The organism is Vibrio sp. Y51_MX_L26, assembly GCF_024181935.1.
Classification (GTDB): Bacteria; Pseudomonadota; Gammaproteobacteria; order Enterobacterales; family Vibrionaceae; genus Vibrio; species Vibrio diabolicus.
Genome location: NZ_JAMZAS010000011.1, coordinates 1 through 115,343, shown reverse-complemented (window position 1 = coordinate 115,343; position 115,343 = coordinate 1). Strand labels below are relative to the sequence as shown.

Genomic DNA, 115,343 nt, shown 5'->3' with positions numbered 1-115,343 from the left:
ATGCTATTCCAAGAAACAAGCGTTGGTTATGGGAAAGAGCTAGCTCTTCCTGAAGCTTCGGTCATTACTCAGTTAGATTTTTCTACGAAAAATGAAGGTAACTGGGAGTTACGTTATGTAGAAGGTGTTCCTGCCGAAGACAGCTTTGGATATGTGGCCGTCGACTCTGAAAGTGGCGTTAGCGATCCATCTACAGTCAATATCGTTAATGAAATGCTAGATGGTAATGTTGCTGAAAATGGGCCAAGTCTGTCTGTGGTCGGTGATAGCGTGACTGAGGGTGACAATGTCACGTTTTCGGTTGTTCTAGATGAAGTCACCAGTACTGCTGTTAAGTACCAAGTTGATATGCTTGCTCAAGGTTCTTCAGTTGATAAGAATGACGTAAATCTATCAAATGCAACCTACACAAATGGTGTTGTTTTCTTAGGTGGTTACTTGATTGTTCCAGCAGGTATAAGTAGCTTCGAAATATCGATTCCGACTATTGATGATTTGGTTGTGGAAAGCAGCGAAACGATCGTTCTTGAGATCGGCGGTGAAACGGGGACGGCAACAGTTCTTGATAATGATAGTACAGAACTTAGCGTAGTAGATGCCGGCGATGTCATTGAAGGAACTGACGCAATATTTACCGTTTTACTCTCTAACCCTGTTCAAGAGGCCGTTGTCGTCAATCTGAAGTCAACAACAGATGATAGCTATACTGCGGAAGATGTTGATTTAGGCACTATGGTAGTGACCTATGTGGATACTCATGGTCAAACTCAAACATTAGATATGGCGCCTAATGGAGACGTTACCATACCTCTAGGTGTCGCTGAAATTAAAGTCGCAGTCCCGACCAAACTAGATAATGTCCATGAAGGTGATGAGAGCTTTGGTCTGACGGTTACGGAAATCGGTAGTGTCACCAGTAATGGTATTGCAACTGGTAACGCAAATATTGTGGATTCTGATCCTGCACCTTTAGTTAGTATTAGTGCTGATCAAAACAGCGTAAATGAAGGTGAAACGGCAGGCTTTACACTGACACTTGATAAAGTTGCAGATGAGAGCGTTACGGTTGATGTCGAATATAGTGGCGTGGCCCAAGATGGAAAAGATTTTGTTGGCGTTCTGAGTGTTGAAGTTCCTGCGGGTCAATCTTCAGCTGCTCTTGACTTACTGACGCTCACCGATGGTATTTATGAGGGCGCAGAATCTTTCACAGTAACCATTAAAGAGGTGGATGGCGCTGATGCGAGCATTGCTTCAAATAACAGCGCAAGTGTTGTGATCGTTGATGCCCAAAGTGCACCGAAAGTGACTATTAGCTCAGATCAACCCTCAGTTGATGAAGGTAGTGATGCAAAATTTATCGTCAACATTGACCAAAAAGCAGATGAAGATGTACTGGTAACATTCACAATCGGCGGGAATGTTGATGACAAAGATTATATTGCTCCAAGTACGTACACAGTCACGATTCCAGCGGGTAAAACGTCGGCGCCGATTGATATAAAAACTCTCGATGATGGTATTTACGAAGATCTTGAAAACCTAACTGTGACTCTAATTGATACGGTTGGTGCAGATTCGACGCTTGCAAGTGACTCGAATGAAGCAACAGTCTCTATTATAGATGCTCAGCACGCTCCAGAGTTTATTTCTGGCGGCGATAGTGCGGGTGACAAACCAAATGATGATGTTTATGACTTCGGGTCAGTTAACGAAAACACGGTGAGTGGGTCCGTTATTGGTACGGTCGTTGCAGAAGATCACGATAATGACGTGCTTGTATACCGCTTTGCAGATGGCTCGACCACTAATGGTATTTTTGATATCGACCCGACAAGCGGAGAGATTTCATTGAACAAGACAATCGATGATGTTGACTTGGGCGATTATACGCTTCAGGTTGAGGTTATCGATGGAACTGGCGGGATTGATACTGCCGAGGTCAATGTTTCTCTGGTAAATGTGAATGATGCACCTGAATCTTCGCCTTCCGCGGTTGAGATGAGTGAAGATACCCAAGTGATGCTTGATTGGTCATCATTCGGTATTAGCGATGTTGACTCTAACGTATCAGAGCTCTCCGTCCAAATTACAACGCTTCCTAGCGATGGGTCATTAGAGTATAAAGATTCGCAAGGTGATTGGCAGTCTGTCCAAATCGATCAAGTGCTTGATAAATCGCTCTTTGATGAAAACAGTGTTCGCTTTGTACCTGAATTAAATGAGTCTGGCAGTGCCAGTTTCGGCGGAAATCAAGTCGGAGACCAGGAGTCTAGTTACGCTCAAATTGGCTTTAAACCAACAGATGGACAGAGTACCGGTCAAGAGTCAACACTGACAATAGACGTAAACCCTATCGCTGATAAACCGAATTTAATCGCAGTGACGCACGAGAACTCATTACCACAACAAGAGTTTAACGTTACGACATGGAGTAATGTTCAAGTCGGTTCTAGTGATGGTATGGGGGTCAATGGAGAGACTCTAATCTCAGCGATCAACGCTCTTGATGAAGCCGATGGTACTCGATTGAGTTGGGCAAATGTAGAAGATTTAGGTACTAATGCGACCTTAGCAAATGAGGCCGTTCTCGTTACATCTCTTGTTTATCTGGAAGCTGGTTCGAGTTACGACTTTGTTGGCCAAGCAGATGATAGCCTTGCTATCAAGTTGGGTGGTACGTTACTTGATCAAGCTCGTTGGGGTAGCGACAGTGGTGATATTAAGGGTGCTAGCTTTACACCTTCGGTATCTGGCTTTTATCCAATTGAAATTTATCACCATAACCAAAGTGGTCCGGGTAACTTTAATGTGGATGTATCCATTAATGGACAAGCACCTGTCAATCTGAGCAACAGCAGTCTTTACGTAGTTAGTGATGAAAGTGCACTAGAAGCAACTGATATCAGAACGTCTGAACTACAAGAAGTTAATGGTGTTGCGTTTTACGAAACATATCAGCTGAACGAAGGGTTACAAGATACAGCGATACCGCTCTCTGAAATTAAAACAAGCTTAAATGATAAAGATGGCTCTGAATCACTTAAAGTCACGCTAACTGGCTTACCTGTAGGTGCGATCCTTTCAGATGGAAACAATTCTATTACTGTAGCAACCATTGATGAAGAACTGGACGTGACAAGTTGGGCATTAGATACACTTACTGTGACTCCACCAGCTGGCTCCCATGATGACTTCACAATCAATTTGACGGCAACGAGTACAGAACGCGCGAATGGTGATTCAGCAGAGTCTAACTTAGCGATCAATGTTGTAGTACATGAGAACTTACCGACGGAAACGGAAAGTGATATTGGGAAGACCAACGAAGATAATTCGCTACAGGGTAACGTATTGCGTAATGACTCTGATGACGACAACCTTCTGATGGTTGATCACATTACTATTAATGGCACTGACTATGCGGTAGGTGAAAACGTATCTGTGACTAGTGGCACTTTATTAGTAAACCAAGATGGTAGTTACGTATTTGAACCTACCGAGCACTGGTCAGGTGATGTTCCATTAATTAATTACACCACAAATACTGGCGCAACAAATACGCTTGATATCAACGTTGTCGCAGTTGCAGATGCCCCTGCGATCACGATTAATGTTGGAGAGTTAGTAAAGAGAGATGCTGTTGATCCTAATCACAACTTAGCCACTTCTGCGATAGATAAAACGCCTATAGAGAATGAACTCGTCGCTGCTGATCTTGGTTTGGATGATGTCGTACAAAAAAATCACTCATACGCCGGAGTGATGCTAGGAGACAACAACGACAGAAGTGATACCGATAGCTTATTCGTTGGGACTGATTACAATGACACCTTCTATGGTGGCGGCGGTGATGACGTATTTATTGGCGGTGGTAATAACGACTCTTTCTATGGTGATGATGCGTCCACTATTACAGATTATGATGGCCAAGATACGGTTTACTTAACTGGAAACTTCAGTGACTACAAAATGACCTTCAAAGACGATCATGGAGGTCAAGTCCCATATTGGATTTTGCTAGATAATCGTTCTATCGATTCGGTAAACGACCACACAGGTAGTGATGATCGTGGTGATCACTTATATGAAATTGAACGAATTGTTTTTGCAGACAAAGTCGTTGAATTGAAGCCCGACGGCACCTATGAAGTGCTTCAAGAGCGTTGGATTCCCGTTGATATTAACGTTGATTTGGTTGATGTCGATGGAAGTGAAAGCTTGGCGCAAACTGTTTTTGTGGAAGGTTTGCCGGATGGTGTAGAGCTGTATATCGATGGACATGCCGTTAATCAGGACGCAAACGGTAATTATCTTGTCACCCTGGATGCTAACGGTAAGGTCTCTTTAGATATCAGAGTACCGTTTGATTATGAAGGTAGTCTAGAGTTCCCACTAAGCGTTACCGCGACGTCGGTTGAAGAAGCAAATAATGATGCCGCTTCAACAACAGAGTCTGTTGAGCTTACAGCTCGTGACTATGTTCTAGAGTCGGGTTCACATGGGAACGATCAGATAACGGGCAGTGACGATCACGATATTATTGTTGGCGATGTCCAAGGGTTGGAGATCATTGCCGGTCAGGACTACAACATCGCCTTTGTTTTGGATACTTCGGGGAGCATGGGTAATTGGGTAGAAACTGCGAAGCAAGAAGTGCTAGATGTGTTTGATGAACTGTTAAGCGCTGCAAATCAGGGTGAGAAGCCTGGAACAGTGAATATTCACCTCAGTGAGTTTGCTTCAAGTGCGTCAGCAGTTATTTCCGTTGACTTGAGTTCTCCAACAGCAAGAGATGAGTTTGTAAAAGAACTGAATAGTGCTATAGGTGATGAGGGTGACGGCGGCACAAACTATGAGGCGGGTTTACAGTCAGCTGTTGAATGGTTTAGCAGTCAACCTAACCCTAATGGCCAAAATATCACGTACTTTGTTACTGATGGTCAACCAAATAGAGCAACGCATCTCTACCATTTAGCGCAGAATGAATTCTCGAAAGTGATTTTGGATGTCGATGATTCTGGCAAGCTTGTTACCCTGCAAGATATAGTTAGTAACAGTAGTTATTCATACGGACAGACGGTTACCTACAAAGGTGACGTCGTTATAGATAGTTACGGTCAGGTATATTCACCGCTAACAGGCAGAACCCTTGGTGATATCGACAGATATAATGGTTCTATCCGTTACTACGATGAAGGTGGTAGCTCAACACAAGCTCAACATATGTATCAAGTGTTAGCAGCATTGTCTTCAGTAGAGTCGATAGGTCTTGGTAGTGGTGTTGATGAACAAACACTTAAGCAGTATGACACTGATGGTGTGGTAGAGTCAGATATCGATGTTACTAAACTTGCTGAAACGATATTGGGTCAAGATGTGCCCCTAAAACAAGGCTCAGACACTATTCAGGGTGGAGAAGGTGACGATATCTTGCTGGGTGATTTAATTGAATTTGGCGGTAATGAGCAAGGTTTGAGTGCGATTCAATCACATGTGGCACAGCAAACGGGTCAAGATGTTTCTACCATTGATGGTGAAGACATCCATGAATACGTTAAAAATAACCTAGAAGAATTCAACCAATCTCACCAAGGTGATAAGTCGGATAACTTATCTGGTGGTGCTGGCAACGATTTACTGTTTGGTCAGGGTGGTAACGACATACTCGTTGGTGGTGAAGGTGATGATATTCTGATTGGAGGTTTAGGTAATGATATCTTAACGGGAGATGAGGGCTCTGACATCTTTAAGTGGAGTGAAGTGACCAACGAGGTTGATACCGTTACTGATTTCAATAAAGATGAAGACACTCTAGACTTCTCTGATCTCTTTGATGACTTATCTAAAGATGAAATTGGAGAGCTTCTTAATGATCTTCAATCCGGTGATCATACTGGTGATGTTGGAGAGTATCACGTAGAAGTGGCACCAGATGGCGGCTCGGAAGCGAACTTGAGTATTACGAAAGGTGGCTCGACATTGGACATCCATTTTGATAGTGCGAGTGTCGATGATGTGACTCAAAGTCTGATTGCAAGTTTAGAAGCGCAATACAAAGACATGTAGCATGTCTAGCCACAGGTGAAATTGAAAATCAAAAAAGGTCTAGCATTTTGCTAGACCTTTTACTTTTAAACTCCGTTCATTGTGATGTTAGCTCTTAGGAAGTGTCGTGAAAACGGTCCACTCTTTCTTCACTTCACCTTTGTGGCCAATCACTGTTGCGGTTACTCGACGGTTTAGCGCGTGACTCACTTGGTCGGTGCCTTGTGTTGCAAGCACTGTGTCTCCATAGCCGACAATGGTGACTCTATCTCCACTAATACCATTCATCATGAGTTCTTTTCTAACGTTCTCAGCGCGGCGTTTAGATAAGTCAAGATTGTGTTCTGCAGTACCAGTACGACTGGCATAGCCCTGAATCTCTATCGATGTATTTGGATATTCCTTCAAGAAGTCGGATAGTTCTCGAATTTGCTCCGTAAAGATAGGATTGATCACATCGGAATCATTCGCGAACAGAACTCGAATTTGCATTTCTTGCGAGGAGTCGACATGAGAACCGCAGCCATCGTTATCAATCTCGGCACCTAAAGGAGTACCCGGACATAAATCGCGCTCATTAATGACTCCATCAGAATCATCATCAAGATGATCTGCCCACTGATCGGCAATTGGCGTATCAATATAATCATATTCATCGCCTTTATCGGATGAACTGCATGCCGAAATCATTAATGAAAGTGCAATAAGAGTTATGTATTTCATAATTAATACTCCACTTCTTCTAGCCATTCTTTAGGCATTTCAACCCTTAATGCACTCAACAGTTGACCTGTTGCGTTCATCACTCGATATTTGGCGTACTGCTCTGCGTATTTAGAATCTAAGTAGTCTTTACGTGCCTCAAAGAGTTCGTTTTCAGTATTCAATAGATCAAGCAGTGTTCGCTTACCAATGCGATATTGTTTTTCATACGCAATAACGGTTTCAGATGCCGAGTCTACATGATCTGACAGGAACTCTTTTTGCTGTAGGGTCAAATCCAGTGCGCTCCATGAAAGCCTTAACCCTTCTTCAACATTGCGATAAGCACCTTCACGTAAGTCTTTCGCTTTATTTAACTGATAGGCGAAGTTTTCTGAGTTTGCAGCGTCACTGCCGCCATTAAATAGGTTGTAGCGTAGACGTAGCATGGCAAGTGTCTCATCACTGCGGCCTTTTAAGCCATCAGCGTCGTCACGCCATGTTTGTGAAGCTTCAATGGAAATGGTTGGGTAATTAACACCTTTAGATTGTTTGTATTGAAACTTAGCAGAGTCTACGTCTGCGAGCGCGACTTGAATGACAGGGTGTAGTTCAAATGCCAAACCTACCGCTTCATCAATGGTGTATGGAATGAAATTCTGATCCGCTCTTGGAAAGATCAACCCTTGCGGGGTTTGACCCACTAAACGAGTGAACATAGTGTGAGAGTCGTACAAATTATTTTGAGCAGCTGCCAAATTACCGTGTGCTTTTGCCAAACGTGCTTCTACCTGTGTTAAGTCAGCGGTAGAGCCGATACCTGAGTTGACTCGTTTTTTAATGTCTTCGTAAATATCTTTGTGAACCGCCAAGTTATTTTCAGAAAGCTTGAGTATTTCGTAAGCTTTTACTGCGTCTAAATACACTTTGGTGACTTCAAGTGCTTTATCTGATGCATCGGCCAAAAGTTGAAATCTAACTGACTCTGCATCGGCTGCGGTACGATCGATATCATTTAAGGTTGCACTGCCATCCCATATGAGCTGAGTTAGTGTTACCGAAGCTTCCTTTCGAGTGTAATCTGTATCCCCACGTCCCACCTCGTCAGAAGGGTCTAATCCCTCGTAACCAATGCCCGCATCTAAATCAATAGAAGGTAAGTAGGCGCCCGAAGAGGCTTCATTTACGTATTTTCGACTGGTGAACTCGTTAAATGCGCTCTTAATGTCAGGATTGTTTTTTAACGTCAATGCCACGGCTTGCTCTAAAGTTTGACCGAAAACGGGTAAAGACACTATTAAACTACAGCAGCAAGCAATATTTAGTCGGTTCCATTTCACGGTATTTCTCCTAAAAATTCGTGTTGCTTTTTGCTATTTCATCTCACAACTGAGACGAAACATCATAAATAACAGTGCTTGAGTAAGGGATTTATCAACCTACTGTTAAAACTAGGCTTTTGTTTAAAAATTCCAGAATCTCGCCTTTTTAAACCTTAGCACATATGGCAAATGTTGCTCAGCAACACAGCATGTTTAGGCCAGAGAAAAGCTTGAATTCTTAATATCATAGCGTTTCGCAGCTAGCGTAACTCTATACTTTTTGAATAACTCCGCCCCTTGAGTTACCAAGCATCCCACGAGCTGCGCATACAACGAAAAAATGATGATTTTGACTAAACTATAGACGTAAATGTAGGGGTGACAAACTTTTGACTTGGTTTGAAGTGGGGCGAGGTAGATATGGATCGAGTAACTTTGAGCTCATTGATGGGCAACATCGTGGTTATCGGGCTGGATGGGGAAATTAGGACCCTAGAAGAGGGACAACTACCTCAACCAGGAGAGTTAATAATTGATGAGGTATCAGATACTTCTGAGCTTGTGATCGAGCAGGTGACACCACAAGGAAGTTCGATAAACGTAACTGATGATATCACAGCGTTAATTGAAGCAATTGCTAGTGGGGAAGACCCGACTGAGCTGGGTGAAGAGTTTGATCCTGCTGCAGGTGAAGGAAACGGGTCTAGCCCACAAAATACGGGGGCTATAGATCGCACAGGTGCTGAATTACTCGCCAGTACCAATTTTGAGACAGTGGGAACTGACGGAACAGGATTTTCAAGTACTCAGGTAGAGACGCTACTCGATATTTTCCAAATACAACCACCAGAACCAACAGCAATATCAGTTCCTGCAACAGTAATTGTTCAAGAGATTTCTAGCCCAACTGTCAATGAGGGCGATCTGGTTTCCTTCGACGTCACACTTAACCAACCAACAGAAGACAATATCAGTATCACTTTTTCTCTGTTCGCTCAGACTGCGACTGGTGGTTCTACTGACGAGAGCGGCAGCGACTACGTTAACGAGAGTGTTCTCATAACATTTTCCGATGGCACAACAGAAGAAATCTCAGTCGATGATAACGGTATTTTTACTGTGTCGGTCCCATTAGGTGAAAGTGGTTTTACGGTTTCTCTCGATTCTATAAATGACTCTATATTCGAAGGTCCAGAAACATTTACGCTTTCTGGCAACACAGAAGAACAAAGTACACCTGCAACTGGGATTGCAACCATTGTTGATGATGGTAGTGGGCCTGGTTTAAGTCCTGATGATGATCGTCCAACAGTAACGATGAGCGATGCAGGGACGATTAATGAAGGTGAGTTAGCCAGCTTTAAAGTGTCTTTATCGAATCCATCAGCTACAGATGTTGAGGTCGAACTAAGTCTCAACCTAGGTGATACAGAAGCCGGCGACTTAGGCACATTGGAATACAACACGGGAAGTGGTTGGGTCACGGTGCCAAACGATGGTGTGGTAACGGTGCCAGCCGGACAGACCGAATTTGATGTGCGTATCGCTTCTATTGATGACGCCGTTTATGAAGGTCCTGAAGATTTCAGCGTGACGGTAACTGGCATTGGGGCGGTGCAAGGCAGCGATACAGGTACGGCAACGATTGTGGATGACGGCAGCGGCCCAGATCCCGATCCGGATGACGACCGTCCAAGTGTGACCATCAATGATGCTGGCACCATTAATGAGGGGGAGACAGCCAACTTCAAAGTCACATTATCGAACGCGTCTGAAGCTGAAACGCAAGTGGAGTTGGGTCTTAATCTCGGCGATACCGAAGTTGGAGATTTGGGCACTTTGGAATACAACACGGGCTCCGGTTGGGTTGCGGTGCCAAACGATGGCGTGGTGACGGTGCCTGCTGGACAGACCGAATTTGATGTGCGCATTGCTTCTATTGATGACGCCGTTTATGAAGGCCCAGAGGATTTCAGCGTTACGGTGACGGGCATTGGGGCGGTGCAAGACAGCGATACAGGTACGGCGACGATTGTGGATGACGGCAGTGGTCCAGGACCTGATCCCGATGATGACCGCCCAAGCGTGACTATTACGGATGCTGGCACCATTAATGAAGGTGAAACAGCTAACTTCAAAGTTACGTTATCGAATGCGTCTGAAGCCGAAACGCAGGTGGAGTTGGGTCTTAATCTCGGCGATACCGAAGTTGGAGATTTGGGCACCCTAGAATACAACACGGGAAGTGGTTGGGTCACGGTGCCAAACGATGGTGTGGTGACGGTGCCTGCCGGGCAGACTGAGTTTGATGTACGCATTGCTTCTATTGATGACGCGGTGTACGAAGGTCCAGAAGATTTCAGTGTTACGGTGACGGGCATTGGGGCGGTGCAAGACAGCGATACAGGTACGGCGACGATTGTGGATGACGGCAGTGGTCCAGGACCTGATCCCGATGATGACCGCCCAAGCGTGACTATTACGGATGCTGGCACCATTAATGAAGGTGAAACAGCTAACTTCAAAGTTACGTTATCGAATGCGTCTGAAGCCGAAACGCAGGTGGAGTTGGGTCTTAATCTCGGCGATACCGAAGTTGGAGATTTGGGCACCCTAGAATACAACACGGGAAGTGGTTGGGTCACGGTGCCAAACGATGGTGTGGTGACGGTGCCTGCCGGGCAGACTGAGTTTGATGTACGCATTGCTTCTATTGATGACGCGGTGTACGAAGGTCCAGAAGATTTCAGTGTTACGGTGACGGGCATTGGGACGGTGCAAGGCAGCGATACGAGTACGGCGACGATAGTGGATGACGGCCGTGGCCCTGGCCCTGATCCCGATGATGACCGCCCAAGTGTGACTATTACCGACGCTGGCACCATTAATGAAGGTGAAACAGCCAACTTCAAAGTTACGTTATCGAATGCGTCTGAAGCGGAAACGCAAGTAGAGTTGGGTCTTAATCTCGGCGACACCGAAGCCGGTGACTTAGGTATCTTAGAATACAACACGGGAAGTGGTTGGGTCGCAGTGCCAAACGATGGCGTGGTGACGGTGCCAGCCGAGCAAACCGAATTTGATGTTCGTATTGCTTCCATTGATGACGCTGTTTATGAAGGCCCTGAAGACTTCAGTGTGACGGTGACCGGTATTGGTGCGGTGCAAGGCAGTGATACGGGCACGGCGACGATTGTGGATGACGGCAGTGGCCCGGGCCCCGATCCAGACGATGACCGCCCGAGTGTGACTATTACGGATGCTGGCACCATTAATGAAGGTGATACGGCGAACTTCAAAGTCACATTATCGAATGCCTCAGAGTCGAGTGTTCAAGTTGAACTCGGCCTCAACTTAGGTGACACCGAAGTCGGAGACTTAGGTACCTTAGAATACAACACGGGCTCCGGTTGGGTTACGGTGCCAAACGACGGTATGGTGACGGTGCCAGCCGGGCAGACTCAGTTTGATGTGCGTATCGCTTCCATTGATGACGCGGTGTACGAAGGTCCAGAAGATTTCAGTGTTACGGTGACGGGCATTGGCGCAGTACAAGGCAGTGATACGGGCACGGCGACGATTGTGGATGACGGCAGTGGTCCAGGTCCCGATCCAGATGATGACCGTCCGAATGTCTACATCGTTGAAGATAGCGTGGGTGTTAACGAAGGTACCGATGCTGTGTATACCGTTAGATTGTCGGCGGCAGCCGATATCGATGTGACCGTCAGGTTGAACACCTCAACTGACGGCAGCAACACGGCGGAAGCGGACGATATAGGTAGCTTTGTGGTGACCCTTGCTGATGGTGTGATAGTGGTGAATGCCAACAGTGACGGTACGTATACCATTCCCGCCGGTGAGAACGAGCTGAAAGTCACTGTGCCAACCACAGATGATGGCGTCTACGAAGGGGATGAAACCTTCACTGTGGCGGTACAAGGTGACACGGGCGTCCTAGGCAGTGACAGTGCGCTGGGCATTATTTACGACGGTGGTAACGGCCCTGGTCCCGATCCAGACGATGACCGTCCAAGTGTCTATATTGTCGAAGATAGCGTGGGCGTGAATGAAGGTACTGAGGCTGTGTATACCGTCCGGTTGTCGGAGGCTGCCGATATTGACGTGACGGTAAGGTTGAGCACATCAACAGGAGGAACTAATACGGCAGAGCCTGGCGACATTGGTGCTATTAAGCTGACATTATCTGATGGAGTAACTGTGGTGACCGCCAACAGTGATGGCACGTATACTATCCCAGCAGGTGAAACCGATCTCAAACTGTTTGTCCCAACCACGGACGACGATGTGTATGAAGGAGATGAAACCTTCACGGTTGCAGTGCAAGGTGCAACTGGAGTACTTGGTACTGACACTGCGTTGGGTATTATTTACGACGGCGGTAACGGCCCTGGTCCTGACCCGGATGATGATCGCCCGACCGTATCTATCTCAGATGCGGGTATCGTAGATGAGGGTGATATCGCGACGTTTACCGTGTCATTGAATAATGCTTCGGAAGGTACAGTCCAGGTGCAGTTGACCTTAAACCCAGACGAAACAGAAGTGGATGATCTTGGCTCGCTAGAATATAACACCGGAGCAGGTTGGGTTGCTGTGCCTGTCGATGGCATCGTAACAGTGCCAGCAATGCTTACCGAATTTGATGTGCGCATTGCGACCATTGATGATGAAGTTTATGAAGGTCCGGAAGACTTCAGCGTGACCGTGACAGGTTTGGGCGCAGTTCAGGGCACAGATACTGGTTTGGCTACCATTGTGGATGATGGCACTAAAACGGACGACGATCGACCAACTGTGTCTATCTCGGACGCGGGTACCATTGATGAAGGTAGTTTCGCTACATTTACCGTGTCATTGAGTAATGCCTCAGAAGCAGCGCTCCAGGTTCAGTTAACGCTGAATCTGGATGAAACAGAAGTAGGTGACCTTGGCACTCTAGAGTACAACACCGGTTCAGGTTGGGTAAGTGTACCTGTAAGCGGCATTGTGACGGTGCCGGCAGGTATGACGGAATTTGATCTACGCATCGAATCAATTGATGACGGTGTGTACGAAGGCCCTGAAGATTTCAGCGTTACAGTAACTGGCTTGGGAGCAGTGCAAGGCAGCGATACTGGTCTGGCGACCATCGTGGATAACTCACCACCTACAGCCCGTGATTTCATCATTTCGCTCGATGTTCAAAATGGTATTTTCCCGGTTCAGGATGTTGAATTTGATGGAATAACGACGTCTGGGGAACAGCGTGTTGAAGATCTCGAAGATGACGCAGTTACTGCAAATGATGATGATATTTTAATTCAGGTCGTTAGCCTTCCTGAACACGGTGAACTGTATTATGTGGATGGAAATGGACAGGAAGTCATTATAGACGAAACCACACAGTTCCCTGAAAACACAGAGGTTAAGTATCGTCTGACTGAAGATTTCTTTGAGGAGCAGAGCTTTGACTCAGCCGACCTTCTTGAAGAACAAGGGAAAGATATCTTGGTGGGATCCTACACTCCTCCTAACTCGAACTTAACGTTCACTGGAGGCCAGATCATCACCATTGGCAACAGCATCATCTTTGATTCCGACGCTCAGATTTCAGTCGATTTTGCGAATCAACAAGTCGGGTTGGTTGTCGTTTCGCCAAATGAAACGGGTCAGGGTGATGAAATCAGTACTGGTGAATATATTACGTTAGAACTGGATGAGGATTTATCAGCTAACGAAGCGAAACTGAACTTAGCCAGTCTGAATGACCGCTTCAACAGTGGTGGTGCATGGTTAACGGCATACATCTTCCTAAATGGTGCACTTGTTGATGTTCAGCAGTTTTACTCAACGGATATTACTTATACCAGCAACCACGAAGGTTCTATTACCGTTGCGTTAGCAAATGGCAGCTTTGATGAAATTCGACTTACTCCAGAAACCGATAGCGCGAGTGATAAAGCGGGCTTTACCTTGGTGGGAACTGAAATCACCAGTTTTACTGACGTGAACGATGACTTTACCTACCAAGCTATTGACACTGATGGTGCGGTAAGTAACGAAGCTACGGTAGCGGTTGATTTCGAGAACGTCACGGTAGACGCTGTCACGGCGCTTGGTTATCAAACCATGGCCTTAAATTCGGATCTGAATCTGGTTATGGGGACAGGTGGCGATGATATTCTGGTTGGTACTGAAGGCAATGACCTGATCATCGGTGGTTTAGGTAATGATATCTTGACTGGCGGTGAAGGTGATGACGTATTCAAATGGACAGAAATGCAATCCGCAACTGATACCGTGACAGATTTCAGTGACGGGGATCAGCTTGATTTTACCGATGTATTTGACGATATGAGTGGTACGGATATCTCCGCCTTGCTTGATGATCTTGGTTCGGGTGACTATCGCGGCAGTGTGGATGACATTTCCGTTGAAGTGACTGAAAGTGGGGGTAACTCGACGTTGACCATCAACAAAGATGGACAACAGCTAGAGGTTAACTTTGATGGTGCCTCTGCAGCCGATATTGCCAATAGTCTGATTTCTAATCTCGAGCAATTAAGAGAATAGATGGCCAAAAATAAAAAAACGGAGCGTTTTTTCGCTCCGTTTTTTTATTTAATAATACGGTAAACTAGCACTGTGATTACAGAACTTTACATGCAAAACCTTTCAGGTAGAAACCTTCTGGGTATGCTGTATCGGTTGGGTGGTCAGCAGCTTGTTCAAAGCGCTCCACAAACTTTACTTGGCGGTTAGCATCTACGGCTGCGTCAGCAATGATTTTCTGGAACAAAACTTGATCCATCAAGCCAGAGCACGAGTAGGTCAGTAGCGTACCTCCAGGTTTTAGGATTTGCATTGCTAGCATGTTGATGTCTTTGTAACCACGACATGCGCCGTTTAGTTGGGCTTTACTGTCTGCAAACTTAGGTGGATCCATGATAACCACATCGAACTGAGTTCCTTGGTCACGATACTCACGAAGCAGTTTAAACACGTCTGCGTTTAGGAACACGGCGCGCTTCTTCGAGATATCAAATTCATTCAGTTCTGCGTTGAACTTCGCAGTGTCTAGAGCAGGTTGTGATACGTCAGCGTTTATCACACGCTTTGCATCACCTTTCAGAGCGTAAAGTCCGAAGCCACCTGTGTAAGAGAAGCAGTTAAGAACTTCCTTGCCTTTCACATATTTCATCGCTTGCTGGCGACTATCACGTTGATCTAGGTAGAAACCTGTTTTATGACCGCCAACGATATCTACACTAATCTTTACGCCATTTTCTTCGATGACGACCGATTTAGGTGGCTCTTCGCCGTGCAAGACGCCCGTGGTTTCTTTCAAACCCTCTTTCTTACGTACCGCGACGTCAGAACGCTCGTACACATTGCAATCAGGGAAGCACTCAACTAGAGCATCAACAATGGCCTGTTTATTGTGTTCTGCGCCGGCACTGAGAAGTTGACACACAAAGAAGTTTTGGTAACGGTCAATCGTAACGCCTGGCATACCATCAGACTCTGCCGCGATAAGGCGGTAACCCGTAAGGCCATCACGTTCGATAATGTCTTCACGAAGAAGTTGTGCGTCTTTTAATCGTTTTACGAAAAACGCGGTGTCGATTTCTTCTTTATCAAAACTCCAAATACGAGCACGAATTTGTGAAGCTGGCGAATATGCCGCCTTAGCTAGCCATTTACCGTCGTGAGTGAATACATCAACCGTTTCGCCAAGAGCAGGTTCGCCCTCAACTTTGTTGATGCCTCGAGAGAAGATCCAAGGGTGCTTGCGCTTGACCGATTTCTCACGACCTTTAACCAAATAGATAGCAGCTGTCATTTCATTAGCTCTTGTTGAATTTTGAAAGGGGCGTATTGTCCGGGATGTGAATGGTAAAAGCAATATCCCTCGGCAATCCAGTACATTGTAGTGACTTTTAAATACAAAAAAGGTCACTAAAGTGACCCTTTTATTTGAATTTGCTGTAACAGATTCCGTTGCTATGCTTTAAGTCCAGTAAGGAGCGACTCCATTGTGTCGCTTTGCTTACGCAGTTGATCCACGTTTTGTGAAGTCGTGCTTATCATATTGCACACGTTATCTGCTTGAACTCGAATTTCTTCAACGCTTGAGGCGATATTGTCCGCGACTACACCTTGCTCTTCAGCTGCTGTTGCAATTTGAATGCTACTGTCGGAGATAGTTTGATTTTTATCTGCCAAAGAGCCGATTTCGTGATTCACTTCCGTCATGAGGTTTTGTCCCTCATTTGCATTATTAACTGTCACTTCCATCAGCTTAGTAAGCGACTGACTGTTACGCTGTAATGATTCAATCATTGTTTGGATTTCAACCGTCGCTTGCTGAGTGCGTCCCGCAAGAGCGCGAACCTCATCCGCAACGACCGCAAATCCACGACCTTGCTCACCAGCACGTGCTGCTTCAATGGCTGCGTTCAATGCAAGTAGGTTAGTTTGCTCGGAAATCCCATTAATGGTTGTCACGACTTCATCAATTTGTGCGGCATTGGCATCTAACTCCGCTACTGCTTGAGACGCAGATTGAATCTCATTAGAGAGGTTCGAAATCGAGTGCAGTGTATTCTCTACTTTTACTTGCCCAGACTGAGCCACGCTGCGCGCATCATCGGTTTGCGCGCTTGAATCGTGAGCTAATATCGCGACTTCTCGAATCGTTGATGCCATCTGTTCCGTTGCACTCGCAAGAGAGTTGAGGTGCTCTTGTTGCGTCGCAGAAATATCTGAACTGTGATGAATTGATTGATTCAGGTCTGAGCTAATTTGTTGCATTAACGCCACAGACTCTTGAATCGACAGCACCATTTGTTGCTCTCGTTCTGCAACTTTGTCTATCGTAATAGCAATTTCACTAAACTCGTCGCGAACAGGGAAGAAGTTCATTCTTGCGGTTAAGTCGCCACCCGCAAGGGTGTTTAATGCTTTGTTCATCGTGAACATCGCGCCGCCAATAAACGTCATGATGTAGTAAACGCCAAGAGCGAGAATAAACAAGCTCACACAGATGATGCTCACTTGAGTCGTTGATAGGGCAGTCCATAAAGAAAGTTCATGGTTTGCAACCAAGCTGTACGCACCATTTAGAACAGACACGGATTGCGGACCAGAGCCAAGAGAAACGGTTTCTGAACCAGCTATGAGGTTTGCTACTTGCGATTGAGAAAGGTTGCCTGCCTCTATCAGACCTTTCATAAGCATGAGCTCTTCTTGGTACATACTTGAGATCAACGTATTAGCCGCGCTATTAAGGACGAGAGTGAGAATGACTAAAGCAAGAAGAGGGAGAACGAAGAGCAAATAGAACTTTTCTTGAATCTTTAAGTGAATGAGATACTTATCAATCCAGCGGAATGGAATTTCTTTCATAATTATAATAACCGTGCAAAAACCCACTATCCTTAGTGGGGTGAATAGACGAAAAGAATATATCACTCAGTAAAAAGAAGCGGTACAAAGATGAACGTAAAGTGTGAGAGATTTATAGTAAAAGGTCACGTTCAAGGCGTCGGCTTTCGTTACCATACTTCCCATCAAGGATTGAAACTGGGTTTGACGGGTTACGCGAAGAACCTAAACGATGGTGATGTTGAAGTTATGGCGTGTGGAACAGATGCACAAATAGCTGCGTTTTCCGAGTGGTTGAAAGAAGGCCCGCGAACGGCAACAGTAGAGAGTGTGATACAGGAGTCTGCGTCATATAAGCCGTTGCGCGGTTTTAAGATTTTGTAAATTCTACAAGCATTTAGCTGGCTTTGGTAGGCCGGCTAATTTAGTCGCTTGTTTGGCTGGCCCCTTTTTAAACAGCTTGAATAGATACTTACTGTTACCTTTTTCTGGGCCGTGCGCTTTTTCCATTGCTTTGACAAGCATACGCACAGCAGGGGAAGTATTAAACTCTTCATAAAAATCTCGCACAAAGTGCACAACTTCCAAATGAGCATCCGTAAGCTCGATGTCTTCTTCTTTTGCTAAAAGCTCAATCATACCTTCTTCCCATTGAGTATGATCCAGTAAGTAGCCTTGAGCATCAGTTTCAATTTCTTTGCCGTTGTAAACGAACATAACGTTTCATCCGCTAAGTGAACATGGATGTTTATAGATTAGCGACAGGTGAGGATGTTCTCAACAAAAGAATCTCGAAGTAGTGCCGAGCGAAGCAAAAGCGTACAAAATGATGAGTGCTTTTTGACTGAGCCAGGTGCTTTGATACAAATGCTCTTTTATTCAAATATATAGGAAACTATTCAGTTTGTTAGAAATTTTTCGGGGTGAGTACTCGGGAGTTTGCATAGATATACACAAACGTCTCAATTTATGATTGGTTTGTCAGTTAAATTGGCCGTTTTAGATAGGTCAATCACAACGAGCGTAAACAACGTTAAAATCAAGAGAATAAATTTTAAAGAATCGTTATGTTTTTGAGGGTTTAATAATGACTGGGAGCTATTAAACTGGATATGGAATGGTCGGATCTTTTAGTTTCAATTGGATGGGCGTTGTTGCAAGCCAGCTTTACGATATTCTCTTTCCTCTGTTTGATGGGAGCTGTACAACATAAACCTTTAAAAAAGAAATATGCTTGGCTGCGTTACTTTTACGGACCACTCCTTTTTGTGAGTTGGGGAGCCATGCTACTGACGCCAGCAATATCAGCATATAGGCTATTTAGTGTCGCTGAGGAATCACTCGTCTGGTTACCTGCGCTCAAGATGTTCAGTTACTGGTGGGTTGCGTTTGGAGTATTTTGCATTTTGTTATCAGTTGATGAGCGACTACGAGCTTAAGATCAGTATTCCTTAAATAAAACACCTAAATACAAAATTGCCAGTTGGGCTTACTAACTGGATATAAATGGCAGAGCAGTACGGTTTTATCGAAGAATTTGTTTGAATTAGATGTCTAATAAGTGCAATTTTATATGCGAGTGAATAGCTTACGACGTTGTGTTTGTTCTTATAGACCGATATTCTCTTGGTTGATAAGCAACCTACATTCTGGTTGTAAACAATAACGATGACAAGGAGTTAGTCATGTCGAAACAACGTTACATTGAAATAAATGACAACGTCAAATCCATTTGGTCTATTGAGCGTATTTGGGAGCTCGCGGAGTCCCTACCTGTAGAGGAAATTGCTATTGATGATATCAAAGGCCCTAATGAAGTGACCTGGTTTAGTGATGATGGACCACAGCCAACCTGTCGTGAGATCGCGAAGCATTGCCAACGCATCAACAATGCCGATTTGTCGTATCCCGTAATTTTAACCAATGATTACCGCGTTTTTGATGGTATGCATCGAATCGCCAAGCAAATCATGTTGGGTGAAGATACGATTAAAGTGAGACGTTTTAGAGAAAACCCTGAGGCTGATGAAGTTATCGAGTTAGCAGTCGAACAGGCGTAATGTACGTAACCACTGACAAAGAAAAAGCCCGAAGGAATTACCTTCGGGCTTTTAGTATTCACCTTAGAGCGAACGATTAATCGTCGTTCATAATACCTAGAATGCTTAGTAGGCTAGTGAACAAGTTAAGGATGTTTAGGTACATCGAAATTGTCGCACTAATGTAGTTAGTTTCTTCGCCGCGAACGATACGGCTTGTATCAAACAAGATGAAACCAGAGAACACTAGTGCAGAGACGCTGCTTATTACTAGTTGGGCCATTGTTGAACCAACGAAAATGTTAATCAGCATCGCCACGATAACAATGATCAAACCTGCCATCAGGAAGTTACGCATGAAAGAGAAATCTTTCTTGCTCGAAATGGTGTAAGCCGATAGGCCTAGAAACACCATGCCAGTCAACCCTAGAGCTTGAGCAATGATCGTTGGACCGTTTGGAATCGATGCGTAGTAGTTAAGCATTGGACCTAAAGCACCACCCATTAGAGTTGTGAAAACAAATGTCCAAACGATACCAGATGATGAGTTGATTGCTTTTGGCATGACAAAGAACAAAATACCAATCGCTGCAATTTGCATCACGATCGCCATGATTGGTGAAATTTGCATTGCCATTGTTGCCACTGCTGCGATCGCACTGGTCATCAGTGTCATCGACAGTAGGAAGTAAGTGTTTTTCAGTACTTTGTTAGTTTCAAGTGTGTTGGGAACACTTGTTGAACGAGTAAACATTGGACTGTTCATAATTATCCTCAGTAAGGGAGTTTACTATTGGTACATTTATGGGATTGAAAGTTCAAAAAATCAAGCCCTAACCATGCATAACTTAGATAAAATAATAATAGAAATAAGATGTTATGTATTTGACAACTTGTAACACAATATTACTGCAGAGCAAAGTCATAGTGATTGTCACACAGAATTTTGAATTTAGTAACAAAAAGCACCGACTTCATTGAAATCAGTGCTTTTATTATGCCAGTTGGAAAAGATCTTAGTGATGTAAGATTTGCGCTAGGAAATTTTGAGTTCGATCTGATTGAGGGTTTTCAAAGAAATCAACAGGGTTGTTCTCTTCGATGATCTCTCCTGCGTCCATAAATATCACGCGATCGGCAACCTCTTTCGCAAACCCCATTTCATGTGTCACACAGAGCATGGTCATGCCTTCCTCGGCGAGTTCGACCATTACATCCAACACTTCGCGAACCATCTCCGGATCAAGCGCTGATGTTGGTTCATCAAAAAGCATAACTTTAGGGTTCATACACAATGAACGGGCAATCGCCACGCGTTGTTGCTGACCACCAGACAACTGGCCAGGATATTTCTCTGCTTGGTCCGGAATTTTAACGCGTTCCAGATATTTCATCGCGACCGCTTCTGCCTCATCTTTAGGCATCTTCTTCACCCAAATAGGCGCGAGCGTACAGTTTTCCAGTACGGTTAAATGAGGGAAGAGATTAAAGTGCTGAAAGCACATGCCCACTTCACGGCGCACAGCTTCAATATTTTTTAAATCTTCAGTTAACTCCGTACCGGAAACATAGATGCTACCAGCTTGGTGCTCTTCGAGGCGGTTAATACAGCGAATCATCGTTGATTTTCCTGACCCTGATGGGCCACAGATTACGATCTTTTCCCCGCGCTTAACATCGAGGTTAATATTCTTTAGTACGTGAAACTCACCATACCATTTATTCATGTCCTTCAATTGGATCATATAGTCTTGTTGTTGCGTCATAATACGTCCTTGAGCTTGATGAGTTATCGTTTGTGACCGGTATGAAGTTTGTTTTCAAGCCATATCGAATAACGCGACATGCCAAAACAAAATACCCAAAACACTAACGCGACAAATACATAACTTTCAGTAGCAAAGCCTAGCCAGTCAGGGTCGGTGTTTGCTGCTTGTCCTATACCTAGTACGTCAAACATACCAATGATAAGAACCAAACTGGTGTCTTTAAACAATCCGATAAACGTGTTCACGATAGAAGGGATCGTAATCTTCAGCGCTTGCGGCAAGATAATAAGCCCTGTTTTTTTCCAGTAACTTAACCCAAGTGCGTCGGCAGCCTCATATTGGCCTTTTGGAATCGCTTGTAAGCCACCCCGTACCACTTCTGCCATATAAGCCGAGGCAAACATCACTACACCAATAAGAGCGCGAATAAGTTTGTCTGTCTCGGACCCTTCGGACATAAACAAAGGCAGCATAACGGACGCCATGAACAGAACGGTAATCAGTGGCACACCACGCCAAACTTCAATATAGACGGTACAAATACTGCGAATGATGGGCATCTCTGAACGTCTACCGAGCGCGAGTACCACACCAATCGGCAATGAAACGACAATACCGACTAGCGCAATGATGAGCGTAACGAGTAATCCGCCCCATTTGTGTGTATCGACCACTTCTAGCCCAAATATCCCACCATATAACAGCCCAGCGATAATGAATGGGTAGATGTTTACGAAGAAAAGCCAAATCCAAATCCGTTTCGGTGTCTTTTCATACGCTAGCAACACAGTAAATATAGCCAATGTGATATAGAAAAGGCGAGGGCGCCACAGTTCAGACTCAGGATAGAAACCGTACATGAACTGCTCCCAGCGCACGCTGATAAATACCCAGCAAGCACCTTCTCGGCTGCAATCGTCACGCGTCGAACCAATCCAGTCCGCGTTGATAAACGCCCAATCAACGATATGCCAAATTGCACTAAAGACAAGATAAGCAAGAATTACGGTAACAATGGAGTTGACAGGTCCATTAAATAGGTTTTTCCGCATCCAACCAACAAAGCCGACGGTATTGGCTGGTGGCGGGAGATCCGGTTGAAATTGATGAGTACTCATATTATCTCTCCACCAGCGCGACTTTACGGTTATACAAGTTCATTAATGCAGACGTAATCAAACTTAAGGTTAAGTACACGCCCATCGTCATCGCAATGATCTCAATCGCTTGCCCCGTTTGGTTCAGGGTGGTACCAGCAAAGACAGAGACAAGATCTGGGTAACCAATCGCCATCGCTAACGATGAGTTTTTGGTGAGGTTGAGATATTGACTGGTTAAAGGTGGAATAATAATTCGTAACGCTTGCGGAATGACAACAAGCTTTAAAGTTTTCGCGCGTGGTAAGCCCAGCGACATCGCCGCTTCCGTTTGACCATGGCTAACCGCATTAATACCAGAACGTACAATTTCGGCAATGAAGGAGGCGGTATAAACGCTCAATGCCAAAAGTAGTGCGGCAAGTTCAGGAATAATGCTAATACCACCTTGGAAGTTAAACCCTTTCAGTTCAGGATAATTTAGTGAAATTGGCATACCAGCAAGGAAGTAGACAATCAGCGGAAGGCCAACGACTAAGCCTAAAGCTATTCTTCCCATTGGCGTTTGTTGCCCAGTTAGGCGTTGCTTGTTATTCGCCCATACATTAATCAACAAGCTGGCGATCACCCCGAAGATTAATGCAGCAATAACAAAGCCACTGCCTGGCTCCATTTCTGGTGCTGGAAAATATAAACCACGAACATTCAAGAATATGGCTTCGCCAAGGCTCAAGCTTTGACGCGGTGAGGGTAATGCTTGAAGAACAGCGAAATACCAGAAAAATATTTGTAGAAGAAGTGGGATATTTCGGAACGTTTCGATATAAACAGCAGCCAAGCGACTCACTAACCAGTTAGAAGAAAGGCGAGCGACCCCCATGGTAAAACCAATCACGGTAGCCAGAATAATACCTAATACGGAGACCAGCGCCGTATTTAGAAGGCCAATAATAAACGTTCTGCCGTAAGAGTACGTTTCATCGTATTCAATTAGCGTCAGCCCGATACCAAACCCGGCTTCTTGATTTAAAAAACCGAAACCCGTAGCGATCCCACGAGCATCTAAGTTGTTCAGTGCGTTGTTAATAATCGTGTAAAAGAAAAATACCAGTGCAGCTATGGCAATGATCTGGAAAATAGCAGAACGAAAGGCGGGATTATAAATCAAGCTCTTGCTTCCGCTCGGTTTGGACATCGTACTTGGCGATGCATCTTTTGTCGGTTTCATACAGCGATAACCTCAAACCTTAGTTATAGATATCTGCCTGTATAAATAGTCACGTCCTTGCTGGTCGAAGCATGTTTTCACCAGAGTTAAACGGCGATATTCGAGTTGAAATAGCCTATCTAAGCGAATACTTCTTACCATTCAATGAGCGGTCCTTACTCATACAGATGGATAAAATCAAGAAAAAGGGCGGCATGAACCGCCCTGATTAACTTGTTCTATCGGATTGGTGGCGCGTACATAAAGCCGCCTGCATTCCATAGCGCATTAACGCCACGAGAAATTTCTAACGGCGAACCAGTACCGACTGTGCGTTCGAAGCTTTCACCATAGTTACCGACTTGCTTGATAACTTGGTAGCCCCAATCATCACGAATACCCAAACCTTTGCCTTTCGGACCGTCAACACCAAGAATACGTTTGATGTTTGGATCTTTCGATTTCAGCATTTCATCCGCATTTTTCGAACTAATACCATACTCTTCGGCGTTAATCATTGCTGATAATGTCCACTTCGCAATGTTGAACCATTGGTCATCACCTTGACGAACGACGGGACCTAGTGGTTCTTTGGAAATGATTTCCGGAAGAACGGCTGCAGAAGAGGGATCTTTCAGGTTCAGGCGCAATGCATAAAGACCAGATTGGTCAGTCGTTAATACATCACAACGTCCTGCATCGAAACCTTTTGACGTTTGGGCTGCTGTATCAAATACGACCGGCTTGTATGACATACCGCTGTTACGGAAGTAGTCAGCAAGGTTCAGCTCAGTTGTTGTACCGGACTGTACGCAAACTGATGCACCATCAAGCTCTTTTGCGCTTGAAATGCCAAGATCTTTCTTCACCATGAAGCCTTGGCCATCGTAGTAGTTTACCCCTACGAAGTTGAGGCCAAGTGCAGTATCACGATGCAGTGTCCAGGTGGTGTTACGAGAAAGCACATCAATCTCACCTGATTGAAGCGCAGTGAAACGTTCTTTCGCGGTTAGGGGTACATATTTAACTTTCGTTTTATCCCCAAGAACGGCTGCAGCCAGTGCTTGGCAATATTCTACGTCGATACCTTCCCATTCACCTTTTGAGTTAGGGTTAGAGAAACCAGGTAGACCGGTACTTACACCACAAGTAAGAAAACCTTGTTTTGTGACTTTGTCCAGAGTAGTGTCTGCTGCTTGAGCTGATGTTGCCATCATCGCAGTAGAAGCCGCTACGACGGAAGCAAGAACTGTGAGTTTATTTGCCATTTGTATCCTTCCTGTATGATCCATGTTTAATCAGGAGTGACCTGAAATAACGTGTCCAATTCGTTAGAGTTATCGTCCTACGTGATTGATTTTCGAAGAAACGGTATTCGATAGATCAACCAGTTATAAGCGTAGGAAAGGATCTGTTAATTCTCAAATATATAATTTAAATGAAGTTTTGAGAGAACTTACAAAGCGCCTTGAGATTTAGAATGACGAAATGTTAATTGTTTGTAAATAGTGCAAATCATGGACAATTTGGTGCACCAGAACAATCAATAGAAGAGTGAACAATACAAGAGAATAAAAAGTTGTTATTAAAACTGTCATTAGCTGAGCTTGGTGAAGTTCAGTAAAAATTCGAACAAAAATTATTTGTGATACCGAAACAGGGTGATGAGCTTGCCCCATTTTTGGTAGCATGGTCTACAACAGCTAATTAGAGTAATCATGGATTGAAATGCGATATTTTCCTCTGTTCTTAGATTTAATCAATAAACCCGTTCTTGTCGTGGGCGGCGGTGAAGTGGCAAGCAGAAAGGTGGAAGCTTTGCTAAAAGCAGGGGCGGATGTCACTATCGTTTCTCCAACGTTGGTCGATTTTCTGTCTAAGCTTGCTGCAGAGCATCAAGTGCGCTGGGTGCAACGTTTCTATTCAAGTGACATTGTCACTAAAAGCTTTGTTCAAGTGTGGGCCACGACAGATAATCCTGAGCTAAATCACCAAGTGTATAAAGATGCGAAAGAATTAGGCATCCTAGTGAACGTTGTTGATGATAAGCCTTATTGTGATTTCATTACGCCCTCTATGATCAATCGTGGCCGCATACAAATTGCTATTTCTAGTGGCGGCGCCTCACCAGTTTTAATTCGAAACATCCGTGAAAAGCTTGAATCGATACTGCCACAAAACATGGGGTTGATGGCGGACTTTGCTAACTCAAAGCGTAATTCGATTAAAGAAGCACTACCTAGCGTCGATTTACGTCGTAAGTTTTGGGAGCAATTCTTCTCGAATCCTGAGGTTGAAAACGCGCGAGATAATAGAGAGTTAGAAACGATTTACCAAGCGACCATGGCAACACCTTTGGATGAAAAGGGAAGTTGTACTTGGATACAGGTAGGGAAAGACGTTGAGATGTTGCCAATTAAGGCCGTGCGCTACATGCAACAAGCCGAGCTAGCACTTTACTCAACTCGATGCGAAGCGAACGTGTTAGAGCTAATACGAAGAGATGCAGAGCGAGAAGCTTTCTCCAGCGCAGCTGAACTCTCTGATATGTTGACCAAGGCTAAATCTGAAAAGCTTCGAGTTTGCGTGTTTATCCCTAAAGGGACGAGCGAGTTCTTATTGCTGCAAGGGCAGGACTTGGTGATATAACCACGTTAAAAAGTGGGCACTTGGCTTGCTCGATTAAAAGGCCAACAAAAACGCCAGCGAACTATGCGCTGGCGTTTTTAAACTAAGTTACTTCTCAGACAGATTAATCACGGAAGTTGTTAAACTGGAATGGTATGCTCATCTCTGCTTCACGAATCGCTGCCATTGTCGCTTGCAGGTCATCACGTTTCTTACCAGTAACACGTACCTTGTCGCCTTGAATAGAGGCTTGTACTTTTAACTTTGCGTCTTTGATAAGTTTCACTACTTTTTTGGCTGTTGGTGTATCGATACCTTGGCGGAAAAGCAGAGTTTGGTGCCAGTTCTTACCAGTTACATCTGGGTCCTGTGCATCCATTGCGTTTGCATCAATATTACGCTTTGCCAAGTGGCCACGTAAAATATCGCGCATTTGCTTAAGTTGGAAGTCACCTTCCGCAGACATTTTTACGTTTTCTTCTACTAGCTCAAAGCTCGCATTAACGTTGCGGAAATCGAAACGAGTAGACAATTCACGGTTAGCATTATCAACGGCGTTACGTAGTTCAACCGTATCGATTTCAGAAACAATATCAAACGATGGCATGAAGATTCCTTGATTATTTTGTTATAGGGACTTTCGGGATTTAACGGCGTTTGCCAGCATATCTAGCATTGTAGCAGTATCTTCCCAGCCTAGGCATGGGTCTGTAATAGATTGACCATACGTTAGGTTGTTGATGTCAGTCATTGGCTGGTTGCCTTCAAGAATAAAGCTTTCAGCCATGATACCCGCAATACGAGTACTGCCTGACTTAATTTGGTTACAAATGTCTTGAGCAACGTCGATTTGTTTTCTGTGCTGCTTCTGACAGTTTGCGTGGCTGAAATCCACAACCAAACGTTGTGGCAACCCAAACTCGGCTAGAGCATCACACGCTTGTTTTACTGACGCTTCATCAAAGTTAGGGCCTTTCTCTCCGCCGCGTAAAATAATATGACCATATGGGTTACCACTTGTGCGGTAAACCGTCATGCGGCCATTCTTATCTGGAGAGTAGAAGTAATGCGAGGCTTTCGATGCGCGAATTGCATCAATTGCAATTTTTACGTTGCCATTTGTGCCATTTTTGAAACCAACTGGGCAAGACAGCGCCGATGCCATTTCACGGTGAATTTGCGATTCTGTTGTACGAGCACCGATCGCGCCCCACGTGATCAAATCCGCTATGTATTGACCAGTAATCATATCAAGAAATTCAGTAGCAGTCGCAAGACCAAGCTTGTTGATATCCAGTAGTAGTTTACGTGCTTTATGGAGACCAGCTTCAAGCGCGTAAGAGCCATCTAGGTTAGGGTCGGTAATTAAACCTTTCCAACCAACTACTGTACGAGGCTTTTCAAAGTAAGTACGCATCACGATAAACAGTTCGTCTTTGTACTTGTCTTGGATTTCACTCAGGCGAGTGGCGTAATCAATGGCAGCTTCAGTGTCGTGAACAGAACACGGACCTACAATCGCAAGAAGGCGATCGTCTTCACCCGATAAAATGTTTTCAATCTGACGACGAGATTGAGCGATACGGTCTGCAACGTCATCCGTAATAGGATGTACACTACCTAGCTCTGCTGGGGTAGGCATTGGACCCAAAGGTTGGGTTCTCAATTCATCTGTTTTTATAGGCATGTTATAGCTTTATTCTCTATTGCGAAGGGGTAAAGATAACGGAATTACAGGCAGGAATAAACCGTTTCACGGGAATCTTCGCCAGGAAATACCGAATTGTATACAAAGGTGTAGGTATTCATTTAAATGACTTATGTATAAATGACAAAACTTGATCATTAAATCAATATATATACATTTGAATTTATAACCATTTCATCTATCTCACCGTTAGGCAATCAAGATAACTGCGGCAAACCTCATGTTTATCTGTGTGACAATGTCACTAAATTAGTGGCTAAATAACTCGTGAGATCGAGCTTTTGTTAACATTTTTTTGACATCTATTTCTTTCGTTGATTAACTGGTCTGACTAGATTGGTAAGGAGACCAAAATGTTATCAGCTGTACGTCGTGCAAATTTGTACCTAAATCTATTTGGCTTTTCTAAAGTGCCTCTGATTTGGCTTTGTCATCCTAAGATCATTGCGATAGATAGCGAGCACGTTGAGGTTCGAATCCCTTTGCGAAGAAGAACAAAGAACCATTTGAATAGCATGTATTTCGGCGCTTTAGCGGTTGGGGCGGATGTAGCAGGTGGTTTTCTTGCTATGAGCAAGGCGCAAGAAAAAGGAGAAGCGATCTCTTTAGCATTTAAAGGCGTCAAAGCCGAGTTTTTAAAACGTCCGGAAGCGGATGTACACTTTGTGTGTAACGATGGTCATGTCATTGATGAGATGCTCGATCATACGTTGGCAACGGGTGAACGAGTGAATCGAGATGTAAAAATCGTCGCGTTGTGTCCTAGCTTACATGGTGACGAACCTATGGCTGAATTCTCGTTGACTCTTTCGATAAAAAAAGCAGCCCAACAAAGAAAAGAGGCTGCTTAGTGGTTTGCTGTTTTTAAAGAATATCGCTTTAATTGAGTTCAATCTGCTCAATCGAGACGATTTTGGAGCGGTTTAAGACCACTTTCCAACGATAATAAACAGGCTCATCGGTGTGGTTGTCCTCTTTGACAATCACATTGAGCAAATGACGTTTCTCTACTGACTCTTTGGTCACTTGCCCTTCATTTAAACGATAAACTCGGTTTGAGCTTTTATCCATCAAGCGGATGATAGGGCGCAAACTGATGTTCAGTGTTTCTCTTGTTTGCTCATAACCACTCAAGAATAGAGAGGTCGCCATTTCGGTTTTCTCGTGATAATGAAGTATCTGCTCTTCGCGCTGCACGACGCGCTTCTTACGTATTCTTTGAATCTTATCTGGCAAGCTACTTAACGTACGATAATCGAGCCACTCTAATTTTCTGCCGACCACTTTTTTCGTTGTTGGATCAACATACTTCTTACGCCACTTTGGCTTGCCTTTACGGATCCATCGCCACATCGCATCGCGCAAATCATCTTTAAAGATTTCTCGTAGAGCATAAATAAATGACATCGCGATAATGAAGGACGCGGAAATTTCCCCAAGGTAATCGCGAGCGAGAATCACGGTTGAGGTCACGACAACCATCACCAAGCCAGTAGCAATACCTTTGATAGCACGCTTGATGTTGTTACCCATTGATATGGTTTCTTCACGAAGCACGATAGGATGTTCAATCAAGCGTCTTAGCAAGCGCATTTTGTTAGATAGGCGAGTAACGTCTTCAACGACTCTTGGAGAGTTGTACTTGTTGAGTTTTCGATGGGCTTGCTCTTTTTCACAGAGCGTGATCAAGCGTTTCTTAATCGTGCCATAATCGCCTTCACGCGGGAGATGAGCCACTAGAGATAAAAACTTCTGCTCGGTATACCAAGACAGGTAGTTATCGATGTTAACGTAGTACCGTTTTAAGTTCTCTTCATAAGGAATAGAACGTCGCAAGCGCTTTAAGATCTCAAGCGTGAGCTCGATAACTTCGTCTACTTCATCTTCCGTTACGGAGTTGTTCTGATGCTTGTTTAAACTTGCCACCGCTTTGTCTAGCGCAATAACGTATTGGTACGCGAACAAACTCAAACTTACTCGGTATTGTTGATTCGACAGGCGTCCACGTTTGGCAAGTCGACTGTGTACTAGCGGTAGAAGGATTTCAGTACTGTAATAAGAGCGTTGCTGTGTGATTGAAGTGTAATAAAATTCGGATTCACTGATGATATCGGCGTTTAAACCAAGCTCACCAGGTATAAAAAAGTAAATATCTAGGTCGACACTTTTGCTCTTTGCGAGTGCATGACTGATTTTTAATGTTATTGAGTCTTGTTTATCGACGGTGACCAAAGAAAGCTCCTGACTTTGTTAAAGCATTCTTAACTTATGCGTACTGTTGAGCAGGTAAGCATAAAAGTGCTAAAAGAGTGACTGGGGCATATAGCTGAACGACAACAGCATAACAGAGCACTATGCTTTTCTCTCTGATTTTCTTGTTAGTTTAGGTATAATTCCACGTAAATTTAAAAAGAGACAAAATCAATGATTAAAATTGGTCAAATTAACAGCTTAGAAGTCATTAAAAAGGCTGATTTTGGCGTATTTCTGGATGGTGATGATTACGGTTCTGTTCTACTGCCTAATAAGTATGTACCAGAAGGTACTGAAATTGGTGATCATGTAGACGTATTTCTGTACTTCGATTCAGAAAGCCAGCTTGCTGCGACCATTGAAAGACCTATTGCCCAAGTGGGTGAATGGGGCTTAATGAAGATTGAGGGCGTCAACGCGACAGGTGCTTTTGTAAATTGGGGCATCAAAGAGAAGGATTTGCTTATTCCTTTTAGTGAGCAACGCACTCGCTTCTCTGCGGGACAAACTATTCTTGTCTATGTTTATACTGACAAAGCGTCAGGCCGCATTGTTGGTACGACTAAGTTCAACAAATGGTTAGACAAAACTCCGGCGAATTATGAAGTTAACGAACAAGTTGATTTGATCATCGCAGAGCGCAGTCAACTTGGCTACAAAGCGATTGTTAACGGAAAGCATTGGGGCATGATTTTCCCATCAGATGTGTTTGGTAAGCTTTACATCGGTAAGAAACTGAAAGGCTTTATTAAGCAAATTCGTGAAGATGGCAAAATCGATCTCGCGCTACAAAAAGTCGGCGTGGCAAAAATGGACGATCTTTCTAGCAAGATTCTTGATCTGTTAGAGAAGAAAGGCGGCTTTTTACCTTTGAACGATAAGTCTTCTCCTGAAGCGATTTTTGACGCTTTCCGTACAAGTAAAGGTACTTACAAAAAGACCATTGGTGGATTGTACAAGCAGGGCAAGATTGTTATCGAGAAAGACGGCATTCGTCTGGCGTAGCCCAAACTCACGTATAGCGGATCGGCAGCCAAAAAAACGGCCCAAACTTTTCCTTTTTTTGGGCCTAGGGGAAACGGCTCCGCAGAGCCTGCGCTAAACTTTTTCCAACAATAATTTTGTTGGTGAACATAGAGAGAAATGCCATATCAAAGCATTACTTTGATACAACTAGTTTAGTACAGCGTATCCGGATCGCTAGCGAGCCCAGTTGCTTTCATACTTACGAATTAAAAAGCCATCGCAAATACGATGGCTTTTCATTTATTTATGATTTGCTACTTCTTTAAAATAAGTTCTTATCTCGTACTAATTCGCGAGGAAGACCATTCTTTATTCTGTTGCTTACCCATTTCCCAAGGCCAATGACTGCGCCTTGATAGGTGACAAGCACTTCGCCTTTACCTGTTTTCATTCCCTCAGGAATCGTTTGTGGGCGAACATCACGTCCCATGTACCATTCGCGCGCTTCTTCAATACTGAGTTCAATGGCGTTTGCCTCAGAGCCTGTCGCTAATGCCGTTGCCACCTGATGCTGCCAACGGTAGCCATTTTTATGGGCTTCCGCGATCTTGATACCCATACGGGAGAAGCGTAATTCGCCGATCATTGGCTCTAAAGAATTAGGGAACAACCAGACATCTTTATCGCGAAGCCATACAGAACTGTCATTCGGAAGTTCAATACCTAACGCACTTTGCAGCTGTTGGGCAATTTCAACCGATTCTTTTTTCGATGCTTTGGTAAACGGGAACTTGCCCATGCGCTTTTTGACCTTTGGTGGTTCAACAGCAGCCAGTTTACGAATTCTTGCAACAAAGAACCCTTCGCAGTCGTAGACCTGTGGAAAGATATGCAAAAAACCTTCTTCAGTTAGAGCAGCATTTGCGTTTTCAAACAAGGTCTCAAGGCTTTCAAACTCAACGGCATCACCAAAGGTTTCTTTCAAGTGATGACAAACTTGTTGGTTTTCTTCGGTACTGAGTGTGCACGTTGAGTAAACCATCACACCACCGGGCTTTAGTGCATGGAAGGCGCTTTCAATAAGATCTTTCTGTGTGTCAGCTATGTCGAGCACGGAAGCTTGCGTCCAGTTTTTCATTGCATCTTCGTCTTTGCGAACGGTGCCTTCGCCGGAGCAGGGCGCGTCGAGCAGAACCGCATCAAATTGTTCTGGTAGCCAACCGCCAAAAACGCGCCCATCGAAGTTACTTAGTGCGGCGTTACGTACACCACAACGTTCCACGTTGGCATGCAGCACTTTTACACGACTTGCGGCGTATTCATTAGCCACGAGAACGCCTTCATTGTTCATTAAAGCCGCGATTTGAGTGGTCTTTGATCCTGGTGCAGCTGCTGTATCTAACACGGCATCGTAAGATTCGTCATTCATAAACAGCGCAGATACTGGCATCATTGAACTGGCTTCTTGAATGTAGAATAAGCCTGACATGTGCTCTGCAGTGTTGCCTAATGGTACAACTGACTCGTCCGCTTCAATCCAAAACCCCGTGTCACACCAAGGCACAGGAGAAAGCTTCCAGCCTTTTGCGTCTGCACGTTCTAGAAACGCTTCAACACTGATCTTCAACGTATTAACACGAATACTTTTGCGCAGTGGCTTTTGGCACGATGCGATAAAGTCTTCCATGTTGAGGTGAGCCGGAAGGATAGTTTGGATTTTTTCCAGAAACGCGTCTGGGATGTAAACATTAGGATGCAATGTGGGATCTCGTTTGCAGAATTTGTGGCAAATAATATACGAAAGCGAAGCGGAAACGAATAGTGACAAGGGCCGAGCAATAAAAAAGAGCAGCGATTGCTGCTCTTTTAAGGTACTCAAACTTCAATTCACATACAATTGAGCTTTATTCTACGGCTTAGGAATCGCAGTACGCCATTGAGTCCAACCTTCTTCAGCTTGTGGATACAAAAAGAAAGATTGCCCACTTTTTGCCGCTGGTGGAATAGTCGATTGCTCTGGCGTTGAAAACGCAATTCCTCCGCGAACTAAACTATCAAATGTGCCCGCTTTGATGTTCGCGCCGGTAAGCCCGATGGAGACATCTACTCCTGAAACATTCCAAAACACACTGTTTTGACGAACGAGGTAAGCATATTCAGGCTGTATCTTGATGGTCGTGACGACGCGATCGGCAAATTCTCCTAGGCTCACGTCGGTGACTTGGCCGACTTCCATCTGGCGGTAAAGAATAGGCGTTCCGACTTGTACTGAGCCTCGTTGTTCACTTTGTAAAGTAAACATCATGCCCTGAACACGTTCTGAACCGTTTTCCAACTGAAAATCAAATTTAGCTTTACCTTTACCTGGCTCAACACTGATGGATTTCGACACCAATGCGCCAAGGTTTTTCACGCCCCCTAAGCCAATCTCTGGCTCAGTTAGCCAAAAATGTGAGCCTTCAACCGCAATGTTTTCTACGTATTCAGGTAGAATTCTTGCGGTAATTTCAACCATATTGCGACGAAAATTCGGTACAACCAGTGTGACTTCACCAACTTTGACGCCTTGATACTCAATCGGCATTCCTTTAGCAATCTCTTGCGAGCCGTCGGTTTCTAAAGCAATGACGCGTCCAAACTTGCGAGCGGTTTTTTGATCTGTATATAACTTCCAGTTGTCTCCAATTTTGTTTTCAACGCCAGGAACAGAGTCAAAAGCGATGCCACCTTCGATTAACGATTTTAAAGGGTGAGCTTTTACACTCACACCGGCTAGCGATGCATCTATCTCTATCCCTGAACGGTTCCAAAAGACGGTTTGCGGTGTTACGAGGTAAGCAAAGCGGTTTTCGATGGTTGCTTTAATTAACACACCGCCATCAACCAATTGGAAATCGGAGACGTTACCAACAGGAAGATTACGATAGAGTAGAGGGCTGCCTTTGGAAATCGGCGGCAATTCAGAAGCAAACAGTGTGAGTGCTCTAGAGCCACTTTGGTTGTACTGTGCTAGTTCTGCCAATGATTCGTTTTGGAACAGTTGATACTCCTTTTGAATATCTTGCTTGCCTTCGCTTACAAAGCTAATGGACCCAGTTAACAACTGTTTTGCCGGAGGAACGGTAACGCTGAGGCCCGATTCCGTTAACTCTGCAGAGGCACTTCCGGTTACATAAAAACGGTTGTTTGATTTGATCAGGTGTTTGTATTCATGATCAATCAATACATCCATAAATACTTCATGTTGCGATTTTTTACCTTCTTCAACTAAGCCTACGTTGATAATTGAACCGACCACGATGCCTTTGTAAAGCACGTTGGCACCGCTATCTAGGCCAAACGAGTTGTCAGACACTAAACGAATAGCGATGGACTTTTCTTGCTGTTGGTTAAAAACGTTTTTACGAATGGCAGTAAAGCGGCGAGAGCGATCACCGGCACCTGGCACAATGGTTAAGAAGTTTCCTCTCACGAGATTGGCAATGTTTTCAACACCAGAGAGGGACACTTTTGCTTCTTCTAAGACGAATCGGGTACCTGTCGTCAGCATGTCACTGAAAGCTGGTTGAATTGCCGCTGACGCTAATATCACTTCTCGCCCTTCGGATAGGTTTAAGTCTGTAACTTGGCCAATCTCGATTCCGCGATACATAATGGGTGCGCCTTCGCCACTGATTTTACTGTCATCAGGGAGGACGATTTTAACAGCGATACCTCGACCTGCAGTTTTCAAATCTTTATACAGACGGAATTCAGTATTCTCTTCTACAGGCTCACCGTCATCCGGAGAATCGACGGCGATCGCGCCTCCGAGTAGAGCACTCATGCTTTCTAGCCTTACATCGACGCCTTCAAAACCGATGCTGGCACCGATTCCACTTACGTTCCAGAACCGACTGCGGTTGTTAATGATATGTCGGTATTGATCCTGGATGTTGGCTTGAATCGTGATAGATTTTGCGTCTTCATCCAGCTGGTAGCTGTAGACTTCACCGATTGGAATTTTCTTATAAACAATTTGAGATCCAATCGACACACCACCTAAATCGCGGCTTTTGAGTTTAATGTTCAAACCTTGTGAAACGCGCAAATCTGTTGGTGCAGAGTCTAACGCATGGAACGTTGTTTCAAACTCTTGACCATCTCCAGGTTGAATCGATATGTAATTACCCGACACGAGCGCATCGAGCCCAGAAACTCCCGTTAGGCTTGCTGTTGGTTTTACCAGCCAAAAGCGAGTTTTATCGTTCAGCAATTTTGCCGCTTCAGGGTAGATGTCGGCATCAACATAAATACTGCCGAGATCTTCAGTGAGGTTAATGTCTCTCACCATACCGACTTCTAGCCCTTGGTAACGGATAGTGGTTCGCCCAGCGACCAAGCCAGCAGCGTCAGAAAAATAGATTTGCACCCGTTGTCCTGCATCGTGTATCGACTTCACCACAAGCCAGCCAGCTAAGACCATGGTCAAAATTGGCAAAAGCCAAAGAGGAGATATGCCTTTGCTCCGCTTTACATCTGGTACGTATGACGTTTGAGAACTGTTCTGATCACTCATTCATTGACTCTTTTTCTGATTGTGTTGGGCCTGTTTGGTCCCAGATTAGCCTTGGATCAATACTTTCCGCTGCAAGCATGGTCAATACCACGACAACACCAAAGGCCACGGCGCCATATCCTGGTGTGAAATCAAGTATCTGACCACGATCGACTAAGGTCATCATGATAGAAATAACAAACAAGTCCATCACAGACCATTTACCGATCCATTTAACAACAAAGTAAACCATCATTCGTTGTCTCTTAAACACCGAACGTTTGAATTGAATGCAAAGCATGATGTAGGCAAGGCCAAGTATTTTTACAACTGGCACAACAATACTGGCCACAAAAATGATCACTGCGATGCCATACATACCGCTTTTTACCAACCCAGCTACGCCTGAGAAAATAGTATCTTCCAAACGTTTGCCATTGGTCAGCAAGATGGAAATAGGAATCAAGTTGGCAGGGAAAATCGCTATCGTTGCCGCAATGAGGTAAGCCCATGTCTTCTGAATGGAGTTGGGCTTGCGATGATATAACTCGTGGTGACAACGCCGACAATGGTCACCTTCAGGTTGAGACAAGTGGCACTCATGGCAATGCACGTCTTTGTGTTCAAAGGAATAAAGACGTTCTGGCTTCCAGGCTTCCCAGTAACGACGCACACTGATTCGAGAAACTAACAAAACGGTAAATATCTGCAAAAGAACCAGACCAATTAACCCTGGGCCTACAAAAATGTCGGAATAATCTTGGAGTTTGAAGCAGGAAATGGCGATGCTAACTAAGAACACATCCAGCATTACCCAATGTTTCAAATGTTGAATTAGCCACAGTGAAACACGAAGCCCTCGAAACCACCGTTGATGCAGCGAGATATGTGCCGTAACCACTGAAACACAAACCGTCAGCGGCGCTAGAGAGCTACAAAATAGAATAAGCAGTGAAAGAAGAACAAAGCCTTCTTCCATCAATGTGATCATCCCTGAAGGTAGGGTTGCCGGAATCATCACACCAAAGAGTCGGATACTAATAAAGTTAAAAAAGTGTGATGGAATAAATAGCAGGATACAGGTCATCGCGACGGCTAAATTACCTGAGAGGCTAGGGCTACCGCCTCGATACAACTGTGTGCCACAACGAGGACAGTGTGCATTTTTTCCATTGGGTAAGTCGACGATATCGACAGGCAATTCGCAACCTTGGCACAAGCGCACATTATTTGGCTGCATGGCGTGCTTAGACAGAGAGGTCATAACGACCTCTCTAACTTGAGCGATTTAAGCGTGGGACTGTATGCCCCCATATAAGGTTTGATATAAGCCTTCTTGCTCAACTAACTCACCATGAGTACCTGTTTGCGTCACTTTTCCATCTTCAAGCACGTAGATCAAATCGGCTTGTTTTACGGCTGATAGACGGTGCGCAACGATTAATGTTGTTCTACCACGTAAGAATTCAGTCAATGCTTTGTGCAATGCCGCTTCAGTAGCGGTATCAAGCGCAGACGTGGCTTCATCTAAAATAACAAATTGAGGATCACTCAGCACCATTCTTGCGATGGCAAGGCGTTGTCGTTGACCACCTGACAAACGAATGCCGTTACGGCCGACTTGAGTATCCAAACCGTGATTCAGTTGAGAAATAACATCTTGCAGCTGAGCTACTTCAAGAGCTCGCCAAAGTGACATTTCGTCAAAATTCCCACCGAGCGTTAGATTATGCCTCAAGGTGTCGTTAAATAGTATAGGTTGCTGTAATACCACGGCAATTTTGTCACGAATTACTTCAAAACCAATATCTTCTGTTAATTCATCATTAAAGCGAATGCTACCGGAGTTTTGACGATAAACCCCAATAAGTAGTTGTATTAAGGTTGACTTACCGCCTCCGCTCGCACCAACTAACGCCACTTTCTTTCCTGCCGGTATATGTAAAGAAAGGTTATCTAGGACTTTGTTTTCATTATTATAAGAGAAGTCTACGTTTTCTACTTTAACATCGACTTCTCTGTCTTCTTTGAAAGGATTTACCTTAGGTACCGGTCTTTGTTCTTCTTCTAATACTAATAAGTCGTTGATGCGTTTTAACGCAGCTTTCGCGCTGTACCAAGAAAACTGAATGCCGAGCAGCTCTTGAACAGGAGACAACATAAACCATAGGTAACCAAAAACAGCAAAGATTTGACCAATAGTGAGGTCACTAAACATAACCATCAGCATGGCGACGGCTCTGAATAACTCAAAACCGATTAAGAAGAGTAGGAAAGAGACGCGACCTGCCGCCTCTGATTGCCACGCATACTTGTCTGCATCCACACGAACTTGGTTCGCACTGTCTTTGAGTTGCTGGAGAAATTCTCGCTCTTTATTGGCTGCGCGCAGCTGGTAAATGCCATCTAATGTTTCAACTAAACGATTTTGGAAAATTTCAAAAGAATGATTTTCCTTCCGTTTCAGATGTTTAACCATACTTCCTAGTTTACGTGAGAAGTAAATGACAATAGGGTTAACTAGCAAAATAAATAGACCAAGTCGCCAGTCGAGCCAAAGCAGAACGATGGCAGTACCAATGACCGTTAAAAAACTGATAACGAATTTTGCTAACGTAGAACCAATAAATTTATCGATGGTCTCAATGTCAGTGATAAGGTGAGCGTTGATGCCTCCGCTGCCTTTGGTTTCGTATTGGCGGATGCTGATACGACCAAGCTTGTCGATCATTTTACTGCGCATCTCAAACGTGATCGTTTTAGAAACAAGTGTAAATTGTCGGCTTTGAAGGATATTTAACCCCTGACTTGCAGCTCGCATCAGGACGACCAAGAAAAGGGTGAAAAATATATAACCCGTCGGAGTGTGCCACGCTTCAGGGAGAATGGCATTCATAGCAGCTAAGCCTTTTGCTGGTTGGTCCAATAAAACCTCATCAACCATCAACGGCATGAGAAGGGGGATTGGAACACTAATCAAGGTTGCAAGCACCGCTATCAAGTTCGCTATGATCAGCTTGGACTTGTGCTTTTTTACTTGTGTTATCAACCAAGAACGGCTAATAGTGTCATTTTTCAGAAGCATTGTAATTGAGAATAAGTCCTATTATAAAGTAGGGCTGCATTTTAGCGCCATACAGTGAGAATGGAAGCTTTTATAGTAAGTAGGAAGTTAATATGAACATAGAACAATACCATAGACTAACCAAACAAGCCGTTGCTCTAATTGAGTCTGAGCCAGACTTTATTGCTAACCTAGCAAACTTGAGCTCACTGCTTTTCATGGAATTGGACGATCTTAACTGGGCTGGCTTTTACCTAGCAAAAGGTGAAGAGCTCGTTCTTGGTCCGTTCCAAGGAAAACCAGCTTGTGTCCGCATTCCTATGGGGCGCGGTGTCTGTGGTACTGCTGCAAAAACTAACACCATACAAAGAGTATACGACGTTCATGAATTTGAGGGACATATAGCGTGCGATGCAGCGAGTAATTCGGAAATTGTGATTCCGTTTTCTATCAATGGAGAGGTGGTTGGTGTCCTTGATATTGACAGCCCAAGTATTGGTCGATTCAATGAAACAGACGAAGAAGGTCTCACTCATTTCATGGCTGAAGTAGAAAAGCTGCTTAATTCACACGCGAACGACGCATAAATTAGCCCTCGAGTGTGGTTTTTCCTTGGCATGTCACTATAATACGAGAATATTTTTTCTTAATGCTTCGCGGAAATCCGCTCAAATCAGGAACCCTCATGACTGAAAAGTTAAAAAACAGCAAAGAAGTTATTGCATATATTGCTGAATGTTTCCCTAAGTGCTTTACTTTAGAAGGTGAAGCAAAACCTCTGAAAATTGGTATTTTTCAAGATCTTGCGGAACGTCTAAGTGAAGACGAAAAAGTAAGCAAAACACAGCTTCGTGCAGCGTTAAGACAGTACACTTCATCATGGCGTTACCTACATGGTGTAAAACCAGGTGCAGTACGTGTAGACCTAGACGGCAACCCTTGTGGTGAGCTAGAAGAAGAGCACGTTGAACACGCGAAAGCGACACTTGCAGAAAGCAAGGCAAAAGTTCAAGCTCGTCGTAAAGAACAAGCACAAAAAGCTCGTGAAGAGGGTAAGGCGAAAGCGAAACCAGCGGCTAAAAAGCCTCAACAGCCTCGTCGTACTAACAAACCAAAAGTACAAAAAACAACTAAGCCTGTAGAAACGCGCGCTCTAAATGCTGACGAAATCACAGTAGGTAACGCAGTTAACGTGAACATGGGCAAAGGAAACATGGCAGCGACCATTGTTGAGATCAATAAGGATGATGTACGTGTTCAACTTGCTAACGGCCTACAAATGGTTGTGAAAGCGGAGCACTTGCGCGCATAAAGGAGATACTCCTACGCATGAATTGCCGTTCAAAAGTGACACTGATTGCTGCTAGCTTATGGCTAGCAGCATCAGCTCAGGCTCTCGAAGCCAAACTACATAAAGATGACTTGCCGGTTCTCGCTCCTGAAGTTCAGCACGAAACAGCTAGCAAACGAGTCACCTCTCGATTTACCCGCTCTCATTATAAGCATTTCAGCCTCAATGATGATTTCTCCAAAGCGATCTTTGAACGCTATGTAGAATTGCTTGATTATAATAGAAATATTTTTACTCAAGCGGACATCGACTCTTTTAAAGACTGGTCAATTGAGCTTGATGATCAGCTAAAAGCTGGTAACAACCAAATTGCTTTTGATGTTTATAACCTCTCAATGCAAAAGCGTTTCGAGCGCTTTGCTTATGCGTTAACGCTACTCGACGAAGAGATCAAGTTTGATACTGATGACGAGATAGAGTTAGACCGTTCTGAAGCTGCATGGCCAAAAGACGAAGCAGAGCTCAACGAGTTGTGGCGCAAGCGTGTGAAATATGACGCGTTAAATCTGAAACTGACTGGCAAAGAGTGGCCAGAGATTAAAGAGGTTTTAGAGAAGCGTTATAACAACGCGATGAAGCGGATCACACAGACTAATAACGAAGATGCATTCCAGTTATATATGAATGCCTTCGCCCGACAAGTCGACCCTCATACTAGCTATCTTTCTCCACGTAATGCTGAGCAATTCCAATCGGAAATGAACCTTTCTCTGGAAGGCATTGGTGCCGTTCTGCAAATGACTGACGATTACACAGTAATTCGTTCACTTGTTGTTGGTGGCCCTGCGTCGAAGAGCAAGCAGCTTGGCGAAGGGGATCGAATCATCGGTGTTGGACAAGACGGTGAAGAGATTGTCGACGTGATCGGTTGGCGTCTGGATGATGTAGTTCAATTAATCAAAGGCCCAAAAGGCACAAAGGTTAATCTACAGATCTTGCCAGAAGGTAACGATGCGAAGAGTTACATTGTCACAATTGTTCGTGACAAAGTTCGCCTAGAAGATCGCGCAGTGAAGTCGGAGATCATCGAAAAAGATGGTAAGAAGATTGGTATTTTAGAAGTGCCAAGTTTCTACGTCGGTTTGTCGAAAGATACCGATAAACTGCTTGCTGAGTTAAAAACCAAAAACGTTGACGGCGTAATCGTTGATCTACGTAACAACGGTGGTGGTGCATTAACGGAAGCGACAGCATTAACAGGGTTATTCATTAAAGAAGGTCCTGTTGTTCAAGTTCGTGACAGCTATGGTCGTATTAAGGTGAACGCCGATACTGACGGAAAAGTGAGCTACGATGGTCCGCTGACGGTGTTGATTAACCGCTACAGTGCTTCAGCGTCTGAAATTTTTGCAGCAGCAATGCAAGATTATAATCGTGCAATTATTTTAGGTGAAAATTCTTTCGGTAAAGGTACGGTTCAACAGCATCGTTCACTGAATCATATCTACGATCTTTTCGATAAAGAGCTAGGCTACGTTCAGTACACGATTCAGAAGTTCTACCGTATTGACGGTGGAAGTACGCAAAATCGTGGTGTTGCACCCGATATTTCGTACCCAACACCAATTGAAGCTTCTGAAACGGGTGAAAGTGTAGAAGACAATGCACTACCTTGGGATCAGATTGATAAAGCAAAATATCAAACCTTCCCAAGCAACGAAGCACTAGTTGAAAAACTCACCGCTCTTCATAACAAGCGTATTTCTGATGAGATGGAATTCCGTTTCATCAATGAAGACATAGAGAAGTATCGTAAAGAAAAAGACGATAATATGTTGTCTTTGAACGAGAAAGTTCGTAAGGCTGAATCGGATAAAGCGGAAGCACTTCGTTTGCAACGCATCAATGAGCGTCAAGCTGCTTTAGGTAAGGAAGCATTCAAAACATTGGATGATATACCTAAAGATTATGAAGCGCCTGATGTTTATTTAGATGAGTCTGTCGCGATTATGGTTGATCTACTCAAGCAGAAAAATCAGTCATAATAACTGGCAATTCAAAGTAAAAAGAGTGAGTCTTTCAGGCTCACTCTTTTTTTATGTCTTTTCATCTTTGTTTGTATTGAGTATCAAGTAAGATATTCGCTTATTTTTTCCCAATAATTTACGTGATCTACATCTAAAATTTCGCGAAAGTGAGGACTACTGCCTAAGCTAAAAGAAAACGATAAGGATGCCGATATGAAATGGTTCTTTATTTTACTTAGCTTTTGCTGCTTTAGTGTGTTTAGCGGAGAAAACACCAGAGAAGATGAATTAAGTCACTTTGACACGCCGTTTCTCATCGGAGACTGGTATTTAATGAACCCAAACCCCGAAGAGTCGGCTGAAAATTTTCGTGCGATAAAACTGTCACTGGGTTCCGACTACAGCTTTTCTATTGATATTCAAAAGAAAGATTATTCTGTCGATCATTGGGAAGGATTGTATAACGCCAATGAAGACACCATCGTTCTTGGCTTAAACACAGATGAGCCTCAAATTTATGCCTATCGCAATAATCACAATACACTTGATCTTAATGGTGTGACTTTTACTAAAGGGTTGTCTAACTCGCTAGCGGGCATATGGTCTAGCTCTTATGTATCCGGAGATGGCCTTGTGGCAAACAACATCAACCATATGGATCTGATACTTCAACCTGACTTCGTGTTTATGTTTCGGGTATCCAACGAAGAAGGGGATGAGTCAATCAAGCAAGGTGTTTTCTACACAGAAGATGAATATTTAGTCTTGCTCTATGAAAATGGCGAGCACGGGACCACCTATAAGCTCAACAAAAATGAATTAACGATTGAAGATTCAAATGGCGATATGTACGCGGTACTTAATCGGGTAACGCCTTGATAGCTTATCTTGTTACGACAAATTACGCGAGCATACGGTAAATTGTCAATGTTGTTTAAATGTTAATCAAAAAAACGGAGCTAGAGCACTAAAAGCTCCGTTTTTTGATGGAAAGACTTGTATTCTGATACCACAACCCCTACAAATAGCTTATATAGTGATACCAGAACTGCATTTTTGATCATGCAGTCTGGTATGTTTGTTGTTCGACATACAAGGATTTATGCTCATGTCCCAAGCTCCCCAGGCCAAATATCGTAAAGATTATCAAGAGCCATCTCACGCGATTACCGATATCGATCTTACGTTTGATCTTTATGACAATGACACCATCGTTACGGCGATATCAAAGGTTGCTCAAAAAGGCGATACAACAACGCTAGAACTCGATGGCGAGGGGCTTGAGCTGCGCGCTGTAAAAGTAAACGGTGAGGATTGGGCTCATCACGAAGTGAAAGAATCATCGCTTGTACTGACCGATCTTCCATCCGAGTTTGAACTTGAAATCGTCACCAAAATTGATCCTGAAGCGAATACAGCACTCGAAGGTTTGTACAAATCAGGCGGCGCATTTTGTACTCAGTGTGAGGCCGAGGGCTTCCGTCGTATTACTTATTACTTAGATCGTCCTGATGTTCTGGCAAAATACACGACAAAAGTGATCGCAGATAAATCCGCTTATCCATATTTGCTGAGCAATGGTAACCGAATTGCAGAAGGCGATGCAGAGAACGGTCGTCATTGGGTTCAATTGCAGGACCCGCATCCAAAGCCAGCTTACTTGTTTGCTCTTGTCGCAGGGGACTTTGACGTACTGCGTGACAAATACACAACGATGTCAGGTCGCAGTGTTGATTTAGAAATCTTTGTTGATAAAGGTAACTTAGACCGTGCAGGCCATGCGATGACATCGCTGATCAACTCGATGAAGTGGGATGAAGAACGCTTTGGCCTTGAATACGATCTGGATATTTACATGATCGTTGCCGTTGATTTCTTCAATATGGGCGCAATGGAAAACAAAGGCCTAAACATCTTTAACTCAAAGTATGTTCTGGCGAATGACCAAACGGCGACGGATCGTGACTACTTAGGTATCGAAGCTGTAATCGGTCATGAGTACTTCCACAACTGGACTGGCAACCGTGTCACTTGCCGTGACTGGTTCCAACTAAGTCTAAAAGAAGGCTTAACCGTGTTCCGTGACCAAGAATTCTCTTCTGACTTAGGCTCTCGCGCAGATAACCGTATCGATAACGTACGTATCATCCGTGGACCTCAGTTTGCAGAAGATGCAAGTCCAATGTCACATCCAATTCGTCCTGACAAAGTCATTGAGATGAACAACTTCTACACGCTAACAGTGTATGAAAAGGGCAGCGAAGTTATTCGCATGTACCATACACTCCTTGGCGAAGAGGGCTTCCAAAAAGGGATGAAACTTTACTTTGAACGTCACGATGGTACTGCTGCCACATGTGAAGACTTTGTTTCTGCAATGGAAGATGCCACCGGTGTCGATTTAAAACAATTCCGTCTATGGTACAGCCAGTCTGGTACACCGACGCTGCGCGTAAATAGCGAATACAATGCCAATGCAAAAACTTACGCACTAACGGTAGAGCAATTTACGGAGCCAACGCAAGACCAGGCTGAGAAGCAAGCGCTGCACATTCCGTTTGATATCGAGCTGTACGATTCGAAAGGTCGAGTTATCCCGTTGCTGATTAACGGTGAATCTGTTCACAACGTGCTAGATATTAAACAAGATAAGCAAACGTTCGTATTCGAGAATGTCGAAGAACAACCAGTGCCATCTTTGTTGCGTGAATTTTCGGCACCAGTAAAACTAGAATACGACTACAGTGATGATGAATTAGTCTTCTTGATGAAACACGCGACGAATGACTTTGCTCGTTGGGATGCAAGCCAAATGCTATTGGCTAAGTACATTCGTCAGAACGTGAAAAACGTTCAAGCCGGACAAGAAGTATCGCTTTCTGAAGGCGTGATAGATGCGTTCCGTGGTGTGCTATTGGATGAGACGCTTGAGCCAGCTTTCATTGCTCAAGTTTTCTCTTTGCCTTCAATTAATGAGATTACTGGCTGGTACCAGCAAATTGACATCGATGCCGTAGACAAAGTTCTAAACAGCATTACAGTGTCACTTTCCCAAGAGTTAGAAGATGAGCTAAGTGCAACTTATCATACACTGAAGCAAACAGAGTACACGATCGATCATGCTGCGATTGGCAAGCGTGCATTACGTAACCGTTGTCTGCAATACCTAGCACATACGGAAAAAGGTAATGATTTAGTGAAAGCACAATACGCATCTGCAAATAACATGACAGATACGATTGCAGCGATGAGTGCGGCAAATAGTGCTCAGCTTGAGTGTCGTGAAGCTCTTATGGCAGACTATAGCGATAAATGGAAGCACGATGGTTTGGTTATGGACAAGTGGTTTGCACTTCAAGGTAGCAATCCTGCAGAGGATGCACTTGAAAAAGTAAAAGCAACCATGAACCACGAAGCATTTAGTTTGAAGAACCCGAACCGTACGCGCAGTTTGATTGGCTCGTTCTTAAGTGCTAACCCTGTACGTTTCCATGATAAATCCGGTGCAGGTTACCAATTTGCAGGAGAAATCCTTCGCCAACTTAATGATTCGAACCCACAAGTCGCATCTAGAATGATTGATCCTTTGCTTAAGTTCCGTAAATACGATGAAGGTCGCCAAGCTTTGATCAAAGCAGAACTTGAAAAGCTCAAAGCAATGGATAATCTTGCTAAAGACTTATTCGAAAAAGTGACTAAAGCACTAGACGAATAGTAAACAACACAATAGGGTGGTCATTAAGGCCACCTTATTGTTTATGTCACTTAGTTTTTACTTCATGAACTATTACTACTTCAACCTCAACATTTCATATCAAACGTTTTTATCCCATTATTCTGGCGCGGCAAGTGTTGTTCAAGTCGTCACACATAATGGTTTACGTTTGCAGTTACCCGCCGCACGATTTAGACCATTTCTTAGTCAATTAGGCATTAAAGGCCAGTTTAGACTAACAACTGACCAAAATAATAAGTTTCTTAAGTTAGAAACTCTGTGATGTATTGTATTTGCAGAGAGTTAAATAGGAATCTTAGTCACAGAATCGGACATTTCACCTCTTACCACCACGATTAGTTGTTAAACATTTGTAATTATGCTTTTACAATGGGCACATGCATTACCTATGCTTAGTTTCTAAGGTAACAACCTAGCTACTAAGTCCCCCTACAAAACAACAATTCTAATGTGGAGTGTGAATATGACCGCGCGTGAAAATGTAGTGCCGGTTCTGCTTGAAAAAGTTTACCAACTGATTCAAGACAAACTCGAGCTTTCTCACCAAACGCTTGTAACTAAACTTGCTCAACACTTATTCAGTAACATTGCTGATGATGACCTGATTCAGCGAAACGAATCCGATCTTTATGGTGCTGTCGTCAGCCTTTGGCACCATATCAATGAAAAAAAACCAGAAGAGATTTCGGTACGAGTATTTAACCCGACCGTAAGTCGTCAAGGCTGGCAATCCACACACACAATCGTAGAAATTGTTGTTCCAGATAGTCCATTCTTAGTGGACTCAGTCAAAATGGCTTTAGCGCGTTTGGATCTTGTTTGCCACTTAATGTTAAACAACCCAACACAGATACAGCGTGATAAAAAAGGCCAAGTTACCGACGTAAACGGTGAGGGTGGTGTTCTTCAATCACTGTTCCATATCGAGGTAGACCGCCTTACTAGTAAAGAAGAGATGCAAGCGCTTAAAGAAGAGCTGTTAAAAATTCTATCTGACACTCGTTTAGTCGTTGATGACTGGAAGCAAATGGTTGATAAGCTTAAGCTTGTGACTGATGAACTTGAGAAAAATAAAGATCGTGTTTCTATCCAAACGGATCGTATGGACGAAACGATCGCATTTCTTCGTTGGCTAGAAGATCATAACTTTACCTTTATGGGTTACAAAGATTATGACTTAGAAGAAGTCAATGGTGATACCGAGCTTGTTCCTGCTAAAGAGAAAGGACTTGGTCTATTTGCTGATGACAAGCGTGTACGTAGCGTCAAGCTATCTGAGCTTTCAGATTCAGCGCGGTTAGAAGCGAAAAAGCCATACGCTCTGATCATCACAAAAGGTAACAAAGCATCTCGTATTCACCGTCCAGCTTATACTGATTACATCGGTATTAAGAAGTTTGATGAAAACGGTAAAGTAATAGGTGAGCATCGCTTTACTGGTCTATATACCTCTGCCGTGTATAACCAAGCGGTACAAAGCATCCCTCTGATCCGTGAAAAAGTGGACCGTATCCTTGAAGCGAGCGGATATCGTCACGGATCGTATTCATACAAAGCATTGCACAATATCTTAGAAAACTACCCACGCGATGAACTACTTCAAGCAAATGAAGAAGAGCTGCTTGAGGTGGGTATGGGTGTTGTACAAATGCAAGATCGTGACTTGCTGCGTTTGTTTGTTCGTAAAGACCCATTTGGTCGTTTCTTCAGTTGCATGGTTTATGTCACTAAAGATCGTTACAACACAGAGTTACGTCGTCAAACTCAACGCATTCTTAAGCAGTACTTTGGTTGCGAGCAAGAGGTTGAATTTACAACGTTCTTCTCAGAAAGCCCACTAGCGAGAACACATTACATTGTTCGTGTAGACAATAACAACATTGACGTAGACGTGAAAAAGATCGAGCAAAACCTAATGGAAGTTTCTACCTCTTGGGATGACAGACTAAAAGAATCCATCATTGCTAACTTTGGTGAAAGCAAAGGCCTTCCTCTTTCAAAAGAATACATGAGTGCGTTCCCTCGCTCATATAAAGAGGACATGATGCCAGGTTCTGCGGTTGCAGATATTGAACGCTTAGAAGCGTTAAGTGATGATAATAAACTTGGCATGTTGTTCTACCGACCTCAAGAAGAGGGGGCGGATTCAAAAGCTGTTCGCTTGAAGTTATACCATCGTGATGAGCCAATCCATCTTTCTGACGTAATGCCAATGCTTGAAAACCTTGGCTTACGAGTGATCGGTGAATCACCGTATGAGATCGAGAAAAATAACGGACAGACATTCTGGATCCTTGATTTCTCTATGCTGCACAAGAGCGAGAAAACGGTTGATCTTCGTGAGGCTCGTGACCGTTTCCAACAAGCATTTGCCGCAATTTGGGCGGGCAACCTTGAAAGTGATGGTTTTAACCGATTGGTACTAGGTGCGTCGCTATCTGGGCGTGAGATTTCCATTCTTCGTGCTTATGCTCGATACATGCGCCAAGTCGGTTTCCCATTCAGTCAACAATACATCGAAGACACGCTAAGCCACTACCCAGACTTAGCAACAGGTCTAGTCAAGCTGTTCACCAAGCGATTCGATCCGAAACACAAAGGCAGTGAAAAAGGCCAAAACGATCTGATTAAAAAGCTAACAGAGCAGTTGGATCGTGTAGAGAGCTTGGATGATGATCGTATTATTCGTCGTTACATCGACATGATCATGGCGACACTTCGTACTAACTACTATCAATTAGACGAAAGCAAGCAACCTAAGCCTTGGTTATCTTTGAAAATGAAACCGAGCGATATTCCAGAGATTCCGCAGCCTGTACCCGCGTTCGAGATCTTTGTGTACGCACCAGATATTGAGGGTGTTCACCTTCGTGGCGGAAAAGTGGCTCGTGGTGGTTTACGTTGGTCAGACCGTCAAGAAGATTTCCGTACAGAGATTCTTGGTCTCGTAAAAGCTCAGCAAGTTAAGAACACCGTTATCGTACCTGTGGGTGCAAAAGGCGGCTTTGTTTGTAAACGCCAGCCATCTCTCACAACCCGTGATGAGATCTTTGCTGAAGGTCAACGTTGTTACAAACGATTTATTCGTGCGCTACTTGATGTATCGGATAACATCATTGAAGGTGAAGTCATGCCACCACAAAACGTTGTGCGCCATGACGAAGATGACCCATACCTAGTAGTGGCTGCAGATAAAGGCACAGCAACATTCTCAGATCTAGCGAACTCTGTTTCTGCAGAGTACAACTTCTGGTTAGGTGACGCATTTGCTTCAGGTGGTTCAAATGGTTACGACCACAAAGCGATGGGTATCACTGCAAAAGGTGGTTGGGAATCTGTTAAGCGTCACTTCCGTGAAATGGGCATCAACTGCCAGACCACTGACTTTACCGCAATCGGTGTAGGTGATATGGCAGGTGACGTGTTCGGTAACGGTATGCTGTTATCGAAGCATATTCGATTGCAAGCTGCCTTTAACCACATGCACATCTTTATTGATCCAAATCCAGATTCAGCCACCAGCTGGGAAGAGCGCAACCGCTTGTTTAATCTGCCAAGATCAAGCTGGGAAGATTACAATAAAGATTTGATCTCTCAAGGTGGTGGCATCTTCTCTCGTCGATCAAAATCGATCCAGTTAACGCCAGAAATTCAGAAAATGTTAGGTACTAAGAAAGCATCTTTAGCGCCTAATGATCTGATTAAGATGATCTTGAAAATGAAAGTCGATCTGCTTTGGAATGGTGGTATCGGCACTTACGTTAAAGCATCGACAGAAACTCATACGGATGTTGGTGACCGTGCTAACGACATGCTGCGCATTGACGGCCGTGACTTGAGAGCAAAAGTGGTTGGCGAAGGCGGTAACTTAGGTATGACTCAGCTTGGTCGTATTGAATACGCACTGACTGGCGGCCGAGTGAACACAGACTTCGTTGATAACGTGGGTGGCGTTGACTGTTCGGATAATGAAGTCAACATCAAGATCTTCCTTAATGGACTGGTTTCAAATGGCGATCTTACGGTTAAGCAACGTAACCAAATTCTAGAGTCTATGGAAGACGAAGTGGGTGAAATTGTCTTGGATGATGCTTACCGTCAGTCGGAGTCGATCTCCGTGACTGAACAGCAAGGTGTTGGCATTGTTAAGGAACAAATTCGATTCATCCATACCATGGAAAAAGCAGGGTACTTGGATCGTGCTCTCGAATACATCCCTGATGATGAAACGCTAATCGAGCGTGAAAAACAGGGACTAGGTCTGACTCGCCCTGAGCTATCAGTGTTAGTTGCCTACGGTAAAATGGTACTTAAACAGCAACTTGTTACGGATGAAATCGCGAATGATGAATTCCATGCGAAACAGCTTGTTGAATATTTCCCAAGTGCGTTACGACGTAACTATAAAGATCAAATGGTTAATCACCCACTGCGAGCTGAAATTATCGCTACAGCATTGGCTAACCAGATGGTTAATGAAATGGGCTGTAATTTCGTCACTCGTTTGCAAGAAGAAACCGGTGCAAGTGTTGTCGATGTTGCTAACGCATACAGTGCGGCTCGTGAAATTTTCGATCTAGAAGCAATTCTTAAGCAGACTCGTGAACTCGATAATATCGCCACAGCTCAAGCTCAGTACGAAATCATGTTTTATGTTCGTCGAGCACTACGTCGAATTGCACGTTGGTTGCTTCGCAACCGCAGTGGTAAATGCACAGTTGGTGAGCTGATTGCTATCTACAAGCAAGATGTCAATGTTATCACTGAAACCTTAGACACTATGCTGGTTGAGTCTGAAGTAGAAGAACACAATGAACTTGCTCAAGGGTGGATTGAGAAAGGGGTAGAAGAGAAACTTGCACATCAAGTCGCTCGTTTATCCAGCTTACAATCTGCACTGGATATCTCATCAGTGGCGAGTGAAACAGGTAAAACGGTTGAGCAAGCATCGAAGCTCTACTTTAACTTAGGTGACCGTTTGTCGTTACACTGGTTCTTGAAGCAAATTAACAGCCAAGCCGTTGATAATAACTGGCAGGCACTGGCAAGAGCTGCATTCCGAGAAGATCTGGACTGGCAACAACGTCAACTTACGGCTCAGGTATTAAATTGCGGCTGTGCAACGGAAGAGCTAGACGTGATGAAAGCGTTAGAAGATTGGATGGAAACTAACGAGCAATCACTACACCGTTGGGAAAGCATCTTGAATGAGTTCAAAGTTGGCTCTGTCCACGAATTTGCTAAGTTTTCTGTAGCACTTCGAGAATTAGTACTCTTGAATCTCAACTGTTCGTCGAAAGAGTAGATGAGTTAGTCAAATTGTAAGTAAAAGCTTCGTTATTTAGCGAGGCTTTTTTGTTGCTCATCGTTTCTATTATAGCGCCGAGCAAGTTACAGTGTAACGGTGCGGGGAAGTTAAAATAGGCTGAAATCGATTGCTTTTAAGCGGTTAGTTACGATTTTTATCGCAGAAACTTGATTGTAATTGTTTGTTTTATATTTAAAAATTTTATAAAGATATAGGTTTTTACTTATTACGTTCATTTTCATTGAATTACGATGAAAAACGGTAAATAATATTGTCCCGTTTATACGGGGCTTTTTTCTTTCGGAGGCACAATGCTTTACCGTCTAGCCAGAACTGGCTTTTTCCAACTCGATGCCGAGAAGGCACATGATCTTGCAATCAAGAACTTCCAACGCTTTAACGGCACACCACTTGATCTCTTTTACCGCCAACAGTTACCAACTCGTCCAGTTGAGTGTATGGGTCTAACATTCCGTAACCCTGTTGGTCTTGCGGCTGGTTTAGATAAAAACGGCGAATGTATTGAAGCATTTGATGCCATGGGCTTTGGCTTTGTCGAAGTCGGCACTGTAACGCCACGACCACAACCAGGTAATGATAAACCACGCTTATTCCGTTTAGTGGAAGCAGAAGGGATCATCAACCGCATGGGCTTTAATAACCTAGGCGTTGATAATTTGATCGAGAATGTTAAACGAGCAAAATTCAATTGTGTTCTCGGAATTAATATCGGTAAAAATAAAGATACGCCAATTGAGAAAGGGGCAGAGGACTACCTGATTTGTATGGAAAAAGTGTATGAGTATGCTGGCTATATTGCAGTAAACATCTCATCGCCAAACACTCCAGGTCTTCGTTCACTTCAATATGGTGAAGCGCTTGATGAACTGCTTTCCGAATTAAAAGCGAAACAAGCGGAGTTATCAGAGAAGTACAACAAGTATGTCCCGTTAGCATTAAAGATTGCGCCAGATTTAAGTGACGATGAAATCTGCCAAATCTGCGATTCTTTATTGAAAAACAATATAGATGGTGTGATCGCGACTAACACAACTTTGGATCGCACGATCGTAGAAGGGATGAGACACGCCAATGAGGCAGGTGGCTTGAGTGGTCGCCCTGTGCAATCACGCTCTACGGAGGTCGTACGTAAGCTTCATGAAGAGCTTGGAGACAAACTTCCAATTATCGGTGTTGGTGGTGTAGATTCCTATGTTGCAGCCAAAGAAAAGATCATGGCAGGCGCTAAACTTGTTCAAGTCTACACTGGCTTTATTTACCACGGCCCAGGTCTCGTACGTGATATTGTTAAGAATCTTTAACACATACATCAAAAACTACTGAAAAATCAGTACCTGTTACATAAAAAAGAGGACTTTGTTTCCTCTTTTTTTTTATCCGTTCGTTTGTAGAATTTAAAAATCACGAGTAGGTAATTAAGCGTCTTACCTCTTTACCACTGATTTAACTAGTCAAGAGAGAACGGAATAATGCTTAAACCCAGCGACAAATGGAATTGGTATTTTGACGAGCAAAAAGCTTGCTTAATGCTGGATCTGGGGGAGGAAATGATTTTCCAAACCAATCTATCCCGAAAATTGTTGGTTAACTGTGCCTTCTCAAACAGTGAATTTACCGTTGATGACGCCAGCGCATTTCAAACGTTTAATGAGCGCATTCGCTGTCTCGATATCAGTGAATATCGCCAAGCTGAATTAACACTGTATTGTGTTGCTGCAAAGCGTTTTCATAAACCTGTACAGCCTAAGAGCTGGTTCTTCGATGCACAGTCCTCTGATTATGAACCTCAAGAAGGGGACATGGTCTTTCTCACAAATCAATATTCTGATGGTATGTTCATCGTTCTAGAACCAGGCGAAACATCGAGCTTATGTGCTTATGTTAACCAAGAAGCCTTTGTTCTTGATGGCAATAAGGCGCTTCAATTTGGGCAGCCGATTAAAGTAATGCATGATCGCATGGCTTGTGCAAACCACCTCTTTGCAATGACCCCTATGGCAATGGTGGGTTAAAGCTGTTTAATTTTTCTTTATTTCGTTCCTTTGTTTGCCTTAATCGACCTTATTGGGTCGATTTTTTTTGTCCTTTCCTCTGACACTCCAATCCGAAAGACCATGAAACTGTTTGTTTTCTATGCATGCAAACATGAAGCTGGTCACTTTTATTTTACTTATTTCAATTTGATTACTCCTTTAATTAGGCAACCTAGCGCCTAAAACAACCCTATTTATTCCCCTATAAAGGGTATTTGTAAGTAGTTTACATCAACCAATCCCGGCTGGTGTATACCAAAATGCATGTAAATAAGTATTCACTTCTTCTAAAGGAAACAAAATACGTTCATGAATGAAAAACATTCAAACTAAAGATGTTGAAAGTTTTAGATCATTTGAGTGGTGATGATTTGAACTAACGGGTGGGAAAATACCTTTAAAAACGAGGCATTGATCGTAAAGTCAGGTATAATTGAAACCATTTTTTATCAGCGAAAGAACACTATGAATCAATATCTCGCGGTAACTTCAAATGGCATGGAAAATTTGCTTGTTGAAGAACTGACTAAACTAGGCATTGAAAATGCGAAACCAGTACAGGCAGGCGTAAAATTTAAAGCGACAAACGAACAGGTTTATCGCTGTTGTTTGTGGAGCCGTTTAGCGTCTCGATTTGTACGTGTTTTATCTGAGTTCACGTGTAACAACGACATGGACTTGTATCTATCCACTTCCACTATTAACTGGGTTAACCAATTTCATAGCTCTAAACGCTTTGTTGTGGACTTTAACGGCACAAACCGTGAGATTAGAAATAGCCAATACGGAGCTATGAAGGTCAAAGATGGCATCGTAGATTGCTTTGAGAACAAATGCTTGCCACGTCCTAATATCAGCAAAGAACGCCCAGATATTCGTATTCACGTTCGTTTGCATAAAGATAAAGCGTTGCTTGGGGTAGACATGGTAGGTAGTGGTCTTCATCAGCGTGGTTATCGACCAGAATCGGGTCGTGCGCCATTACGTGAAACGCTTGCTTCTGCGATTATCATGCGTTGTGGCTGGGATGGGCATCAACCATTACTCGATCCAATGTGTGGTTCTGGGACTTTGCTTATTGAAGCGGCAATGATGGCAGCCAACATGGCACCTGGCGTTAAGCGCAAACAATGGGGCTTCGAAGTTTTGGAAGACTTTGAACCGGAGACCTGGGCTGAGATTAAATCAGAGGCTAATGTTCAAGCTAGACGAGGTGTCAAGAAAGTTGACGCTAAGTTTTTTGGATTCGATAACGACCCCAAAGTATTAAAAGTCGCTCAAGAAAACGCCCGCAGAGCAGGTGTTGAAGAGTTGATTGAGTTTGCGCAAGGTGATGCTGCAACTATTACTCGTCCCGCAGGATTTGAACACGGTGTTATCGTTTCAAACCCACCTTACGGTGAGCGTCTAGGAACTGAGCCGGGGCTGATTGCGCTCTATACCGCATTCGGTGGACAGCTAAAATCTGAGTTTGGCGGATGTAAAGCATCTATCTTCTCTAGCTCAGACGAGCTCTTGAGTTGCCTTCGCATGCGCGCTGATAAACAGTTTAAATTGAACAACGGTGCGTTACCGTGTCACCAAAAGAACTACAGCATTGCCGAGCGCAGCGCTGATGAAGTTAAAGGTGCAGATACTAACGTTCAAATCGCACCAGACTTCTCAAACCGTTTGAAGAAAAACATTGGCAAGATTGGCAAGTGGGCTCGTAAAGAGAAACTAGACTGCTATCGTATCTACGATGCAGACCTTCCAGAATACAACGTAGCGATCGACGTGTACGGCGATCAAATTGTGATTCAAGAGTACGCAGCACCTAAGAACATCCCTGAAGAAAAAGCCAAGCGTCGTCTAACGGACATTATCCGTGCGACGATTCAGGTGACCGGTGTCGAAGCGAACAAAGTTGTACTGAAAGTTCGTGAGAAGCAGAAAGGTCGAAGCCAGTACCAAAAATTAGGTCAGGTATCAGAGACGCTCGAAGTAAACGAGTACGGTGTGAAGCTGATCGTGAACCTTCATGACTACCTAGACACAGGCCTGTTCTTGGATCATAAGATCACTCGTCGTCGTCTTGGCGAAATGGCACAGGGTAAAGATTTCCTTAACTTGTTTGCTTACACTGGTAGTGCAACAGTGCACGCTGCAGTTGGTGGTGCGCGTTCCACTACAACTGTCGATATGTCAAACACCTACTTGAATTGGGCGAAAGACAATATGCAGCTTAATGGCTGTGTAGGGCGCCAACATAAATATGAACAAGCGGACTGTTTGCAATGGCTAGAAAACGCAAAAGGTGAGTACGACTTGATCTTTATTGACCCACCTACGTTCTCTAACTCTAAGCGTATGGAAACATCATTCGATGTACAACGTGACCACATTAAGCTGATGAAGAATCTCAAACGTTTACTGAGAAGTGAAGGCACAATCGTATTTTCAAATAACAAACGTCATTTCAAGATGGATGAAGAATCACTCGCTGAATTGGGTTTGAAGGCTCAGAATATTTCTTCTCAAACGTTACCATTAGATTTTACGCGTAATAAACAGATTCATAACTGTTGGCTAGTAACGCACGCGTAGTATAAACAAAAGGATTAATACGTGCTGATATTGTATAGCACGGAGGGATGCCATCTTTGTGAGATGGCATTTGCTCTAGTAGACCAAGTCGGTTTGGCCGAGCAAACAGATATCATTGATATTGCGTTCGATGATGTACTATTTTCTCGTTACGGCGTCACAATACCCGTATTAAAATATCAAGATTCTGAGTTGAACTGGCCGTTTGACTTAGAACAACTCACACATTGGTTGGATAATAATGGCATTACTTACCATTCATAACGCACAACTTGCATTTGGTGCCCACCCATTGCTAAACAAAGCGGAGTTCGCTCTTCAAGAAAACGAACGCGTTTGTTTAGTTGGTCGTAACGGAGCAGGTAAGTCCACGTTAATGAAAGTGCTTGCCGGCGACATTTTGTTGGATGATGGCAAGATTCAAATAACTCAAGACGTAGTAGTTTCTCGGCTTGAACAAGATCCACCGCGCAATCAAGAGGGTACGGTTTACGAATACGTATCTGGCGGTTTGGCTGAAATCGGCGAACAATTGAAGATCTATCACGATCTTCTCGATCTTGTTGCTCAAGACCCAAGTGAGAAGAACATTAACCGTTTGGCGAAAGTTCAAGAGCAACTTGATCATTCTAATGCTTGGCGCTTTGATGACCGTGTTAAGAACGTACTTGGCGCTTTAAAACTAAGCCCAGAAACCAAACTGACCGATCTATCCGGTGGCTGGCAACGTAAAGCTGCTTTAGCTCGTGCGCTGGTTTGTGATCCTGATGTATTGCTTCTTGATGAACCAACAAACCATCTCGATGTTACAACGATCGAATGGTTAGAGAACTTCTTAAAAGACTTCAAAGGCTCGATCATCTTTATTTCTCACGACCGTGCATTCATCAAGTCGATGGCGACACGCATCGTCGACTTAGATCGCGGTCAATTAGCTTCTTTCCCTGGTAATTACGAACAGTATTTGAATGACAAAGAAGAAATGCTTCGCGTCGAAGAAATGCAAAATGCTGAGTTCGATAAGAAACTAGCTCAGGAAGAAGTGTGGATTCGTCAAGGCATTAAAGCACGTCGTACTCGTAATGAAGGCCGTGTTCGAGCCCTTAAAAAACTTCGTGAAGAGCGTCGTGACCGTCGTGAAGTTCAAGGTAAAGTTAACCTAAACATCGATGATGCTTCTCGTTCAGGTAAGATTGTATTTGAAGCAGAAAATGTATCTTTTGCTTACGAAGGCAAGACAATTGTCGACGACTTTAGCTTTAACATCATGCGTGGTGACCGTATTGCACTTATCGGACCAAATGGCTGCGGTAAGAGTACGGTACTTAAATTGCTATTGGGGCAATTGGAAGCGCAGTCTGGTCGTTTACACTGCGGAACAAAATTAGAAGTCGCGTACTTTGATCAGTACCGAGAGATTTTGGATCCAGAAAAGACAGTGATCGATAACTTAGCGGATGGGAAACAAGAAGTAATGGTTGGGGGACGTCAGCGTCATGCGCTGAGTTATCTCCAAGACTTCTTATTTGCACCTAAGCGCGCCAGAACCCCGGTTAAGGCACTTTCCGGTGGCGAGAAAAACCGATTATTGCTAGCCCGTATCTTGTTGAAACCAAACAACTTACTTATTCTTGATGAACCAACTAACGATTTGGATATCGAAACGTTGGAACTTTTAGAAGAAATGCTTGCCAATTATCAGGGTACATTATTGTTAGTAAGTCACGACCGTGAGTTCGTAGACAACACAGTAACAACCAGCTGGATTTTTGAGGGTAACGGTATAATCGAAGAGTTCGTTGGTGGTTATCATGATGCTAAACAGCAACGTGACCAAGTTCTTGCTTCGCGCAGTCAGGTTGAAAAACCAACGAAGAAAGAGAAAGTGGTTGAGGAAACTCCCAAAACTACGCAACCTAAGAACAATTCGAAGAAGTTATCGTATAAGCTGCAAAGAGAATTAGAGGCTCTACCAGCTAAACTTGAACAATTAGAGTCGGATATCGAGAGCCTTCAGGAGCAAGTGAACGATCCAGAGTTCTTTGCTAAACCTGTAGAGCAAACTCAGCCGGTATTGGAACAGCTTGCTGCACTAGAGCAGGAGTTGGAAATCGCATTCGAGAGATGGGAAGAACTCGAAGCAATGCAACAGGATAGTTAAGAATTCAATGAATTGTAGTAACAAATTCAAATTAACCGCCGTCGCGATGATGGTTGGTACGGCAATGAATGCTAATGCAGCATTGTACAAAGTGGTTGAAGTAACTCCAAACGATATTGATACCACTGACAAAGCTGTTTTTGGCGTTGCAATAGAACGTGGAGATGTCGCTTTTGATAAGGGGTGTTTTGACAACGGCGCTGATTGTATAACTAGCGATCAATTCGCACTTGCCGGAGAAACAAGACCTACTTTACTTGCAGATGGCTCCAAATTACCATCGCTTCTAGCTGGTGTCTCAGTTGATGGCGTGAACTTCAGAGAAGAGACCCCGTTTAGCTCAGATTCAAGGTTTCGTTCTTTCGAAAAACGGGATTATTTAGAAGATTTTTGTTTTTCTGAGTATGGTTATGAAACATGCGAAAGTTGGGCTTCAAGCGTTTGGGCACCTCTTCATCAAGTAAGGTACTCTTCAAACACAGACTCCGTATCCTTGGCGTTTGTAGAGGGGCAGAGCTTTGATAACCAATACAATAGCGTCATTAATACTCTCATTGAAGGTGCTATACCTGTAGGCAACCAAAGTGTGTTAAACAGTGCTTCAAATTCTACAGAGGATAAAGTCGAAACGGATAACCAACCTTTTTCACCATCGTTACCGCCAAATTATGAAAAGTTAGACGAAAATGATGAGCACACGGACTATGCACAGGTACGAGCTTGGAATTATCACAATAACCTGACTTCAGGAAGCGTTGCCTACGCTCGAAGCAATGATTATGGATTAAACTATGTGTCCAAAGCCGCAATTTGGGATGATAGTGGTGATGTTTCAGTAGTTGAATGGGAATCGGGACAACCTAACGAAAACGAACATTTATCCCAAGGTAGCATCAGAGACTTTGTGGTTTCTAAAGATGATAACGGTAACATCAAAGAGATTTACGCAGTAGGTTTTAACACATGGGATGACGATAGGAACCAGCTTAACGCAACCGTATTTAAAGGTAGCTTCGATGCTATTGGTGATCCGTTAAGTAAAATTAAGTGGGACTTGTCTGCGGTGAGTGGTGCAAGATCTTATGACGGTTCAGATTATATTTATTCAAATACCGTCATTGAAGCAATAAACAATAACAAACTAGCAGTAGGTGAAGCCAAGCGCACTACACCAGAGTCAGGAGCTCAAGCTAATAGACTCTATGTTATAAAGGATATTGATTCGCCATCCGCAGACTTTCTATCCGGAGGGATATTTTTCTCTGGTGCTGGCGGACACATTGGCGGTTTGAATGATTACAATGAAATTGTCGGTCAAATCGACGCAGGGAATACGCGAGAAGATGGTGGTAAAGCTCGACGTAAGAGAGCCTTTATTGAGCCATATGAGTTTGAAGGTACAATAACTTCTCGAAGAGAAGTTTTTAAAAACCAGGCATGGTTGTTGGACGACCTGACGAATGGTGGTGACTACAATGAAGAAAATAACCGATTCCGTATTGTTGATGCCACTGACATTAATAATGCAGGGGTAATCTCTGCAACTGCTATCATGTGCGAAAATGGTTATGATACAACTGCTCATAATGCACTCTGTAACGGTGGCAATGCCAATTCAGAAAAAGTGGTTGCAGTAAAACTAATCCCAATACCTGGAGCGACTAAAGACATGATAGAGCCAAGGTCTGTCGAACAAACAGCAGCAGAACGTCAAGGTGCTGGCCTTGGTTGGTTGGCTTTGACCATGCTTGGCTTGTTCGGGTTCCGTAGAAAATAGTCAGTAGTTTTTAAATCAAGCAGAGGCTCACAGAAATGAACCTCTGCTTTTTTATGCCTTGAGAAATTGCCTACTTTGATCGATTCTTATAAGTGGAGTCATAAAAACTCCATCAAAGTTTCACAATAACAGCTGTACGTTAGTAAATGGACCTGTATGAGGAATTAACTATGAAGAGACAAAAGCGTGATCGCCTAGAACGAGCTCAATCTCAAGGCTACAAAGCTGGGTTGAATGGAAGGTCTCAAGAGGCTTGCCCATATCAACAAGTTGATGCTCGGTCGTATTGGTTAGGTGGTTGGCGTGATGCCAGAGATGAAAGACAATCTGGTCTCTACAAATAAACTCTCCACATACAAAAAGAAGGATTCGAAAGGGCTCTACGGAGCCTTTTCTACATTATAGGTACATAGGGAAGTAGGTTAACACTCGATAACAAAAAGGCTCCTAAATAGGAGCCTTAATAAATCGATTAAAATCGTGATTAGAAGCTTGAAGTGTCTTGGAACAAGCCAACTTTCAAATCTTTTGCTACGTAGATTTCTTTGCCGTCTACACATACACGACCGTCAGCCAAACCCATCACAAGTTTACGGTTTACAACGCGTTTCATGTGGATTTCGTACGTCACTTTTTTCGCTGTTGGCAAGATCTGACCTGTAAACTTCACTTCGCCAACACCCAGAGCACGACCTTTTCCTTTGCCACCAACCCAGCCAAGGAAGAAACCAACAAGTTGCCACATCGCATCAAGGCCAAGACAACCCGGCATTACAGGGTCGCCAGGGAAGTGGCAGTCAAAGAACCACAAATCTGGAGTAATATCCAATTCCGCCAAGATCAAACCTTTACCAAAATCGCCTTCAGTCTCAGACATTTTAGTAACACGATCCATCATTAGCATGTTTGGCGCAGGAAGCTGAGGGTAACCAGGCCCAAACAGTTCGCCTTGGCTAGAAGCAAGTAGATCGTCACGGTTATAAGAATCACGTTTGTTTTGCATTATCAATTACTCCAATTTTTGATAGCTGCATCTTAGTGAACACGTGTACGCTAAACAACTCCGATCAGTACTAGACAAACCAGTTTTTGATGCGCTGCACAATTCCTTCTGGATGCTCATGTCTTTCAAAGTTTTCAATACGTTCCGCTATTTTGCCAATAATGCTATCGTCTTCACCTCTAAAAGGTTTATTCATTACAATCGGAATAGCTTCATCTACGGTAGAAACGGACCAAATATGGAACTCACCATTTTTAATGCTTTCTATTACATCTTTATGTAATGCAAGGTGTTTAAGGTTTGATTTTGGCATCACAACACCTTGATTTCCTGTAAAACCTTGATGTTTACAAACCTGATAAAAACCTTCAATTTTTTCGTTCAAGCCACCAACGGCTTGCACTCGACCAAACTGATCAACAGCCCCTGTAACCGCAACTTGTTGATTAATTGGAGATTCAGATAAAGCACTTACCAAGCAACAAAGTTCTGCAAGAGATGCGCTGTCACCATCAACTTCACTATAAGACTGTTCAAATACGATGGAGGCTGAATAAGGCAGTGGTTCATCCAGTTTCAGAGCAGAGCTCAGAAAAGCTTGCATAATCATCATGCCTTTTGCATGTAGATTGCCTCCAAGCTCAGCTTTGCGCTCAACATCGGAAACATCGCCATCACCAAAATGAATTACACAAGATATTCGTGCAGGCTCACCATAGCTGACAGGGTGCCCAGCCATATCAATAACGGTTAGGCCATTGATTTGACCAACTTGTTCCCCAGTTGTCTCAATGATGACTTGGCCATCTAAAATATCGTACACGGCACGCTGAGGAAGGTAAGATTCTCGGTAATACTTATCGTCAATCGCTTTATCTAACGACTTGTAATCTAATGCGTGGCCATCACTGAACTGGTTGGCAAGCGTTAGAAGTTGAGAATGCCACATTACACCTAACGGCAAATAATGTTGATCTTCAGTAAATCTCATACCAGCTAGCAATAGTCTTCTAAAGCCACATTCCGTTAAGTGAGGCAGCTGATATTGAGAACATATCCAGTTCACCAAACCAAAGTAATCTGTCAAATTCTGCTCTGACAAATGAATATCTTCTTCAACTTCGGTATACATGGCAAAGCCTGAACAAAAGTCCTCGTCGATATATTCTAGCTCTGCTAACTGACTTCTTTCCCCAGTTACAATCAGTTTTACATCATAAGCTTTAGATGGCGGTACTGAAGTGGGTAAGCGAGTAGGGCTTAGGTTCAGTGGCTCGATAAGGTTTTGTTGAATTGCAGACTTTATATTCGGCCAAAGTCCCGGGTTAGCCAGAATGAGATTAGCAGGTACAATCAAATAACCGTCGTCAGCTTGTGAAATCAAGCCAGGTTGGAAGGCAATATCACCACTTACATCAACACTGTAACGGTCAAATAAACGTTTGGCATCAAGTGATTCCGACAAAACAATCGCAGCGTTAGAATGACTCTGAAGAGCTTTACTGATGAACTCTCTATAGACAGAATTATCGACGCAGTTAATGAGTAGCACGCGTGTCAATCCCGACATTTTGGAAAAGCGAGATATCGTTGCCGACATCCTCGGTTGAAGATCAGTAAAAGACTTCTTTGGTAACGAAGGTGCAGACTTTAAAAGTGCTTCGTACTGCTCAAGTGAAGGTGTTACGTCTTGCCAATTAAGTTGGTTCATTAAAATTCATCGTAATTCAATCTTGCCGACATTATAACGAAATGGACTATAACACCCTAGCACCAATTTGGTTCGCTCACGGCATTCAACACTCAATGAACAATACTTAGACAAATGAGTGATCAACATCGATACTTCTAAGAGTTTTATTTGCCCAAGTAAATTATCTGGGTTACGCTGTCACTAGGTTATGTTTATGGGTCGGAATAAATGAAATATCAGCAGCTTGAGAATCTAGAGTGTGGGTGGAAATGGAAGTATCTCATCAAGAAATGGAAAGATGGTGAAGCGATTACCCGACATATTGATACAAGTGAAGCAGATGCCGCGGTTGCAGAGCTAAAACGCCTTGAACATGAGCCTACACTTGTCTTGGCTTGGATAGAAAACCACATGTCAGAAGAGTTAGACAATAAACTCAAGCAGGCTATCCGAGCGAAACGGAAACGCCACTTTAATGCAGAGCAAGTCCATACAAAGAAAAAATCCATTGATTTAGATTACCGAGTTTGGGAAAAGCTTTCTAGTAGAGCAAACGAGCTCGGTTGTACATTATCTGACGCAATTGAATATCTACTTTCTGAAGCATCGAGAAGTGAGAAAGCGAGTCAAAAAGTTACCTCAATCAAAGAGGATTTGAGTAAATTGCTATCTAGCTAGGATAGGGAGTGCCAAATGTTATATGTAATCTTAATTGCTGCCATCGTGATCTTTTGGTTGATCGCAGTTGATAGACCAGTGCTAAAAGTAAAGTTTGATAACGGCCATATCAGTAACGTAAAAGGGCATCTACCACCTTCTTTCAAACATAACTTACAAGATATTAGTGAACATAATCCGTTTAGTGGTGAAATGAAGGTATATAGCCAACGAACCGGCATGCGCTTGAGCTTTTCCAAGGACGTTCCCAAAAAAATCCAACAGCGGATTCGCAACGTTTTTCCGCATCAAGGTTTCAAAGCGAGCAAAGGCAAGAAGCGAGCTTAATTACATATCAGTTACTTAATCGTGTTAAATGGGACGCAATATAGCGTCCCATTTTCGTATCTATAGAAAAATTATTTATCATTGATTAATCAATAAGATAAACGGACTTAAACTATGCGATACGTTGTAACTTTAATGATCTTTCTCTTTGTAAGTGCTTCAGCTTTGTCTGACGACTCGGAAACGAATCCATTGGCTAAAAAGATTAAAACTAAGATTCAAAGGAAAGCAGACAATAAATTTGATGACTACCAAGGTTATTGTGATGTCATGATAGAGATGGAACACAAAGGTAAAAAAGCAGTAATAAAAAGAGTAACCAGTAGTGGTGACAAAAAAGTTTGTCGGTATGTAAAATCCAACTTGAGGAAAGGAAAACGCTATCGTTATAAATATCCAGAAAAGTATATTCGGCTTCATATAGCCACAGGTTCGTGATTGCAATGTTGATTAGAAGCATCGGGCAGCAAGAGCGCAAAGCTTTCAGACTCGATGAACTAGATGAAAATGAAGTGGCTCTCGTGTAATTGGTTGGGAATGCAGGCTAGGTGAGATAAACCAATCAACTCGAAATGATAATCTGCAGAATCAACACAGAGTCTTGGCCTCAGTTCATCTTACTGAAAAATGAGGAAACCCAAGCTAATGAAGCTTACGATAAGACTGTAGAAGAGTTTAGGTCCGGGAGTGTCTCTAAAGACGAATTGACTCAAGCTTGGATACGAAAGCAACAAGCGTACGATCGTTTTAAAGCGTTTAGAGATGATATGTTCTCTTGAGAATGAAACGAATTATAACGCCTTTTTGCTCTGATTTTTTAACTGCATATGAACAACGCACAGACTTTGATGCTTGTGTGAGTATTGGTCAGACATGGTTAGGAAGCAGGGCATCAGTGATAAACAGTCTGAACAAGGCGCAATTCACTACACTATTAGCTGTATTAGTTCCGAGTGTCGTTTATCTAAATAGGTTTTTAACCGTTTTTGCTGTAACTCACCTTAAAGCTATCAGGGGCAGCCAGTACTGGGTTTAATGCTCTTAACTGAGCCATAGCACGCTTCTGAGCTGTTCGTTTAGGCGCGCTTTGACTTCTTTCCCTAAGTTGGGCTTTATCAAATTCTTTCTGCTTCTCTTTGGCAAATTGGAGGACTTTACCCAGTCTTTTATTGTCGACGACTTGAGTTTGGTCCACTTTAGCCAGCTTATCAAAGGTTCTGAAACTTAACTTTCTCTCGCCATACTGAACGGCAATCCGACCATCTGGATAGTCGAGTATTTTGACCACTTCATTGACAAGACGGCTGTTTTTCTCCGTATCTTCAATCAGATAAAGCACTTTATCATATTGGAATGTCAATGACTTCGAGAGTTTACGCGTGGTCTGCCAAGCCAAAATATCATCAAGCTCAGCTTGGCTTTCTCGAATAGGACGATGAAGATCTTTAGGGTAATTGGCGGGCTTCGCAAAGCGGCGGTTAAAATCCTCGATAAAGTAGGGCAGCCATGCGTTGGCTTCTTCTATAGTATTAATGCCTTGTAGACGCATCTCTTTGATTAATCGGTCTTGTAATGTCTTATTTGCACGCTCAACACGTCCCTTGGCTTGAGAGCTGTTCGCACAAATCAGTTCAATCCCAAGCTCATCGAGAATACGACCAAATTGGGTTAATCCCACTTTCTTAAGATGCTCTTGGTTGACTCGAAATATCGAGTGCTTATCGCTGTAAAAAGCGACAGGCTTGCCATGTTGATCCAGATATTCCCGTGTGGCCACCATGTAATCAAAGGCAGATTCAGTATCACTGAAGCGTAGGTTCATCAAACGACCCGTCGCATCATCGATGTAGACCAAGAGACAGCACTTAGGGCTGCGCCCTTCAAACCAATCGTGGTGTGAGCCATCAATCTGAACCAGTTCACCTAAACAGTCACGACGATAACGGGGTTGGTAAACACGAGGCTGACGTTGTGAGTGTGGCACCCAGAGACCATCAGCGATCATCCACTGGCGTAAGGTCTCATTGGAAACAGGCAAGTTATGGAGCTCTAACAATTTTTCTTGTGCTAATGTTGGAGCAAAATCCGCATAATGCTTTCGTACAATGGCTAAGATAGTCTGACGATAATCACTGGAGATACGATTATTACTTGGCTTACCACGAGCACCATGCACCAAACTGGCCGCACCGGACTCTCGTAGTCGGTTCATTAGGCGTTGAACTTGGCGCTCACTTTAGTTGAGGATCTCTGCCGCATCCGCACGGCGTAAACGATGTTCACAAACATCATTGATCACTTTGTAACGTGAAAGGTCTTTGTCACTCATAGTTACCAACATCCCAATGTCCCTTAAATAAGTTCACATAAGAATGAGGCTAGCTGCTGAACCTAAATAAAGAGACATTTTAACTTTGCTAAAAAGTGACATTACAACTTTGCGCCTACAATATCAGTGCGCATTATATGTGAAAGGGTTAATATAGATTAGACAGGGGCGCCTGCTTGTAAGGCATTGATTAAGCGGGGATTATTGTACTTATCATCTATCAAACCGAACACCAAATTTTGATCATCTAGTTCCAGTAAGTCAGCGATTTTAAAGGCTATTTCCCAATCCATAGAACAGCTACCCGCGCGCCAGTGGGCTACGCGACTACGACCAACGCCAAGTTTCTGAGCTAGTTTGTAGTCTGAGCCCAGTTCGTACTTAGCTTTTACTCTGTCTAAAAGTATGTTTGTGTAGTTCATTTAGTAACTGTTTAAAAAAGAAACAAGATTGTTAAATTGTAGAGCATCTTACGTGCTATTTCAGTAGTTTAACTCGTTTGTACGTTTAAAATAATTCGTTTACGGTTGCCATGTTCAAAAAAGAGACAGCTTGCGGAGGCTATGAACATGGAACGTATAATCTCAAACCCAATTCACTTACCTTGCCCTGATATGGCAGGGTGTGCAAATCCAGACCCAATCAAAACGGCTAAATCACTGCGTAAAATTGCAGAATTACGCGAGAAGTTCGCCGAGCAATTTCCTAAGAAGAAACAGACCTACATTCCTACACGTTTTCGTCAGGGGGTTGTAGCATGAATCTTAGTATCTGGAAATCGCGCCGCAATCAGCGCCAACTTGTTGCATCACAAGACAACGGAACTCATATCTACTTCGATAGTTTTGAGCTTGAACCCGTTGAAGCCTCACTTTGGCTTTACCAAGGGATGACGCTTGTCGCTTGCATCAAAGCACAAAACGACACCTTGGCCGATATTACGACTACTGCTAACCGTATGGCGACACTTGGCGCGCAAAACAACGGCCAACCACTACACGAAATCCGCAAGCAAGATGAAGCGCCCCAAGCGGGCGCGGATTCTTCCCTTTAATCAGGGGGATGTATGGACTTCGACACCAAAGCCATAGAAATCAAGATGGCGGGCAAGACGTTCGCCAATGATGCCATTCATCAAAGCGCCTTTTCACGCCGATTCTTCCCACGCTTACCCGCGATAGTTCGCAATGATGTGCGCCGTAAAGTGGAGGCGCGCACACAGCGCCAAAACGCCACGCGTGAAAACGTCATTAAAACCGCCAAAGACGCGGTGAAATTTGGCTTGAAGTGCGCTCACCATATAGAGAATCGTTACTCGTTTGTTGACAGTCGCAAGGGCGCGCATAGCGAGCCATTGACGCACAACATCTTGATGCGTGACGACGCGCTGACCAAGTTCGCGGAGAAGTACGCCGACCAATGCGCCGAGATTTTATCAAGCCTAAATGCCGAGGGTTACGCCTCTTTTGTAGAGGCGTTGGCCGCGGTTTATTCTGAGCAAAAAGCGTTACTTAAGACCATTCACATCAAGCCGCCATACGTGAATTTCAAAGTGAAAGACGTTGAAGTGTTAGAGCAAATGCTAACAGCCGCGGTACTCAAAATGCAGGCTGAAAAGTGGGTCGAACGTCGTTTGCTGCGTCTGCGTGGTGACTACATCGAGTACGCACAAATCACCATGAGCCGTGTGGGTGACAAAGGCCATCAAAGCAAATACGTGTCAGAGATTTCCTTTAGTAACTGGAAGCGCAAGCAACGCGAATCCGAGAAATACATGAAGTCGATGAGCGTGTACAACGAGGAAACAGGCGAGCACTTTCCATTAGAGGAAGTGGCAAAGCGCACCATTGCTAACCCTGAGAACCGCCGCATTGAAATGATGGTTCGCTCACGAGGTTTTGAAGAACTGGCCGACGAACTGGAATACACCGCGCTTTTCATTACGTGGACACTGCCGAGCCGTTATCACCGCAATTCACCGAAGTGGGACGGCTCAAGCGTCAAAGATGGACACGCCGAGTTAATGCGCCAATGGTCACTTGCTCGCACTAAGTTGGCCAAGTTGGAGATTGAATACTTTGGTTTTCGTGTGGCCGAGCCACACAAAGACGCAACCAGCCACGCGCACTATTTCTTGTTTTGCTCTCACAAAGACAAAGCCAACATCATTCGTATTCTACGCGGTGAGGCGATTGCGCCAGACCGTGAGGAATTGGGCGACGACATCACGCCACGCTTTGACGTAAAAGAAGCCGACCCAAGCAAGGGCGGTGCGACGGCGTACATTGCCAAGTACGTTTCGAAGAACATCAACGGTAAACATATGCCAGACACCGAAGCCGAAGAAAGCGCATTTAAAGTGCGTGCTTGGGCGTCGGTACACCGCATTCGCCAGTTTCAGCAATTTGGCGGTGAGCCTGTGTCTTTGTGGCGCAGTTTACGCCGAGCGACAGCCGAACAAACCCAAAAAGATGATCAGCTAGAAGAACTGAGACAAGCGGCAGACTCATCCAAATGGGCGCTGTTTTGTCAGTTAGCTAAGGGCGCGAAGTTGGCTTACAAAGAAAACAAAAACGACTACGGCGAGCCAATCAAAAAAATCATTGGTTTTGAGTGGTGTGGTCAAGTCATCGAAACCGCCAGCGAGTGCTATTCGCTCGTGCAAACGAAAGACGTAAAGCGTCTTTTAAAAAGTCGCGGAGCGACGTCTTGGAGCACTGAAAATAACTGTAACTCCCCACTCATTACGGAGTTGAAGAAGCTCACCGGATGGAGCTTTGAGGGAGTGAAATGCCTATTAGAGCCGTTGGCGAATGGGGCAACGGTTTCCATCGACCAATACTGTTCAATCAAATTACAAAACAACACATTACGACTGATTTAACCCGTTTGGGATATTGCTTGCGACAACGATTTCAGCAACTAGGTAAGGACAACCCAATGAGCACCATCGACAAAATCACCCAAGAAATGGAAGCCGAAGTGAAGCGCAGCAAAGGCGGCGTGTTTTGGCGTCTATTGCTGGTCTGGATGAAAGAAGTCAACAAACAGATTCAGAACAAACCGAACACCGATGAAGAACTAGCCGAGGCTTAAATAATGGAAATGCTATCTCTTAAAGAATGTCAGCAAGCAATGGCCGCGCTTGATGCGGCCGACAAACTCAATGCCAGTGTCGAAAAGGAGTTGAGCCAGTTTAAAGAAATGGACACCAACGCAATTATCAAGCGTGCAAGCAAGATGCTCATGACGGGTAATTTTTCGCTTGAAGCGTTTGGTTTGAATCCGACACTGTTCGACCAAATCGAGCAGTTAACCAAACTTAACAACAAGGTGCGTGAAAAGTATCGCGGTTGTGTCAAAGGCAACATACAGCAATTGGAAACAGTCGAGGCGGCCGCCGATGAGTAAACATCCCAACCCAATTCGCGGGCACGTATCGTGCCCCGTTTGTAGCTCGGCTTCTACCGTGCATCGTGTCGGTGAGGGCAAGCTGATTGCCGAGGGCGAGCCAACCAAAAACGGGCGCAATTTAGGACTGCTGTATTACAAGTGTCCGAGCTGTGGCAACAGCCCAATGAGCAAGAGCATTAACGCTTTTGTTGAAGCCAACATGGTTGACTCGGTTGAACAGTTAGAAGTGAGTGACGCCGTCACAATTGAGGCTAAATTGCCAACGGTTGAACCAGTACCCGACATCGTTGCAAGCACTGATACGTCTAGCGTTGAAGTAATCGAACCAGTAGAAGCGCCAAGCGTTGAAACCGAGCAAGCAACCGAACCGGAACCCGTTCCAACGCCCGTTAAAAAGCCGCCGTTTCCGGTTAAAAAAGTCTTAGCGGGGATAGCGTTTGTCGCCTTGCTGATTTGGGCAATTCGCCAACTGATGCCAACCAAGAAACCAACCGAATCAGATACCGAACAAGGGGAGCCAATCAATGCAGGATGAAATTGAAAACCAACCAGAATTAGATGATTGGGGCGACTTTTCCGCGGTTATCAGTGGACTGGAACAAACCGAAGTCAGCGAACTAACCGACTTACCAACCGAAGCGGCCAACGACGACAACCACCAACCCGCGGGTGAAATGTTCGAGGGCGCATTGTCGGTGCTGTTCACCATTGCCGAACAAGCCACGTCGATTATTTCCGGTGTCGATTTTGAGTTTGACGAAAAAGGCAAGGCGGCGGTGATTGATGCCGCGTTGCCTGTGCTGGAAAAACACAGTGATAGCGTGTCGTCAATGTTTGGTGACTACATGCAAGAAGCCGTTTTAGGTTTGGCGGTGTTGTCGCTGGTCTACAGTGCCAAGAAAACCATGGCATACCAAAAAGAGCTGTTAGCGATAGAGGAGGAAAAACAGCGTGAGCAAAAAGAAAAAGACGCCGCTTAAATTCCCCAATCCGGTCAACTCCAACCCCTCACACGATGCCGAGCATGTCATCTATGTGGCGGGCACGGGCGGGGGTAAAACCTCCGCCGTTAAGCACTTGGGGTTAGTGCCAAAAGCCGCGCAAGCGGTTTTTTTTGACCCTTACCGCAACTACGCGGGGGCGAAGTTCCGCGGCCAACAATGCCTTGAAACCAGTTCCCGCGTGGCGTTCGTCAAAGCTTTGGTGATGGCACGTAAACGTGGCAAGTCGTTCAAACTGGCGTATATCCCCAAAGATGGCGCGTGTAGTGAGGAACTCGAATTTTTCAGTGCCGCGGTGTGGGCGGTGGGTAATGGCGACGCTAAACAACTGCATGTGATCATCGAAGAGCTAGCAAGCTGCGTGGAAACGTCCGGCAAACTCAAAGGTAAGGCGGGCGAATTGTGGCGCGGTGGGCGTCAATATGGGCTTGTGCTGCATTCGATTTTCCAACGCGGGCAGGAAGTGCCTAAGACCGTGACCGAGCAATCGCCCGTTTGGTGGATTGGTGCGGTCAACTCGATGGCCGATGCACGATGGCTCGCCGATAAAAAAGGCTTGTGCGTCGATACCTTGGCGGGCTTGAAGTCAGCCAAAAACAACAAAGCCGCAATTGGCAAACCCATTGCTGAATATATGCTCGTTCGTGACGGCATCGGCAACGTCGAAAAAGGCGCATTCAACTGTCTAACCGGAGCACTTCAACGCTAAATCCAACCTATAGGTTAACCACTTAACCTATAGGTTGCGCCCGCTTTCGCTTCCTCTCAAATCCCTGTTTCATGAAGTCACTTTTTAACCGTGTACAACCGAAAGGGACAACATGAAACAGCAACACAAAAACCTACTGATGGCGCTGATTATCACGTTAATCGTGATTGCCGCTATCAACAACATCAGCGTGCTAAATCCAGTGCGTGAAACTCTTAACGGCGAAAATGGGTGGTTCTAATGGAAGCACTAAAACAACCTTTTAACCCGCGTCCACGTGAGCTTGACCCTGTTGAGGGCGTGAACTGGGGCAACCAAGCCACCTTGCGCTTAGTATCGGGTCCAACTTACCAAAACATTGAACTGGTGACGGACATTCTCGACGCGGCAGACATCGAGCGCATCACGGTAAAAGTGAACGGCCGTGAAATCGTCAACGTGACGGGTCAAGACCTTATCGACTTGCAAGAGCACAAGAAAGAATACGTGCAAGCGGGTCGCTACGTGCTGAACTTCTCCGATATGTCGATGCGCACCAAACTGGGTATCCGTACAGGTGAGCTTGTGACGCTGCAGGGCGAAATCTGGTTTATGTACATCCAGTTAAAAGCCAAAGCGGGTGCCGCGGCACCAATGATTCGCGCTCGTGCTCATACCACGGCGGCGCAAAGCCAACGCATTTACATGCCGCGCATCTATTCCCAAACGTGGTACGCCGCATCAAGTGGTCGCACACCGTTTGACTTTGCCGAGCGTAGCGCGGCGCTGTTAATCAAACGTTTGCACCTCAAAGACAACACCATTGAACGCGTTCGCGTCCTGCGTGATGAACGTGAAGAGCTCAACGTCAACAAGACCGATAACGCCTACGACTTAGCCGCGGCGGGTCGTGAGCAGAATGCGGGCTTCTTCTCGATGGACTTCACGCGTTGCGGTTTTGGTAGCGAAGCGCGTTTACCAACGGCGGCCATGAAACAACTGGCGTTTGAAGTGGAAAAAACGGCACCGGGTAGCATTCCGGTTCTGATTGAAGCCATCGAACAAGTGGCGGTGCCTACCGCGCAGTAAGGGGGCGTTATGGCGCAAGAGCAAAGCATGTGGGGTTCCATTTGGGACGGCGTCCTAGAAACGGGCGGCGAACTGATGACCGACGTTACCGACTTAGGCAAGGACTGGCTTGGCGTGAAGATTGAAAACGAAGCCGACCGCGTCCAGTCGAGTAACCCAGATGAACAGCGAAAGCACAATAACGACTACCAACAACCCACGGGTGAGCCTGTGTACACCTCCGCGTTTGCGGGGGTGACCACCACGCACCTGATGATGGGGATGCTGTTCGTATTGTTGTTATTGGCGATGTTCTACGTCGCTAAGGGGAAGAAGTAATGCCGTTTATTCCATACCTGATTGCAGGTGCGGTGGGCGTATGGGCGGGCATCAAAATCACGGGCGGTTTTGACCGCATCGGATGGGTGCTCGGTCTGCTTCTGGTGTGTTATGTCCTGTACAAGAAAGGATTCAAATTATGATTGGTGGGCTTTTAGGTAATTCCGGCTCGATGCCAATTAGCGCCAACGGTGGACCCGCGGTCAGCGGTGCCGATGGTGAATCAAGTGGCAGCCTATCGGTAGGCAATATCAATATGGGCGGGGGCAATTCCACCACGTTGATGATTCTTGTAGTGATTGTGATTGCGGCGGTGTTGCTATGGAAAAAGAAGTAATTGAAGTCGTGACGCAATCGAAACGTGCGCTTGGGGAACTCAAGCCCGCGTTTCGCGCTTGCCCTGATGCGTACGTTGAACTGTGCAAAGCGGTCAAGGATGGCCGCGTGAGTCTGTATCGCCTAATCAGCAATGAAAATGATCTCATCATTGCAGGTGAGCGTGATGGTGATAACTACTTTTTGTGGGGCGTCGCGGGTCGCGGTCTGCGTTCGGGAATTATCCAGTTATGCAAAGTGGTGAAAGCGGCGGGCATGTCATCCATGACCGCCGACACCGCCTTTGATGGCGTTGCTCGTTTGGTGCGCTCAATTGGCGTCACCGCCAAGCAAGACGGTGACTTTATTCGTTTGGATTTGGGAGTGCAGTAGATGGGTAGTTCTAAATCAAAATCGAGTAATACCAGTAACACCACTAACGTCAGCGGTCAGAATGCCATTAGTGGCGATAACCTCGGTGTAGCGATTTCGGGGGTTAATAACTCGACCATCAACACCACCATGACCGACCACGGCGCAGTGAATGCCGCCATGGAGCTTGGCGAACAGGCCTTTGAGTTTGGCGGCGAGATGCTCAACAGCAATGAGCGTATTTCGCTTGAAGCGATGGACACCACGCACGACATTGCCGAAACCGCCATTGATGAAGTGGCCGATTTTGCGGGCGATTCCTTGGCAACGTACGCCTCAACCAACAGTGAAAACCTCGATATGTTGGCGGGATTGGCGGGAAGCCAAGCGGCACAAAACTCGAAGAATCTTCAAGCCATGATGGACTTGGCGAAATTCAAACAAGACGGCGGGCAAGTCGAAACAAGCAAGATGATGGTGGTATTAGCAATCGTGCTTGTGTTGGTGCTTGGCTACGTAATGGTGAAGAAACGATGAACACGCAACTATTAGCGGGGCAAGCCATCCCGCTGACGCCAGATGGCAATTGGCTGTATCTGAAAGCGGCGCAAGCTGAAATCGAAATCTATCGTGAATCGTCCGGCGAGCGCGTCACGCTTGGCAAGTCGTCGGTGTTTAACGTGGGCGAGGGTAAGCACCTTGGACGTTTGCTTATCTCAAGTCGTACCGATAACCAGATTGAAATTCAGTTTGGTTTTGGAACGTTTACGCCGCCTGTTGAGGGTCAAAGCGTCGTGGTTCAAGCACTGCCGAACGTGGTGATTGAACAGCAACCCGCGGTAGAAATCGCGCCCAATCAGCAAGTGGCGGTGAGCCAATTGCCTGCCGTACACATTGCAGCAAATCAACAACTGGCAGTGTCTGCGCTGCCTGCTGTTGAACTGGCAGCCAATCAGAAATTGGCGGTGACGTCATTACCATCGGTGGAAGTGTCCGCATTGCCCGCGGTCACGCTCGAAGCTGCGCAAGTGGTCAAAGTGGATGAGCAAGTCAGTGGAAACCTCATCACCGAAGCGGTGAGCGTGTTCCCGCACAACATTGCGCAAAACGCCACACGCAAAGCCATCACGATTAAGGCCGCGAAAGCCAATAGCGCCTCGCGTTGTGTGGAGTCGTTCGGGCGCTTCACCAAAGCCGACTTAATCGCGGGCGTCAGCGTGGATGTGGGTCGTTATCCAATGCCGTATGGCATGGAAAAACACCTGATTTTCTGTAACTGCCAAATCACAGAAACCGCCACGAAAGCGCCGATTAGTCCATCGACCATCACCAAGACCGACTACAAAACGGTGAGTGTGGTCGGGGATACCGTAGGCAGCCAAACGCACGGCCATTTAATGGCGTACTACTCGAAAATGCCCGTGCACTTGAATTACTTCAACTCAGTCAACTATCAAGCGGTGTAGTTATGCCGCTATTTATCTTTGTCATCATACTCTTAGGGATTGGAGCCTTCACTATGACAACCTCAACCACATCAAGCGTTCGCGGGATTCGCATTCATAACCCGCTTAACATTCGCATTGCCTCTAATGCGTGGAAAGGCAAGGTGACGCCGTCACGTGATAAGGCCTTTGAAACCTTTAAAGCGCCCGAATGGGGCTTTCGTGCCGGAGCGATTTTGCTGCGTAACTATCAGCTACGTCATGAACTGCACACGCTAACCGAAATCATTCACCGCTTTGCGCCACCAAACGAAAACCACACAGCCAACTATGCACGCTTTGTCGCGGGTCGTGTGGGTGTCGGTATGGATGAGCGCATTGATTTAGTGAACAACAAGCCGCTGTTGGTCGAAGTACTTCACGCCATGAGCATCATGGAAGTGGGTCGTCATTACAGCAAGCACACGGTGCTGAAAGGCGTCAATCTGGTTTAAAACGTCGTTGAAAACGTCATTGATAGCGTCATATGACGTTTAACTATATTAAGGAAAAAATTATGTTTGAACGTTCAACATTAAAAGGCTTAACGCTTCTTGGTTCTGTTATCGCTGCGGCAACGGGCTATGGCCATTTATTCAGCGTGGAAATGACCGACACAGGCGTGAATTTTGGCGGTGCGGTTGGCTTGGCAATTCCTGCCGTGATTGGTGCCTATGAATCACTGCCGGACAAGTGGAAACCAAGCAAAAAAGTAGGGGGCTTGGATGGAAAACGCCTTAATTAACGCCTTGTCGGGCTTGGGCTTTTCGTCTGAGTCGCTGGTCATGTTTGTGCTTATCGGCATGAATCTCAAATACCAAATCGCCATCAATAAGCAGCTTACCCAAGGGCTTCAAGATGTGCGAGAAAGTGTTTTGGTTCTAACGGCTACGCGCAACAATGAAAGCTAAGGCTTAAACCCTGCGAACTGGTTCGAAACGTCATTAATGACGATTTACACAGCGAGTAGGGAGCCGATACTTTTGGCGGGTCGATTGACCTCGACAGGCTTCAAATGAATGCCACCAAAGCAGAAGCCTAAAAAAGCCGAACCCTTAGCGATGGGGTTCGGCTTTTTTTTGTTTGTTGCATATGCATCATTTTCATTAGCTCGGTGTTGCTCATAAGTATGGCTGCGAGCAGAATTATACCGATACATTTGGCATTCAAAGGTTACTTATGAGTAAAGAAAACCCATGGGAAAAAGTAAAAATCACGAACAAAAATAAATCACTTTATGGGGCTATCGCTTTTATTTTTGCTTTGTTAGTCGTTGCAAGTGCGTCGAATAATAATGGGCATCAAGCCAATTCAGAATCGAACCATACAGAGTCGAACTATTCAGAACCATCAGAAAGCAGCGTTTCAGCCTGCAAGTCACTGATTAGTAGAAAGACATCTTACAAGATTGATAGGCTCAGCCACATTGGTAGTAACAAAGGTAATCCGGTTATTACGTACTATGTTGACCCAGATTTAACTCATAAATTTCAATGCATAAATGGTGGAGTTCAGTTATGGGCAAAAGGAGCAGGGGTATGGATGTCAATGTAAAGGAAGATAGCATGCGGAAATACTATAAATTTGGGTTAGGAGCGATACTGATAACTGCGTTCGTATACTTTCTATTTTTTGGTGTAATAGAAAGACACCCTCTTTCAAATGACACGTCGGCTTGGGGAACGTTTGGCTCTTACTTTGGAGGAGTTCTTGGGCCAGTCTTGTCATTTTTGGCGTTTGTCATTTTGGTTAAGACACTTGAATCTCAGCAAAAAGAAGCGGAGAGACAAAGGAAATTTTCTGAAATAGAGTTAAAAAGTTCAGCTCTAGAAAACGCCGCGAAGGAGTTTGAATCTTTATTAAATAAACCAAAGAGCTCAAATGGTCAAACTATCTATGATTCTGTTGTAAATAAACGTACGGGCTCTGTTGAAGATGCTAAAACGGCACTAATACCGCTCGTTTTTATCGCTTATTACATCAAGGATATTAAAGATTCTCTAGCGGATTATTACGGTGACGACACTGGTATTCAAACGTTGAGCTTTCAGCACCGCTGGACATTTAAATACTCAAAGTTAGCTCTATCGGCCAAAGAGTTGGTCGGGGATGATTACTTACCATCCGATAAGTGGCAGATTCTACGTGATGGTGGTCTATTGAAATAAGGTGGTAAATCACCACCTTATTTTACTTATTACCCCTAAATTTAGTTGGTATCCATGGAGCTGCATTTCTACGACCACCTCGAAACGGGTGCGGTGTAGATTGCAGCTCTGTAATCTTAGGCGCTTCGATGTGACCATATCTAGCGACCAATTCCTTGTATTCATCACGCCAAAGGGCCTGTTCCTTTAACTCTGTCGGACTGAGTTGACGACCGTCAGGACAAATCAACACAGCGCGTTTCTCATCAATCCGAAATCCAGACCAACGATTGTCATTTGGCAGGAAACCGAGGCTTTTAATCAAAAGCAGCTTTTCAGCCATTGGATTTATCAAAATGCGGCCATCTAACCAACGACGAACGGTGACAGGTTTTACGTGAAAAAACTCAGCGCCGTGCTTAATACTCGTGAAGACGACTTAGGCCAAAACGCGTGGGTGACGATGTTAATGAGGCATTAGAGAGAGAAAAAGCAAACTTAAGTAAAATGCGACTGACAAAACAAGGACTTATATTTTGTTGAGTCGAAATTAAATCAGGAAGTATCAGAGCGTAAATCGGTGTAACTAAAACTAAAGTCAGTGCGTATTATATGTGTTATGTTAAATAACATATGCTCGTACGCCAAATGCTGCCAATGAGCACTCCTATTCCACTGTAGATTTGAAATTTAAGGTCTCTATCATAGCCATTAAACATAATATCTATTTACCATAAAATACTTAATATAGATCTTAATAATCTATCGATTGTTAAGATCTATATTAATGCTTTTTCTACTTACAGAAATGGCTGTATAGCTTCAAAGATATCTTGTCTTCGAACTGGTTTGGAAATGAATCCATCCATACCTGCGTCAAGGCATTTATCTCTATCACTTTCTAGCGCATGAGCGGTTAATGCGATGATTGGAGTCTTGAAGCCTTTATCTCGGAGAAGCCTTGTTGCAGTAATCCCATCCATCACTGGCATCGAGACATCCATAAGAATCAGGTCGATTAAATCCTCATTTTCCTCTAAGAACGTTAATGCTTCTGCTCCATGACTTGCGATATGAACATTATGACCAAGCTTATTTAAAATAAGCTTTATTACAAACTGATTCGACTCGGTATCTTCGACTACGAGAAGATCCATCGCTTTTATTGGTTGGTTGTTTTCTATTTTAACTGGACGATTTTGATTGCACCGAGTTAAAACGGGAATCTTAATAGTAAATGTTGAGCCGACATGCTCGTCACTTTTAACGATAATCTTGCCGCGCATCATTTCAACTAAATGCTTGGTTATTGCTAGCCCTAGTCCTGTACCACCAAAGCGTCTCGTGATGGAACGATCACCTTGATGAAATGCCGTAAATAGATGTTCTTGCTTGGCTTTAGATATACCAATTCCGGTGTCTGATATTGAAATTACAAGCTCGGAGTCTTGCTCAGATACTGAAACTTTTACTTCTCCTTCATCAGTAAACTTTATTGCATTCCCAATAAGATTAAACAGGATTTGAGATAATCGCGTAGAGTCAATCCAAAACTGTTTGTCGGTAGTTACCATGCAATTGAGTTTAAATTGAAGGCTCTTCTTCTTAGCTATTTGTTTTTGTTGAGAAATAACAAAAGTGACAGTGTCTCTTAAATTAACCCACTGCTCATTGAGTTGAAAGCGACCTGATTCAATTTTTGAGAGGTCAAGGATGTCGCTGATAATCGCGAGAAGCAACTCCGCTGAGCATTCCATTTGGCTCAAGGCATCGATTTGCTCTTCTGATAAGGTGGATTGTTTCAGAATATCGAGCATTCCAAGGACGGAATTTAGAGGGGTTCTAATTTCATGACTCATCATCGCTAAGAATTCTGACTTTGAGCGATTTGCAAGCTCTGCTTCTTCTCTTGCTTTAGCAAGCTGAGTTGTCCGCACTTCAACAATACGTTGTAACTTCTCTTTGGTCTCAATATCGATGACAGCTCTCTCTATTAAAGGCCGAAAGCGTCTTAAGGTTTCCTTATTTTCTATGCTAAAGTGCCCTTTCTTCGCACCAATGAGTAAGATGACTGTTTGTGTTACCTCTGAGCGTATGCCCGTTAGGACGACCGAGTTTACATGGCTTTTTATAAAGCTGTTTAGGTTAATAAATTCAGCAAGCCTATCTGGTTCGAACAGCAGAATACATTCGCCATTCAGCGCCCTCTCAGATGCGTTACCGTGTAACCAAGATATGTTATCAAATACACTATTTGTCGATATCAACGTTTTGAAGGGGTACCTCTCATCATCACGAGTTAGAACGATAAAATCATCAAAGTTGATGTACTTCTTAAGGACATTATTTAATCCCGTAAATATCTCGTGCCGGTTTTTTGCTTCACTCATCGCGGATATCGCTGAAAGAATAGCTTTATTCTCATCGGCGAGCAGTCGCTCTCTTTGCCTAGCCTGTTTTAGTTCGACTAACGCTTCTTGCAGCGCTTCCTGTTGGTATATGTCTAAGTATTTATCTTTCATAAGGTTTATGGAATATCGCTGATGAAATCATCAGGTTTCCATGTCCATTCTCACCACCAATAAATCTACCTTGCTCACCAAAAGTAAAAGGGCAAATAAAAGGTAACTGTTCTAGTTCTTGGTTAATTTGTTCACAAACGCTATTCATGTCTTGCATTAAGTGCAACATAGGACCTGCGCAAAAGATGTTTATCACCCCAATTTTTCGAGATTCTTCTAATTTTTGATTAAAGGCTGCATTTACAACTTTAGCGGCGCGTGCAACGAGGTGTTCTCTGCTTCCTTTCATTAAAGTGAGTTCATCACCCTCTTCTATTCGTGTAAATAGCTCAATTCCTCCATCTCGCGTCTCACGAATTGGATGGGACAATTTGTAATATGGACGCTCATAGAGGTGGCCAGCGACACGCCCTAGTGGATAAGCGCTCGAGTTTGTAAATAGCAGGTTGTTTTTGCCTACTTGGTTATCTTGATGGTTTGTCCACTTTCTATAAACATTGAGGGCTGGTTCGTCATCAATTTCTAGTAAGCACCTATCGTTAGTTTTGGTTGCAACCCCTTTGATATTGGTTGGAGTGTGCCCAGCACTAAAAGCAATATCAACAGGCTGTGAGGAGTAAAATAATGTCAGACTTAAACCTGCAGTTTGAGATCCTTGGGCGGTAATAACAGACCATTTTCCCGCGATATGATTATCAGCGGCTGAACCACCAATAATTGGGATCAGCGTACCAAACCTTTCATCTATTGATGCAATGATTGATTCCTCTTTCCCTGGAGTTGCATGAAGCAGTATTAAGTTTGGCACTTCTCCTACGCGGTTAGCGTTCTCAAGAGCCATATCTAAGGCTCTAGTTACACTGTCACCCGAGTCATAGTTAGAAATACCAGTGCCATAAGCATGAGGGCCTGAATCATAAATTGCGAGCGCCGCAATCACTGGGCCCGTATGAAACCCCCGGTCTGTCATTACTGCTTGGCATGAACTAGCTCCATGAAAAGGCACTCCAGGAAAATGTTCAAGAAAAGCTTCTCGAATTAACTCGAAGTCGTACTCTTCCGTGTAGTAGCACATCACGTAAGACAAGTTCTGTTGTGTCAGCTCGGACCTAAGCGTTTCTATCGCTGAGTCTTCATCTTTAATATGAGTAAAAACTGATTGGCAATGCATACGATTTTATAATTGGGTATCACTCTGCTGTTATACCATTCCAACCAATTTTCTATAGGTAAGAAGGTGAAAATTTCATTAAGAAGTTGCGATTATCTCGTGACAGATCATATTTATAATTGAACTACAACAATGTTTTCGCCTTTTTTAAAGGTGATTTTTTTTGATTCAGGCATTGTGTCCCATTCTATTTTCTTATGCTCTCGATCGAGATTGATAAATTCGCCAGATTGATTTGGATCAATTTTTAGAGTGCTGCTTTTTATCGTTTCGAGCGAAATTCCCGTTGAGTCACGATTAATTGTGATTATTTCACCTTCAATTGTTACATCGCATCGTTCTTTTTGTGAACAGTCAATGCTAGTAACGCTCTCGTGTGTAAAGGTACGCCAGAAAAATGCGCCTATTAACACACTGAGCATGATTAAGATTTGTGCAAGTCGCGCCTTTGTTAACTTTTGTGCAGGCATAATTACTAATATCCTTGTTACAAACTTCAAACTTTTTAAATAAAAAATGATTTCCAGGGGGCCAGTAAGGTTACTACCCTGTCATTGAATTGTTAATTCAAGTATAGTGTCACGCTGAAAATGCCACTTTTTATTAAAGTCAGCAATGGAAATAAGGTGATGATAACACTTGAATTCTAGAGTTTACTTGGGTGGTGTTACGACGCAAGTCGTGTTGGAAGTAAAAGTGTAGTTAATTAGAAATTGGAAGCATGCAAATGAGCCAAGTAAAGCAGCTTGAACAAAACTACAACTATACAGTCGTTCGCCAATTTACCCTTGTGACCATTTTATGGGGCATAGTTGGTATGGCTGTTGGTGTTTTGATTGCCGCTCAATTAGTTTGGCCACAGCTAAACTTTGATACGCCGTGGTTGACGTACAGTCGCTTACGTCCACTGCATACTAATGCGGTAATTTTTGCGTTTGGTACCAGTGCTCTGTTCGCAACGTCTTATTATGTTGTACAGCGCACATGTCAAACACGTCTTTTTGGTGGCCCACTCGTTGCCTTCACCTTTTGGGGTTGGCAAGCAATCATCCTGGCAGCAGCCATTACTTTGCCTCTCGGTTTAACATCGGGTAAAGAGTATGCTGAGCTAGAATGGCCTATTGATATCGCAATTGCGCTAGTATGGGTATCATATGCGGTGGTGTTCTTCGGCACACTGGTGAAACGAAACACGTCACACATATATGTGGCAAACTGGTTCTTCGGTGCCTTTATTATCACAGTAGCAGTACTTCACATCGTGAACAGCATGGCTATTCCTGTGTCACTCGGTAAATCTTACTCGATTTACTCGGGCGCAGTGGATGCGATGGTTCAGTGGTGGTATGGACACAATGCGGTAGGTTTCCTACTGACCGCTGGTTTCCTAGGTATGATGTACTACTTCGTTCCTAAACAAGCTGAACGTCCTGTTTATTCTTACCGTCTATCTATCGTTCACTTCTGGGCACTTATTTCTCTATATATTTGGGCAGGCCCTCACCACCTTCATTATACAGCGCTACCAGACTGGACTCAGTCTCTAGGTATGGTTATGTCGCTGGTTCTATTTGCTCCTTCTTGGGGTGGTATGATCAACGGTATTATGACGTTATCTGGTGCATGGCATAAGCTTCGTTATGACCCTATCCTACGTTTCCTAATCGTTTCACTGTCGTTCTACGGTATGTCTACCTTTGAAGGCCCGATGATGTCGATTAAGACGGTTAACGCACTTTCTCACTACACAGACTGGACCATTGGTCACGTTCACTCTGGTGCGTTAGGTTGGGTTGCGATGGTCTCTATCGGCTCTGTATATCACTTGGTACCCCGCCTATTTGGCCAAGAACGTATGTACTCTGTTGGTCTAGTTAATGTGCATTTCTGGCTAGCAACAATCGGTACCGTTCTTTACATCGTTGCGATGTGGATCTCTGGTGTAATGCAAGGTCTTATGTGGCGCGCGGTTAACTCTGACGGTACGCTAACTTACAGCTTTGTTGAGTCTGTAGAAGCGTCTTATCCGTTCTACTTTGTACGTTTCCTAGGCGGATTTATCTTCCTATCTGGTATGTTCCTAATGGCATACAACACGTACAAAACGGTAAGTGCACCTAAAGAAAGCCTAAAAGCTATCCCACATCCGGCATAAGGAGATTTAAGAATGAGTAATAATTCTAATAATCGCCATGAAATCTTAGAACGTAATGTCGGTTTGTTGGCTATTTTTATCGTGTTTGCTATCAGCTGGGGTGCTCTTGTAGAGATCACTCCTCTGATTTTCCAAAAGCAAACGACTGAACCTGTAGAGAATCTGCGTGCTTACACTCCTCTGGAGATGGAAGGTCGTGACATCTACATCCGTGAAGGTTGTAACGTTTGTCACAGCCAGATGGTTCGTCCTTTCCGCTCAGAGACTGAACGTTACGGTCACTACTCTGTTGCTGGTGAGAGTGTTTGGGAACACCCATTCCTTTGGGGCTCTAAGCGTACAGGTCCGGATTTAGCTCGTGTTGGTGGTCGTTATTCTGATGAATGGCACCGCGTTCACCTACTAGATCCTCGTGAGCTTGTGCCTGAGTCAAACATGCCAGGTTTCCCGTGGTTAGCTGAAAACGTTTTAGACGGTAAGCTAACTCAGAAGAAACTTGAGCTATTTCGTGATCAGTTCGGTGTTCCATACACTGATGAAGAGATCGCGAATTCGGCTAAAGAAGTAGAAGGTAAAACAGAGATGGATGCAATCATCGCTTACCTTCAGTCTCTTGGTCATGCAATGAAGTAAGGGGATCATATGGATTTCGGTACAATTCATAGTATTTATACCGTTGTACTCTTCGCTAGTTTTATCGGCATCGTATGGTGGGCATTTAGTAAAAAGCGTAAAGCACGCTTTGAAGAAGATGCCAACTTGGTGTTTGCTGACGAAGAACAAACGACCCCAAATAACCAAGGAGTGAAGAAGTAATGACTACATTCTGGAGTCTCTGGATTATCGTGATTACTGTCGGTACGCTGGTAGGCTGTGCGATTCTCCTGACTTGGTGCGCTAAAGATAAAATGGGCGTCGAGGAAGGGGAAGACATGGGCCACGAGTACGATGGTATTCGCGAGCTAAACAACCCTCTACCAAAGTGGTGGACTTACCTGTTTGTAAGCACATTTGTGTTCGCAGCAGTTTACCTTGCTCTATTCCCAGGTCTAGGTAGCTTCAAGGGCTTTTTAAACTGGCAGAGTTCGGCTCAAACCGTTCGCTCACTAGAAGAGTCAAAAGAAGCCATCGCTGCAGCACAAGAGAACAAGCAACTAAACCAATATGCAAAAGAACTGGATGATGCCGACGCTTACTTCGGCGAAGCATTCCGTAAACTCGCGCACAATGACAGTGGTCTACGCCCAATTCCTGAAATTGCGCAAGATCCTGAAGCATTAAAAGTTGGCCAACGTTTGTTTTTGCAAAACTGTTCTCAATGTCACGGCTCTGATGCTCGTGGTCAGAAAGGTTTCCCTAACCTAACTGATGATGCATGGCTATACGGCGGTGAACCAGCTGCAATCGTAACAACCATCATGCATGGCCGTATTGGTCAAATGCCAGCATGGAAAGATGCGCTTGGTGAGCAAGGTGTGCAAGAAGTTGTAAGCTACACACTTAGCCTATCTGGTCGTAAAGTGAATGCTCGTGAAGCAGCGGCAGGTAAAGCACGTTTCGTCGTGTGTGCAGCTTGTCACGGTACTGATGGTAAGGGTAACCCTGCAGTCGGTGCACCTGATCTTACAGACCAAGATTGGCTATTTGGCGACTCTCGTGCAGCTGTAACCGAAACCGTAATGAACGGCCGCTCAGGTGTAATGCCCGCGTGGAAAGACATTTTGGGTGAAGATAAAGTTCAGCTCGTTGCCTCTTATGTCTGGAGCTTAAGTAACTCAGAGAGTAAGTAACTGAGATATTAAGTAACATAGCAATAACAGCCCCTTTCATAGGGGCTGTCTTTCCTTTAAATTTAACGCCTTACATTTTTTCATTTAGCTGTTGAGAACTTTTTTATGGTAAAGCCTTGGTATAAACAATTTTGGCCGTGGTTCCTAATCATCCTTCCTCTTACTGTCGTAGTTTGGACTGTGATTACTGTGGTCGTTTTCTCGAACAACTCTGTTTCTTTAGTCGCCGAGGATTACTATAAAAAAGGCAAAGGTATTAACATCGACATTAGTAAAATGAATGTCGCTCGTGACCTAGGTCTTAACGCTGAGATTTCCTCTAAAAATAACAATGTTGTGATTGTTTTCGCTAAAGGGAAGCTATCTCATTATCCTGCTCTAACGGCCACTTTCACTCATCGTACTCTTCCTGATCGTGACTTTACAAAGCTCGTTACGGCGGATGCATCTGGTAATTACCGCCTAACGGCAGAAGAATCTATTCAAGGTCCTTGGTTTATCGAACTACAACCACATGACCAACAATGGATGATCCAAGGTAAAGTTGAATTTCCAGCCTCGTCAACACCGTTAATGAAGTAAGCATATGTGTGAATCCTGTTATCACTGTGGTGAAGATGTACCAGCCAACACGGATTTTAAAGTTGATATACTCGGTGAATCCCGCAAGATGTGTTGTCCTGGCTGCGAGACGGTTGCTCAAACCATCGTAGACAGCGGCTTAGTATCCTACTATCAATATAGAACTGCGCCTGCGGAAAAAGCAGATTTAGTTCCAGAGCAACTCCAAGCTTTAATTCATTATGATAATGAAGATGTACAATCAGAATTTGTGCGAAATCGTGAAAATGTCTCTGAAGTAACTCTTTCTTTAGAAGGCGTTTCATGTGCAGCTTGTGCGTGGTTAATCGAAAAGCAAGTCTCTAATACGGCTGGGTTAGTGTCTATCCGCGTGAATACAACCACTAACCGCGCGTTACTGGCCTGGGATAACACTCAAGTGCGATTAAGTGAGCTCCTATCTGTCATTCATAAACTGGGTTATAAAGCTGCACCATTTGAAGCTGATAAGCAAGAAGCCTCTTATCATCGAATGATGAAGCAATACTTATACAGATTAGGTATTGCTGGTTTAGCTACCATGCAAGTTATGATGCTAGCCGTCGCATTGTACCTAGAAGTTTTTGGTGACCTAGAACCGGAGTTTAAAAATTACTTTCGTTGGGTAAGTTTGATCTTTGCTACGCCAGTCCTACTCTACTCTGCTCTTCCGTTTTACTTAAATGCGTGGCGAAGCATCAAAGGCCGAACCCTCGGTATGGATGTGCCTGTCTCGATTGCACTTATTTTTGCCTATGTAGCCAGCTTAATAGCAACCGTTACAGAACAGGGCGAAGTCTTCTTCGAATCGATTTCAATGTTCACTTTCTTCCTATTGGTTGGACGATTTTTAGAGATGCGAGCGCGTCGCAAAGCCGCAGCGGCGAGTGGTAACCTATTAAAGTTGATCCCAGCGATCGCCACGACGCTGGATGGCGAGCAAATACCAGTGAAAACTCTAAAAGTTGGTGATCGTATTCGCGTCCTTCCTGGTGAACATATCCCAGCTGACGGCAAAGTTATTTCGGGTCGTATTCATATTGATGAATCCATGCTAACGGGTGAATCCGTACATGTTGTGAAACGAGAAGGCGATGCGGTTTATGCAGGAACACTAAACGGTGATGAGTCATTTGAGCTAGAGGTCATGAGTTCCAAAGCCGACTCAATGATTTCCAATATCGTGCGTTTACAAGATGAAGCTCAACACTCCAAACCTAAAATCGCAGAAATTGCAGACGTTGTTGCTCGTTACTTTGTTGGAGCAATTCTTATTATTTCTGCTGGTACTTGGTTTTACTGGCATCAAACAAAACCAGATGATGCGTTTTGGATCATGCTATCCGTATTGGTAGCCACCTGTCCATGTGCCCTATCTCTTGCGACTCCAACTGCTCTAACTTGTGCTACCTCTCGTATGGGAAACTTTGGCATTTTGCTTCGTAAAGGTCATGTGTTCGAGACGCTATGTAAGATCAACCACTTAGTTGTAGATAAAACAGGTACTCTGACGAAAGGCGATATTGAGATCTGTGATACAAAAGTGTTGAGTGATCTTCCAAAAGAAGATTGTCTCTCTCTAGCCGCAGCATTAGAAGCTCATGCAAACCATCCTATCGCTCGCTCTTTTGCAAGTTACGCCAATGACGACTTTGTTGTGTATGAAGTGCAAAACTTGATTGGTTCAGGGATTGAGGGGATCTGGAATGGCAAAATCGTTAAGATAGGCAGTGCGATTTTTGTTCAAGGCAAGGAAAGCGATGAAAGCCATGCGGTCTATCTTTCAGTTGATGGCGAGCATGTCGCTAGCTTTTACTACCGCGACCCTATCCGAAAAGAAAGCAAAGCCTTTGTTCAACGTTTTGCTGACGCTGGAATTAAGACAACGCTGCTAACAGGTGACTCTCTCTCAAACGCTCGACCTGTAGCGAATGAAATTGGTATCGATCACGTCGTTGCGTCAGCAAAACCAGAAGACAAACTCGCGTACCTTAAGAGTCTTGATGAAGACAGTATCACAATGATGGTTGGCGATGGCATCAATGACGCACCTACTCTCGCCGGAGCTCATCTTTCTGTTGCAATGGGCGGTGGTACGGATGTCGCTAAAGCATCTGCAGATATGACGTTACTTGGGGATAATCTCGAAAAGCTACTAGAGGCACGTTTGCTTGCACTGCGTACAAGAAAGATTATTCGAGAAAACTTGGCTTGGTCTTTGGGTTACAACCTGTTAATTTTGCCTTTAGCTGTCGCTGGTTTAGTGGCTCCCTACATTGCAGTAGTTGGCATGTCTGCAAGCTCAATTATCGTTGTATCTAACTCTTTGCGCCTGCTCAAAGAGAAATAAGTAGAGAAAGCAAACATGGAAAGTCTTTATATATTGATTCCCATCGCTATCGTTCTCGTTTGTGTTGCTGTTGCCGTTTTTCTTTGGGCAGTAAGAAGTGATCAGTTTGAAGATCTAGAACGACAAGGACATAACATTCTTCTTGATGAAGAAGACAAATCTAATAGTGATAAAAAATAGCAACCTTTATGACTCCTGACTTTATTGGTGCTTTGATGATCGGCCTCGTCGGGGCCGGTCATTGCATGGGAATGTGTGGTGGTATCGCGTCTCTGCTTACCATGGGCTCTTCTACAAGTAAAAGCTCCCCCCTTATTCCACTCTTCTACAACCTAGGGCGATTGAGCAGCTATGCCGTAATCGGTGCATTAGTAGGCGGAGCAATATCAGGTTTATCTGAGCTAAGTGGATTAACGCATTCTCTTGCTTGGTTAAGGCTGATTGCCGCACTGTTCATGATTCTGGTTGCGCTTTATATTGCTAGATGGTGGCAAGGTTTACTGTTAATAGAAAAGTTAGGACAGCACATTTGGCGCTTTATCTCACCTGCTGGTAAGCGTTTGTTGCCATTAAAGCACCCTCTTCATGCTTTACCATTTGGCTTCATTTGGGGCTGGTTACCATGCGGCTTGGTTTATTCTGCGCTAACTTGGTCGGCGGTTTCAGGCAGCGCAATAAACGGTGGTCTTATTATGCTCGCGTTTGGCCTCGGAACACTTCCGGCAATGCTGATTATTGGATATGGTGCCAACCATTTTCAGAAATTACAAAAATCGTTAATATTTAGAAATATTTCAGCATTAATCCTTATTGGGTATGGTTCGTACACTGCTGTAGGAGCCATGGAGTTACTCGGTTTCATATAACGTTAAACTCTATTGAGGTGACATTTTTGCTACCCTTTAGGATTAAGCGATGCTAAAATATTGATGTATATCAAATAGTGAAAGGTTGTTATGATTTCTGAAAAACCTGCAACAAAGCGTATCCAATCAGGCGGTTGCGCCATTCATTGCCAAGATTGTAGCATTAGTCAGCTGTGTATCCCGTTCACTCTGAATGAGGCAGAACTTGATCAGCTTGACCAAATCATCGAACGTAAGAAGCCTATCCAAAAAGGACAAGAGCTTTTTAAGGCTGGTGACGAGCTAAAATCTCTGTACGCTATCCGCTCTGGTACCATCAAGAGCTATACGATCACAGAGCAAGGTGATGAGCAAATCACAGCGTTTCACTTGGCCGGAGACCTAGTTGGTTTCGATGCCATTACAGGTGACTCCCACCCTAGCTTTGCTCAAGCGCTTGAAACGTCGATGGTATGTGAAATCCCATACGAAATTTTAGACGACCTATCAGGTAAAATGCCTAAGCTTCGCCAGCAAATTATGCGTTTGATGAGTAACGAAATTAAAGGTGATCAGGAAATGATTTTGCTTCTTTCTAAAAAGAATGCAGAAGAACGTCTAGCGGCTTTCCTATACAACCTATCAACTCGTTTTTCTCAACGTGGCTTCAGCCCTAGAGAGTTTCGTTTAACGATGACTCGTGGTGATATTGGTAACTATCTTGGTCTTACAGTGGAAACAATCAGTCGCTTGTTGGGTCGTTTCCAGAAATCCGAGATCCTAAGTGTAAAAGGTAAATATATCACTATCTTAGACCACGATGCATTGATGGAACTTGCTGGTGTAACTAAAGAATAATACACCCCAATTATTGATGTAGCTCGAAAATGAGCTACATCATATTTCTCATAAATTCCTTTCGAAAGTCCTCAAAAAGTTACCCAAACTAAGCTACAGTAAAAATGTACGGTAAGTACTCCAAAATACTGATTTAATTTATATTCAGTATCTGGTTTTGCAATAGAAGTGGGCTTAGTTATGAGTATATACAGTAAGATCCTTGTTGTAGCTGACATCAATAATGATGAGCAGCCCGCACTTGCAAGAGCTGTTCAATTAGCTCAAAAAAGTGTATCTAGAAGCCGAATCACTTTCTTTTTATCCATTTACGATTTCTCTTATGACATGACGTCAATGCTATCAGTGGATGAAAGAGATGCTATGCGTCGAGGTGTTATCCATCAACGTGAGCAGTGGATGCGTAAAATTGCTCAACCTTATCTAAACGATGGCTTCGACTTTGATGTATGTGTCGTCTGGCACAACCGTCCTTACGAAGCAATTATCGCTGAGGTCTATGCAGGCAGCCATGACCTAGTCATTAAAGGCACACGTAAGCACGACGTGTTAGAATCTGTGATTTTCACTCCGACCGATTGGCACTTGTTACGTAAATGCCCTATCCCAGTACTTCTGATTAAAAATGCAGATTGGCCAGAACAAGCAAGCATTCTTGCCTCGGTGCACGTAGGCTCTGAAAATCCAACTCATATTGATCTCAACGATGCCATGGTCGAGCGACTAAAAGAAGTCACCACCCGACTGGATGCCAAACCATACCTTGTTAATGCGTATCCCGTTACACCGGCGAACATTACCATTGAACTTCCTGAGTTTGATCCAACGACTTATACCGATGCCGTTCGAGGTCATCACTTAACTGCGATGAAAGCATTACGCCAAAAACACGGCCTTGATGAAGAGCAAACGATTGTTGAGCAAGGCTTACCTGAAGATGTCATTCCAGCAGCAGCAGAGCGCTTGAATGCTGCAATGGTTATTTTAGGCACCACAGGGCGAACCGGGCTTTCTGCTGTCTTTATTGGTAATACAGCTGAGCACGTGATCGATAAAATAAATTGCGATGTATTGGCTCTAAAACCAAAAGGCTACATTAGTCCTCTTGATCCAAACACAGCAACCTAATCTCTCTTTATGAGCGCTTTCAAACAGACGCTAATAAATCCCCCTAATAAAGGGGGATTTTTGTTTGGGGACAGTTAAAGCGTTGAATACAAAAAAGGAGGTCTAATTGACCTCCTTTTTTACGCGTTAGATGTTCGTAACATCGATGAACATCGATTCATCAATATTTGTCGAAGAAACGACAGCCTCATTAAATTCATACTCTTCGCGGTTACCTTCACGATCTAGCGGTAAGTTAACAAAGTCGAACAATTCGCGGTCTGCTAGTTGGCTTGGGCTTACGTTTTGAATTGATTTAAAAATCGCTTCCACACGCCCTGGCGTCTTCTTATCCCATTCAATCAACATTGCTTTTATAGATTGACGCTGAAGGTTCTCTTGAGAGCCACAAAGGTTACACGGAATAATTGGGAAATCCTTGTGTTCAGCGTATTTGATCAGATCTTTTTCACGACAGTAAGTCAATGGACGAATGACCACGTTACGACCATCATCAGAGCGCAGCTTTGGTGGCATCGCTTTAAGGCGAGAGCCGTGGAACATATTCAAGAACATTGTTTCGACGATGTCATCCATGTGATGACCTAGCGCAAGCTTAGTTGCACCAATCTTCTCTGCAAATGAATACAACGTACCACGTCGTAGGCGTGAACACAGACCACAAGTGGTTTTGCCTTCTGGCACCTTCTCTTTTACGACTGAATACGTGTCCTTATCTACGATGTAGTAAGGGATATTCAGTGTTTCGAAATACTCAGGCAGAATATGCTCAGGGAAGCCCGGTTGTTTTTGGTCTAAGTTTACCGCAACCACTTCAAATTTGATTGGCGCAGCTTTCTGAAGATTCAACAGGATATCAAGCATCGCGAATGAATCTTTACCACCGCTAATACATGCCATCACAACATCGCCTTCTTCAATCATGTTGTAATCAGTAATGGCATTTCCAACATGTCTTCTCAGGCGTTTCTGAAGCTTGTTGAATTCTAGGGTTTCTTTTCTTGTATCTATTTGGTTCATTGCGGGCTCTCACATCGCCGATAAATCGACTAGGACTTCCTAACATGGGTTTCTTTGGGGCGTGGATTATACGAGCTTTTTACGCAGGATTAAATGCTTGTCTTATTGAGACATTAAGAAAAGGACACGAAAGGTAGCTTAGTTACCCTCACAAATGAAAAAAGAGCCGCAATTGCAGCTCTTTCTAAACTCTCAGTGTTCACTTCTTTGCGTTAGGCAGATAAGGTAGCACTCGCATCGTCGGTTCTGGTAGTGTCATTGTGCCACCTTGCCCTATTTCACTTAGTGCGACTTGTATCTTGCCATTGACAATTGGCTTTTCGGTTCCGTTTGAGAAAATCACTTTATCATTCAGTTGATTTGCAAACTCCATCGTCACACCTTGAACTTCAGGTGTAAACCAACCCGCAAACATACCGCCTAAATCTTCCAGCATCGTCTGCATTTGAGGTAGAAGAGGCTTAAGTTGCTCGTAAGAAACGTTACCCTGTAATGGTTCTTTGGCCATCACGACAAGTGAGTAATCGCAGCGAGTATCTTTTGGAGTATCGACAAAAACCAACGGATTCGCTGACTTTAAGTTTTTATCGACTGGCAGAGGCAACTCTTGTGAAGCAGGGATAACAAACTCCTCATAGTGCTCTTCTTTTTCCATCCAAGCTTTTTCTATTGTACAAATTTGCTTAGTTTTCGCATCCACAAAGAAGACGCCAACTTTCACGTCGTCATGCCCTTCTTTATTGTTGTTTTTGAGTTGGGTGTATAACTTCGAGTACGTGAACATGTACTCTTGAGCTTGGGTTATTGGCGATACAAGAATTAGCGCCGCACTTCCCAATAGACTTAGGCTTAACTTTTTCATTTTATCCGTTATTTTATTGTGTCCAGTAGGCGTTATTATGACGAATCATAGCGCGAAGATCGTGTACATAAGCAATGCCACGTTCAGAATATGCTAGCAATCCATGAGTTAACTCTGACGCCGTTGCGACCGATAACAGGTCTTTGTTCTTTTCGGCTAGAGAAGCTCTGATTTCACGTAGTTCAGCATACGCTGGGTTTCGATTAACATTCATAAAGTAGCCATGAACCGACTGCTGTACAGAATCGAATTTTTCAACTTCATGAACTTTGCCTGCGCCACGTTGCGCAGGAACAATTCCACAACCCTTTTTATAACACCATTGGCCGAACAAGTTGTTAGCTTGAGTGGCAAAACGAGAAGTGCCCCACGCAGATTCATTTGCTGCTTGAGTTAGAACCAGCGCTTCTGGTAAGACATTCACTCGCACAAGCATTTCACCCAACCACGCGTGATCGACTTTGTTGTCGCTCAAAGGCAAAGAATACAGAGCCGCTAGTCGCTGAGCGTACTCTTCTTGCTCTTGAGTGATTTGTCCCACCTTTAAAGAAGTAAGAAACGCTCGTTCATGGCGAATTCGTTGATTCTCAAGTGCTATTTTAGGCCTTAAAAAATCAAAAAACGCCGCTTTTTTCTCTTTGGTGTCTTTTATTGCGTTGAAGTCAGGGATATCACCAATGTGTGGCAAATGAGACAAATCGACATGCTTAATTGTCCCGGACAGCACATCAGGATTCTCAACATATTTAAACTGTTGCTCGTAGTGTAAATACGGTCCAATAGAAATGAAAGTGGCGGCTATACAGGTAGCCGCCACTCGTAAACTTATTGATTTTAAAGAATTAGGCATCAAACACCTGTGAGTTACCATCGTGATCATTGTCGTTTTTCTGTGTTGCAACGATCTTGAGCTTAATTCCAAACATTTCTCGGTAGAGTATGCCTTTCAAATGAAAGAAGAATGGCAACACAAAAATCAAGCCAATACCGTAGAACATCGCAGCGATAATAAACATCAACATCACGCCTAAGTAAAGCCCTGCGACGACAAAAATCTTCTTGTTAATAGCGCGAAGTGATAACAATAGCGCCTGCATTGGTGGCACTCTTTTTTCACAAATCAACAAGATAGAGTGACTAAACGCTAAAGAAAGATACAGGGACAGTAGAGGGAAGATCATACCAACTACGCCTTGCAGCATTAGGCTCATCAGCGTTGCTAGGATCACGGGAATAGTAAACTGCAGCCCTTTACCTACATGGCGCAATTTAGTCTTTAAGCCCGCGATATGGCTCATGGCCATCAAGCTGATCCCTGCATAAATTGGGGCGCTGATCACCTCATAACTAAAGTTCGCGACATAAATAGAAGACACAATATCGTTAGTGAATGATTCTGGATTCTCAAATGCATCAAGAATAACGGTCAGATCACCCAACTGCAGTTGTAATGCGATATAGAAAATACCTAACTGGACAAAAAGCAATACAATAATAGCAGGAGAAAAGGATAAAAAGTGCTGGATGGTTGCTCGCCAAGCTTCATTGAAAACAGCCCCAGCTTTGAGCTCGTAGTTGCCAGACAAAGCTCGCTCTACACTCCCCCCAAGATTGAAATCTTTCTCAAAATCGTCGTTCATAGTTTATCCAAGATTAACTTGTAAAATTTTCACTGGAATTCCAGTCAATTAATGTGGCCGTTATTATAAAGAAATCTTTCCACATCTAACATCACAACTCACGTACTATCCTTGCAATCTCAACTGTATGGTTGATAATTAACCACTCACAAGGTTATGAAATTGAAAACAATTATTGTACAGAGCTTAGTGCTATCAAACTGTGTTTAAATGCCAATTAATCTTATAAAAACAGTATGGTAAGGAATGATGACTTTTGCCTGCAAAATTTTTTCTGTTTCAAGATAAGAAAATGCTTTAATTTCACAATTTTGGTGATTATGATGCGCGCCTCAAAAGTGAATGGCTAGTGTCACATCAGCTGGGATTATTCCAGCTTGAACGTGGGGGAAATACAGACGTTGAACGCAAAACCGCAAGCAGGAAAGCCAGTTATTCGTTTATCTGGTATTAGTAAAAGTTTCGATGGTAAGGAAATCATCGGTAATTTAAATCTGGATGTTAATCATGGTGAGTTTCTGACGATTCTTGGGCCTTCTGGTTGTGGTAAAACGACAGTTTTACGAATGATCGCTGGTTTTGAAGCGGCGGATAACGGTCAAATCATTTTGGATGACCAAGATGTAACACAGGTTCCTGCTGAGCAGAGACACGTCAACACGGTATTTCAAAGTTACGCACTGTTTCCACACATGACCGTTTTTGACAATGTCGCTTTTGGTCTTCGTATGCAGAAAACGCCTGCAGCAGAGATTGAACCAAGAGTAATGGAAGCATTACGCATGGTTCGTCTAGAAAAAATGGCACAGCGTAAACCGCACCAACTTTCTGGTGGCCAGCAACAGCGTATCGCAATTGCTCGTGCAGTTGTTAATAAACCAAAAGTACTTCTGCTCGATGAATCGCTATCGGCGCTGGACTACAAGTTGCGTAAACAAATGCAGATTGAGTTGAAGCAGCTTCAGCGTCAACTTGGTATTACCTTTATCTTTGTAACACATGACCAGGAAGAAGCCCTATCGATGTCAGACCGCATTATCGTGATGCGTGATGGCGTTATCGAACAAGATGGCTCTCCGCGTGAGATTTACGAAGAGCCTAAGAACCTGTTTGTTGCTCGCTTTATTGGTGAGATCAACGTATTCAATGCAACCATGCTAGAGCGCATCGATGACAAACGCATCCGCGCAGAAATTGAAGGTGTTGAATCCGTCGTTTACTACGATAAGGAAGCACAGAAAGGCGATAAACTACAAGTACTACTTCGACCTGAAGACTTACGTATCGAAGAAATCAAAGAGTCTGAAGAAAAAGGCATTGTTGGTCACGTAACTGAGCGTACTTATAAAGGTATGACGTTAGATTCTGTTATCCAATTGGATTCAGGTATGCGTGTAATGGTAAGCGAATTCTTTAACGAAGATGATCCTGATGTGGACCACTCACTTGGCCAGAAAGTCGCTATCACTTGGGTTGAGAGCTGGGAGGTAGTACTCAATGATAAGCAAGAAGATTAATCTTCAGAACGCGATCATTGCCTTAATCGTAGGCTGGCTAACACTGTTTGTGTTGGTACCAAACGTGATGATTATTGGTACCAGTTTCTTAACGCGTGATGAAGCAAACTTAATCGAAATGACATTCACTTTCGACAACTACTTGCGTCTGCTGGACCCACTGTATGCGAAAGTGCTGATGCACTCGTTCTACATGGCAATTGTGGCAACGTTGTTGTGTTTAGTCATTGGATACCCGTTTGCTTATATCGTAGCGAAAATGCCTGAAAAATGGCGTCCGTTTATGCTGTTTTTGGTGATCGTACCATTTTGGACGAACTCTTTGATTCGAACTTACGGACTGAAGATTGTTCTCGGTACACAGGGCATTTTGAACAAGTCGCTGATGGCAATGGAAATCATCGACAAGCCGTTGCGTATTATGTATACCGAAACGGCTGTAATGATTGGTCTTGTATACATCCTACTTCCTTTCATGATTCTGCCGCTTTACTCGGCAATCGAGAAGTTGGACAACACTTACATCGAGGCAGCAAAAGACCTCGGTGCGAACAAGCTCCAAACCATTACTAAAGTAATTCTACCTCTGACAATGCCTGGCATTATCGGTGGCTGTTTGTTGGTTCTACTACCTGCGCTGGGTATGTTCTATATCTCTGACCTTCTAGGCGGCGCGAAGAACCTACTGATTGGTAACGTGATTAAGAGCCAAGTACTGAACGCTCGTGACTGGCCATTTGGTGCCGCGACCAGTATCGCCCTCACCTTCGCAATGGCGGTCATGCTTTACGCTTACTATAGAGCAGGCAAACTATTGAATAAGAAAGTGGAGCTAGACTAATGGGACGCACAGTTAGATTTAGCTTTATGGCGCTGGTATATACATTTTTGTATCTACCAATCATCGTCTTAATTGTTAACTCATTTAATGCCAACAAGTTTGGTATGAAATGGGGTGGTTTCACCACGAAATGGTATGAAACCCTAGTCAACAACGACAGCCTAATGCAGGCTGCATGGCACTCATTGAACGTGGCGGTATTTTCTGCAACAGCGGCTACTATTATTGGGAGCTTAACAGCTGTTGCCCTATTCCGTTACTCGTTCAAAGGCAAAGGTGCTGTAAACGGCATGCTGTTTGTCGTAATGATGTCTCCAGATATTGTCATGGCGATTTCATTACTTGCTCTGTTCCTAGTATTAGGCGCACAGCTGGGCTTCTTTACTCTATTGATTGCCCACATCACCTTCTGTTTGCCATTTGTGGTGGTAACCGTATACAGCCGCTTAAATGGCTTCGATGTGAAGATGTTGGAAGCAGCAAAAGATCTTGGCGCAAGTGAATGGGTTATCTTAAAGCAGATCATCCTTCCTCTTGCAAAACCAGCAGTTGCGGCAGGCTGGCTGCTTAGCTTTACCCTGTCTCTGGACGACGTAATTATCAGTTCGTTCGTAACAGGTCCAACGTATGAAATCCTACCATTGAAAATTTACTCGATGGTTAAGGTGGGTATTTCACCGGAAGTGAATGCTCTTGCAACGGTCATGTTGGTAGTTTCTTTAATTCTTGTCGTAATTTCTCAGTTGCTCGCAAGAGAAAAAGTAAAGTAAAATCCACATCCGTTAACATCACGAAACAGAATGGTTACATGCCATTCTGTTTTTCTATCTACCGTCCAAAATGATTTGGACAACGTTTGGTTTGGAGCTAACGTCAATGAAAAAATGGGCTACTCTATTAGCTGGTAGTGCATGTGCGCTTTCTCTGTTCTCAGGTTCAGCGGCAGCGGACGATAAAGAATTGGTATTTATGAACTGGGGGCCTTACATCAACAGTAATATCCTAGAGCAATTTACCAAAGAAACTGGTATCAAAGTGATCTACTCGACTTACGAGTCGAATGAAACTTTGTACGCAAAGCTAAAAACTCATAACCAAGGTTATGATCTAGTTGTACCTTCAACGTACTTCGTAGCAAAAATGCGCGATGAAGGTATGCTACAAAAGATCGATAAGACTAAGCTTAAAAACTTCGGCAACCTAGATAAGAACTATCTAGACAAGCCTTACGATCCAAATAACGACTACTCTATTCCACACGTTGTTGCGATTACAGGTCTAGCGGTTAACGCAGATATGTACGATCCAAACGACTTCCAAAGCTGGGCAGATCTATGGAAGCCTGAGCTTGAAGGTCAAGTAATGCTGATGGACGACACTCGTGAAGTCTTCCATATCGCTCTACGTAAACTTGGCTATTCAGGCAACTCAAAAGACCCTAAACAAATAGATGAAGCGTACGCTGAGCTACAAAAGTTGATGCCAAACGTTCTAGTTTTCAACTCTGACAACCCAGGCGCACCTTACATGTCTGGTGAAGTGGGCGTTGGTATGCTTTGGAACGGCAGCGCTGCAGCTGCTCAAAATGAAGGCCTAAACCTTAAACTCGTATTTCCTAAAGAAGGCGGTATCGGTTGGGTTGATAACTTCGCTATCTCTTCCGGTGCGAAGAACGTAGAAGCAGCTCACAAGATGATCGACTTCCTACTACGTCCAGAAATCGCAGAGCAAATCTCACGTGATACTGGTTACTTAACAGCGGTAGAGGAATCGAACGCTAAGTTTAAAGATGTTGCACCGCTATTTCCTTCTCAAGAAGATCTTGATCGAGTGGAATGGCAAGATGCGGTTGGTGATCTAACCGTTAAGTACGAAGATTACTTCCTAAAGCTGAAAGCGGGACAGTAATCGAGCTTGTGTAACAAGTCATCGACTAAAAGAAAATAGGCAGCAATACGCTGCCTATTTTTGTAATTGACTGATATAATTATGCGTTGCTAGGTTTATCTGGCTCGATGTCTAGTTTTATCTTCTCACAAAGCGGAGATACAGCCCTCGAGCTAAATAAACAGATTTGTGCTTACTGCGATTTGGATCAACTTGATAACTCCAGCTAGTATTGACTTGTCCAATCGCGAAACAAAACGGAAAACAAATGAAAAGTAAATTCTACGCAAGCGCTCTATGTGCAGCGACGCTCATCGCTACCCCTGCAATGGCTGCTGATCAAGAACTGTATTTCTACAACTGGTCGGAATACATTCCAAACGAAGTTCTTGAAGACTTTACAAAAGAAACTGGAATCAAAGTTATTTACTCTACATATGAATCTAACGAGAGTATGTACGCAAAACTTAAAACCCAAGGTTCTGGTTACGACTTGGTAGTACCGTCTACCTATTTCGTCTCTAAAATGCGTAAAGAAAGCATGCTGCAACAGATCGACAAAGAGAAATTGTCTCATTTTGCCGATCTTGATACTAACTTCCTTAACAAACCGTTCGATCCGAACAACAACTACTCTATCCCTTACATTTGGGGGGCGACTGGTATTGGTATCAATGCTGACATGCTAGACAAATCGTCTGTTACTAAGTGGGATGATTTTTGGGATAGCAAGTGGGAAGGTCAACTAATGCTAATGGATGATTCTCGCGAAGTATTCCACATTGCATTGACTAAACTTGGTTACTCACCGAACACCACTAACCCAGATGAAATCAAAGCGGCTTATGAAGAGTTGAAGAAACTAATGCCAAACGTATTAGTATTTAACTCAGACTTTCCTGCAAACCCTTACCTAGCGGGTGAAGTTTCACTTGGTATGCTTTGGAACGGTTCTGCTTACATGGCTCGTCAAGAAGGCGCGAACATCGACATCATCTGGCCAGAAAAAGGAACGATCTTCTGGATGGACAGCCTGGCAATTCCAGCTGGCGCGAAGAACGTTGATGCGGCTCATAAGATGATTGACTTCTTACTGCGCCCAGAAAACGCAGCTAAGATCGCACTAGAGATTGGTTACCCTACTCCAGTGAAAACGGCACACGAACTGCTACCGAAAGAATTTGCTAACGATCCAAGCATCTTCCCACCACAAGAAGTGATGGACAGCGGTACTTGGCAAGATGAAGTTGGCGAAGCGAGCGTAATGTACGATGAGTACTTCCAAAAGCTAAAAGTGAACAACTAATTCGTTAGTTTTAAAGATATGAAAAAGCGGCTCATGAGCCGCTTTTTTTGTTCTTAATGACAAGACAAAAGCTCTCCTCTGTGAGAATTATTACGCTCTTTCTTTTCCTTCTAGAGCCAGTATCTCGTCAACTAATTTTGGAACCTCGACGCTTGCTTTTCCGTAGCGTTTTTCCTCAAATTCACTTTCTACCGCACTAGGCTCGAGGTTAATTTCAATAGTATGTGCGCCATGCATTTTTGCATCATGAACAAAACCTGCTGCAGGATATACGACGCCAGAAGTTCCGATAGAAATAAATAAATCTGCTTCTTCTAAAGCCGCGTAGATATCCCCCATTCGCAGTGGCATTTCACCAAACCAAACAATATGTGGTCGCATTTGTGAAGGGATCTGACAGCAATGACAAAGCTCACCAGTCTTAATGTCCTCACTATGTTCTATAACTTGGTTTGATTCACTGCATCTCGCTTTTAAAAGCTCACCGTGCATATGAATGACGTTATGGCTGCCGCCTCTTTCGTGAAGGTTGTCTATATTTTGAGTGATGACCGTCACTTTACCTTCTAACTCAGCCTCTAGACGACCCAGTGCCTTATGCGCGGCATTCGGCTGTATCGCATTGTCTTGAAGTTTCTTGCGGCGTTGGTTGTAAAAGTCTTGAACAAGGTCCGGATCGCGAGCAAACCCTTCAGGTGTTGCTACATCTTCAATACGGTGATTCTCCCAAAGGCCATCTTGCGCACGAAATGTTTGAATACCAGATTCGGCCGAGATACCTGCACCAGTAAGTACTACAATATTTCTATAAGGGAAATTCATAACTCATCCTTGCTGTTTTTTCATTAGCTTAACACTGAAAGAATAGCAACAGTAGTAATATGGATTAGACCATGGTCGTAATGGTCACTATTAGAATTACAATTTAAGAGGAACAGCAATGAGACAAGTATCTCTAGCGCTTATATTACTTACGACTTTAGCAGGTTGCCAACTAACCAATGTTGAAGGCGAAGTGGACGACGTAAAAGTAAGAGTCAGCACCAATGACGATAACCATCGTGGTAATGGAGATTTCTGTCCCCCTGGCCAAGCAAAAAAAGGCAATTGCTAAAAGAGCGGCTTTACGCCGCTCCCACATTGGCCTCAATCCTCGTTGGTAGAAGATATTTTATGAATGGCTAGGTCAGCGCCATTGAATTCGTCTTCTTCCGAAAGCCTTAGTCCCATACTGGCATTGATCGCGCCGTAGACTGCAAGTGCCCCAATCACTGCGATAGAAATGCCCAAAAGCGTTCCTAGAAGCTGAACGAGAAAGCTCACGCCACCTAGCCCACCTAACGCGCTTTGACCAAAGATCCCTGCTGCAATCCCCCCCCAAGCACCACATAAACCGTGTAAAGGCCAGACACCTAGCACATCATCAATCTTGGTTTTGTTTTGTAGGTAGGTAAAAAGATAAACAAATAGAACGCCAGCAATCGCACCTGTCACTAAAGCACCGATAGGATGCATTAAGTCTGAACCCGCACATACAGCAACCAAGCCAGCTAGTGGGCCATTATGAATAAAGCCGGGGTCATTCTTACCAGCCAACAATGACGCGACAATGCCTCCGACCATTGCCATCAATGAGTTCATAGCCACCAAGCCACTTATGCCTGACACGGTTTGAGCTGACATGACGTTGAAGCCAAACCACCCCACACATAAGATCCAAGCTCCCAAAGCCAAAAACGGAATATTCGAAGGTGCAAAGTTGGTATGCTTTCCTGCTCGAACTCTGCCTTTTCTCATGCCCAAAAACACAACGGCAACCAACGCTATCCAGCCGCCAACACCATGTACAACGACTGAACCTGCAAAGTCGTGAAAGCCATAACCAAAGGTACTTTCAAACCAAGCTTGAACACCAAAGTTTCCGTTCCAGATTATTCCCTCAAATAACGGGTATACGATGCCGACAGTAAAAAATGTTGCGATTAGAATCGGATAAAAACGAGCTCGTTCTGCGATACCACCTGAAACAATAGCGGGAATCGCTGCAGCGAAGGTCAGCAAGAAAAAGAACTTCACCAACTCGTAACCATTGCCTTGAGATAATGTCTCTGCATCAGCAAAGAAGGTGCCGCCATAAGCGACCCAGTATCCAATGAAAAAATACGCAATGGCGGAAATACCGAAATCGGCCAAGATTTTAACTAAAGCATTAACTTGGTTCTTTTGGCGCACGGTTCCTACTTCAAGAAAAGCAAAACCAGCATGCATCAAAAAAACCATGATTGCGCCAAGTAGTAAGAAAAGTGTGTCGGAACTTTGCGTGAGAGTTTGTACAGCGCCGTGTACCTGATTGGCAGTTACACTCATTATAATTGTCTCCGTTGATCTGTAGCGCACTTATCCTGTGCATCTAAGTTAGGCTCATCACCAATTTGGTGAACTTGATTTATAGATCGTCTAACAGAGCAATTCTCATTCCATAATTTATATTTCTAACACTTACGATTTAATTTATTGTTTTGTATGAACTTTAATAAAATTAGGCATTCTTAAAATGGCGCTTAACACGCTAATAAGTGCACCAATATGGTTTTAGTGCACCAACATAAAGCGCACCATATAACTCAACAAACAGCAAACTTTCTACGATAAACGTAAAAGCCACCCCATGAGAGGTGGCTTATATACGGAATTGCTAACTAAAGGGGTTTATCGAGTGATCTTCCCTGCTTTTACATCTTCTAGCCAACGCCCCTCGACGAGATAAGGAGGAAGCCAACCGGTTTCAATAGATAAACGGTTGCCTTTGTCGTACCATATTAACTTCTACTAAGCGTGCCTATTGTGCTCTTTAATCATTTCTGCGATTTCCTTGCGTCCCCACTCATAAGCAAACGCTATAGCATCCATGTCTTTCATAGATTTACCAGTATATTTAACCGTTGTATCTATACCAGCTTTTAGTAATAACTCCACAATATTTTTATGACCAGCATGGATCGCAGCAAACAATGGGTTGCGGTCTGGTTCAGATATATCCATCACTGCATTTCTTTCTAGAAAATAGGTAAGTAAGTCTAAATGACCTTCATATGCAGCTGTATTTAAGGGAGTTACACCTGAAGGCCCCCCCTTGATATTTACATCAATACCTAGATTCACCAGAAGCTCTACAATTTTATCTTGCCCTTGCTCCGTTGCAATATGCAACCAAGAACCCAGAGGCGTAATTAGATGAAGTAATTTGTCATCTCCTGAGAGAATTCTTTCAACCTCACTCACGTCACCGGATCTAATCGCGGCCATTACATCTTTTGCGCTGTATTCACAGGCCATCTTTATCTCCTCAGCTGCGGTTTTAACCAGTAATTTTAAAGCATTAACTATATCACCGCGTTTACCCAACATTTATCTGTCACTTTAAGAATATCAACAACCTGCCGCAACGCATAAATATCATACTGACCTTCAATCCGATTTGGAGCCCACACTAAGTTCTCGTGGTCAAATATTGGATCAATGCCATATTTCCTCAAAAGAATTTGGCCCTCAGTAACGAGAGCTTGTTGCTCAGCCCCAAGCCCTTCTTAAAGAGTATGTGGATCCGGCATGTCTTTAGGACGAGGCCCCACGACAGACCTTAAATATGCTCCAAAATCAAAGGTTTCATCAGAGTTCTTCGTCTCCAATAACAATCCTTGTAAAATTCGCAAACTGTCACTTTGCTCCAAAGATGTTTTCGTCCTTGATTTTCTGCGATAGCGTGTGCGTTAACAAAATCCTCTATCTTGAAGACATAATGGACTTAGGCCTACTATCCTCTGAACAATTGATATAGCGATAAAAATAATTTTGTTCTTCTCGCAATCAATATGGTTTAAATCGTGCACATATCGAATATGATTTTTAACTTTGGGTTGCAGATAATGCCACCAATGATAGGTCGTTCAACAAACAACAACCTCCCCACCTTAAACGTAAAAGCCACCTCAAGATAGAGATGGCTTATATGCTGAATTGCTAACTAAAGGAGTTTATCGAGAGATCTTCCCGGCTTTTACATCTCCTAACCAACGTCCTTCGACGAGATAGGGAGGAAGCCAACCAGTTTCAACAGAGAAACGGTTGCCTTTGTCGTACGACATACATGCCATGCCAAGCAGAGGGAAATTAATGAACGTGCGGATCCCTATTCTATCTGGTCCTAATTCTCTAAGATGATATTTCTCTTGGAACTGTAGGTTTTTAACGAGCACTTCCTCAAAATCATAACCAATGTCGGTGGTAAGCGCTGCGAAGGTTTCTAGGATCCCCATCGCAATTTCCAACGCCCAATTATCCCCTTGAGCTACCGCTGCGTCCATTGCTGCAACCAGCTTATCAGGATAATCTGATGTGCGGTTATGGAACGACTGAATGACATCTACTAACATGTAAGACAGCTCACCCGCTTTGGTAGAGCTCTGTCTCATCAAAGAAATCGAAAAGTTCGCTAACACATCCATGCTAGCTTTGTCACGAACGATGACAGAGGTAAAATACGCATCTAGCCACATTGAGGGGCAAATGAAGCCTGTTTTTAAAATACCTTCGCCTTTCCATGTCACTTCTGGATAATCAGGTAATTTAATGCTTTGAGGCTCGCTTGGTTTGATGGCCAGTTGATGGTAAAAAGCACGCATCAATGATGATTCATATAGACATAGCGTGCCGATTCTCTCATCATCGTCTAATGGAGGTAACCATGTATACAGACGGAGCTGATAAGAAATACCATCGCTCAAGTAAACCAAGTTTTCTCTTTTTATAGATATGCGCCTTTTCCTTTTGTCTAAATTCTCTTTTATTTCTTCTCGATAAGCTTCTATTTCAAAATCACTTAGTTCAACATGAGCTACTCGTTCAACCTTTTTTACCTTTGAGTTATCAACCACTTCTGAACTCTCCTATATCTCTATCAAACTCTTTTGCTTTGAACTTGGAAACCTTACTGCTAGAGGATATTTCTGCTTGTGTATGTAAAATTTCAGTTGGTGCCTCGTAAATCATATCAAAGTCGCCTGGCTTCGAAATTGAGGCTCTTTGTAACAACAGTTCAAAGGCTGAGCATATATTCCAAAAATGCCTCAAATGTTGTCCATGATTGGGCTTCTTTACCAAACAATTCATCTATGAAAAGGGCTACTTGCCCCGATCTTTCTGATTCATTTGAAAATAAAAAGTAGTAGCCACCTCCGGCATAGCGCTCTAATACGCAACCGCTTTGTGGTATTTTCTCAAAATCACTCGGTATCTCATCCTCGCGAAGTTCAAGAGTGCGCTCAACTGCAAGATAGTCCTCATCTTCAGAGTATCCATAAATCGTATGACCAAACCACTCAACGTAACCATATTTTCTTAGAAAAACTTTATATGGCTCCGGAAAGGATAATCCTAGCTGATTTTCCATTTCATGAATTGATACGTCATTCAACTCTCCAAAGCACTCAAACCCTTCTTTTTCGGTGAATTGATCGAGCATTACGTCTAAGTTTCTCATATTTAAAACTCTATTTTTGATATATGTTTTTGCCTTCATCGTACCAGTGCAATCGCTTATTGTACTTCTGATGAGGCTTGGAATTCATTACCCTGAAGTTATTGAACGAGTTATCCCCTCTCCGAAATAAAAGAGGTCTTATGGTGAATGATTAAATCCGTCGAGAAGTCTTCCTGATTTAATCATTTTGAACAATTGCTTTGAAGTAAAACGCTTCGCTGCCCCTTTTGTAATCGCGTAACAACGACCCCCTCACCATAAACTTATAAGCCACCTCGTAAGAGATGGCTAAAAAATACCCAAGGAGCTCTAAAAAGGACGCCATTCACTTTCTGACTTAAATACCACTCCTGAAAAATCTTTGTTCTCGATTAATTCAGCCAGTTTTTCATCGACACATAATAACCACTCGATAGCATCCAGTTGAAATATAGTTTTCTGCATTTCAATATCTTTCTTAAGGACAACTCGATCAATTGAATCAACCTCTCCATCAAACTCACTAAATATTGAATGATTTCTATCCAGTAAATCGCAAATCGCAAGAACATTTAAAAAATAGTATTCACCAAAACTTTTACCTTGGTAATTAACCTCAATCGGTAGGAATTCAACTTCACTCGTTTGTGTGTGCTTAGAAATTAAATCAGATAACCGTCGACTCACGATTAATAAAGGACCACTAAGAAAACTATCCGCAGGCTTGTCATCTGATATGACATCAATAGTAACTTTTGGCCATTTGTCTCCTAGGGCAACGCCTCCCGTCAGATTCAATCCTATTAATACACTAGACTGCGTTACTTTGCCTTGAGTAAGATCGGAATCTCTATCTACCTTGTTGGTCCAAATTTTAAGTGTCATTACTACTTCCTACTTTTCCATTGCGGATCATCCAATTGCGATCGAGCTTCATTCTTTTCCAGAGCATTCCTAATGTTACTTTCTGTTTTTCCAATTTCATCTACAAAAATCATATCATCGATCAAACCACGACCATACTTAGTTTACAACGCTCTCATTTCTCGTCGAACTAAAGCATCTGAGAACCTTGGTGCCTTGCACTTAGATGTCTACCCACGTGTAAGGGAAGGCCTATTTCGACAGATGTTTTAATATTAGTTGGAAGTGCAATCCCATTTGCACCTCTGTTAATGTTGTAATCAAGTTCGGTAGCTCTATGCATGACCGGATATTCCTGAGCAATATTGATACTAATTTGGTGATTTCCAGCATGGTTTTCAGGTAACCCGCCAACTATTTCGTTATTTAACTTGAGCCCATAACCTCTGCTTAAAGAACCGCCATAATAATTCGCAACACTCCCCCCTTTGAGTTTTATTTAAGGGGATGATTTGGACAATTTCCTCTATACCTACAACATATTGAACTTTGCGTTTACTACCATCTGAATGATTGATATAACGATGAAAGGTAACTTCGTTCTTCTCGCAATCAATATGGTCTAAATCGTATTCATATCGAATATAATTTTTAACTTTGGGTTTTCTGATAATGCCACGAATGATGGCTCGTTCAGCAAACAACAAACTCCCCACCATAAACATAAAGCCATCTCAAGAGAAAGATGGCTTATAGACTGAATTGCTAACTAAAGGGTGTTATCGAGTGATCTTCCCTGCTTTTACATCTTCTAACCAATGTCCTTCGACGAGATAAGGAGGAAGCCAACTGGTTTCAATAGATAAACGGTTGCCTTTGTCATACCACATACATGCCATACCAAGCAGAGGGAAAGATATGAAGGTTTCTATAGAAATTAAGCCCTCTGGCTTATCGAGCCTCATTTGGTATTGCTCTTGGAACTGTAGGTTCTTAATGAGTACTTCTTCAAAGTCATAACCGATGTCAGTTGTCAGGGCCGCAAAAGTTTCCAAAATACCCATGGCGATTTCTAATGCCCAATCATCACCCTGAGAAACTGCCGCGTCCATCGCGGCCACCAGTTTATCAGGGTAGTCCGACGTGCGGTTATGGAACGACTGAATGACATCTACTAGCATATAAGACAGCTCACCCGCTTTGGTAGAGCTCTGTCTCATCAAAGAAATCGGAAAGTTCGCCAATACATCCATGCTAGGTTTATCACGCACAATCACAGAAGTAAAATAAGCATCAAGCCACATTGAAGGACAAATAAAGCCTGTTTTAAAAATACCTTCACCATCCCATGTCACTTCTGGATAGCCGAGTATCTGGATACTTAATTCTTCATTGGGATTCATAGCAAGTTGATGATAACAGGCTCCCATTAAAGAAGTTTCGTAAAGACGTAATGTACAAATTTGTTCGTCTTCATGCGTAGTTTGAAACCAGGTATACCAGCGAACCTGGTCGATGGCAAAATCACCAAGACTAACCAAGTTTTCTCGCCTGACCTTAAGACCTTCTTTTCTGTTATCTAAAACCCGGTTTATAAAATTTTTTTTACTCACAATGGCTTGTGTGTCAAGTTCAGGATTTGCTTTGCGCTCTACAATCTTGATCGATTCTTTACTTTGCATTTTGACTTAATCCTTTTGAATCAATTTTAAACTCTACTACTTCTACTACTACGTCTGAGGGCTTCAAGCTATTCGAGTAAAAGGGCTTAGGTATCTTTAAAAAGGACACATAATGCCAAGTGTAACGCAACAAAACGTCAGAAATGATGACCTAGCTCCCTTGAATCTTAGCGAATTATATTTCCGGCTTTTACATCCTCTAACCAACACCCTTCGACGAGATAGGGAGGAAGCCAACCAGTTTCGACAGATAAACGGTTGCCTTTGTCGTACCACATATTAGCCATGCCAAGCAGAGGGAAATTAATGAACGTGCGGATGCCTATCCTATCTGGTCCTAATTCTCTAAGATGATATTTCTCTTGAAACTGTAGGTTTTTAACGAGCACTTCCTCAAAATCATAACCAATGTCAGTAGTGAGCGCTGCGAAGGTTTCTAGGATCCCCATCGCAATTTCCAACGCCCAGTTATCCCCTTGAGCTACCGCTGCGTCCATTGCTGCAACCAGCTTGTCAGGATAATCCGGTGTGCGGTTGTGGAACGACTGAATTACGTCTACTAGCATATAAGACAGCTCACCCGCTTTAGTAGAGCTCTGTCTCATCAAAGAAATCGGAAAGTTCGCCAATACATCCATGCTAGGTTTATCACGCACAATCACCGAAGTAAAATACGCATCTAGCCACATTGAAGGACAAATGAAGCCTGTTTTTAAAATACCTTCACCATCCCATGTTACTTCTGGATAGCCGAGTATCTGGATACTTAATGGTTCCTTCGGATACATAGCGAACCGATGATAACAAGCGCCCATTAGCGAAGTTTCATAAAGACGCAAGGTACATATTTGCTCATCTTCATGTGAGGCTTGAAACCAGGTATACCAGCGAACCTGGTCAATGGCAAAATCACCAAGACTGACCAAATTTTCCCGCCTGATTTTAAGGCCTTCTTTTCTGTTATCTAAAACCCGGTTTATAAATTTTTTCCGATTCACAATGGCTTGTGTGTCAAGTTCAGGATTTGCTTTTCGCTCTAAAAATTTGACCGATTTTTTACTTTGCATTTTTGACTTAATCCTTTTGAATCAATTTTAAACTCTGACACTTCTAGTTTTACGTCCGAGGCTTTTCCTCTTTCTGGGATGCTGCGTATGTATATATCGAATAGGTCTACCGGATAAAGCGGCATATTGGATTTCGTCGGCAGCTAATTTTTAAGTTGTTCCTCCTTTATTCTCTGACATTAACTTAACTATTTCCGCCGCATATTTACTTGTCCCTTGCTGATATGCTTCATTGCCAATTTTTGCAGACTGCTGGTTAATTTTGGCGATTTGAACGTTATTATACTGAATTACTAACTAAAGGAGTTTATCGAATGATCTTCCCTGCTTTTACATCTTCTAGCCAACGCCCCTCGACGAGATAAGGAGGAAGCCAACCAGTTTCAATAGATAAACGGTTGCCTTTGTCGTACCACATACATGCCATGCCAAGCAGAGGGAAGTTGATAAAAGTTCTGATGCCTATCCTATCTGGTCCTAATTCTCTAAGATGATATTTCTCTTGAAACTGTAGGTTTTTAACGAGCACTTCCTCAAAATCATAACCAATGTTAGTAGTGAGCGCTGCGAAGGTTTCTAGGATCCCCATCGCAATTTCCAACGCCCAGTTATTCCCTTGAGCTACCGCTGCGTCCATTGCTGCAACCAGCTTATCAGGATAATCCGATGTGCGGTTGTGGAACGACTGAATGACGTCTACTAGCATATAAGACAGCTCACCCGCTTTGGTAGAGCTCTGTCTCATCAAAGAAATCGGAAAGTTCGCCAATACGTCCATGCTAGGTTTATCACGAACGATGACAGAGGTAAAATAGGCATCTAACCACATTGAAGGACAAATGAAGCCTGTTTTTAAAATACCTTCGCCTTTCCATGTTACTTCAGGATAGTCGAGGATCTTTATGGTTAATTTATCATTGGGATGTATTGCAAGGCTATGATAACAAGCACTCATCAACGAAGTTTCATAAAGGCGTAATGTACAAATTTTTTCGTCTTCACATGAAGCTTGATACCACGTAAACCAGCGCACTTGCTCGAATGCATAATCTCCAAAGCTAATTAAGTTCTCTCGCCTAATTTTGAGCCCTTCTTTTCTTTTATCTAAGATTCGATTGATATAATCTTTCTCAGAAGCAATGCTATTATCATCTAACCTGGGCCTTGCTGTACGCTCTATAATTTTGGCTGGCTTTTTACCTTGCATTGTTGAACTAACCCTTCTTAATCAATTTTAAACTCAGCTATTCCTACTTTTATATCTGATGCATCTCTGATTTTTTTCGCAGCTATTTTTTCTGTCGTTTCATCTTCGTTTTCAGACATTAGCTTAGTGATTTCTTCAGCATATTTGCTAGACCCTTGCTGATACGCTTCGTTTCCAATCTTACGGCTGCCCATCGGACAGCTACCCCCCTTTGGCCTCAACAATTATAATTTCACCTGGTGGCGGCTCTTCCACCTCGTAAACCATATCAAAATCGCCCGGCTTCGAAATTGAGGTTCCAATATCTTTGGGATGAAGCAGCTCAGCATTAGGACGTTTACTCCGAACAAAGTCATCCGCGGCTAACTCACAAATTTTTGCAGATTGCTGATTAATCTTGGCGATTTGAACGTTATTATACTGAATTGCTAACTAAAGGGTTTTATCGTGTGATCTTCCCTGCTTTTACTTCTTCTAACCAACGTCCTTCGACGAGATAGGGAGGAAGCCAACCAGTTTCAATAGATAAACGGTTGCCTTTGTCGTACCACATACAAGCCATGCCAAGCAGAGGGAAAGAGATGAAGGTTTCTATAGAAATTAAGTCCTCTGGCTTATCGAGCCTCATTTGGTATTGCTCTTGGAACTGTAGGTTTTTAACTACTACTTCTTCAAAGTCATAACCGATGTCAGTTGTCAGGGCAGCAAAAGTTTCCAAAATACCCATGGCGATTTCTAACGCCCAGTCATTACCCTGAGCAACTGCCGCGTCCATCGCGGCCACCAGTTTATAAGGGTAGTCCGATGTGCGGTTATGGAACGACTGAATGACATCTACTAACATATAAGACAGCTCACCCACTTTGGTAGAGCTCTGTCTCATCAGAGAAATCGGAAAGTTAGCCAATACGTCCATACTTGGCCTGTCACGCACAATTGCCGATATAAAATAAGTATCCAGCCACATTGAAGGACAAATGAAGCCCATTTCTAAGATACCTTCACCATCCCATGTAACTTCTGGATAACCGAGTATCTGAACAGTTAATGGATCATTAGGAAACATAGCCAGCCGATGATAACAAGCCCCCATTAATGAAGTTTCATAAAGACGTAATGTACAAATTTGTTCGTCTTCATGTGAGGTTTGAAACCATGTATACCAGCGAACCTGGTCAATGGCAAAATCACCAAAACTAACCAAGTTTTCTCGCCTGATTTTAAGACCTTCTTTTCGCTGTTCTAATATCTTATTGATGAATTCTTTCTCAGAATAAACTCCACTTTCACTCAGCTCAGGATCTGCTTTGCGTTCTACAATTTTGATTGTTCCTTTACTTTGCATTTTAACGTAGTCCTTTGGAATCAATTTTAAACTCTGCTACTTCTACTCTTAAGTCTGAGGGCTTCAAGCTATTCGAGTAAAAGGGCTTATGTATCTTTAAAAAGGACACATAATGCCAAGTGTAACGCAACAAAACGTCAGAAATGATGACCTAGTTCCCTTTGAAGCTTAGCGAATTATATTTCCGGCTTTTACATCCTCTAACCAACACCCTTCGACGAGATAGGGAGGAAGCCAACCAGTTTCGACAGATAAACGGTTGCCTTTGTCGTACCACATACAAGCCATGCCAAGCAGAGGGAAGTTAATAAAAGTGCGGATGCCTATCCTATCTGGTCCTAATTCTCGAAGATGATATTTTTCTTGGAATTGTAGGTTTTTGACTAGCACTTCCTCAAAGTCATAACCAATGTTAGTAGTGAGCGCTGCGAAGGTTTCTAGGATCCCCATCGCAATTTCCGACGCCCAGTTATCCCCTTGAGTTACCGCTGCGTCCATTGCTGCAACCAGCTTGTCAGGATAACCCGATGTGCGATTGTGGAACGACTGAATGACGTCTACTAGCATATAAGACAGCTCACCCGCTTTGGTAGAGCTCTGTCTCATCAAAGAAATCGGAAAGTTCGCCAATACGTCCAAGCTAGGTTTATCACGAACGATGACAGAGGTAAAATACGCATCTAGCCACATTGAAGGACAAATGAAACCTGTTTTTAAAATACCTTCGCCTTTCCAAGTTATTTCAGGATGATCAGGTACCTTAACCGTCAAAGGGCTTTCAGGTTTTTGAGCTAGTCGATGATAGCTAGCTTGCATTATCGAGGCTTCAAATAGACGCAGCGTTCCTATTCGGTCATTTAGTTCAGACACTGGAAACAAAGTATATAACCTAACTTGCTCCCAAACCCCGTCTGTTAGATATATCAAGTTTTCGCGCTTTATTGTGATACGATGTTTTCTTTTCTCTAAGTTTTTTTCTATTTGTTTTGTATAGTAATTAAGTTCCTCAGTATTCAACTCGTAGGCTGCTTTTCTATTTATCTTTTTCATACTAACTTTACTTCCCTTAACCTAATTCTTCGAGGCTAATATCAAACTCTTTTACATTCACTTTAGATACGCCATCTGAAGCATCAATTTCTGCTAGGGTATGTAAACACCTGTCTAGAATATCATCTTGCACTGCTGATGTAATTTCGTCTGCAGCAGCTCTTTCTGTTGTACCAGCTTTTTGTTCAGACATTAATTTAACGATTTCCGCCGCATATTTGCTTGTCCCTTGCTGATATTCTTCATTGCCAATTTTACGACTGCCGAGCGGCCTGCTGCCACCCTTAGCCTCGACGATGATGATTTCTTCAGTATCATCTGAGAGGTACACCATATTGAAATCACCTGGTTTCGATCCCTAAGTTGCAAGGTCTTTGGGATGGCTCAACTTAGCATTAGGGCGTATATTCCGAATAAAGTCATCCGCGACCAACTCACCAATTTTTGCAGACTGCTGGTTAATATTACCAATTTGAGCGTGATACCCCTCTTCGCCAGCTCGAACGTCCATTGCCTCTTGACGCTCTTTCAAGCATTCATCAATTTTTGCTTTGTTTCTTTCTGTTAGCTCATCATCACTCGTATTGAGTTCAGACTTTTTTATACTATGCCAGCATTGGCTACCCCAAACCTGTTGGGTCAATCCACTGGATATGGTGGACTACATATTGGTAATGCCACCAATGATGGAGGGTTCAACAAACAACAAGCTCCCCACCTCAAACATAAAAGCCACCCCATAAGAGATGGCTTATATATTGATTTGCTAAAGGAGTTTATCGAGTGATCTTCCCTGCTTTTACATCTTCTAGCCAACGCCCCTCGACGAGATAAGGAGGAAGCCAACCGGTTTTAATAGATAAACGGTTGCCTTTGTCGTACCACATACAGGCTATGCCAAGAAGAGGGAAAGATATGAAAGTTTCTATAGAAATCAAGTCCTCTGGTTTATCAAGCCTCATTTGGTATTGCTCTTGGAACTGTAGGTTCTTAACTAATACCTCTTCAAAGTCATAACCGATGTCAGTTGTCAGGGCAGCAAAAGTTTCCAAAATACCCATGGCGATTTCCAACGCCCAGTTATTCCCTTGAGCTACCGCTGCGTCCATTGCTGCGACGAGTTTATCAGGATAGTCCGATGTGCGATTATGAAACGACTGGATGACATCTACTAACATGTAAGACAGCTCACCCGCTTTAGTAGAGCTCTGTCTCATCAAAGAAATCGGAAAGTTCGCCAATGCGTCTAAACTTGGCCTGTCACGCACAATTGCCGATATAAAATACATATCAATCCATCTATTAGGATTTATGCACCCCGTTTTTAAAATACCTTCCCCGTCCCACTTTACTTCAGGATAGTCGAGAATCTTTATAGTTAATTCATCATTGGGATTCCTAGCAAGTCGATGATAACAAGCGCCCATTAGAGAAGTTTCGTAAAGACGTAATGTACAAATTTGTTCGTCTTCATGCGAGGTTTGAAACCAGGTATACCAGCGAACCTGGTCAATGGCGAAATCACCAAGACTGACCAGGTTTTCCCGCCGGATTTTAAGGCCTTCTTTTCTTTTATCTAATATTTTATTGATAAATTCTTTCTCAGAAGAAACCCCACTTTCACTCAACTCAGGGGTTGCTTTGCGTTCTACAACTTTACTTTGCATTTAAATTAGTCCTTTAGAATTAATTTTAAACTCTGCCACTTTTAGTTTTACACCCTATGCATCCCCGTTCTCTGGAATGCATGCTTGAGTATGTATATCGAAGAGGTACGCCGGATAAAGCTGCATCTTAGCTTTGCTTGCTGTTATTTTTCAGTCCTTCTTTTTTCAGACATTAGGTTGGTGATTTCTGCAATGTATTCCGTTGTCCCTTACTGATATACCATATTTCCAATCTTACGGCTGCCCAGCGGGCCGCTATCCCCTTTGGCCTCAACAATTATAATTTCACCTGGTGGAGACTCTTCCACATCGTAAACCATATCAAACTCGCCCGGCTTCGAAATTGAGGTTCCAATATCTTTGGGATAAAGCAGCTTAGCATTAGGACGCTTACTCCGGACAAAGTCATCTGCGGCCAACTCACCAATTTCTGCAGATTGCCGATTAATCTTGGCGATTTGAACGTTATTATACTGAATTGCTAACTAAAGGGGTTTATCGAGTGATCTTCCCTGCTTTTACTTCTTCTAGCCAACGTCCTTCGACGAGATAGGGAGGAAGCCAACCAGTTTCAACTGATAAACGGTTGCCTTTGTCGTACCACGTGCAAGCCATGCCAAGAAGAGGGAAGTTAATAAAAGTGCGGATGCCTGTCCTATCTGGTCCTAATTCTCGAAGATGATATTTTTCTTGGAATTGTAGGTTTTTGACTAGCACTTCCTCAAAGTCATAACCAATGTTAGTAGTGAGCGCTGCGAAGGTCTCTAGGATCCCCATCGCAATTTCCGACGCCCAGTTATCCCCTTGAGCTACCGCTGCGTCCATTGCTGCGACGAGTTTATCAGGATAATCCGATGTGCGATTGTGGAACGACTGAATGACGTCTACTAGCATATAAGACAGCTCACCCGCTTGGGTAGAGCTCTGTCTCATCAAAGAAATCGGAAAGTTCGCCAATACATCCATGCTGGGTTTATCACGCACAATCACCGAAGTAAAATAAGCATCTAGCCACATTGAAGGACAAATGAAGCCTGTTTTTAAAATACCTTCACCATCCCATGTTACTTCTGGACAATCGGGTAATTTTAAACGTTGAGGCTCATTTGGGTTCAGCACTAACTGATGATAAAAAGATCTCATCACAGATGCTTCGTAGAGACAAAGAGTTCCGATTTGCTCATTTGGTATAGATTGAGGTAACCATGTATACCACCTTACTATCTCTTCATAGGAATCGACCATATCCACAAGGTTTTCTCTTCTAATCAAGAGTCTTCGTTTTCTTTTATCTAAATCATCGTTTATCTCTTCCACCAATTCTAATTCATGCTCCTGATTTAATTTAGGGTTAGCCTTTCGCTCAATTTGCATAATCACGTTGCAAGACCTCGCTTCCATTTTCCTTGGTTAATTGAGAACTCCTTGACTCGCACTTTAGCAACCTTTTTGTTGATTGGAGTTTGCACATGTAAATATCTGATCGGGATACCATCGTACATTGCCTTTTTAATTTGATTTCCTGCTCGTCTTTCCTTCGTCCCCATTGCATTAACTTTGTTATTGCTGCCGCATACTCAGTTTTCCCTTGTTGATATGCTTCGTTTCCTATTTTTCTGCTACCTAACTGACTTCCACCACCCTTAGCCTCACAATGATAGTTTCATCTGGTGGTGGCTCTTCCACCTAGTAAATCATATCAAACTCGCCCGGCTTCGAAATTGAGGTTCCAATATCTTTGGGATGAAGCAGCTTAGCATTAGGACGTTTACTCCGAACAAAGTCATCCGCGACCAACTCACCAATTTTTGCTTTGTTTCTTTCTGTTAGCTCATCATCACTCGTATTGAGTTCAGACTTTTTTATACTATGCCAGCATTGGCTACCCCAAACCTGTTGGGTCAATCCACTGGATATGGTGGA

Annotated in this window: 105 protein-coding genes and 3 pseudogenes (1 of these 108 running past the window's edge); 61 read left to right on the top strand and 47 right to left on the bottom strand. The window is 43.6% G+C overall.

The window, feature by feature from the left end:
• A protein-coding gene (locus tag NL645_RS19085) for a tandem-95 repeat protein (RefSeq protein ID WP_253652215.1) crosses the window boundary here: on the top strand, window positions 1-6,069 show its 3' end. 6,753 nt of this gene lie to the left of the window's left edge; only the last 6,069 of its 12,822 coding nucleotides appear in the window; its start codon lies off the left edge, out of view; its stop codon occupies window positions 6,067-6,069.
• Window positions 6,070-6,156: 87 nt separating this feature from the next.
• Here the strand turns inward: NL645_RS19085 and NL645_RS19080 are convergent, their stop codons facing one another.
• Window positions 6,157-6,771, bottom strand: coding sequence for an OmpA family protein (locus NL645_RS19080; RefSeq protein WP_253652214.1), 615 nt, complete (start codon window positions 6,769-6,771; stop codon window positions 6,157-6,159).
• A 2-nt stretch (window positions 6,772-6,773) separates the two neighbouring features.
• Entirely contained in the window at window positions 6,774-8,090 is a 1,317-nt protein-coding gene (locus tag NL645_RS19075; protein WP_048626423.1) for a TolC family outer membrane protein, read from the bottom strand.
• Between the two features lie 402 nt (window positions 8,091-8,492).
• Between NL645_RS19075 and NL645_RS19070 the strand changes: the two genes are divergently transcribed.
• Window positions 8,493-14,648 (top strand): Calx-beta domain-containing protein, encoded by a 6,156-nt coding sequence (locus NL645_RS19070; RefSeq protein ID WP_253652213.1) that lies wholly within the window; start codon window positions 8,493-8,495, stop codon window positions 14,646-14,648.
• Between the two features lie 76 nt (window positions 14,649-14,724).
• Here the strand turns inward: NL645_RS19070 and NL645_RS19065 are convergent, their stop codons facing one another.
• Both NL645_RS19065 and NL645_RS19060 read right to left on the bottom strand, forming a co-directional pair.
• Window positions 14,725-15,918, bottom strand: coding sequence for a class I SAM-dependent methyltransferase (locus tag NL645_RS19065; protein WP_170903338.1), 1,194 nt, complete (start codon window positions 15,916-15,918; stop codon window positions 14,725-14,727).
• A gap of 161 nt (window positions 15,919-16,079) precedes the next feature.
• Window positions 16,080-17,483 carry a methyl-accepting chemotaxis protein gene (locus tag NL645_RS19060; protein WP_253652212.1) on the bottom strand — a complete coding sequence of 468 codons (1,404 nt, stop codon included), beginning with the start codon at window positions 17,481-17,483 and terminating at the stop codon, window positions 16,080-16,082.
• Window positions 17,484-17,573: 90 nt separating this feature from the next.
• Here NL645_RS19060 and yccX point away from each other — a divergent pair, with 90 nt between their 5' ends.
• Window positions 17,574-17,846, top strand: a complete 273-nt coding sequence (gene yccX / locus NL645_RS19055; RefSeq protein WP_005396574.1) for an acylphosphatase — start codon at window positions 17,574-17,576, stop codon at window positions 17,844-17,846.
• Between the two features lie 3 nt (window positions 17,847-17,849).
• On the opposite strand, the gene NL645_RS19050 is transcribed toward yccX, so the two are convergent.
• Window positions 17,850-18,179, bottom strand: coding sequence for a TusE/DsrC/DsvC family sulfur relay protein (locus NL645_RS19050; RefSeq protein WP_005377396.1), 330 nt, complete (start codon window positions 18,177-18,179; stop codon window positions 17,850-17,852).
• Between the two features lie 968 nt (window positions 18,180-19,147).
• On the opposite strand from NL645_RS19050, the gene NL645_RS19045 reads away from it, so the two are divergent.
• Window positions 19,148-19,522 (top strand): hypothetical protein, encoded by a 375-nt coding sequence (locus tag NL645_RS19045; protein ID WP_005396572.1) that lies wholly within the window; start codon window positions 19,148-19,150, stop codon window positions 19,520-19,522.
• Between the two features lie 76 nt (window positions 19,523-19,598).
• Here NL645_RS19045 and NL645_RS19040 read toward each other — a convergent pair whose 3' ends face one another.
• From NL645_RS19040 to NL645_RS19020, 5 genes are all read right to left on the bottom strand, one after another.
• Complete coding sequence (locus tag NL645_RS19040) at window positions 19,599-20,267, bottom strand: Bax inhibitor-1/YccA family protein (RefSeq protein WP_046876207.1); 669 nt, start codon at window positions 20,265-20,267, stop codon at window positions 19,599-19,601.
• Window positions 20,268-20,517: 250 nt separating this feature from the next.
• Window positions 20,518-21,267: an amino acid ABC transporter ATP-binding protein gene (locus tag NL645_RS19035; RefSeq protein ID WP_005377400.1), complete on the bottom strand. Its 750-nt coding sequence runs from the start codon at window positions 21,265-21,267 to the stop codon at window positions 20,518-20,520.
• 23 nt (window positions 21,268-21,290) lie between these two features.
• Window positions 21,291-22,388, bottom strand: a complete 1,098-nt coding sequence (locus NL645_RS19030) for an amino acid ABC transporter permease (RefSeq protein ID WP_012841798.1) — start codon at window positions 22,386-22,388, stop codon at window positions 21,291-21,293.
• Between the two features lies 1 nt (window position 22,389).
• Window positions 22,390-23,595, bottom strand: coding sequence for an amino acid ABC transporter permease (locus tag NL645_RS19025; RefSeq protein WP_006743259.1), 1,206 nt, complete (start codon window positions 23,593-23,595; stop codon window positions 22,390-22,392).
• A 218-nt stretch (window positions 23,596-23,813) separates the two neighbouring features.
• On the bottom strand, window positions 23,814-24,842 hold the full coding sequence (locus NL645_RS19020; RefSeq protein WP_005396567.1) for an amino acid ABC transporter substrate-binding protein: 1,029 nt from the start codon (window positions 24,840-24,842) through the stop codon (window positions 23,814-23,816).
• A 460-nt stretch (window positions 24,843-25,302) separates the two neighbouring features.
• Here NL645_RS19020 and NL645_RS19015 point away from each other — a divergent pair, with 460 nt between their 5' ends.
• Complete coding sequence (locus NL645_RS19015; protein ID WP_006743261.1) at window positions 25,303-26,223, top strand: bifunctional precorrin-2 dehydrogenase/sirohydrochlorin ferrochelatase; 921 nt, start codon at window positions 25,303-25,305, stop codon at window positions 26,221-26,223.
• Between the two features lie 103 nt (window positions 26,224-26,326).
• Here the strand turns inward: NL645_RS19015 and NL645_RS19010 are convergent, their stop codons facing one another.
• A complete protein-coding gene (locus NL645_RS19010) occupies window positions 26,327-26,809 on the bottom strand; it encodes a YajQ family cyclic di-GMP-binding protein (RefSeq protein ID WP_253652211.1) in 483 nt (160 codons plus the stop codon).
• A 21-nt stretch (window positions 26,810-26,830) separates the two neighbouring features.
• On the bottom strand, window positions 26,831-27,889 hold the full coding sequence (locus tag NL645_RS19005; protein WP_006743262.1) for a 3-deoxy-7-phosphoheptulonate synthase: 1,059 nt from the start codon (window positions 27,887-27,889) through the stop codon (window positions 26,831-26,833).
• A gap of 374 nt (window positions 27,890-28,263) precedes the next feature.
• Here NL645_RS19005 and NL645_RS19000 point away from each other — a divergent pair, with 374 nt between their 5' ends.
• Window positions 28,264-28,761, top strand: coding sequence for a DUF4442 domain-containing protein (locus NL645_RS19000; protein WP_005396564.1), 498 nt, complete (start codon window positions 28,264-28,266; stop codon window positions 28,759-28,761).
• 28 nt (window positions 28,762-28,789) lie between these two features.
• Here NL645_RS19000 and NL645_RS18995 read toward each other — a convergent pair whose 3' ends face one another.
• The gene (locus tag NL645_RS18995) at window positions 28,790-30,142 is read right to left on the bottom strand and encodes a hypothetical protein (protein WP_006743263.1); all 1,353 of its coding nucleotides are present in this window, start codon (window positions 30,140-30,142) and stop codon (window positions 28,790-28,792) included.
• A gap of 192 nt (window positions 30,143-30,334) precedes the next feature.
• Between NL645_RS18995 and NL645_RS18990 the strand changes: the two genes are divergently transcribed.
• Window positions 30,335-31,168: a S1 RNA-binding domain-containing protein gene (locus NL645_RS18990; RefSeq protein ID WP_005396561.1), complete on the top strand. Its 834-nt coding sequence runs from the start codon at window positions 30,335-30,337 to the stop codon at window positions 31,166-31,168.
• A 283-nt stretch (window positions 31,169-31,451) separates the two neighbouring features.
• Here the strand turns inward: NL645_RS18990 and rsmF are convergent, their stop codons facing one another.
• The 4 genes from rsmF to NL645_RS18970 all read right to left on the bottom strand — a co-directional run bounded on the left by rsmF (window position 31,452) and on the right by NL645_RS18970 (window position 38,751).
• Window positions 31,452-32,888, bottom strand: coding sequence for a 16S rRNA (cytosine(1407)-C(5))-methyltransferase RsmF (gene rsmF / locus NL645_RS18985; RefSeq protein ID WP_046876211.1), 1,437 nt, complete (start codon window positions 32,886-32,888; stop codon window positions 31,452-31,454).
• Window positions 32,889-33,038: 150 nt separating this feature from the next.
• A complete protein-coding gene (locus tag NL645_RS18980) occupies window positions 33,039-35,687 on the bottom strand; it encodes a PqiB family protein (RefSeq protein ID WP_124007911.1) in 2,649 nt (882 codons plus the stop codon).
• Window positions 35,680-36,930 carry a paraquat-inducible protein A gene (locus tag NL645_RS18975; protein WP_253652210.1) on the bottom strand — a complete coding sequence of 417 codons (1,251 nt, stop codon included), beginning with the start codon at window positions 36,928-36,930 and terminating at the stop codon, window positions 35,680-35,682. The genes NL645_RS18980 and NL645_RS18975 overlap by 8 nt, the downstream gene beginning before the upstream one ends.
• Before the next feature lie 24 nt (window positions 36,931-36,954).
• The gene (locus NL645_RS18970; protein ID WP_053807440.1) at window positions 36,955-38,751 is read right to left on the bottom strand and encodes an ABC transporter ATP-binding protein; all 1,797 of its coding nucleotides are present in this window, start codon (window positions 38,749-38,751) and stop codon (window positions 36,955-36,957) included.
• 92 nt (window positions 38,752-38,843) lie between these two features.
• On the opposite strand from NL645_RS18970, the gene NL645_RS18965 reads away from it, so the two are divergent.
• The 14 genes from NL645_RS18965 (at window position 38,844) to rmf (ending at window position 60,014) form a co-directional block, all read left to right on the top strand.
• Complete coding sequence (locus NL645_RS18965) at window positions 38,844-39,317, top strand: GAF domain-containing protein (RefSeq protein WP_065646467.1); 474 nt, start codon at window positions 38,844-38,846, stop codon at window positions 39,315-39,317.
• A 98-nt stretch (window positions 39,318-39,415) separates the two neighbouring features.
• A complete protein-coding gene (gene proQ / locus NL645_RS18960) occupies window positions 39,416-40,042 on the top strand; it encodes an RNA chaperone ProQ (protein WP_046876216.1) in 627 nt (208 codons plus the stop codon).
• Between the two features lie 17 nt (window positions 40,043-40,059).
• Complete coding sequence (prc, locus tag NL645_RS18955; protein WP_005396554.1) at window positions 40,060-42,066, top strand: carboxy terminal-processing peptidase; 2,007 nt, start codon at window positions 40,060-40,062, stop codon at window positions 42,064-42,066.
• Window positions 42,067-42,261: 195 nt separating this feature from the next.
• Window positions 42,262-42,927 (top strand): hypothetical protein, encoded by a 666-nt coding sequence (locus NL645_RS18950; RefSeq protein ID WP_005396553.1) that lies wholly within the window; start codon window positions 42,262-42,264, stop codon window positions 42,925-42,927.
• 229 nt (window positions 42,928-43,156) lie between these two features.
• Window positions 43,157-45,763, top strand: a complete 2,607-nt coding sequence (gene pepN / locus NL645_RS18945; RefSeq protein WP_253652209.1) for an aminopeptidase N — start codon at window positions 43,157-43,159, stop codon at window positions 45,761-45,763.
• Window positions 45,764-45,827: 64 nt separating this feature from the next.
• A complete protein-coding gene (locus NL645_RS18940; RefSeq protein WP_046876238.1) occupies window positions 45,828-46,046 on the top strand; it encodes a DUF2835 domain-containing protein in 219 nt (72 codons plus the stop codon).
• A 201-nt stretch (window positions 46,047-46,247) separates the two neighbouring features.
• Entirely contained in the window at window positions 46,248-51,089 is a 4,842-nt protein-coding gene (locus NL645_RS18935; RefSeq protein WP_253652208.1) for an NAD-glutamate dehydrogenase, read from the top strand.
• A gap of 314 nt (window positions 51,090-51,403) precedes the next feature.
• Complete coding sequence (gene pyrD / locus NL645_RS18930; protein WP_005377443.1) at window positions 51,404-52,414, top strand: quinone-dependent dihydroorotate dehydrogenase; 1,011 nt, start codon at window positions 51,404-51,406, stop codon at window positions 52,412-52,414.
• Window positions 52,415-52,582: 168 nt separating this feature from the next.
• Window positions 52,583-53,125, top strand: coding sequence for a cell division protein ZapC (locus tag NL645_RS18925; protein WP_005377444.1), 543 nt, complete (start codon window positions 52,583-52,585; stop codon window positions 53,123-53,125).
• A 486-nt stretch (window positions 53,126-53,611) separates the two neighbouring features.
• Entirely contained in the window at window positions 53,612-55,732 is a 2,121-nt protein-coding gene (rlmKL, locus tag NL645_RS18920) for a bifunctional 23S rRNA (guanine(2069)-N(7))-methyltransferase RlmK/23S rRNA (guanine(2445)-N(2))-methyltransferase RlmL (RefSeq protein ID WP_253652207.1), read from the top strand.
• A 21-nt stretch (window positions 55,733-55,753) separates the two neighbouring features.
• On the top strand, window positions 55,754-55,996 hold the full coding sequence (locus NL645_RS18915) for a glutaredoxin family protein (RefSeq protein ID WP_017821808.1): 243 nt from the start codon (window positions 55,754-55,756) through the stop codon (window positions 55,994-55,996).
• Window positions 55,974-57,893 carry an ABC transporter ATP-binding protein gene (locus NL645_RS18910; RefSeq protein WP_253652206.1) on the top strand — a complete coding sequence of 640 codons (1,920 nt, stop codon included), beginning with the start codon at window positions 55,974-55,976 and terminating at the stop codon, window positions 57,891-57,893. The genes NL645_RS18915 and NL645_RS18910 overlap by 23 nt, the downstream gene beginning before the upstream one ends.
• Window positions 57,894-57,900: 7 nt before the next feature.
• Window positions 57,901-59,670 carry a DUF3466 family protein gene (locus NL645_RS18905; RefSeq protein ID WP_253652205.1) on the top strand — a complete coding sequence of 590 codons (1,770 nt, stop codon included), beginning with the start codon at window positions 57,901-57,903 and terminating at the stop codon, window positions 59,668-59,670.
• Between the two features lie 170 nt (window positions 59,671-59,840).
• Window positions 59,841-60,014, top strand: a complete 174-nt coding sequence (gene rmf / locus NL645_RS18900) for a ribosome modulation factor (RefSeq protein WP_005377453.1) — start codon at window positions 59,841-59,843, stop codon at window positions 60,012-60,014.
• A 140-nt stretch (window positions 60,015-60,154) separates the two neighbouring features.
• Here rmf and fabA read toward each other — a convergent pair whose 3' ends face one another.
• Complete coding sequence (fabA, locus tag NL645_RS18895; RefSeq protein ID WP_005390081.1) at window positions 60,155-60,673, bottom strand: bifunctional 3-hydroxydecanoyl-ACP dehydratase/trans-2-decenoyl-ACP isomerase; 519 nt, start codon at window positions 60,671-60,673, stop codon at window positions 60,155-60,157.
• 70 nt (window positions 60,674-60,743) lie between these two features.
• Window positions 60,744-62,384 carry a Lon protease family protein gene (locus NL645_RS18890; protein ID WP_253652204.1) on the bottom strand — a complete coding sequence of 547 codons (1,641 nt, stop codon included), beginning with the start codon at window positions 62,382-62,384 and terminating at the stop codon, window positions 60,744-60,746.
• 210 nt (window positions 62,385-62,594) lie between these two features.
• Between NL645_RS18890 and matP the strand changes: the two genes are divergently transcribed.
• The 3 genes from matP to NL645_RS18875 all read left to right on the top strand — a co-directional run bounded on the left by matP (window position 62,595) and on the right by NL645_RS18875 (window position 63,809).
• On the top strand, window positions 62,595-63,044 hold the full coding sequence (gene matP, locus NL645_RS18885; RefSeq protein WP_005396497.1) for a macrodomain Ter protein MatP: 450 nt from the start codon (window positions 62,595-62,597) through the stop codon (window positions 63,042-63,044).
• A gap of 15 nt (window positions 63,045-63,059) precedes the next feature.
• Window positions 63,060-63,371, top strand: coding sequence for a DUF3634 family protein (locus NL645_RS18880; RefSeq protein WP_005396496.1), 312 nt, complete (start codon window positions 63,060-63,062; stop codon window positions 63,369-63,371).
• Window positions 63,372-63,485: 114 nt separating this feature from the next.
• Window positions 63,486-63,809, top strand: coding sequence for a hypothetical protein (locus NL645_RS18875; protein WP_104971713.1), 324 nt, complete (start codon window positions 63,486-63,488; stop codon window positions 63,807-63,809).
• Between the two features lie 538 nt (window positions 63,810-64,347).
• Here the strand turns inward: NL645_RS18875 and NL645_RS18870 are convergent.
• Both NL645_RS18870 and NL645_RS18865 read right to left on the bottom strand, forming a co-directional pair.
• A pseudogene (locus tag NL645_RS18870) lies at window positions 64,348-65,700 on the bottom strand (ISNCY family transposase).
• 158 nt (window positions 65,701-65,858) lie between these two features.
• Window positions 65,859-66,122 carry a helix-turn-helix transcriptional regulator gene (locus NL645_RS18865; protein ID WP_005390085.1) on the bottom strand — a complete coding sequence of 88 codons (264 nt, stop codon included), beginning with the start codon at window positions 66,120-66,122 and terminating at the stop codon, window positions 65,859-65,861.
• 147 nt (window positions 66,123-66,269) lie between these two features.
• Between NL645_RS18865 and NL645_RS18860 the strand changes: the two genes are divergently transcribed.
• The 21 genes and pseudogenes from NL645_RS18860 to NL645_RS18765 all read left to right on the top strand — a co-directional run bounded on the left by NL645_RS18860 (window position 66,270) and on the right by NL645_RS18765 (window position 76,549).
• Window positions 66,270-66,461 (top strand): hypothetical protein, encoded by a 192-nt coding sequence (locus tag NL645_RS18860; protein WP_005455288.1) that lies wholly within the window; start codon window positions 66,270-66,272, stop codon window positions 66,459-66,461.
• Window positions 66,458-66,754, top strand: coding sequence for a hypothetical protein (locus NL645_RS18855; RefSeq protein WP_033907063.1), 297 nt, complete (start codon window positions 66,458-66,460; stop codon window positions 66,752-66,754). The genes NL645_RS18860 and NL645_RS18855 overlap by 4 nt, the downstream gene beginning before the upstream one ends.
• A gap of 12 nt (window positions 66,755-66,766) precedes the next feature.
• Entirely contained in the window at window positions 66,767-68,584 is a 1,818-nt protein-coding gene (locus NL645_RS18850; protein WP_253652203.1) for a replication endonuclease, read from the top strand.
• A gap of 17 nt (window positions 68,585-68,601) precedes the next feature.
• On the top strand, window positions 68,602-68,796 hold the full coding sequence (locus tag NL645_RS18845; RefSeq protein ID WP_165439095.1) for a hypothetical protein: 195 nt from the start codon (window positions 68,602-68,604) through the stop codon (window positions 68,794-68,796).
• A gap of 3 nt (window positions 68,797-68,799) precedes the next feature.
• On the top strand, window positions 68,800-69,111 hold the full coding sequence (locus NL645_RS18840) for a hypothetical protein (protein WP_253652202.1): 312 nt from the start codon (window positions 68,800-68,802) through the stop codon (window positions 69,109-69,111).
• The gene (locus tag NL645_RS18835) at window positions 69,104-69,649 is read left to right on the top strand and encodes a hypothetical protein (RefSeq protein WP_253652201.1); all 546 of its coding nucleotides are present in this window, start codon (window positions 69,104-69,106) and stop codon (window positions 69,647-69,649) included. Before NL645_RS18840 ends, NL645_RS18835 begins: the two co-directional genes overlap by 8 nt.
• Window positions 69,639-70,094, top strand: coding sequence for a hypothetical protein (locus NL645_RS18830; RefSeq protein WP_140094434.1), 456 nt, complete (start codon window positions 69,639-69,641; stop codon window positions 70,092-70,094). Before NL645_RS18835 ends, NL645_RS18830 begins: the two co-directional genes overlap by 11 nt.
• Window positions 70,066-70,824 carry a hypothetical protein gene (locus NL645_RS18825; protein WP_047506899.1) on the top strand — a complete coding sequence of 253 codons (759 nt, stop codon included), beginning with the start codon at window positions 70,066-70,068 and terminating at the stop codon, window positions 70,822-70,824. Before NL645_RS18830 ends, NL645_RS18825 begins: the two co-directional genes overlap by 29 nt.
• Before the next feature lie 112 nt (window positions 70,825-70,936).
• Complete coding sequence (locus NL645_RS23115; protein WP_005457441.1) at window positions 70,937-71,065, top strand: hypothetical protein; 129 nt, start codon at window positions 70,937-70,939, stop codon at window positions 71,063-71,065.
• A complete protein-coding gene (locus NL645_RS18820) occupies window positions 71,065-71,892 on the top strand; it encodes a major capsid protein P2 (protein WP_253652200.1) in 828 nt (275 codons plus the stop codon). Before NL645_RS23115 ends, NL645_RS18820 begins: the two co-directional genes overlap by 1 nt.
• Before the next feature lie 9 nt (window positions 71,893-71,901).
• Window positions 71,902-72,210, top strand: coding sequence for a hypothetical protein (locus tag NL645_RS18815; RefSeq protein ID WP_005457431.1), 309 nt, complete (start codon window positions 71,902-71,904; stop codon window positions 72,208-72,210).
• Window positions 72,210-72,353, top strand: a complete 144-nt coding sequence (locus tag NL645_RS18810) for a hypothetical protein (protein WP_005457439.1) — start codon at window positions 72,210-72,212, stop codon at window positions 72,351-72,353. The genes NL645_RS18815 and NL645_RS18810 overlap by 1 nt, the downstream gene beginning before the upstream one ends.
• Window positions 72,350-72,547 carry a hypothetical protein gene (locus NL645_RS18805; protein WP_005457419.1) on the top strand — a complete coding sequence of 66 codons (198 nt, stop codon included), beginning with the start codon at window positions 72,350-72,352 and terminating at the stop codon, window positions 72,545-72,547. Before NL645_RS18810 ends, NL645_RS18805 begins: the two co-directional genes overlap by 4 nt.
• The gene (locus tag NL645_RS18800; protein ID WP_029823319.1) at window positions 72,532-72,918 is read left to right on the top strand and encodes a hypothetical protein; all 387 of its coding nucleotides are present in this window, start codon (window positions 72,532-72,534) and stop codon (window positions 72,916-72,918) included. Before NL645_RS18805 ends, NL645_RS18800 begins: the two co-directional genes overlap by 16 nt.
• A complete protein-coding gene (locus NL645_RS18795) occupies window positions 72,919-73,434 on the top strand; it encodes a hypothetical protein (RefSeq protein ID WP_005457437.1) in 516 nt (171 codons plus the stop codon).
• Window positions 73,431-74,075, top strand: a pseudogene (locus NL645_RS18790) (hypothetical protein); the annotation flags it as partial. The gene NL645_RS18795 and the pseudogene NL645_RS18790, both read left to right, overlap by 4 nt.
• A 290-nt stretch (window positions 74,076-74,365) precedes the next feature.
• Entirely contained in the window at window positions 74,366-74,836 is a 471-nt protein-coding gene (locus tag NL645_RS18785; protein ID WP_029865452.1) for a hypothetical protein, read from the top strand.
• A gap of 62 nt (window positions 74,837-74,898) precedes the next feature.
• Window positions 74,899-75,126, top strand: a complete 228-nt coding sequence (locus tag NL645_RS18780; RefSeq protein ID WP_005457391.1) for a hypothetical protein — start codon at window positions 74,899-74,901, stop codon at window positions 75,124-75,126.
• Window positions 75,107-75,292: a hypothetical protein gene (locus NL645_RS18775; protein ID WP_029823315.1), complete on the top strand. Its 186-nt coding sequence runs from the start codon at window positions 75,107-75,109 to the stop codon at window positions 75,290-75,292. The genes NL645_RS18780 and NL645_RS18775 overlap by 20 nt, the downstream gene beginning before the upstream one ends.
• A gap of 268 nt (window positions 75,293-75,560) precedes the next feature.
• Window positions 75,561-75,935: a hypothetical protein gene (locus NL645_RS18770; protein ID WP_213986788.1), complete on the top strand. Its 375-nt coding sequence runs from the start codon at window positions 75,561-75,563 to the stop codon at window positions 75,933-75,935.
• Window positions 75,920-76,549: a hypothetical protein gene (locus NL645_RS18765; RefSeq protein ID WP_253652198.1), complete on the top strand. Its 630-nt coding sequence runs from the start codon at window positions 75,920-75,922 to the stop codon at window positions 76,547-76,549. Before NL645_RS18770 ends, NL645_RS18765 begins: the two co-directional genes overlap by 16 nt.
• Before the next feature lie 22 nt (window positions 76,550-76,571).
• On the opposite strand, the gene NL645_RS18760 is transcribed toward NL645_RS18765, so the two are convergent.
• The 4 genes from NL645_RS18760 to NL645_RS18745 all read right to left on the bottom strand — a co-directional run bounded on the left by NL645_RS18760 (window position 76,572) and on the right by NL645_RS18745 (window position 80,691).
• Window positions 76,572-76,952: a phage protein gene (locus NL645_RS18760; RefSeq protein ID WP_253652230.1), complete on the bottom strand. Its 381-nt coding sequence runs from the start codon at window positions 76,950-76,952 to the stop codon at window positions 76,572-76,574.
• 376 nt (window positions 76,953-77,328) lie between these two features.
• A complete protein-coding gene (locus NL645_RS18755) occupies window positions 77,329-79,050 on the bottom strand; it encodes an ATP-binding protein (protein ID WP_048626397.1) in 1,722 nt (573 codons plus the stop codon).
• Window positions 79,040-80,221, bottom strand: coding sequence for an FIST signal transduction protein (locus NL645_RS18750; RefSeq protein ID WP_253652197.1), 1,182 nt, complete (start codon window positions 80,219-80,221; stop codon window positions 79,040-79,042). The genes NL645_RS18755 and NL645_RS18750 overlap by 11 nt, the downstream gene beginning before the upstream one ends.
• Before the next feature lie 113 nt (window positions 80,222-80,334).
• The gene (locus NL645_RS18745) at window positions 80,335-80,691 is read right to left on the bottom strand and encodes a hypothetical protein (protein WP_041852960.1); all 357 of its coding nucleotides are present in this window, start codon (window positions 80,689-80,691) and stop codon (window positions 80,335-80,337) included.
• Window positions 80,692-80,948: 257 nt separating this feature from the next.
• Here NL645_RS18745 and ccoN point away from each other — a divergent pair, with 257 nt between their 5' ends.
• From ccoN to uspE, 10 genes are all read left to right on the top strand, one after another.
• Entirely contained in the window at window positions 80,949-82,376 is a 1,428-nt protein-coding gene (gene ccoN / locus NL645_RS18740) for a cytochrome-c oxidase, cbb3-type subunit I (RefSeq protein ID WP_005396488.1), read from the top strand.
• Window positions 82,377-82,388: 12 nt separating this feature from the next.
• The gene (gene ccoO, locus NL645_RS18735) at window positions 82,389-83,009 is read left to right on the top strand and encodes a cytochrome-c oxidase, cbb3-type subunit II (protein WP_005377475.1); all 621 of its coding nucleotides are present in this window, start codon (window positions 82,389-82,391) and stop codon (window positions 83,007-83,009) included.
• Between the two features lie 9 nt (window positions 83,010-83,018).
• Window positions 83,019-83,192: a CcoQ/FixQ family Cbb3-type cytochrome c oxidase assembly chaperone gene (locus NL645_RS18730; protein ID WP_005396487.1), complete on the top strand. Its 174-nt coding sequence runs from the start codon at window positions 83,019-83,021 to the stop codon at window positions 83,190-83,192.
• The gene (gene ccoP, locus NL645_RS18725; RefSeq protein ID WP_005377487.1) at window positions 83,192-84,166 is read left to right on the top strand and encodes a cytochrome-c oxidase, cbb3-type subunit III; all 975 of its coding nucleotides are present in this window, start codon (window positions 83,192-83,194) and stop codon (window positions 84,164-84,166) included. The genes NL645_RS18730 and ccoP overlap by 1 nt, the downstream gene beginning before the upstream one ends.
• Before the next feature lie 105 nt (window positions 84,167-84,271).
• Window positions 84,272-84,748 (top strand): FixH family protein, encoded by a 477-nt coding sequence (locus tag NL645_RS18720; RefSeq protein ID WP_243327273.1) that lies wholly within the window; start codon window positions 84,272-84,274, stop codon window positions 84,746-84,748.
• 4 nt (window positions 84,749-84,752) lie between these two features.
• The gene (locus NL645_RS18715; RefSeq protein WP_253652196.1) at window positions 84,753-87,116 is read left to right on the top strand and encodes a heavy metal translocating P-type ATPase metal-binding domain-containing protein; all 2,364 of its coding nucleotides are present in this window, start codon (window positions 84,753-84,755) and stop codon (window positions 87,114-87,116) included.
• Window positions 87,117-87,131: 15 nt separating this feature from the next.
• Window positions 87,132-87,296, top strand: coding sequence for a cbb3-type cytochrome oxidase assembly protein CcoS (ccoS, locus tag NL645_RS18710; protein WP_012841826.1), 165 nt, complete (start codon window positions 87,132-87,134; stop codon window positions 87,294-87,296).
• 8 nt (window positions 87,297-87,304) lie between these two features.
• Entirely contained in the window at window positions 87,305-87,982 is a 678-nt protein-coding gene (locus tag NL645_RS18705) for a sulfite exporter TauE/SafE family protein (RefSeq protein ID WP_006742590.1), read from the top strand.
• A 90-nt stretch (window positions 87,983-88,072) separates the two neighbouring features.
• Entirely contained in the window at window positions 88,073-88,819 is a 747-nt protein-coding gene (locus NL645_RS18700) for an FNR family transcription factor (protein WP_005377497.1), read from the top strand.
• A 180-nt stretch (window positions 88,820-88,999) separates the two neighbouring features.
• Window positions 89,000-89,947, top strand: coding sequence for a universal stress protein UspE (gene uspE, locus NL645_RS18695; RefSeq protein ID WP_053807422.1), 948 nt, complete (start codon window positions 89,000-89,002; stop codon window positions 89,945-89,947).
• A gap of 126 nt (window positions 89,948-90,073) precedes the next feature.
• Here the strand turns inward: uspE and ttcA are convergent, their stop codons facing one another.
• The 4 genes from ttcA to NL645_RS18675 form a co-directional block, all read right to left on the bottom strand.
• A complete protein-coding gene (gene ttcA / locus NL645_RS18690; RefSeq protein ID WP_005377502.1) occupies window positions 90,074-90,967 on the bottom strand; it encodes a tRNA 2-thiocytidine(32) synthetase TtcA in 894 nt (297 codons plus the stop codon).
• Between the two features lie 199 nt (window positions 90,968-91,166).
• Window positions 91,167-91,829 carry a DUF2987 domain-containing protein gene (locus NL645_RS18685; RefSeq protein ID WP_074190133.1) on the bottom strand — a complete coding sequence of 221 codons (663 nt, stop codon included), beginning with the start codon at window positions 91,827-91,829 and terminating at the stop codon, window positions 91,167-91,169.
• Between the two features lie 13 nt (window positions 91,830-91,842).
• Window positions 91,843-92,679: a glucosaminidase domain-containing protein gene (locus NL645_RS18680; RefSeq protein WP_139059771.1), complete on the bottom strand. Its 837-nt coding sequence runs from the start codon at window positions 92,677-92,679 to the stop codon at window positions 91,843-91,845.
• Window positions 92,672-93,469 (bottom strand): hypothetical protein, encoded by a 798-nt coding sequence (locus NL645_RS18675; protein ID WP_005396476.1) that lies wholly within the window; start codon window positions 93,467-93,469, stop codon window positions 92,672-92,674. The genes NL645_RS18680 and NL645_RS18675 overlap by 8 nt, the downstream gene beginning before the upstream one ends.
• Window positions 93,470-93,870: 401 nt before the next feature.
• Between NL645_RS18675 and potA the strand changes: the two genes are divergently transcribed.
• The 5 genes from potA to NL645_RS18650 all read left to right on the top strand — a co-directional run bounded on the left by potA (window position 93,871) and on the right by NL645_RS18650 (window position 99,020).
• Window positions 93,871-94,986 carry a spermidine/putrescine ABC transporter ATP-binding protein PotA gene (potA, locus tag NL645_RS18670; RefSeq protein WP_005396475.1) on the top strand — a complete coding sequence of 372 codons (1,116 nt, stop codon included), beginning with the start codon at window positions 93,871-93,873 and terminating at the stop codon, window positions 94,984-94,986.
• Entirely contained in the window at window positions 94,967-95,827 is an 861-nt protein-coding gene (gene potB / locus NL645_RS18665; protein WP_012841831.1) for a spermidine/putrescine ABC transporter permease PotB, read from the top strand. Before potA ends, potB begins: the two co-directional genes overlap by 20 nt.
• Entirely contained in the window at window positions 95,827-96,597 is a 771-nt protein-coding gene (potC, locus tag NL645_RS18660) for a spermidine/putrescine ABC transporter permease PotC (RefSeq protein ID WP_253652195.1), read from the top strand. The genes potB and potC overlap by 1 nt, the downstream gene beginning before the upstream one ends.
• Before the next feature lie 106 nt (window positions 96,598-96,703).
• The gene (locus NL645_RS18655) at window positions 96,704-97,735 is read left to right on the top strand and encodes an extracellular solute-binding protein (protein ID WP_012841832.1); all 1,032 of its coding nucleotides are present in this window, start codon (window positions 96,704-96,706) and stop codon (window positions 97,733-97,735) included.
• A gap of 247 nt (window positions 97,736-97,982) precedes the next feature.
• Complete coding sequence (locus tag NL645_RS18650) at window positions 97,983-99,020, top strand: extracellular solute-binding protein (protein ID WP_046875295.1); 1,038 nt, start codon at window positions 97,983-97,985, stop codon at window positions 99,018-99,020.
• 90 nt (window positions 99,021-99,110) lie between these two features.
• Here NL645_RS18650 and cobB read toward each other — a convergent pair whose 3' ends face one another.
• Complete coding sequence (cobB, locus tag NL645_RS18645) at window positions 99,111-99,842, bottom strand: Sir2 family NAD+-dependent deacetylase (RefSeq protein WP_046875294.1); 732 nt, start codon at window positions 99,840-99,842, stop codon at window positions 99,111-99,113.
• A gap of 118 nt (window positions 99,843-99,960) precedes the next feature.
• Here cobB and NL645_RS18640 point away from each other — a divergent pair, with 118 nt between their 5' ends.
• The gene (locus NL645_RS18640) at window positions 99,961-100,134 is read left to right on the top strand and encodes a hypothetical protein (protein WP_012841833.1); all 174 of its coding nucleotides are present in this window, start codon (window positions 99,961-99,963) and stop codon (window positions 100,132-100,134) included.
• A 32-nt stretch (window positions 100,135-100,166) separates the two neighbouring features.
• Here NL645_RS18640 and NL645_RS18635 read toward each other — a convergent pair whose 3' ends face one another.
• The 17 genes and pseudogenes from NL645_RS18635 to NL645_RS23205 all read right to left on the bottom strand — a co-directional run.
• Window positions 100,167-101,387, bottom strand: a complete 1,221-nt coding sequence (locus NL645_RS18635) for an ammonium transporter (protein WP_046875293.1) — start codon at window positions 101,385-101,387, stop codon at window positions 100,167-100,169.
• Window positions 101,388-101,849: 462 nt separating this feature from the next.
• Entirely contained in the window at window positions 101,850-102,428 is a 579-nt protein-coding gene (locus NL645_RS18630) for an ankyrin repeat domain-containing protein (RefSeq protein WP_240312153.1), read from the bottom strand.
• Between the two features lie 626 nt (window positions 102,429-103,054).
• The gene (locus NL645_RS18625; protein WP_226977496.1) at window positions 103,055-103,888 is read right to left on the bottom strand and encodes an immunity 49 family protein; all 834 of its coding nucleotides are present in this window, start codon (window positions 103,886-103,888) and stop codon (window positions 103,055-103,057) included.
• 227 nt (window positions 103,889-104,115) lie between these two features.
• Entirely contained in the window at window positions 104,116-104,559 is a 444-nt protein-coding gene (locus tag NL645_RS18620) for an SMI1/KNR4 family protein (protein ID WP_046875291.1), read from the bottom strand.
• A 309-nt stretch (window positions 104,560-104,868) separates the two neighbouring features.
• The gene (locus tag NL645_RS18615) at window positions 104,869-105,423 is read right to left on the bottom strand and encodes a DUF1629 domain-containing protein (protein WP_046875290.1); all 555 of its coding nucleotides are present in this window, start codon (window positions 105,421-105,423) and stop codon (window positions 104,869-104,871) included.
• A gap of 169 nt (window positions 105,424-105,592) precedes the next feature.
• Complete coding sequence (locus NL645_RS18610; RefSeq protein ID WP_080936776.1) at window positions 105,593-105,745, bottom strand: AHH domain-containing protein; 153 nt, start codon at window positions 105,743-105,745, stop codon at window positions 105,593-105,595.
• A gap of 436 nt (window positions 105,746-106,181) precedes the next feature.
• Window positions 106,182-107,084, bottom strand: a complete 903-nt coding sequence (locus NL645_RS18605; protein WP_046875289.1) for an immunity 49 family protein — start codon at window positions 107,082-107,084, stop codon at window positions 106,182-106,184.
• 167 nt (window positions 107,085-107,251) lie between these two features.
• Window positions 107,252-108,151, bottom strand: a complete 900-nt coding sequence (locus NL645_RS18600; protein WP_253652194.1) for an immunity 49 family protein — start codon at window positions 108,149-108,151, stop codon at window positions 107,252-107,254.
• Window positions 108,152-108,458: 307 nt separating this feature from the next.
• Window positions 108,459-109,358 carry an immunity 49 family protein gene (locus NL645_RS18595; RefSeq protein WP_046875287.1) on the bottom strand — a complete coding sequence of 300 codons (900 nt, stop codon included), beginning with the start codon at window positions 109,356-109,358 and terminating at the stop codon, window positions 108,459-108,461.
• A gap of 17 nt (window positions 109,359-109,375) precedes the next feature.
• Window positions 109,376-109,754: pseudogene (locus tag NL645_RS18590) on the bottom strand (hypothetical protein); the annotation flags it as partial.
• A gap of 46 nt (window positions 109,755-109,800) precedes the next feature.
• Window positions 109,801-110,703 (bottom strand): immunity 49 family protein, encoded by a 903-nt coding sequence (locus NL645_RS18585; protein WP_046875286.1) that lies wholly within the window; start codon window positions 110,701-110,703, stop codon window positions 109,801-109,803.
• A 168-nt stretch (window positions 110,704-110,871) separates the two neighbouring features.
• A complete protein-coding gene (locus NL645_RS18580; protein WP_104969450.1) occupies window positions 110,872-111,753 on the bottom strand; it encodes an immunity 49 family protein in 882 nt (293 codons plus the stop codon).
• Window positions 111,754-111,769: 16 nt separating this feature from the next.
• Window positions 111,770-112,087, bottom strand: coding sequence for a hypothetical protein (locus NL645_RS23215; RefSeq protein ID WP_046875285.1), 318 nt, complete (start codon window positions 112,085-112,087; stop codon window positions 111,770-111,772).
• Window positions 112,088-112,111: 24 nt separating this feature from the next.
• The gene (locus NL645_RS23210) at window positions 112,112-112,396 is read right to left on the bottom strand and encodes a hypothetical protein (protein ID WP_338328690.1); all 285 of its coding nucleotides are present in this window, start codon (window positions 112,394-112,396) and stop codon (window positions 112,112-112,114) included.
• Between the two features lie 133 nt (window positions 112,397-112,529).
• Window positions 112,530-113,420 carry an immunity 49 family protein gene (locus NL645_RS18570; protein WP_253652193.1) on the bottom strand — a complete coding sequence of 297 codons (891 nt, stop codon included), beginning with the start codon at window positions 113,418-113,420 and terminating at the stop codon, window positions 112,530-112,532.
• Window positions 113,421-113,915: 495 nt separating this feature from the next.
• Complete coding sequence (locus NL645_RS18565) at window positions 113,916-114,794, bottom strand: immunity 49 family protein (RefSeq protein WP_253652229.1); 879 nt, start codon at window positions 114,792-114,794, stop codon at window positions 113,916-113,918.
• A 312-nt stretch (window positions 114,795-115,106) separates the two neighbouring features.
• The coding region (locus NL645_RS23205) for a hypothetical protein (protein WP_367618300.1) at window positions 115,107-115,343 on the bottom strand (237 nt) is incomplete at its 5' end.

Excerpts from the sequence above, each read along its gene's own strand:
- NL645_RS19045 (WP_005396572.1), top strand. The coding sequence starts at position 19,148 with ATGTCGAAACAACGTTACATTGAAATAAATGACAACGTCAAATCCATT.
- NL645_RS18810 (WP_005457439.1), top strand. The coding sequence starts at position 72,210 with ATGCCGTTTATTCCATACCTGATTGCAGGTGCGGTGGGCGTATGGGCG.
- NL645_RS18815 (WP_005457431.1), top strand. The coding sequence starts at position 71,902 with ATGGCGCAAGAGCAAAGCATGTGGGGTTCCATTTGGGACGGCGTCCTA.
- NL645_RS18595 (WP_046875287.1), bottom strand. The coding sequence starts at position 109,358 with ATGCAAGGTAAAAAGCCAGCCAAAATTATAGAGCGTACAGCAAGGCCC.
- NL645_RS18750 (WP_253652197.1), bottom strand. The coding sequence starts at position 80,221 with ATGCATTGCCAATCAGTTTTTACTCATATTAAAGATGAAGACTCAGCG.
- ccoS (WP_012841826.1), top strand. The coding sequence starts at position 87,132 with ATGGAAAGTCTTTATATATTGATTCCCATCGCTATCGTTCTCGTTTGT.
- NL645_RS18730 (WP_005396487.1), top strand. The coding sequence starts at position 83,019 with ATGGATTTCGGTACAATTCATAGTATTTATACCGTTGTACTCTTCGCT.
- NL645_RS18705 (WP_006742590.1), top strand. The coding sequence starts at position 87,305 with ATGACTCCTGACTTTATTGGTGCTTTGATGATCGGCCTCGTCGGGGCC.
- NL645_RS18860 (WP_005455288.1), top strand. The coding sequence starts at position 66,270 with ATGGAACGTATAATCTCAAACCCAATTCACTTACCTTGCCCTGATATG.
- NL645_RS19070 (WP_253652213.1), top strand. The coding sequence starts at position 8,493 with ATGGATCGAGTAACTTTGAGCTCATTGATGGGCAACATCGTGGTTATC.
- NL645_RS18940 (WP_046876238.1), top strand. The coding sequence starts at position 45,828 with ATGAACTATTACTACTTCAACCTCAACATTTCATATCAAACGTTTTTA.
- potC (WP_253652195.1), top strand. The coding sequence starts at position 95,827 with ATGGGACGCACAGTTAGATTTAGCTTTATGGCGCTGGTATATACATTT.
- NL645_RS23115 (WP_005457441.1), top strand. The coding sequence starts at position 70,937 with ATGAAACAGCAACACAAAAACCTACTGATGGCGCTGATTATCACGTTA.
- NL645_RS18890 (WP_253652204.1), bottom strand. The coding sequence starts at position 62,384 with ATGAACCAACTTAATTGGCAAGACGTAACACCTTCACTTGAGCAGTAC.
- rmf (WP_005377453.1), top strand. The coding sequence starts at position 59,841 with ATGAAGAGACAAAAGCGTGATCGCCTAGAACGAGCTCAATCTCAAGGC.
- NL645_RS19005 (WP_006743262.1), bottom strand. The coding sequence starts at position 27,889 with ATGCCTATAAAAACAGATGAATTGAGAACCCAACCTTTGGGTCCAATG.
- NL645_RS18785 (WP_029865452.1), top strand. The coding sequence starts at position 74,366 with ATGCCGCTATTTATCTTTGTCATCATACTCTTAGGGATTGGAGCCTTC.
- ttcA (WP_005377502.1), bottom strand. The coding sequence starts at position 90,967 with ATGAACCAAATAGATACAAGAAAAGAAACCCTAGAATTCAACAAGCTT.
- NL645_RS18865 (WP_005390085.1), bottom strand. The coding sequence starts at position 66,122 with ATGAACTACACAAACATACTTTTAGACAGAGTAAAAGCTAAGTACGAA.
- NL645_RS18580 (WP_104969450.1), bottom strand. The coding sequence starts at position 111,753 with ATGAAAAAGATAAATAGAAAAGCAGCCTACGAGTTGAATACTGAGGAA.
- NL645_RS18950 (WP_005396553.1), top strand. The coding sequence starts at position 42,262 with ATGAAATGGTTCTTTATTTTACTTAGCTTTTGCTGCTTTAGTGTGTTT.
- NL645_RS18745 (WP_041852960.1), bottom strand. The coding sequence starts at position 80,691 with ATGCCTGCACAAAAGTTAACAAAGGCGCGACTTGCACAAATCTTAATC.
- NL645_RS18975 (WP_253652210.1), bottom strand. The coding sequence starts at position 36,930 with ATGACCTCTCTGTCTAAGCACGCCATGCAGCCAAATAATGTGCGCTTG.
- NL645_RS19080 (WP_253652214.1), bottom strand. The coding sequence starts at position 6,771 with ATGAAATACATAACTCTTATTGCACTTTCATTAATGATTTCGGCATGC.
- NL645_RS19050 (WP_005377396.1), bottom strand. The coding sequence starts at position 18,179 with ATGTTCGTTTACAACGGCAAAGAAATTGAAACTGATGCTCAAGGCTAC.
- NL645_RS18680 (WP_139059771.1), bottom strand. The coding sequence starts at position 92,679 with ATGCCTAATTCTTTAAAATCAATAAGTTTACGAGTGGCGGCTACCTGT.
- NL645_RS18640 (WP_012841833.1), top strand. The coding sequence starts at position 99,961 with ATGAGACAAGTATCTCTAGCGCTTATATTACTTACGACTTTAGCAGGT.
- NL645_RS18780 (WP_005457391.1), top strand. The coding sequence starts at position 74,899 with ATGTTTGAACGTTCAACATTAAAAGGCTTAACGCTTCTTGGTTCTGTT.
- NL645_RS18755 (WP_048626397.1), bottom strand. The coding sequence starts at position 79,050 with ATGAAAGATAAATACTTAGACATATACCAACAGGAAGCGCTGCAAGAA.
- NL645_RS18600 (WP_253652194.1), bottom strand. The coding sequence starts at position 108,151 with ATGCAAAGTAAAAAATCGGTCAAATTTTTAGAGCGAAAAGCAAATCCT.
- yccX (WP_005396574.1), top strand. The coding sequence starts at position 17,574 with ATGAACGTAAAGTGTGAGAGATTTATAGTAAAAGGTCACGTTCAAGGC.
- pepN (WP_253652209.1), top strand. The coding sequence starts at position 43,157 with ATGTCCCAAGCTCCCCAGGCCAAATATCGTAAAGATTATCAAGAGCCA.
- NL645_RS18650 (WP_046875295.1), top strand. The coding sequence starts at position 97,983 with ATGAAAAGTAAATTCTACGCAAGCGCTCTATGTGCAGCGACGCTCATC.
- fabA (WP_005390081.1), bottom strand. The coding sequence starts at position 60,673 with ATGCAAAACAAACGTGATTCTTATAACCGTGACGATCTACTTGCTTCT.
- NL645_RS18840 (WP_253652202.1), top strand. The coding sequence starts at position 68,800 with ATGGAAATGCTATCTCTTAAAGAATGTCAGCAAGCAATGGCCGCGCTT.
- NL645_RS18855 (WP_033907063.1), top strand. The coding sequence starts at position 66,458 with ATGAATCTTAGTATCTGGAAATCGCGCCGCAATCAGCGCCAACTTGTT.
- NL645_RS19000 (WP_005396564.1), top strand. The coding sequence starts at position 28,264 with ATGTTATCAGCTGTACGTCGTGCAAATTTGTACCTAAATCTATTTGGC.
- cobB (WP_046875294.1), bottom strand. The coding sequence starts at position 99,842 with ATGAATTTCCCTTATAGAAATATTGTAGTACTTACTGGTGCAGGTATC.
- NL645_RS18935 (WP_253652208.1), top strand. The coding sequence starts at position 46,248 with ATGACCGCGCGTGAAAATGTAGTGCCGGTTCTGCTTGAAAAAGTTTAC.
- NL645_RS18835 (WP_253652201.1), top strand. The coding sequence starts at position 69,104 with ATGAGTAAACATCCCAACCCAATTCGCGGGCACGTATCGTGCCCCGTT.
- prc (WP_005396554.1), top strand. The coding sequence starts at position 40,060 with ATGAATTGCCGTTCAAAAGTGACACTGATTGCTGCTAGCTTATGGCTA.
- NL645_RS18570 (WP_253652193.1), bottom strand. The coding sequence starts at position 113,420 with ATGCAAAGTAAAGTTGTAGAACGCAAAGCAACCCCTGAGTTGAGTGAA.
- NL645_RS18795 (WP_005457437.1), top strand. The coding sequence starts at position 72,919 with ATGGGTAGTTCTAAATCAAAATCGAGTAATACCAGTAACACCACTAAC.
- NL645_RS18905 (WP_253652205.1), top strand. The coding sequence starts at position 57,901 with ATGAATTGTAGTAACAAATTCAAATTAACCGCCGTCGCGATGATGGTT.
- NL645_RS18765 (WP_253652198.1), top strand. The coding sequence starts at position 75,920 with ATGGATGTCAATGTAAAGGAAGATAGCATGCGGAAATACTATAAATTT.
- NL645_RS18610 (WP_080936776.1), bottom strand. The coding sequence starts at position 105,745 with ATGCATAGAGCTACCGAACTTGATTACAACATTAACAGAGGTGCAAAT.
- NL645_RS19040 (WP_046876207.1), bottom strand. The coding sequence starts at position 20,267 with ATGAACAGTCCAATGTTTACTCGTTCAACAAGTGTTCCCAACACACTT.
- NL645_RS19020 (WP_005396567.1), bottom strand. The coding sequence starts at position 24,842 with ATGGCAAATAAACTCACAGTTCTTGCTTCCGTCGTAGCGGCTTCTACT.
- NL645_RS18635 (WP_046875293.1), bottom strand. The coding sequence starts at position 101,387 with ATGAGTGTAACTGCCAATCAGGTACACGGCGCTGTACAAACTCTCACG.
- uspE (WP_053807422.1), top strand. The coding sequence starts at position 89,000 with ATGAGTATATACAGTAAGATCCTTGTTGTAGCTGACATCAATAATGAT.
- ccoP (WP_005377487.1), top strand. The coding sequence starts at position 83,192 with ATGACTACATTCTGGAGTCTCTGGATTATCGTGATTACTGTCGGTACG.
- NL645_RS18850 (WP_253652203.1), top strand. The coding sequence starts at position 66,767 with ATGGACTTCGACACCAAAGCCATAGAAATCAAGATGGCGGGCAAGACG.
- NL645_RS18925 (WP_005377444.1), top strand. The coding sequence starts at position 52,583 with ATGCTTAAACCCAGCGACAAATGGAATTGGTATTTTGACGAGCAAAAA.
- NL645_RS18605 (WP_046875289.1), bottom strand. The coding sequence starts at position 107,084 with ATGCAAAGTAAAGAATCGATCAAGATTGTAGAGCGCAAAGCAAATCCT.
- NL645_RS18875 (WP_104971713.1), top strand. The coding sequence starts at position 63,486 with ATGCGATACGTTGTAACTTTAATGATCTTTCTCTTTGTAAGTGCTTCA.
- NL645_RS18910 (WP_253652206.1), top strand. The coding sequence starts at position 55,974 with ATGGCATTACTTACCATTCATAACGCACAACTTGCATTTGGTGCCCAC.
- pyrD (WP_005377443.1), top strand. The coding sequence starts at position 51,404 with ATGCTTTACCGTCTAGCCAGAACTGGCTTTTTCCAACTCGATGCCGAG.
- NL645_RS18720 (WP_243327273.1), top strand. The coding sequence starts at position 84,272 with ATGGTAAAGCCTTGGTATAAACAATTTTGGCCGTGGTTCCTAATCATC.
- NL645_RS19010 (WP_253652211.1), bottom strand. The coding sequence starts at position 26,809 with ATGCCATCGTTTGATATTGTTTCTGAAATCGATACGGTTGAACTACGT.
- proQ (WP_046876216.1), top strand. The coding sequence starts at position 39,416 with ATGACTGAAAAGTTAAAAAACAGCAAAGAAGTTATTGCATATATTGCT.
- NL645_RS18970 (WP_053807440.1), bottom strand. The coding sequence starts at position 38,751 with ATGCTTCTGAAAAATGACACTATTAGCCGTTCTTGGTTGATAACACAA.
- NL645_RS19030 (WP_012841798.1), bottom strand. The coding sequence starts at position 22,388 with ATGAGTACTCATCAATTTCAACCGGATCTCCCGCCACCAGCCAATACC.
- NL645_RS18615 (WP_046875290.1), bottom strand. The coding sequence starts at position 105,423 with ATGACACTTAAAATTTGGACCAACAAGGTAGATAGAGATTCCGATCTT.
- NL645_RS18715 (WP_253652196.1), top strand. The coding sequence starts at position 84,753 with ATGTGTGAATCCTGTTATCACTGTGGTGAAGATGTACCAGCCAACACG.
- NL645_RS18770 (WP_213986788.1), top strand. The coding sequence starts at position 75,561 with ATGAGTAAAGAAAACCCATGGGAAAAAGTAAAAATCACGAACAAAAAT.
- ccoN (WP_005396488.1), top strand. The coding sequence starts at position 80,949 with ATGAGCCAAGTAAAGCAGCTTGAACAAAACTACAACTATACAGTCGTT.
- NL645_RS18980 (WP_124007911.1), bottom strand. The coding sequence starts at position 35,687 with ATGAGTGATCAGAACAGTTCTCAAACGTCATACGTACCAGATGTAAAG.
- NL645_RS18700 (WP_005377497.1), top strand. The coding sequence starts at position 88,073 with ATGATTTCTGAAAAACCTGCAACAAAGCGTATCCAATCAGGCGGTTGC.
- NL645_RS18805 (WP_005457419.1), top strand. The coding sequence starts at position 72,350 with ATGATTGGTGGGCTTTTAGGTAATTCCGGCTCGATGCCAATTAGCGCC.
- NL645_RS18585 (WP_046875286.1), bottom strand. The coding sequence starts at position 110,703 with ATGCAAAGTAAAGGAACAATCAAAATTGTAGAACGCAAAGCAGATCCT.
- NL645_RS18965 (WP_065646467.1), top strand. The coding sequence starts at position 38,844 with ATGAACATAGAACAATACCATAGACTAACCAAACAAGCCGTTGCTCTA.
- NL645_RS18655 (WP_012841832.1), top strand. The coding sequence starts at position 96,704 with ATGAAAAAATGGGCTACTCTATTAGCTGGTAGTGCATGTGCGCTTTCT.
- NL645_RS19015 (WP_006743261.1), top strand. The coding sequence starts at position 25,303 with ATGCGATATTTTCCTCTGTTCTTAGATTTAATCAATAAACCCGTTCTT.
- matP (WP_005396497.1), top strand. The coding sequence starts at position 62,595 with ATGAAATATCAGCAGCTTGAGAATCTAGAGTGTGGGTGGAAATGGAAG.
- ccoO (WP_005377475.1), top strand. The coding sequence starts at position 82,389 with ATGAGTAATAATTCTAATAATCGCCATGAAATCTTAGAACGTAATGTC.
- NL645_RS18820 (WP_253652200.1), top strand. The coding sequence starts at position 71,065 with ATGGAAGCACTAAAACAACCTTTTAACCCGCGTCCACGTGAGCTTGAC.
- NL645_RS19060 (WP_253652212.1), bottom strand. The coding sequence starts at position 17,483 with ATGAAAGAAATTCCATTCCGCTGGATTGATAAGTATCTCATTCACTTA.
- NL645_RS18565 (WP_253652229.1), bottom strand. The coding sequence starts at position 114,794 with ATGCAAATTGAGCGAAAGGCTAACCCTAAATTAAATCAGGAGCATGAA.
- rlmKL (WP_253652207.1), top strand. The coding sequence starts at position 53,612 with ATGAATCAATATCTCGCGGTAACTTCAAATGGCATGGAAAATTTGCTT.
- NL645_RS23215 (WP_046875285.1), bottom strand. The coding sequence starts at position 112,087 with ATGGTGTACCTCTCAGATGATACTGAAGAAATCATCATCGTCGAGGCT.
- NL645_RS19065 (WP_170903338.1), bottom strand. The coding sequence starts at position 15,918 with ATGACAGCTGCTATCTATTTGGTTAAAGGTCGTGAGAAATCGGTCAAG.
- NL645_RS18880 (WP_005396496.1), top strand. The coding sequence starts at position 63,060 with ATGTTATATGTAATCTTAATTGCTGCCATCGTGATCTTTTGGTTGATC.
- NL645_RS18620 (WP_046875291.1), bottom strand. The coding sequence starts at position 104,559 with ATGAGAAACTTAGACGTAATGCTCGATCAATTCACCGAAAAAGAAGGG.
- NL645_RS18675 (WP_005396476.1), bottom strand. The coding sequence starts at position 93,469 with ATGAACGACGATTTTGAGAAAGATTTCAATCTTGGGGGGAGTGTAGAG.
- NL645_RS18685 (WP_074190133.1), bottom strand. The coding sequence starts at position 91,829 with ATGAAAAAGTTAAGCCTAAGTCTATTGGGAAGTGCGGCGCTAATTCTT.
- potB (WP_012841831.1), top strand. The coding sequence starts at position 94,967 with ATGATAAGCAAGAAGATTAATCTTCAGAACGCGATCATTGCCTTAATC.
- NL645_RS18775 (WP_029823315.1), top strand. The coding sequence starts at position 75,107 with ATGGAAAACGCCTTAATTAACGCCTTGTCGGGCTTGGGCTTTTCGTCT.
- NL645_RS18630 (WP_240312153.1), bottom strand. The coding sequence starts at position 102,428 with ATGTTGGGTAAACGCGGTGATATAGTTAATGCTTTAAAATTACTGGTT.
- NL645_RS19035 (WP_005377400.1), bottom strand. The coding sequence starts at position 21,267 with ATGACGCAACAACAAGACTATATGATCCAATTGAAGGACATGAATAAA.
- NL645_RS18830 (WP_140094434.1), top strand. The coding sequence starts at position 69,639 with ATGCAGGATGAAATTGAAAACCAACCAGAATTAGATGATTGGGGCGAC.
- NL645_RS18990 (WP_005396561.1), top strand. The coding sequence starts at position 30,335 with ATGATTAAAATTGGTCAAATTAACAGCTTAGAAGTCATTAAAAAGGCT.
- NL645_RS19025 (WP_006743259.1), bottom strand. The coding sequence starts at position 23,595 with ATGAAACCGACAAAAGATGCATCGCCAAGTACGATGTCCAAACCGAGC.
- NL645_RS18800 (WP_029823319.1), top strand. The coding sequence starts at position 72,532 with ATGGAAAAAGAAGTAATTGAAGTCGTGACGCAATCGAAACGTGCGCTT.